Annotated in this window: 82 protein-coding genes, 1 tRNA gene and 2 pseudogenes (1 of these 85 running past the window's edge); 34 read left to right on the plus strand and 51 right to left on the minus strand. The window is 69.4% G+C overall.

The genetic code is table 11. From position 1 onward, the window contains the following. From nhaA to J7E96_RS37090, 4 genes are all read left to right on the plus strand, one after another. On the plus strand, positions 1-116 hold the final stretch of the coding sequence (nhaA, locus tag J7E96_RS04720) for a Na+/H+ antiporter NhaA (protein ID WP_215127735.1). Its footprint begins 1,363 nt before the window's first position; only the last 116 of its 1,479 coding nucleotides appear in the window; its start codon lies beyond the left edge, outside the window; its stop codon occupies positions 114-116. Positions 117-175: 59 nt separating this feature from the next. Continuing rightward, positions 176-640 (plus strand): phage holin family protein, encoded by a 465-nt coding sequence (locus J7E96_RS04725; protein ID WP_215127737.1) that lies wholly within the window; start codon positions 176-178, stop codon positions 638-640. Beyond that, positions 637-1,635, plus strand: coding sequence for an alpha/beta fold hydrolase (locus J7E96_RS04730; RefSeq protein ID WP_215127739.1), 999 nt, complete (start codon positions 637-639; stop codon positions 1,633-1,635). The genes J7E96_RS04725 and J7E96_RS04730 overlap by 4 nt, the downstream gene beginning before the upstream one ends. Before the next feature lie 116 nt (positions 1,636-1,751). Further along, the gene (locus tag J7E96_RS37090) at positions 1,752-1,940 is read left to right on the plus strand and encodes a hypothetical protein (protein WP_251069398.1); all 189 of its coding nucleotides are present in this window, start codon (positions 1,752-1,754) and stop codon (positions 1,938-1,940) included. Here the strand turns inward: J7E96_RS37090 and J7E96_RS04735 are convergent. The 4 genes from J7E96_RS04735 to nth all read right to left on the minus strand — a co-directional run bounded on the left by J7E96_RS04735 (position 1,925) and on the right by nth (position 6,274). Beyond that, positions 1,925-3,322 carry a 6-phospho-beta-glucosidase gene (locus J7E96_RS04735; RefSeq protein WP_215127741.1) on the minus strand — a complete coding sequence of 466 codons (1,398 nt, stop codon included), beginning with the start codon at positions 3,320-3,322 and terminating at the stop codon, positions 1,925-1,927. The genes J7E96_RS37090 and J7E96_RS04735 overlap by 16 nt on opposite strands. Before the next feature lie 44 nt (positions 3,323-3,366). After that, the gene (locus J7E96_RS04740) at positions 3,367-4,566 is read right to left on the minus strand and encodes a MarP family serine protease (protein ID WP_215127743.1); all 1,200 of its coding nucleotides are present in this window, start codon (positions 4,564-4,566) and stop codon (positions 3,367-3,369) included. A 12-nt stretch (positions 4,567-4,578) separates the two neighbouring features. Beyond that, a complete protein-coding gene (locus tag J7E96_RS04745; protein ID WP_215127745.1) occupies positions 4,579-5,328 on the minus strand; it encodes a CoA pyrophosphatase in 750 nt (249 codons plus the stop codon). Between the two features lie 67 nt (positions 5,329-5,395). Further along, on the minus strand, positions 5,396-6,274 hold the full coding sequence (gene nth, locus J7E96_RS04750) for an endonuclease III (protein ID WP_215127747.1): 879 nt from the start codon (positions 6,272-6,274) through the stop codon (positions 5,396-5,398). A 230-nt stretch (positions 6,275-6,504) separates the two neighbouring features. On the opposite strand from nth, the gene J7E96_RS04755 reads away from it, so the two are divergent. Both J7E96_RS04755 and J7E96_RS04760 read left to right on the plus strand, forming a co-directional pair. Continuing rightward, positions 6,505-7,179 (plus strand): Crp/Fnr family transcriptional regulator, encoded by a 675-nt coding sequence (locus tag J7E96_RS04755; RefSeq protein WP_123460131.1) that lies wholly within the window; start codon positions 6,505-6,507, stop codon positions 7,177-7,179. 137 nt (positions 7,180-7,316) lie between these two features. After that, a complete protein-coding gene (locus J7E96_RS04760; RefSeq protein ID WP_215127749.1) occupies positions 7,317-7,862 on the plus strand; it encodes a Uma2 family endonuclease in 546 nt (181 codons plus the stop codon). Here the strand turns inward: J7E96_RS04760 and J7E96_RS04765 are convergent, their stop codons facing one another. The 4 genes from J7E96_RS04765 to J7E96_RS04780 form a co-directional block, all read right to left on the minus strand. Continuing rightward, entirely contained in the window at positions 7,863-8,693 is an 831-nt protein-coding gene (locus tag J7E96_RS04765; protein ID WP_215127751.1) for an MBL fold metallo-hydrolase, read from the minus strand. It abuts the gene before it with no gap. Further along, positions 8,690-9,559, minus strand: coding sequence for an NUDIX domain-containing protein (locus J7E96_RS04770; RefSeq protein ID WP_215127754.1), 870 nt, complete (start codon positions 9,557-9,559; stop codon positions 8,690-8,692). Before J7E96_RS04770 ends, J7E96_RS04765 begins: the two co-directional genes overlap by 4 nt. A gap of 68 nt (positions 9,560-9,627) precedes the next feature. Then, on the minus strand, positions 9,628-10,098 hold the full coding sequence (locus tag J7E96_RS04775) for a RidA family protein (protein WP_215127756.1): 471 nt from the start codon (positions 10,096-10,098) through the stop codon (positions 9,628-9,630). Next, a complete protein-coding gene (locus J7E96_RS04780) occupies positions 10,095-10,256 on the minus strand; it encodes a DUF4177 domain-containing protein (RefSeq protein ID WP_019355547.1) in 162 nt (53 codons plus the stop codon). Before J7E96_RS04780 ends, J7E96_RS04775 begins: the two co-directional genes overlap by 4 nt. Before the next feature lie 70 nt (positions 10,257-10,326). Between J7E96_RS04780 and J7E96_RS04785 the strand changes: the two genes are divergently transcribed. Beyond that, positions 10,327-11,316: an ArsA-related P-loop ATPase gene (locus J7E96_RS04785; RefSeq protein WP_215127758.1), complete on the plus strand. Its 990-nt coding sequence runs from the start codon at positions 10,327-10,329 to the stop codon at positions 11,314-11,316. A gap of 29 nt (positions 11,317-11,345) precedes the next feature. Beyond that, positions 11,346-12,656: an ArsA family ATPase gene (locus J7E96_RS04790; protein ID WP_251069436.1), complete on the plus strand. Its 1,311-nt coding sequence runs from the start codon at positions 11,346-11,348 to the stop codon at positions 12,654-12,656. Positions 12,657-12,692: 36 nt separating this feature from the next. On the opposite strand, the gene J7E96_RS04795 is transcribed toward J7E96_RS04790, so the two are convergent. Then, positions 12,693-13,034 (minus strand): WhiB family transcriptional regulator, encoded by a 342-nt coding sequence (locus J7E96_RS04795; RefSeq protein ID WP_215127762.1) that lies wholly within the window; start codon positions 13,032-13,034, stop codon positions 12,693-12,695. Positions 13,035-13,477: 443 nt separating this feature from the next. After that, positions 13,478-13,795: a hypothetical protein gene (locus J7E96_RS04800; protein WP_215127764.1), complete on the minus strand. Its 318-nt coding sequence runs from the start codon at positions 13,793-13,795 to the stop codon at positions 13,478-13,480. Positions 13,796-13,936: 141 nt separating this feature from the next. Between J7E96_RS04800 and J7E96_RS04805 the strand changes: the two genes are divergently transcribed. Beyond that, positions 13,937-16,204 (plus strand): transglycosylase domain-containing protein, encoded by a 2,268-nt coding sequence (locus J7E96_RS04805; RefSeq protein ID WP_215127766.1) that lies wholly within the window; start codon positions 13,937-13,939, stop codon positions 16,202-16,204. A 93-nt stretch (positions 16,205-16,297) separates the two neighbouring features. On the opposite strand, the gene J7E96_RS04810 is transcribed toward J7E96_RS04805, so the two are convergent. Continuing rightward, positions 16,298-16,762 (minus strand): GatB/YqeY domain-containing protein, encoded by a 465-nt coding sequence (locus tag J7E96_RS04810; RefSeq protein WP_215127768.1) that lies wholly within the window; start codon positions 16,760-16,762, stop codon positions 16,298-16,300. Between the two features lie 76 nt (positions 16,763-16,838). Here J7E96_RS04810 and J7E96_RS04815 point away from each other — a divergent pair, with 76 nt between their 5' ends. The 3 genes from J7E96_RS04815 to J7E96_RS04825 all read left to right on the plus strand — a co-directional run bounded on the left by J7E96_RS04815 (position 16,839) and on the right by J7E96_RS04825 (position 22,571). Continuing rightward, on the plus strand, positions 16,839-17,789 hold the full coding sequence (locus J7E96_RS04815; protein WP_215127770.1) for a metallophosphoesterase: 951 nt from the start codon (positions 16,839-16,841) through the stop codon (positions 17,787-17,789). 86 nt (positions 17,790-17,875) lie between these two features. Then, a tRNA-Pro gene (locus J7E96_RS04820) sits at positions 17,876-17,949 on the plus strand. 614 nt (positions 17,950-18,563) lie between these two features. Beyond that, positions 18,564-22,571, plus strand: a complete 4,008-nt coding sequence (locus J7E96_RS04825) for a WD40 repeat domain-containing protein (protein ID WP_215127772.1) — start codon at positions 18,564-18,566, stop codon at positions 22,569-22,571. Positions 22,572-23,038: 467 nt separating this feature from the next. Here J7E96_RS04825 and J7E96_RS04830 read toward each other — a convergent pair. From J7E96_RS04830 to J7E96_RS04855, 6 genes and pseudogenes are all read right to left on the minus strand, one after another. After that, positions 23,039-23,911: pseudogene (locus tag J7E96_RS04830) on the minus strand (LacI family DNA-binding transcriptional regulator); the annotation flags it as partial. Between the two features lie 102 nt (positions 23,912-24,013). After that, positions 24,014-24,271, minus strand: coding sequence for a hypothetical protein (locus J7E96_RS04835; protein WP_215127776.1), 258 nt, complete (start codon positions 24,269-24,271; stop codon positions 24,014-24,016). Between the two features lie 142 nt (positions 24,272-24,413). Beyond that, entirely contained in the window at positions 24,414-26,612 is a 2,199-nt protein-coding gene (locus J7E96_RS04840) for a cell division protein FtsK (RefSeq protein ID WP_215127778.1), read from the minus strand. A gap of 101 nt (positions 26,613-26,713) precedes the next feature. Beyond that, positions 26,714-27,661 carry a DUF2637 domain-containing protein gene (locus tag J7E96_RS04845; protein ID WP_215127780.1) on the minus strand — a complete coding sequence of 316 codons (948 nt, stop codon included), beginning with the start codon at positions 27,659-27,661 and terminating at the stop codon, positions 26,714-26,716. After that, positions 27,658-27,972 (minus strand): hypothetical protein, encoded by a 315-nt coding sequence (locus J7E96_RS04850; RefSeq protein WP_215127782.1) that lies wholly within the window; start codon positions 27,970-27,972, stop codon positions 27,658-27,660. The genes J7E96_RS04845 and J7E96_RS04850 overlap by 4 nt, the downstream gene beginning before the upstream one ends. 100 nt (positions 27,973-28,072) lie before the next feature. Further along, positions 28,073-28,405 (minus strand): hypothetical protein, encoded by a 333-nt coding sequence (locus J7E96_RS04855; RefSeq protein WP_215127784.1) that lies wholly within the window; start codon positions 28,403-28,405, stop codon positions 28,073-28,075. A 362-nt stretch (positions 28,406-28,767) separates the two neighbouring features. On the opposite strand from J7E96_RS04855, the gene J7E96_RS04860 reads away from it, so the two are divergent. Both J7E96_RS04860 and J7E96_RS04865 read left to right on the plus strand, forming a co-directional pair. Next, on the plus strand, positions 28,768-29,556 hold the full coding sequence (locus J7E96_RS04860) for a GntR family transcriptional regulator (RefSeq protein ID WP_215127890.1): 789 nt from the start codon (positions 28,768-28,770) through the stop codon (positions 29,554-29,556). An 8-nt stretch (positions 29,557-29,564) separates the two neighbouring features. After that, positions 29,565-30,323, plus strand: coding sequence for a glycosyltransferase family 2 protein (locus J7E96_RS04865; RefSeq protein WP_215127786.1), 759 nt, complete (start codon positions 29,565-29,567; stop codon positions 30,321-30,323). Here the strand turns inward: J7E96_RS04865 and J7E96_RS04870 are convergent. After that, complete coding sequence (locus J7E96_RS04870) at positions 30,313-31,068, minus strand: GntR family transcriptional regulator (RefSeq protein ID WP_215127788.1); 756 nt, start codon at positions 31,066-31,068, stop codon at positions 30,313-30,315. The two genes, J7E96_RS04865 and J7E96_RS04870, sit on opposite strands and share 11 nt — an antisense overlap. A gap of 67 nt (positions 31,069-31,135) precedes the next feature. On the opposite strand from J7E96_RS04870, the gene J7E96_RS04875 reads away from it, so the two are divergent. The 5 genes from J7E96_RS04875 to J7E96_RS04895 all read left to right on the plus strand — a co-directional run bounded on the left by J7E96_RS04875 (position 31,136) and on the right by J7E96_RS04895 (position 33,205). Further along, entirely contained in the window at positions 31,136-31,387 is a 252-nt protein-coding gene (locus J7E96_RS04875) for a hypothetical protein (RefSeq protein ID WP_215127790.1), read from the plus strand. 13 nt (positions 31,388-31,400) lie between these two features. After that, the gene (locus J7E96_RS04880) at positions 31,401-31,688 is read left to right on the plus strand and encodes a hypothetical protein (RefSeq protein ID WP_215127792.1); all 288 of its coding nucleotides are present in this window, start codon (positions 31,401-31,403) and stop codon (positions 31,686-31,688) included. A gap of 199 nt (positions 31,689-31,887) precedes the next feature. Then, positions 31,888-32,112, plus strand: a complete 225-nt coding sequence (locus J7E96_RS04885; RefSeq protein WP_308295838.1) for a hypothetical protein — start codon at positions 31,888-31,890, stop codon at positions 32,110-32,112. An 8-nt stretch (positions 32,113-32,120) separates the two neighbouring features. Further along, positions 32,121-32,861 (plus strand): GntR family transcriptional regulator, encoded by a 741-nt coding sequence (locus J7E96_RS04890; protein ID WP_308295839.1) that lies wholly within the window; start codon positions 32,121-32,123, stop codon positions 32,859-32,861. Beyond that, complete coding sequence (locus J7E96_RS04895; RefSeq protein ID WP_215127794.1) at positions 32,858-33,205, plus strand: hypothetical protein; 348 nt, start codon at positions 32,858-32,860, stop codon at positions 33,203-33,205. Before J7E96_RS04890 ends, J7E96_RS04895 begins: the two co-directional genes overlap by 4 nt. 64 nt (positions 33,206-33,269) lie before the next feature. On the opposite strand, the gene J7E96_RS04900 is transcribed toward J7E96_RS04895, so the two are convergent. Further along, complete coding sequence (locus tag J7E96_RS04900) at positions 33,270-34,193, minus strand: FkbM family methyltransferase (protein ID WP_215127796.1); 924 nt, start codon at positions 34,191-34,193, stop codon at positions 33,270-33,272. A 225-nt stretch (positions 34,194-34,418) separates the two neighbouring features. Between J7E96_RS04900 and J7E96_RS04905 the strand changes: the two genes are divergently transcribed. After that, entirely contained in the window at positions 34,419-34,721 is a 303-nt protein-coding gene (locus tag J7E96_RS04905) for a hypothetical protein (RefSeq protein ID WP_215127798.1), read from the plus strand. Between the two features lie 384 nt (positions 34,722-35,105). After that, complete coding sequence (locus J7E96_RS04910; RefSeq protein ID WP_215127800.1) at positions 35,106-35,612, plus strand: hypothetical protein; 507 nt, start codon at positions 35,106-35,108, stop codon at positions 35,610-35,612. Positions 35,613-35,674: 62 nt separating this feature from the next. Here J7E96_RS04910 and J7E96_RS04915 read toward each other — a convergent pair whose 3' ends face one another. Continuing rightward, positions 35,675-36,892: an amidohydrolase family protein gene (locus J7E96_RS04915; RefSeq protein WP_215127896.1), complete on the minus strand. Its 1,218-nt coding sequence runs from the start codon at positions 36,890-36,892 to the stop codon at positions 35,675-35,677. A gap of 200 nt (positions 36,893-37,092) precedes the next feature. Here J7E96_RS04915 and J7E96_RS04920 point away from each other — a divergent pair, with 200 nt between their 5' ends. Beyond that, positions 37,093-37,542 carry a DoxX family membrane protein gene (locus tag J7E96_RS04920; RefSeq protein ID WP_215127802.1) on the plus strand — a complete coding sequence of 150 codons (450 nt, stop codon included), beginning with the start codon at positions 37,093-37,095 and terminating at the stop codon, positions 37,540-37,542. Between the two features lie 244 nt (positions 37,543-37,786). Continuing rightward, entirely contained in the window at positions 37,787-38,356 is a 570-nt protein-coding gene (locus J7E96_RS04925) for a hypothetical protein (protein WP_215127804.1), read from the plus strand. Between the two features lie 290 nt (positions 38,357-38,646). On the opposite strand, the pseudogene J7E96_RS04930 reads toward J7E96_RS04925, so the two are convergent. Beyond that, a pseudogene (locus J7E96_RS04930) lies at positions 38,647-38,979 on the minus strand (tyrosine-type recombinase/integrase); the annotation flags it as partial. A 681-nt stretch (positions 38,980-39,660) separates the two neighbouring features. On the opposite strand from J7E96_RS04930, the gene J7E96_RS04935 reads away from it, so the two are divergent. The 4 genes from J7E96_RS04935 (at position 39,661) to J7E96_RS04950 (ending at position 42,528) form a co-directional block, all read left to right on the plus strand. Beyond that, on the plus strand, positions 39,661-39,990 hold the full coding sequence (locus tag J7E96_RS04935; protein WP_215127806.1) for a type VII secretion target: 330 nt from the start codon (positions 39,661-39,663) through the stop codon (positions 39,988-39,990). 79 nt (positions 39,991-40,069) lie between these two features. Further along, positions 40,070-41,398 carry a hypothetical protein gene (locus J7E96_RS04940; protein ID WP_215127808.1) on the plus strand — a complete coding sequence of 443 codons (1,329 nt, stop codon included), beginning with the start codon at positions 40,070-40,072 and terminating at the stop codon, positions 41,396-41,398. Between the two features lie 58 nt (positions 41,399-41,456). Continuing rightward, the gene (locus tag J7E96_RS04945; protein WP_215127810.1) at positions 41,457-41,954 is read left to right on the plus strand and encodes a hypothetical protein; all 498 of its coding nucleotides are present in this window, start codon (positions 41,457-41,459) and stop codon (positions 41,952-41,954) included. A gap of 61 nt (positions 41,955-42,015) precedes the next feature. Then, positions 42,016-42,528: a hypothetical protein gene (locus J7E96_RS04950; RefSeq protein ID WP_215127812.1), complete on the plus strand. Its 513-nt coding sequence runs from the start codon at positions 42,016-42,018 to the stop codon at positions 42,526-42,528. A gap of 40 nt (positions 42,529-42,568) precedes the next feature. Here the strand turns inward: J7E96_RS04950 and J7E96_RS04955 are convergent, their stop codons facing one another. From J7E96_RS04955 to J7E96_RS04970, 4 genes are all read right to left on the minus strand, one after another. After that, the gene (locus J7E96_RS04955) at positions 42,569-43,747 is read right to left on the minus strand and encodes a cytochrome P450 (protein ID WP_215127814.1); all 1,179 of its coding nucleotides are present in this window, start codon (positions 43,745-43,747) and stop codon (positions 42,569-42,571) included. Further along, the gene (locus J7E96_RS04960; RefSeq protein WP_215127816.1) at positions 43,744-44,967 is read right to left on the minus strand and encodes an MAB_1171c family putative transporter; all 1,224 of its coding nucleotides are present in this window, start codon (positions 44,965-44,967) and stop codon (positions 43,744-43,746) included. Before J7E96_RS04960 ends, J7E96_RS04955 begins: the two co-directional genes overlap by 4 nt. Continuing rightward, positions 44,964-45,491, minus strand: coding sequence for a regulator component (locus J7E96_RS04965; protein ID WP_215127818.1), 528 nt, complete (start codon positions 45,489-45,491; stop codon positions 44,964-44,966). Before J7E96_RS04965 ends, J7E96_RS04960 begins: the two co-directional genes overlap by 4 nt. Before the next feature lie 169 nt (positions 45,492-45,660). Beyond that, positions 45,661-46,116, minus strand: a complete 456-nt coding sequence (locus J7E96_RS04970) for a helix-turn-helix domain-containing protein (protein ID WP_215127820.1) — start codon at positions 46,114-46,116, stop codon at positions 45,661-45,663. A gap of 375 nt (positions 46,117-46,491) precedes the next feature. Between J7E96_RS04970 and J7E96_RS04975 the strand changes: the two genes are divergently transcribed. Both J7E96_RS04975 and J7E96_RS04980 read left to right on the plus strand, forming a co-directional pair. Then, positions 46,492-48,279 carry a prolyl oligopeptidase family serine peptidase gene (locus tag J7E96_RS04975; protein ID WP_215127822.1) on the plus strand — a complete coding sequence of 596 codons (1,788 nt, stop codon included), beginning with the start codon at positions 46,492-46,494 and terminating at the stop codon, positions 48,277-48,279. 133 nt (positions 48,280-48,412) lie between these two features. After that, positions 48,413-49,243, plus strand: a complete 831-nt coding sequence (locus tag J7E96_RS04980; protein ID WP_215127824.1) for an SURF1 family protein — start codon at positions 48,413-48,415, stop codon at positions 49,241-49,243. A 72-nt stretch (positions 49,244-49,315) separates the two neighbouring features. Here J7E96_RS04980 and J7E96_RS04985 read toward each other — a convergent pair whose 3' ends face one another. The 7 genes from J7E96_RS04985 to J7E96_RS05015 all read right to left on the minus strand — a co-directional run bounded on the left by J7E96_RS04985 (position 49,316) and on the right by J7E96_RS05015 (position 55,773). Then, positions 49,316-50,617, minus strand: coding sequence for a hypothetical protein (locus tag J7E96_RS04985; RefSeq protein ID WP_251069403.1), 1,302 nt, complete (start codon positions 50,615-50,617; stop codon positions 49,316-49,318). Further along, positions 50,614-51,189, minus strand: coding sequence for a SigE family RNA polymerase sigma factor (locus J7E96_RS04990; protein ID WP_251069444.1), 576 nt, complete (start codon positions 51,187-51,189; stop codon positions 50,614-50,616). Before J7E96_RS04990 ends, J7E96_RS04985 begins: the two co-directional genes overlap by 4 nt. A gap of 356 nt (positions 51,190-51,545) precedes the next feature. Then, on the minus strand, positions 51,546-52,604 hold the full coding sequence (locus tag J7E96_RS04995; RefSeq protein ID WP_215127828.1) for an aspartate-semialdehyde dehydrogenase: 1,059 nt from the start codon (positions 52,602-52,604) through the stop codon (positions 51,546-51,548). Between the two features lie 7 nt (positions 52,605-52,611). Then, the gene (locus J7E96_RS05000; protein WP_215127830.1) at positions 52,612-53,883 is read right to left on the minus strand and encodes an aspartate kinase; all 1,272 of its coding nucleotides are present in this window, start codon (positions 53,881-53,883) and stop codon (positions 52,612-52,614) included. Between the two features lie 230 nt (positions 53,884-54,113). Next, on the minus strand, positions 54,114-54,782 hold the full coding sequence (locus J7E96_RS05005) for a DUF5063 domain-containing protein (protein WP_215127832.1): 669 nt from the start codon (positions 54,780-54,782) through the stop codon (positions 54,114-54,116). Beyond that, positions 54,775-55,374, minus strand: coding sequence for a recombination mediator RecR (gene recR / locus J7E96_RS05010; RefSeq protein WP_028810454.1), 600 nt, complete (start codon positions 55,372-55,374; stop codon positions 54,775-54,777). Before recR ends, J7E96_RS05005 begins: the two co-directional genes overlap by 8 nt. Positions 55,375-55,437: 63 nt before the next feature. Then, positions 55,438-55,773 carry a YbaB/EbfC family nucleoid-associated protein gene (locus tag J7E96_RS05015; protein WP_215127900.1) on the minus strand — a complete coding sequence of 112 codons (336 nt, stop codon included), beginning with the start codon at positions 55,771-55,773 and terminating at the stop codon, positions 55,438-55,440. Positions 55,774-56,054: 281 nt separating this feature from the next. Here J7E96_RS05015 and J7E96_RS05020 point away from each other — a divergent pair, with 281 nt between their 5' ends. Continuing rightward, positions 56,055-56,807 carry an SLATT domain-containing protein gene (locus tag J7E96_RS05020; protein ID WP_215127834.1) on the plus strand — a complete coding sequence of 251 codons (753 nt, stop codon included), beginning with the start codon at positions 56,055-56,057 and terminating at the stop codon, positions 56,805-56,807. Positions 56,808-56,977: 170 nt separating this feature from the next. On the opposite strand, the gene J7E96_RS05025 is transcribed toward J7E96_RS05020, so the two are convergent. The 3 genes from J7E96_RS05025 to J7E96_RS05035 all read right to left on the minus strand — a co-directional run bounded on the left by J7E96_RS05025 (position 56,978) and on the right by J7E96_RS05035 (position 59,886). Further along, the gene (locus J7E96_RS05025; protein ID WP_215127902.1) at positions 56,978-57,628 is read right to left on the minus strand and encodes a hypothetical protein; all 651 of its coding nucleotides are present in this window, start codon (positions 57,626-57,628) and stop codon (positions 56,978-56,980) included. 95 nt (positions 57,629-57,723) lie between these two features. Then, a complete protein-coding gene (locus J7E96_RS05030) occupies positions 57,724-58,407 on the minus strand; it encodes a GntR family transcriptional regulator (protein ID WP_215127836.1) in 684 nt (227 codons plus the stop codon). A gap of 117 nt (positions 58,408-58,524) precedes the next feature. Then, on the minus strand, positions 58,525-59,886 hold the full coding sequence (locus J7E96_RS05035) for an aspartate aminotransferase family protein (RefSeq protein ID WP_215127838.1): 1,362 nt from the start codon (positions 59,884-59,886) through the stop codon (positions 58,525-58,527). A gap of 151 nt (positions 59,887-60,037) precedes the next feature. Here J7E96_RS05035 and J7E96_RS05040 point away from each other — a divergent pair, with 151 nt between their 5' ends. From J7E96_RS05040 to J7E96_RS05050, 3 genes are all read left to right on the plus strand, one after another. After that, positions 60,038-60,661 (plus strand): DJ-1/PfpI family protein, encoded by a 624-nt coding sequence (locus J7E96_RS05040; RefSeq protein WP_215127840.1) that lies wholly within the window; start codon positions 60,038-60,040, stop codon positions 60,659-60,661. Next, positions 60,658-61,125 carry a MarR family winged helix-turn-helix transcriptional regulator gene (locus J7E96_RS05045; RefSeq protein ID WP_215127843.1) on the plus strand — a complete coding sequence of 156 codons (468 nt, stop codon included), beginning with the start codon at positions 60,658-60,660 and terminating at the stop codon, positions 61,123-61,125. Before J7E96_RS05040 ends, J7E96_RS05045 begins: the two co-directional genes overlap by 4 nt. Positions 61,126-61,207: 82 nt before the next feature. Further along, positions 61,208-62,953 carry a serine/threonine-protein kinase gene (locus tag J7E96_RS05050; RefSeq protein ID WP_215127845.1) on the plus strand — a complete coding sequence of 582 codons (1,746 nt, stop codon included), beginning with the start codon at positions 61,208-61,210 and terminating at the stop codon, positions 62,951-62,953. Positions 62,954-63,015: 62 nt separating this feature from the next. On the opposite strand, the gene J7E96_RS05055 is transcribed toward J7E96_RS05050, so the two are convergent. Next, on the minus strand, positions 63,016-64,299 hold the full coding sequence (locus tag J7E96_RS05055; RefSeq protein ID WP_215127847.1) for an adenylosuccinate synthase: 1,284 nt from the start codon (positions 64,297-64,299) through the stop codon (positions 63,016-63,018). A 165-nt stretch (positions 64,300-64,464) separates the two neighbouring features. Between J7E96_RS05055 and J7E96_RS05060 the strand changes: the two genes are divergently transcribed. Continuing rightward, positions 64,465-65,280 (plus strand): diacylglycerol kinase, encoded by an 816-nt coding sequence (locus J7E96_RS05060; protein ID WP_215127849.1) that lies wholly within the window; start codon positions 64,465-64,467, stop codon positions 65,278-65,280. Positions 65,281-65,625: 345 nt separating this feature from the next. Here J7E96_RS05060 and J7E96_RS05065 read toward each other — a convergent pair whose 3' ends face one another. The 15 genes from J7E96_RS05065 to J7E96_RS05135 all read right to left on the minus strand — a co-directional run bounded on the left by J7E96_RS05065 (position 65,626) and on the right by J7E96_RS05135 (position 80,653). Continuing rightward, positions 65,626-66,837, minus strand: coding sequence for a cytochrome P450 (locus J7E96_RS05065; protein ID WP_215127851.1), 1,212 nt, complete (start codon positions 66,835-66,837; stop codon positions 65,626-65,628). A gap of 9 nt (positions 66,838-66,846) precedes the next feature. Next, positions 66,847-67,440: a Uma2 family endonuclease gene (locus J7E96_RS05070; RefSeq protein WP_215127852.1), complete on the minus strand. Its 594-nt coding sequence runs from the start codon at positions 67,438-67,440 to the stop codon at positions 66,847-66,849. Positions 67,441-67,531: 91 nt separating this feature from the next. Further along, entirely contained in the window at positions 67,532-68,203 is a 672-nt protein-coding gene (locus tag J7E96_RS05075) for a response regulator transcription factor (protein WP_215127854.1), read from the minus strand. Further along, positions 68,200-69,510: a histidine kinase gene (locus tag J7E96_RS05080; RefSeq protein ID WP_308295840.1), complete on the minus strand. Its 1,311-nt coding sequence runs from the start codon at positions 69,508-69,510 to the stop codon at positions 68,200-68,202. Before J7E96_RS05080 ends, J7E96_RS05075 begins: the two co-directional genes overlap by 4 nt. Before the next feature lie 116 nt (positions 69,511-69,626). After that, a complete protein-coding gene (locus J7E96_RS05085; protein WP_215127856.1) occupies positions 69,627-70,481 on the minus strand; it encodes an alpha/beta hydrolase in 855 nt (284 codons plus the stop codon). A 103-nt stretch (positions 70,482-70,584) separates the two neighbouring features. Beyond that, positions 70,585-71,808, minus strand: coding sequence for a kynureninase (gene kynU, locus J7E96_RS05090; RefSeq protein WP_215127857.1), 1,224 nt, complete (start codon positions 71,806-71,808; stop codon positions 70,585-70,587). After that, on the minus strand, positions 71,801-72,643 hold the full coding sequence (locus J7E96_RS05095) for a tryptophan 2,3-dioxygenase family protein (protein WP_215127859.1): 843 nt from the start codon (positions 72,641-72,643) through the stop codon (positions 71,801-71,803). The genes kynU and J7E96_RS05095 overlap by 8 nt, the downstream gene beginning before the upstream one ends. 151 nt (positions 72,644-72,794) lie before the next feature. Then, complete coding sequence (locus tag J7E96_RS05100; RefSeq protein WP_215127861.1) at positions 72,795-73,208, minus strand: DUF3151 domain-containing protein; 414 nt, start codon at positions 73,206-73,208, stop codon at positions 72,795-72,797. A 46-nt stretch (positions 73,209-73,254) separates the two neighbouring features. Next, positions 73,255-74,748 carry an MFS transporter gene (locus tag J7E96_RS05105; RefSeq protein WP_215127863.1) on the minus strand — a complete coding sequence of 498 codons (1,494 nt, stop codon included), beginning with the start codon at positions 74,746-74,748 and terminating at the stop codon, positions 73,255-73,257. Positions 74,749-74,925: 177 nt separating this feature from the next. Further along, entirely contained in the window at positions 74,926-75,948 is a 1,023-nt protein-coding gene (fbaA, locus tag J7E96_RS05110) for a class II fructose-bisphosphate aldolase (RefSeq protein WP_215127865.1), read from the minus strand. Positions 75,949-76,135: 187 nt separating this feature from the next. Beyond that, positions 76,136-76,675: an orotate phosphoribosyltransferase gene (pyrE, locus tag J7E96_RS05115; RefSeq protein ID WP_214980261.1), complete on the minus strand. Its 540-nt coding sequence runs from the start codon at positions 76,673-76,675 to the stop codon at positions 76,136-76,138. Between the two features lie 23 nt (positions 76,676-76,698). Further along, the gene (locus J7E96_RS05120; protein ID WP_215127866.1) at positions 76,699-77,493 is read right to left on the minus strand and encodes an aldose 1-epimerase; all 795 of its coding nucleotides are present in this window, start codon (positions 77,491-77,493) and stop codon (positions 76,699-76,701) included. Between the two features lie 71 nt (positions 77,494-77,564). Next, the gene (locus J7E96_RS05125; RefSeq protein ID WP_215127868.1) at positions 77,565-78,383 is read right to left on the minus strand and encodes an SRPBCC family protein; all 819 of its coding nucleotides are present in this window, start codon (positions 78,381-78,383) and stop codon (positions 77,565-77,567) included. A 77-nt stretch (positions 78,384-78,460) separates the two neighbouring features. Then, on the minus strand, positions 78,461-80,080 hold the full coding sequence (locus tag J7E96_RS05130; RefSeq protein WP_308295841.1) for a polyamine aminopropyltransferase: 1,620 nt from the start codon (positions 80,078-80,080) through the stop codon (positions 78,461-78,463). 54 nt (positions 80,081-80,134) lie between these two features. Further along, positions 80,135-80,653 (minus strand): DUF2617 family protein, encoded by a 519-nt coding sequence (locus J7E96_RS05135; protein ID WP_215127871.1) that lies wholly within the window; start codon positions 80,651-80,653, stop codon positions 80,135-80,137. Positions 80,654-81,014: the final 361 nt, after the last annotated feature.

An 81,014-nucleotide genomic window follows, 5' to 3' on the forward strand; every position in this document is an offset into this window, starting at 1 on the left:
ACCAGCCCGAGTACCACCTGCGGATGGCCGCGATCTACGAGAAGAAGGCCGCGGAGCACCGCAAGCTGGCGGAACTCGCGGGGGCTTCCAGCGGCAAGGACGACAGTCCGGCATGATTCGACATCAGATGCAGACGCAGCACGCAGCAGACGTAGCACTGAAGAGGGAGAGAGCCATGAGCGACCCCGCCCGCACGGCGACAGCCGACAGCGTCGACCGCAGCCTCGGCCAGTTGGTCGCATCAGCGACCGCCGAGATGTCCGCACTCGTGCACGACGAGATCGCGCTGGCCAAGGCCGAGCTGCGGCAGGACGCCAAGCGCGTCGGCATGGGCGGTACGGCCATCGGTGTCGCCGGGGTGTTCGCGCTCTTCTCGCTGCCGGTGCTGAGCTTCGCCGCGGCGTACGGCATCCACAACCTGGGACTCGGCCTCGCCTGGTCCTTCCTGATCGTCGGCGGAGCGTTTCTGCTGCTGGCGGGCCTGCTGGCGCTGATCGCCGTCTCGAAGTTCAAGAAGGTCAAGCCGCCGGAGAAGAGCATCGCCTCGGCCAAGCAGACGGCAGCCGTACTCCAGGGCGTCAAGCCTCATCCGCGCCAGGTCGGTGACAAGGCGGTGGCTGTGGCACGCTCGTCCACATGACCGTCCCAGATTCCGGCTCCGGCGCGACCGCCCCTGCTCCCGCCTCTGCTCCAGCCCCTGCTCCCGCTCCGGCTCCGGCTCTCGCTTCCACTTCTGTCGTACGCCCCGACGGTCCGTGGACCCACCGCGATGTCGCGGCCAACGGCGCCCGCTTCCACATCGCGGAAGTCGGGGACGGGCCGCTCGTGCTGCTGCTGCACGGTTTCCCGCAGTTCTGGTGGACGTGGCGGCACCAGATGACCGCGCTCGCCGACGCCGGGTTCCGGGCCGTCGCGATGGACCTGCGGGGCGTGGGCGGCAGCGACCGTACGCCGCGGGGTTACGACCCGGCGAACCTCGCGCTCGACATCACCGGCGTGGTGCGCTCGCTCGGCGAGCCGGACGCGGCGCTCGTCGGGCACGACCTGGGCGGGTACCTGGCGTGGACGGCGGCCGTGATGCGGCCCAAGCTGGTGCGTCGGCTCGTGGTCTCGTCGATGCCGCATCCGCGGCGCTGGCGCTCGGCGATGCTCTCCGACCTGTCGCAGACGCGGGCCGGATCGTACGTCTGGGGCTTCCAGCGGCCGTGGCTGCCCGAGCGTCAGCTGATGGCGGACGACGCGGCGTTGGTGGGCCGCCTGGTCCGGGAATGGTCGGGGCCGCGGCTGCCGGACGACGAGGACGTCGACGTATACCGGCGGGCGATGTCGATTCCGTCGACGGCGCACTGCTCGATCGAGCCGTACCGGTGGATGGTGCGGTCGATGGCGCGGCCGGACGGCATCCAGTTCAACCGGCGGATGAAGCGGCCGGTACGGGTGCCGACACTGCATCTGCACGGATCGCTGGACCCGGTGATGCGTACGCGCAGCGCGGCGGGTTCCGGCGAGTACGTCGAAGCGCCGTACCGGTGGCGGCTGTTCGACGGTCTCGGACACTTCCCGCACGAGGAGGACCCGGTGGCGTTCTCGACCGAGCTGGTCAACTGGCTGAAGGATCCCGAGCCCGACCGCTGACCGAGCGCCGAGCATTCTGAACGCTTGTCCGACGAACGGCCAATTGCCTGACGCATAGGCCAATTGGCTGCCCCCGACGCGATTACGGACCTTGAGGCACGGGCAAACGTCGGGGTATGGGCTGGACGCACGACTACGGTGACGCAGCACGCAACCGCCGCTCGGCCACAGCGCTGAGCACCCACGAAGGGGGCGGTCCGCAGGATCAGGGCCACGGCCCGCCTTCCCGCGCGATCGGGATCCCACACATCCTCCGCCGCCGGGCCCGCTGGGTCTCGGCGCGGCTGCGTCACCCTCGCGACTGAAGCCGGCTGCCTTCTGACCTGAGGTAACCGAGTCCGGGGTGCACACTCCGGTAGCCGTCGAGCAGCTTCCGTGCCACCCCGACCGAGTCGACGAGCGGGTGCAGGGCGAAGGCCTTCACCGCTGCCCGCGCCGACCCGCTCTCCCCCGCTTCCAGTACGCACCGTTCCACCGCCTTGACCGCGGCCACCAGGCCCGCCTCGTGGCCGGTCAGCGGTGATACGGCGAGGGGGCAGGCGCCGGTCGCGTCGACCAGGCACGGAACCTCGATGACGGCTGCCTCGTCGAGCAGCGACAGGGTGCTCCGGTTGCGGACGTTGAGGATGAGCGTGGCGCGTTCGTCGCGGGCGATGGCCCGCATCAGGGCGAGCGCGACGTACTCGTAGCCGCCGGACTCCAGGTCGTCGGCGGCGCGCTCACCCGCGCCCGCCGCCTCCCGGTTCGCCGCCATGTACGTGGCTTCGCGCTCGGCGCGGGTACGGTCCCACGCCGCCAGGGCGCCGGAGGGCGGCGACCCGGGCGCACGGTCCGCCATGTCGTCGTAGAAGCGCGCCTGCTGGTCGCGGAGGAAGGCGCCGCGGGTCTGCTTCGCCTCGCGGTAGGCGGCGACCGTCTCGCGGTTGAAGTAGTAGTAGTGCAGGTATTCGTTGGGTACGGAGCCGAGCGAGCGCAGCCACTCGGCGCCGAAGAGCCTGCCCTCCTCGAAGGAGGTCAGCGCGCTCTCGTCGTCGAACAGGGCCGGGAGCAGGTCCCGGCCGGGGGCATCTTCGGCGTACACCCCACGGAGCCAGCCGAGATGGTTGAGGCCCACGTAGTCGAGCCGCGCCCGCCTCGGGTCGGCGACGCCCAGTACGCCGGCGACGCGGCGGCCGAGGCCCACGGGTGAGTCGCAGATGCCGATGACGCGGTCGCCGAGGTGGCGGGACATGGCCTCGGCGACCAGGCCGGCCGGGTTGGTGAAGTTGATGACCCAGGCGTCGGGGGCGAGCCGCGCCACGCGCCGCGCGATGTCGAGGGCCACCGGGACCGTACGCAGTCCGTACGCGATGCCGCCCGCGCCGACCGTCTCCTGGCCCAGGACGCCTTCGGCGAGGGCGACGCGCTCGTCGGCGGCCCTGCCTTCCAGGCCGCCGACCCGGATGGCGGAGAAGACGAAGTCGGCGCCGCGCAGGGCCTCGTCGAGGTCGGTGGTGGCGGACACCGATGGCGCGTCCGTTACGCCGTCGGCCTGGTCGGCCAGGACGCGGCCGATGGCGGTCAGGCGGGCCGGCTCCACGTCGTGGAGCGTGACGTGGGTGACACGGCCCTCGGCGCGGTCGCGCAGGAGCGCGGCGTACACGAGGGGGACGCGGAAACCCCCGCCGCCGAGGATCGTCAGACGCATGTGATGGTGAACCGGCCTCTCGGAATCGTCAGAGCCTCAGAGCGTCAGAGCGCGCATCCCTCGCTGTCGACCTGCTGGTTGGCCACGCGGCCGAGGCGGATGTCCTCGCGGACCTCGTCGGCCGTCAGGGCGTATCCCGTGTCGGCGTCGTCGAGGGACTTGGCGAAGACGACGCCGTAGACCTTGCCGTCGGGCGTCAGCAGCGGGCCGCCCGAGTTGCCCTGACGGACGGTCGCGAAGAGCGAGTAGACATCGCGCTGAACCGTGCCGCGGTGGTAGATGTCGGGGCCGTTGGCGTTGATGCGGCCGCGGACGCGGGCGGAGCGGACGTCGTACGCGCCGTTCTCCGGGAAGCCCGCGATGATCGCGTCGTCGCCGCTGCGGGCGTCGGTGTCCGTGAACCGGAGGGCCGGGGCGTCGAGGTTCGGGACGTCCAGTACGGCGATGTCGCGCTCCCAGTCGTAGAGCACCACTGTGGCGTCGTACCGCCGGCCCTCACCGCCTATCTGCACGGTCGGCTCGTCCACGCCGCCGACGACATGCGCGTTGGTCATGACGCGGCGCTTGTCGAAGACGAAGCCGGTGCCTTCGAGGACCTTGCCGCAGCTCTGCGCCGTACCGACGACCTTGACGATGGACTGCTTGGCGCGGGCGGCGACGGGGCTGCCGACGAGTGCCGGGTCCGGGGCCTGGACCTCGGTGATCGGCTCGTTGGAGAAGGGGCTGAAGACCTGCGGGAAACCGTTCTGCGCGAGGACGGAGCTGAAGTCCGCGAACCACATGCTCGCCTGCTCGGGCATCACGCGCGAGACGCCGTGGAGCACCTTTGAGTTACGGACCTCCTTGCCCAGCGTGGGCAGCGAGGTGCCGGCGAGCGCGGAGCCGATCAGCCAGGCGACCAGGAGCATCGCGACGACGTTGACCAGCGCGCCGCCCGAGGCGTCCAGGACGCGCGCGGGTGACCAGGTGATGTATCTGCGGAGCTTGTTGCCGAGGTGGGTGGTGAAGGCCTGACCCACGGAGGCACACACGATCACGACGATGACCGCGACGACGGCGGCCGTCGAACTGACTTCCGATCCGTCGGTCAGCTGGTCCCACAGGAACGGCAGCAGATAAACCGCGACGAGGCCACCGCCGAGGAAGCCGATCACCGACAGAATGCCGACGACGAATCCCTGTCGGTACCCGACGATCGCGAACCACACCGCCGCGACCAGCAACAAGATGTCCAGGACGTTCACGTGGCCACCCTGTCACGCGTGCCAGTCGAGCGGGACCTGCCGGGAGCGGTCCCAGGGCCGCTCCCATCCTGCGTAGTGAAGAATCTTGTCGATCACACCCGCCGTGAAACCCCAGACCAGAGCGGGTCCCACCAGGAATGCCGGGCCGCTGTGACCGCGCGGGTGCACGCTCGTCACGCGGTTGGCCGGATCCGTGAGATCCGCCACGGGGATCGTGAAGACGCTCGCCGTCTCGGCCGAATCGACGACGCCGACGGGGCTCGGCTCGCGCCACCAGCCGAGGACGGGCGTCACGACGAAGTTGCTGACGGGGATGTAGAGGCGGGGCAGTACGCCGAAGACCTGGACGCCGGAGGGATCGAGTCCGGTTTCTTCCTCGGCCTCGCGGAGCGCGGCGCGCAGCGGGCCCGTCGTCTCGGGATCCCCGTCGGCGGGGTCGAGGGCGCCGCCGGGGAAGCTCAGCTGCCCCGCGTGCGAGCGGAGGCTGCCCGCACGCTCCATGAGCAGCAGCTCAGGACCGTTCTCGCCCTCGCCGAACAGGATCAGTACGGCCGACTGGCGCCCGGCGCCGCTCTCCGGCGGCAGAAAGCGGCTGAGCTGCTCGGGGCGTACGGACCGGGCGACGTCGGCCACCGGATCGAGCCAGCCGGGCAGCCCGCGGCTCGTCACGGCGACTTCGGCCGGACCGGCCGCCTCCGCGGTCCCGGCCGTCCCGGCGACCCCGGCCGCCCGGCCGTCGTATGTCTCGCTCCCACGCGTCATTGGCACCCCCGTCGTCACAACGCCCGAACCGGGCCCGTTCGTTCCGCGCGACCGCACGCCGTCCCCGTCACTCGGCGGCTCCCAGCGGCGGCGCCGGCGCTCCGGGATAGCCGGGCGGGGGCTTCAGCCGCTGTCCCGGGTAGCCCCCCATCTCGTATTTGAGGAGCTTCTTCGCCTTCTCCGGGTCCGTCTCGCCCTCGCCGTAGGACGGGCACAGATGCGCGATCGGACAGGCGCCGCAGGCCGGCTTGCGGGAGTGGCAGACGCGGCGGCCGTGGAAGATGATCCGGTGCGAGAGCATCGTCCACTCGGTCTTCGGGAAGATCGCGGCGATGTCGGCCTCGATCTTCTCCGGGTCCTCGCTGTCGGTCCACTTCCAGCGACGTACGAGCCGCCCGAAGTGGGTGTCGACGGTGAGCCCGGCGACACCGAAGGCATTGCCCAGCACCACGTTGGCGGTCTTGCGGCCGACGCCCGGCAGCGTGACGAGGTCCTTCAGGCGGCCCGGAACCTCGCCGCCGAAGTTGTCCCTGAGAGCGGCGGACAGCCCGATCAGCGAGCGGGCCTTCGCACGGAAGAAGCCCGTCGGCCGGATCAGCTGCTCCAGCTCCTCGGGGTCGGCTGCCGCCATGTCCTCCGGCGTCGGGTACTTGGCGAAGAGGGCGGGCGTCGTCTGGTTGACCCGCAGGTCGGTGGTCTGGGCGGAGAGCACCGTGGCAACCAGCAGCTGGAAGGGATTCTCGAAGTCGAGCTCGGGATGGGCGTACGGATAGACCTCGGCCAGCTCGCGGTTGATCCGGCGGGCGCGGCGGACCATGGCGAGGCGCGACTCGGGCTTGGCACCCTTCGCGACACTCGCCCGCTTCGGCGTTTTTCCCTCTTTTGCGGCTTTCTTTGGCTGCGTCGGAACTTGTTCGCCCACAGCGGAATTACGGCCTTCAGTCACCTGTCCGGCCCCCTTGGGCTGCACTGTCACCGGCGTTTTGGACACCCGGCCAGCCTAAAGCCCGCCACTGACATCCGCCCCGGTCACAGCCGATTGCCACCCCAATCGGCCCCCTGCCGCACGGTCGGGCACGCCGGTACGTCAAACTTGTGATTGATCGCACTGTTTTACCGTCCGGCATCATGGTGACCACGGTTCCCGTGATGAGCAGGTCGACAAGGAGAGAACTCGTGGACGACGTTCTGCGGCGCGCCCCGCTCTTCGCGGCGCTCGATGACGAGCAGGCCGCGGAGCTCCGCGCCTCAATGAGTGAGGTGACGCTCGCTCGCGGCGACGCCCTCTTCCACGAGGGCGACCCGGGCGACCGCCTGTACGTGGTGACGGAGGGCAAGGTGAAGCTCCACCGCACCTCCCCCGACGGCCGCGAGAACATGCTGGCCGTACTCGGCCCCGGCGAGCTGATCGGTGAGCTGTCGCTCTTCGACCCGGGCCCGCGCACCGCGACCGCAACCGCCCTGACGGAGGTCAAGCTGCTCGGCCTCGGCCACGGCGACCTCCAGCCCTGGCTGAACGTCCGCCCGGAGGTGGCCACGGCCCTCCTCCGTGCCGTCGCCCGCCGGCTGCGCAAGACCAACGACCAGATGTCCGACCTGGTCTTCTCCGACGTGCCGGGGCGTGTCGCCCGCGCGCTCCTCGACCTGTCGCGCCGCTTCGGTGTGCAGTCCGAGGAGGGCATCCACGTCGTGCACGATCTGACGCAGGAAGAGCTGGCCCAGCTGGTCGGCGCGTCCCGCGAGACGGTCAACAAGGCCCTCGCGGACTTCGCGGGCCGCGGCTGGCTGCGCCTGGAGGCGCGGGCCGTGATCCTGCTGGACGTGGAGCGCCTGGCGAAGCGCTCGCGCTAGTACGAGCCTGTACGACGCCGGAAGGGCCGCCCCTGGTGGGGGCGGCCCTTCCGGCGTTCCGGGCCTCACTGTCAGTGCCGGCGGCTACGCTGCGAACACGTCCAGTGACCGGTGTTGCTGACAGCGAGGAGGCAGCTATGACCGTCATGGCCGACGTACTGCGGGACAAAGCCGATCGGATCGCCAGGGAACACGAAGGCTGCAAGGTCGAGATCGTGGGTGCCCGCCTCGTGATGAGTCTGCGAAACAGCGTGCAGAGCTGGACAGTCTTCGACGTGCAGAACGCTGTCGCTGCCGCGGGAATCAGCGATGAGCGCATCCTGTCCGATGTGCTCATCGAGTTCCCTGACGGCCCGGACCGCGTGCCGGACGTGACGATCCTGGCGGAGGGGGCAAAGGATCCGTACACAGACGAGGACATACTGGCCGCCGTCGAAATCGTCCCCACCCAGGACGACGCCAACGACACCCGAATCAAGGTCCGCCAGTACGCCCGCCACGGCGTACCGGCCTGCTTGATCATCGACCCCTTTCGGGGCGAGTGCACCCTGCTCACCCGTCCCGCTGGGAACGACTACGCGGCGCGTGAGTCCTTCACGTACGGCGAGACCGTCACCCTGCGCCTGGCGGGCGGGGCGGCGGTCCCCATCCCCACCCACCGATTCAAGCGCAGGGAGGACTGATCAGATCAGGCCGTGCTCCCGCAGATAATCCAGCTGCGCCCGCACCGACAGCTCGGCCGCAGGCCACAGTGACCGGTCCACGTCCGCGTACACGTGGGCGACGATCTCCGACGCGCTGACGTACCCGTTCTCGACGGCCGTCTCAACCTGCGCCAGCCGGTTCGCCCGGTGGGTCAGGTAGTACTCGACCACGCCCTGCGCGTCCTCCAGCACGGGCCCGTGCCCCGGCAGCACGGTGCGCACCCCGTCGTCGACCGCCAGGGAACGCAGCCGCCGCAGCGAGTCCAGGTAGTCGCCGAGCCGCCCGTCCGGATGCGCCACGACCGTCGTGCCGCGCCCCAGCACGGTGTCCCCCGTCAATACGGACCGGTCGGCGGGCAGGTGGAAGCAGAGCGAGTCGGCGGTGTGCCCCGGCGTCGGCACCACGCGCATCTCCAGGCCCCCGGTGGTGATGACGTCCCCCGCCGCGAGCCCTTCGTCCCCGAGCCGCAGCGCGGGGTCCAGGGCCCGTACGGACGTACGCGTCAGTTCGGCGAACCTCGCCGCGCCCTCCGCGTGGTCGGGGTGGCCGTGCGTGAGGAGGGTCAGCGCGACGCGCTTGCCCGCCTTCTCCGCGGTGTCGATCACCGTCCGCAGGTGTACGTCGTCGAGCGGCCCCGGGTCGATGACGACCGCCAGCTCCGAGTCCGGCTCCGAGACGATCCAGGTGTTGGTGCCGTCCAGGGTCATCGCAGAGGCGTTCGGGGCGAGGACGTTGACGGCACGAGCGGTGGCGGGCCCGGAGAGCACCCCGCCGCGGGGCTGTCCGGGAAGCGCGGCGGCGTCAGTCATGCGGTGCCTCCTGTGCTCTGGATCCGCTTCGTGAATTCATCGTGGCCCGGCCAGCTCAGAACCACCTCGTCGCCGACCAGCCGCGCCTGCGCCAGCACCGGCGTCATGTCCTGCCGCGCCGCGCCCGCGAGGGCCTCGGCGGCGGTGGCGTACGGCTGGAGCGTACGCAGCGTCGAGATCGTCGGCGGCATCATCAGCAGCTCGCCCTTGTCGTAGCCCGCCGCCGCCTCCGCCGGGCTGATCCACACCGTGCGGTCCGCCTCCGTCGAGGCGTTACGGGTCCGCTGGCCGGCCGGCAGCGCGGCGACGAAGAACCACGTGTCGTACCGCTTCGGCTCGAACTCGGGGGTGATCCAGCGCGCCCACGCGCCCAGCAGGTCCGAGCGCAGCACCAGGGACCGGCGCTGCAGGAAGTCCGCGAAGGACAACTCGCGGGCCACCAGCGCCCGGCGGTCCGCCTCCCAGTCGTCACCCGTGGTGTCGCTGACCACGGTGTCGGCCGTCGGGCCCGCGAGGAGCACACCCGCCTCCTCGTACGTCTCGCGCACCGCGGCGCACACAATGGCCTGCGCCGACGCGCGGTCCACCCCGAGGCGAACAGCCCAGTCGTCCAACGACGGGCCCGCCCAATCCACCTGGTGGTCGTCGTCGCGGGGGTCCACTCCCCCGCCCGGGTACGCGTACGCGCCTCCGGCGAAGGCCATGGAGGCGCGTCTGCGCAGCATGTGGACGGCGGGCCCGCCGGCCGTGTCCCGCAGGAGCATGACGGTGGCGGCCCGCTTGGGGGGCGCGGCGGTGAGTTCACCATTGGCGAGGGCGCGGATCCGGTCCGGCCACTCGGGCGGGTACCACTGACCATTGGACATGGCCGGAGGCTATCCGCTCCCGGTTGGATGTTCGAGAGCACCGGGGTCAGGGGGCCGCGACCCGGTCGTCACGCCGAAGCGAGCTCGACCTGAATCTCGATCTCGACCGGCGCGTCGAGCGGCAGCACAGCCACTCCCACCGCGCTGCGCGCGTGCACACCCTTGTCGCCGAGCACCGCGCCCAGCAGCTCGCTCGCGCCGTTGATCACGGCCGGCTGGCCGGTGAAGTCGGCTGCCGAGGCGACAAATCCGACAACCTTCACGACACGCGCGATGCGGTCGAGGTCACCGGTGACCGACTTGACGGCCGCCAGGGCGTTCAGCGCGCACGTACGCGCCAGGTTCTTCGCCTCTTCCGGCGTGACCTCCGCGCCGACCTTGCCGGTGCACGGAAGCTTGCCCTCCACCATCGGGAGCTGGCCCGCGGTGTAGACGTACACGCCCGACTGCACGGCCGGCTGGTACGCGGCGATCGGCGGCACGACCTCAGGCAGCGTCAGGCCGAGCTCGGCGAGCTTCGCCTCGACAACACTGGTCATGCCTGCTTCTCCCGCTTCAGGTAGGCCACCAGCTGCTCGGGGTTGTTGGGCCCGGGCACGACCTGGACGAGCTCCCAGCCGTCCTCGCCCCAGGTGTCCAGAATCTGCTTGGTCGCGTGCACGAGAAGGGGCACGGTCGAGTATTCCCACTTGGTCATACGCCGACTGTAGTGCCTGCCACAGACACCTCCTGCGTAGCCCGGGCACCGACTGGTTAGGCTCAAAGACGTGAGCAGGCTCCAGGTCGTCAGCGGCAAAGGCGGTACCGGAAAGACCACGGTGGCCGCGGCACTCGCGCTCGCCCTCGCGACGGAGGGCAAACGCGCCCTCCTCGTGGAGGTAGAGGGCAGGCAGGGGATCGCGCAGCTCTTCGAGACGGAAGCACTTCCGTACGAGGAGCGGAAGATCGCGGTCGCACCGGGCGGCGGGGAGGTGTACGCCCTCGCGATAGACGCCGAACGCGCGCTTCTCGACTACCTCCAGATGTTCTACAAGCTCGGAGGAGCCGGCCGGGCGCTCAAGAAGCTCGGCGCGATCGACTTCGCGACCACCATCGCGCCGGGTCTCAGAGACGTGCTGCTGACCGGCAAGGCGTGCGAGGCGGTGCGCCGCCGGGACAAGCAGAACCGTTACGCGTACGACTACGTCGTGATGGACGCGCCGCCCACGGGCCGGATCACGCGCTTCCTGAACGTGAACGACGAGGTGGCGGGCCTGGCCAAGTTCGGCCCGATACACAATCAGGCGCAGGCGGTGATGCGCGTACTCAAGTCACCGGAGACGGCCGTCCACTTGGTGACGCTGCTGGAAGAAATGCCCGTACAGGAGACCGCCGACGGCATCGCCGAGCTGCGTGCCGCCGAGCTGCCCGTCGGCAACGTCATCGTGAACATGGTCCGCCCGCACCTTCTCGACGAGGACGCCCTGCGCACCGCCGCCGGCGAGCAGCGCACCGCCGTCGCCAAGGCGCTCTCCCAGGCCGGACTGGGCGGGGCGCGCCGCGGCGGCCTCGCGGAGCGCCTGGTGGACCCGCTGCTCGAACAGGCCGCGGAGCACGCGCAGCGCGTCGAGCTGGAGCGCGAGCAGCGCGCCGTACTGACGGGGCTCGACCTGGCGACGTACGAACTGCCGCTGCTCGGCGAGGGCATGGACCTCGCCGGGCTCTACCGGCTGGCGAAGGAACTGCGGACCCGTATCGCCCCTGGGGGAACTTCATGACCATGGAGACCACGGAGAGCACGGAGGCCATGGAGAACACCGACGCCATCGACGCCATGGACCCGGTGCCCGCGCTCGACATCGACCCGCTGCTCGACGACCCGGCCACCCGCATCATCGTGTGCTGCGGCGCGGGCGGTGTAGGCAAGACGACGACCGCGGCGGCGCTGGGTGTACGGGCGGCCGAGCGCGGCCGGAAGGTCGTCGTTCTGACCATCGACCCGGCCCGCAGGCTCGCCCAGTCCATGGGCATCGACGAGCTCGACAACACCCCGCGCCGGGTGAAGGGCATAGACGAGACGGCCGGCGGCGAGCTGTCCGCGATGATGCTCGACATGAAGCGGACCTTCGACGAGATCGTCGAGGCGCACGCGGACGGCGAGCGGGCCCGCGCGATCCTGGAGAACCCCTTCTACCAGTCCCTGTCGGCCGGTTTCGCGGGCACGCAGGAGTACATGGCGATGGAGAAGCTGGGCCAGCTGCGCGCCCACGACGAGTGGGACCTGATCGTCGTGGACACCCCGCCGAGCCGGTCCGCGCTGGACTTTCTCGACGCGCCGAAGCGACTCGGGTCGTTCCTGGACGGCAAGTTCATCCGGGTGCTGATGGCGCCGGCGAAGGTGGGCGGCCGGGCCGGGATGAAGTTCCTCAATGTCGGCATGTCGATGATGACGGGCACCCTGAGCAAGCTGATGGGGGGCCAGCTGCTGCGCGACGTGCAGACATTCGTGGCCGCCATGGACACCATGTTCGGCGGCTTCCGCTCGCGCGCGGATGCGACGTACCGGCTGCTCCAGGCGCCCGGTACGGCGTTCCTTGTGGTCGCCGCACCGGAGCGGGACGCCCTGCGCGAGGCCGCGTACTTCGTCGAGCGGCTGGCGGCGGAGGAGATGCCGTTCGCCGGACTCGTACTCAACCGGGTGCACGGCAGCGGCGCCCCTCAGCTCTCGGCCGAGCGGGCACTTGCCGCCGCAGAAAATCTTGACGAGGGTCGCATTGTGGATCAGGAGGCCGGGAAGGCTGGAGTTCGTGACTCCTCGGCACCCTCTCCCGAAACCGAATCCACACCGGGCCCCGCCTCCGAGAGCCAGAGCCACGGCCACAACCAGTCCCACACCGTCGAGCAGTTGACCGCGGGCCTGCTGCGCCTGCATGCCGAACGCATGCACGTACTCGCGCGTGAACAGCGAACGCGCGACCGCTTCACCGCACTCCACCCCGAGGTGGCGGTGGTCCAAGTAGCCGCCCTGCCGGGTGATGTGCACGACCTCACAGGGCTTCGGGCCATCGCTGACCGGCTCGCCGCGAGTGATGCCGCCGAGCCTGTCGAGTCCGCCTAGCCGGGTGACCTCGCCCGGCCGGACCAACCCACCGGACTAACTGACAGCGGCGAACTCGATGTACGCCCCGGTCTCGTCGTCCTCGGGCAAAATGCCCGTGCTGCGCTCGTACTCAGTACGAGCGGTCTCAAGGAGCCGGCGCCAGGAGGTGACGGTGGGGCGCCTGCGCAGAAGTGCGCGCCGCTCCCGCTCCGTCATGCCGCCCCACACGCCGAACTCGACGCGGTTGTCCAACGCGTCGGCCAGGCACTCGGTCCGCACCGGACATCCGGTGCACACCGCCTTGGCCCTGTTCTGCGCTGCTCCTTGTACGAACAGTTCGTCCGGATCGGTAGTGCGGCAGGCTGCCTGCGCACTCCAGTCGGTTACCCAGCCCATACCGGCGCCGTCCTCTCCCGAATCGAGGCTCCCCCACGGCGGCAGCGGCATATTCACCGCTGCCAGTTGAGGACGTTACGGAAGGTGGGCACAGCGCAACACCCCCTTCGGGCCCAATCTTGAATGGCCCGAACGGACTATGCGTAAGCGACAGATCACCCGACGGAGTGAGGCGAGGGCATACGTAACCAACCCGGCGAAGCAGGGCAGTTCGGGTGGATCACAACGGAAATCCGGTGACGCATGAGGCTGATTCGGACATGCCTCTGCCAGATTTCGGAACTGCCGGGAGGTGACGCAGGTGATGCCGGGGAGGTCAGTGAGGCCGGTGACGCCAGGGGGCTTGATGCGAAACCGCACTGCTGTGACAGTTGGGAGCAGCTTAGGCCAAGGCATATACGCGTGTCCGGCGAATAAGAACGTAGCCACGACACCTCACGGTGTCAGGCCGTCAAGTCTCCCGGGAGGAGGCCACCGTCCACAGCTCTCCTCCAGAGCCTGTCGAGCCATTCGCTGGAGTCGGGAGCCGGCTTGGTGGTGAGCACGGGGTCGGGTCCGGTCTCGATGATGTGAAGCAGCGACCAAGCGACGCCGTAACAGTCGTCCGGACCGAAGCATGCGACCAACGCCCGGGCCTCCTCCGCCGTGACCGGCCGGGAGATCGCCTCGAGCTGCTGGACTCGTCTGCCGATCTCCTCTTCACTCCCGTCCTCATCGGGGAGTGGGCCCTCTGCGACGAACGCCTGCACTTCGGGTCTCATCCTCGAATGATCACCTACTTTCCGTCCTCGCTCGGGCGCCTCATCGGTCCGGCTGCCTGTAGATGTCACGGCTTGGTACCCGAACATCCCGAGAAGCACCCGCTCATCAGAACGCCGTCAACAACGGATTAGGCTGCCCCCATGCCAAAGAAGCGCTCGGGCGGGGGTCTCACCGGGACCCAGCAGGCCGCCAAATTCCTCGGTGTCGCCGCGCTCTCCGGATGCGTCCTGGCGGGCATCGCACTGCCGGCAGCCGGAGCGCTGGGCCTCGCGGCCAAGGGAACTGTCGAGGGATTCGACGAAATCCCCGCGAACCTCAAGACGCCGCCGCTGAGCCAGCGCACCACCATCCTCGACGCGCAGGGCGGTTCGATCGCCACGGTCTACTCGCGTGACCGCACCGTCGTGGACCTGAAGGACATCTCCCCGTACATGCAGAAGGCGATCGTCGCGATCGAGGACGCGCGCTTCTACGATCACGGGGCGATCGACCTCAAGGGTGTGCTGCGCGCCGTCAACCGCAACGCCCAGACGGGCGGCGTCTCGCAGGGTGCGTCGACCCTCACACAGCAGTACGTCAAGAACGTCTTCGTCGAGGAGGCCGGTGACGACCCCACCAAGGTCGCCCAGGCCACCCAGCAGACGCTCGGCCGCAAGGTGCGCGAACTCAAGTACGCCATCCAGGTCGAGGAAGAGCTGGGCAAGAAGAAGATCCTTGAGAACTACCTCAACATCACCTTCTTCGGGCAGCAGGCGTACGGCATCGAGTCCGCGTCCAAGCGCTACTTCAGCAAGTCGGCCAAGGACCTCAAGCTGGAGGAGGCCGCGCTGCTGGCCGGCATCGTGCAGTCGCCGAGCCGCTACGACCCGGTCAATGACTCCGAAGAGGCGACCAAGCGGCGCAACACCGTGCTCCAGCGCATGGCCGACATCCGCGACGTCTCCCAGGCCGAGGCGGACCGGGCAAAGGCGACGCCGATCAAGCTGAATGTCAGCAGGCCGAAGAACGGCTGCATCACCGCCGTCAGCGGCGCGGGCTTCTTCTGCGACTACGTGCGCGAGGTCTTCCTGTCCGACCCGGTCTTCGGGAAGACGAAGGAGGCCCGCGCCAAGGTCTGGAACCAGGGCGGCCTGAAGATCCGTACGACGCTGGACCCGCAGGCACAGCAGTCGGTGCAGGCGTCGATCAAGGACCACGTCTACCAGTCCGACAAGATCGCGACGGCGGTCACGCTCGTCGAGCCCGGCAGCGGCAAGGTCATCGGGATGGGCCAGTCCAGGCCGTACGGCTTCAAGAGCAACGAGACGACGATCAACTTCTCCGCCAACAAGAACATGGGCGGATCGGCGTACGGCTTCCCGACCGGCTCGACCTTCAAACCGTTCGTGGCGGCCGCGGCCATAGAACAGGGCATTCCGGCGACGAAGACCTACTCGGCGCCGTACGACATGCCGTACCCGAGCCCCGTGCAGACCTGCGACAAGCCGTGGGTCAACACCGGGGACACGGTCGAGAACGAGAACGAGCAGGAGGTCGGCCCGTACGCCATGAAGGAGGCCATGGCGAAGTCGGTCAACACCTACTTCGTGCAGATGATCTCCGAGATCGGCATCTGCCCGGTGACGCAGATGGCGAGCAAGCTCGGCGTCATCCAGGCCGACGGGCAGAAGCTGAAGGAAGTGCCCGCGATCTCGCTGGGTACGGAGGGCATGTCGCCGCTGACGATGGCGAACGCGTACGCGACCTTCGCCAACCGCGGCACGTACTGCACGCCGGTCTTCATCGAGTCGGTCGTGACCGCGCAGGGCAAGGACCTCCCGGTGCCCAGGTCGACCTGCTCGCGGGCGATGTCCGAGAAGACGGCCGACACGATCAACACCCTGCTCAAGGGTGTGGTCGACTCCGGTACGGGTCAGCAGGCGGGGCTCACCAGTCGCGACAACGCCGGTAAGACGGGTACGACGGACGGGCGCCACAACGCCTGGTTCGTCGGGTACACGCCGAACCTGGCCGGTGCGGTCTGGGTCGGCGCGGCCGGCGCCAAGCAGGTCCCGATGGAGAACATCACCATCGGCGGCGTCTACCACGACAAGGTCTTCGGCGGTCAGGTCCCGGGGCCGATCTGGAAGGACGCGATGAGCGGCGCGCTGGACGGCAAGCCGGCGCCTGGCTTCAACACCGTCCACATCCCGAATCCCGACAAGGACAAGGGCGACCGGGACAGGGGCCGGGACCGGGACCGGGGCGACGAGGACGAGGGTGACCCCGACGACGGCAAGCCCGGCGACGGCGGCAACGGCGGTGGCGGCGACCCCTGGCCCGACATCTCGATCCCGCCGGACCTGATCGGCGGCGGTCACGGCAACGGCAACGGCAACGGCGGTGGGCGCGGCGGGAACGGGCCGTAGGGCGCGTTACGGGTCAGACACGACAACTGGGGGGCGCCCGGTGGATTTCCACCGGACGCCCCCCAGCCGTACTCATCTACTTACATCTCCTGCTCAGCCGGCCAGGAGCTTCTTCACCGAGGCGGCCACGCGGCCGCCCTCGGCCCGTCCCGCCACCTTCGGGTTCACGATCTTCATGACGGCGCCCATCGCGCGCGGCCCCTCGGCGCCCGCGGCCTTCGCCTCTTCCACGGCCTGCCCGACGATGGCGTTCAGCTCGTCGTCGCTCAGCTGCTGTGGCAGGTACGCGTCGAGGATCTTGCCCTCCGCCAGCTCGCGCTCGGCCGACTCGGTCCGGCCGCCCTGGGTGAAGGCCTCGGCGGCCTCGCGGCGCTTCTTCGCCTCCTTGGCGATCACCTTCTGCACCTCGTCGTCGGAGAGCTCGCGCGCCGTCTTGCCGCCGACCTCCTCCTTGGTGATCGCGGTGAGGGTGAGCCGGAGCGTGGACGAGGTCAGCTCGTCGCGCGCCCTGATGGCGGCGGTGAGGTCTTCCTTGAGCTTGGACTTGAGCGTGGTCATGGGGCAAGTGTGGCAGGTACGCACCCGCTTGCGCCCGCCGATTTCGCGGGCAGGGGCCGTCTGCGACCATGGGCGTATGCGCGCACGTTACGGGGTACCCCTGAAAGTCACCGCAGGAATCACGGCTGTTGGCGCGGTCGGCGTTGCCTACGCCGCCGGCTTCGAGGCCCGTTCGTTCCGCCTCCGGCGCGTCACCGTGCCCGTACTCCCACCGGGTGCCCGGCCCCTGCGCGTACTCCAGGTCTCGGACATCCACATGGTGTGCGGGCAGCGCAAGAAACAGCGCTGGCTCCAGTCGCTGGCCGGCCTGCGCCCCGACTTCGTCGTCAATACGGGCGACAACCTCTCCGACACGGACGGTGTACCGGAGGTGCTGGACGCGCTCGGCCCGCTGATGGAGTTCCCGGGCGTCTACGTCTTCGGCTCGAACGACTACTACGGCCCCAAGCTCCGCAACCCCGCCCGCTACCTGCTCGAAAAGACCCAGGGCAAGTACGGCCTCAACGGAAACCCGCCGGCCGTCGGCGCCGTACACAACCCGTGGGAGCAGCTGCGCGACGGCTTCGACGCGGCGGGCTGGGTGAACCTCACCAATACGCGGGGCCGGCTCAAGCTGGGCGGCCTGGACGACCTCGAAATCGCCTTCACCGGCGTCGACGACCCGCACATCAAGCGGGACCGGTACGCCGAGGTCGCGGGCGGCCCGGACCCGTCGGCCGACTTCTCCATCGGCGTCGTCCACGCCCCGTACCTGCGCACGCTCGACGCCTTCACCTCCGACGGCTACCCGCTGGTACTGGCCGGCCACACGCACGGCGGCCAGCTCCGCGTCCCCTTCTACGGGGCGCTCGTCACGAACTGCGACATCGACACGGACCGGGCCAGGGGCCTGTCGACCCACTCCGCCGACGGCCGCCGCTCGTACCTCCACGTCTCAGCAGGCTGCGGCACCAACCGCTACACCCCGGTCCGCTTCGCCTGCCCTCCTGAGGCGACCCTGCTGACGCTGACCCCCCGCACCCGCTGACCACGCACGGGTCCGCGAAAACCGGATTTCGCCTCCGGCCCCGAGTCCGCTAAAGTAATCGATGTCGCCGCGACGCGCGCGACAATCGGGGTGTAGCGCAGCTTGGCAGCGCGCTTCGTTCGGGACGAAGAGGTCGTGGGTTCAAATCCCGCCACCCCGACAGCTGAAACACCAGGTCAGGCCCGGTTTCCGGAAACGGAAACCGGGCCTGCTGCGTTCTCCGAGGCGTCCTCGGGAGTGAGCGGGGAGTGGATCATGGAGATCTCAATCCCGGGGAGTGGCGAAGAAGTCCGGCTGCGGAGTGCACGGGGCGCCGCCAGAGCCACGGCGGCCCCATCCCATGTCAGAAGCGCGCAGAACTGCAGCCGTGAGCAATCTGGGTTCGCTGCCCGTGCCGGACAGCCACGTACCGGCCTGGACGCCCTTCACCGCCCGCGTCTTTCGGTACCGGTCCCTCCCCTCGTGGGGACCGGTACCAAAAGACGCGGGCGGTGTCGATCCGCGCCGCATCGGCGTATCGGCGCGTGTCGTGGACCGTCTCGTCACTCGGGCGGAAACCAGCCGAGAACAATGGGCGTCATGAGTCGCCTCTCCCCGAGCACCGAGCTGGTGGCCTGCTCTAACGCTGCGCGGTTAGTTCGCTACTGCGTCGCGATCCTGCCAGCTTCACCTTTTGCCGAGGAGGGCCCAGCCTCATCCGGATCACTTAGCCGCAGGTCAGCCATATAAAGTGCGTTTTCCGGTCCGGATATCCAGGTGCGGCGGAAGTAAGGGGTGGAGACCTTGAGTGCCGACTCAGGGCCACGCACAGCCTTCGCGGAACGTCTCGCGCTGCTGTACAGAGAGGCCGGTAATCCTCCCCTCAAGCGCGTGGCCGAGGCGGTCGCCCGACTTCAGCGGGTCGACGAACGAGGGCGGCCCGTGCGGGTGTCCGCACAGCGGATCAGCGACTGGCGACGGGCAAAGAACGCGCCCGCGCAGTTCGCCGCCCTCGCAGCGGTGCTGCGCGTCCTGATCCCCGACGCGCGGCGCCTACGGCCCGTGCCGGTATCCACGGGCCTGTATGACCTGGCCCAGTGGCAGCTCCTATGGGAGCGCGCCGTAGCCGACTCGGTCAGCGACCGCGCCGCGACATCTGAGGAAGACGAGGAAGGACATCCGGACGAAGTCTCGATCGTCCCTGGGGTGTGCCCTTATCGGGGACTGGCTTCGTATCGTCAGCAAGACGCCCATTGGTTCTTCGGCCGAGAGCGGAGCACAGATGCCCTCGTTGCCCAGCTCCGCGCAGCGGAGATGACGGGTGGCTTGGTCATGCTCGTGGGCGCCTCGGGGGCGGGTAAGTCCTCCCTGCTGAACGCCGGTTTGGTGCCCGCATTGCAGAACGGCGCACTGGACGACGAGAACAGCCAGGCAGGCAAGGTACTGCAGCTCGTACCTGGAGGTGATCCTCTCGCGGAGCTGACCCGCCGGATTCCTGAGCTCGCCCGTGTGATCTCTGCTGCGGCGCAACCGGCGGCGGAGGAGCCCGGCACACCGCAGTTCGCTCACGCGGTGCGGGAGTCCGTCACGGCGTGGGCGCAGCGCGAGACATCCTCCGCCGCCCGTCCGGTCGTCATCGTGGATCAGTTCGAGGAGGCGTTCACCCTCTGCTCCGACGAGGCGAACACGCGCACTTTCATCCAGCTCCTCCACGCTGCGTGCTCGCCCACCGACGCCGATGGCCCAGCCCCCGTGCTCGTAGTCCTCGGCATACGCGCCGACTTCTACGAGCAGTGCCTCAGGTATCCCGAACTGGCCGACGCGCTGCAGCACCGACACATGGTGCTCGGGCCGCTGACCACCACGGAGTTGCGCGACGCGGTGACCGGCCCGGCCAAGGCCGCCGGCCTGGAGCTCGAACCAGGCCTTGCGGAGTTGATCGTCCAGGAAGTGAGCACTGGCGGACCCCGCGGTGCGCACGACGCGGGAGTGTTGCCGCTCCTCTCCCACGCCCTGCTCGCCACCTGGCAGCGGCGGAAGACGGGAAAGCTGACGCTGTCCGGCTACCGCGCGGCGGGCGGAATCCAGGGGGCAGTGGCAGCGACCGCCGAGCGTGCATGGTCCGGCCTTGACCCAACAGCCCGCACGGCCGCGAGACTTCTCCTCCTCAGGCTGGTCCGGCTGGGCGAAGACACCCCGGCCACCCGTAGGCGGGGGACGCGACGCCAGCTGGCGGAGGAGTCGACTGACCCCGACAAGACGGAGGAATCGCTCGAAGCCCTGGTCCGCGCCCGGTTGGTGACACTCGGCGCGGAGACCGTGGAGATCACGCATGAAGCGCTGCTTTACGCCTGGCCACGGCTGCGCGCCTGGATCGACGAGGACAGGAACGACAACCTGCTGCGCCAGCGGTTGGAGGAGGACGGCAGGGCCTGGGAGGACTCCGACCGCGATACGTCACTGCTGTACCGGGGCTCCCGTCTGGAGCAGGCCCGTACCTGGGCAAAATCGGCTGGTGACACCTTTCTGACCCGGGGCGCCGTGGAATTCCTGGCTGCTTCGGCCAGGCTGCGTAAGCGCACAGTCTGGATCAGCCGCAGTGCGGTGGCGGCCCTGGTCGTCCTAGCGATGCTGGCTGTCGGTGCTGCGGTGGTCGCGTGGCAGCAGCGGGACGATGCGTTGTTCGAGCAAGTGGTCGCCGAAGCCGATCGCGCCCACTACACGGATCCATCGATGTCCGCTCAACTCAGCCTGGTGGCACACCGCTTGCGACCGGACGACGAGGACACGAAGAATCGGTTGGTCTCGATAGTGAACGCGCCCCTGGCCACGCCGCTTCTTGGTCACACCGGCGCCGTCTACCTCACCTCATTCAGCCCGAACGGACGGATCCTGGCCACCGCCAGCTACGACCGGACCGTTCGGCTGTGGGACGTGAAAGACCCGACTCGCCCCAAACGCCTGGGCAAACCCCTCACTGGTCACACGAGTTGGGTGAGCAGCGCGGTCTTCAGCCCCGACGGCAGCACCCTCGCCACCGCTTCGGACGACGGCACGATCCGGCTGTGGAACGTTCGGGATCCCAGCCACCCACGTCCGTTGGGCTCGCCCGTGACCGGCCATGGAGGCGCCATCTATCTCGTCGCCTTCAGTCCGGACGGACGCACTCTGGCCTCCGCCAGTGAGGACCACACCGTTCGCCTGTGGAACGTGGACGACCCGAGCCGGCCGAAGGCGCTCGGTGCGTTGACCGGCCACACCGCCGCCGTGCGCTCCGTGGCCTTCAGCCCCGACGGCCGCACGCTGGCGGCCGGTGGTGACAACGGCACAATCAGGCTGTGGGACACGACCGACCCACGACATCCGAAGCCGATCGACAAGGTGCTGACCGGCCACACGAGCACGGTGCACTCCGTGGCCTTCAACCCCGACGGCCGCACTCTCGCCAGTGGCGGCTCGGACGAGACCATCCGGCTCTGGAACGTGACCGCCCCGCGCCACACGAAACCGCTCGGCGCACCGCTAACCGGCCACACCGGCCCCGTGTGGTCCGTGGCCTTCAACCCCGACGGAACCATGCTCGCGGCCGCCAGCGCAGACAGCACGGCGAGGCTGTGGAATGTCAGTGATCCGGCCCATCCATCTCAGGTCGGCGAGCCTCTCGCAGGCAGTAGCGGTGAGATGTACGCCCTCGGCTTCAGCCCCGATGGGCGAACGCTCGCCACCGGAAGCGGCGACAACAAAGTCCGACTGTGGTCGATACCCACGTCGGACATGATCGGCCGAATCGGAGCGTTCCGCCCTGATGGGAAGGTGCTCGCCACGGCCGCGCGCGACGACAAGGTTCGGCTGTGGAGCGTGGAGCGCCCCACCCGGCCCGTATCACTGAGCAAGCCGTTCATGCCTGGGAAGGGGGACGTGCGTTCGCTGGTGTTCTCTCCCGACGGCCACACGCTCGCGGTACTGACGGCAAACCGCGCAGTGCAGCTGTGGGACGTCACCGACCCGACTCGCCCCGCCCCCTACGGGCCGTCCGTCGAACTGCGGACACGATTCGCGGCCGCGCTCGCCTTCAGCCCGGACGGGCGCACGCTGGCCACCGCCTACACCGAGCGCACCATTCAACTGTGGGACGTCAGCGCCCCGTCCCGCCCCCTTCCGCTCGGCGCACCGCTCGCCGGCCACAAGGGCTACGTCAACTCCCTCGTCTTCAGCACGGATGGACGAGCTCTCGCCAGTGGCAGCGCGGACAACACCATCCGGCTCTGGAACGTGACCAACCCACGTCATGCCACCCGACTCGGCACGCCTCTAACGGGGCACCTCGGTCCCATCAACACACTCGCCTACAGCCCGGATGGCCGGACATTGGCCAGCGGCAGCGACGACGGCACGGTCCGGATCTGGAACGTATCCGACCCCCTCAAGGCTGCCCGGTTGGGCTCTCCCCTCACGGGCCACACCGACGCGATCGTGTCGCTGACGTTCAGCTGGGACGGCCGCACCCTGGCAAGTGGCGGCAACGACAACACAGTCCGGATCTGGGACGTCGCCCAACCCTCCAGGACCGCTCCCATCGGGCAATCGATGAGCCCCAACGCCAAGACAGGCAATTTCTTGTCGTTCAGTCCGCAAAGCCACATGCTCGGAGTGTCAAGCGGCACCGATACCGTCCGGCTGTGGAACCTGGACACCGACGAGGCAATTCGTCACATTTGCTTGACCACTCGGGGTGTTTTGACGCCGGAAAGATGGCGCGAATATCTACCCCGTCTCTCGTACGCACCTCCGTGCGACGAGTAACGGGGACGAGGCTCAGCCAATGGCGTGTTCCCGAGAGTCTGGCGGGATTCCTCCGGTTGGCTCTGCAGCATCCCTTGACCCGGCACTTCGCTCCCTGCGGACCGCGTCACGTGATCTCGATCACAACCGCCCATTTCGGCCGGGAAGTCGACTCCCGCCGCACAAGTAGCGTTGTTACTGTTGGCTGCAGCCCGATCGCTGGTGCATCCCCCGTCGCCAGCGGTCGGGCGCTTCCGTGATCCCGCCGTCCGGTGGTTGCCGTGGGCTCACCCAAAACAGGGCATCAAATTGCAAGGTTCTTTCGATACGGCGGAGCAGGTAGCCCGGATTAAGGCAATAGACCTCTTCTCCTCACCTGACATCGCAATAACGCAGAAAAGGCCCGGTCCGCTTGTTAGTGGACCGGGCCTGATTACTGCTCGGGTAACTGATCTGGAGCTTCAAGACATTCTGACTGCGGGAGGATGCTACCGATCAGCTCTGAGCAGCCTCTCAAGCGCAGCAACCGGCGAGCACGGAGACATCGCAGCGCGTGCGGCCAGCGCTGCCTCCCACTGCTCGGTCAGGCCCTCCATGAGGCGCCGCCGCATGCCCGGTGTGATGTGCGTGTACCGAGCTTGGACGGAGCCGTCCTCGTGGCCCAGGCGCTCGTCCATGAGCTTTGGTGGGGTGCCGAGGTCTTCCATCACCGTCTTGTGCGTGTGACGGAGGCCATGGGGGGTGAGGCCCTTGGCGATCGGGAGCCAGCACGTATCCGCTCGGCCGGAGGCGTTCCGGCCTCGGGCAGGCACGCCGGGCCACTGGTCAGCCACCGGATGGGCCTCGTACGGAGCCTTCTTCGGGTACCAGCCGGTGGCCGCCGGCTGGAAGAGCCACGTGGCGAAACCCGTACGCCGCCAGTGCGCTGCGGTCTCGCCCTGGACACCGCCACGGATGTAGCCGAGCTCCGCGATGGCCATCTCGACCTTGATCCGCGTCCCCTCGGCCACCGCCGCCGGGCGGTTGAGGACGTTGGACACGGTGCCGGTGGAGACACCGGCCCGGCGAGCGACGTCGACCAGCTTGGTGCCGGTCCGCCGGGCGGAGTCGTTCACCTCACCGTGTCCGCGGAACACGTACGTGCGTCCGTGGCAGACGCACGGCTTCGGCTTGGTCCGGGCGATGTGTCCCAGGTAGAGGCCAGACAGCCACTCGGGCGAGTCGATGTCCCGATACGAGTCGTCCTTGGGCGGGCAGTGATGGAGCTCCCCCGAGTCGAGCTCGTAGAGCTGCCACTCGACCCGGACCTTTTCGGGTCGAGCGAACTCCTTCTCCAGGCCGACGACCTCGGCCCACCGGACGGGACGGCGTCGGTTCGGCGGCGGGGCACGAGGTGACCGCGAAGCCGAGCACAAGACCGAGCAGGGCGAGGTGCAGGAGCCGGCGCACGGCTACCTCCTGGGTCAGCGGGTGGTGGCCTCGCGGTGGAGCCGGGAGGCGAGGTTGTAGAGACGGCGGCCGACGCGGACGCGCTGTCCGTAGCCCTCACAACGGCGGCAGTCTCGACCGCGCTTGAGTCGACCGCTGAAGCGGGAGACGCGGACCTTGGCGCCCCAGCCCTTGCACTTGCGGCAGGCGCCGAGGGGGCTCGCCGCGCACAGAGCGGCGTAGCTGAGAGTGATGAGCAGGAGAACGGTCACGAGATCGAACCACGTGGGCATGGAAACCCCTCTCAGGGCAGGATTCAGGGGTTGCACGACGGGCGGCGCTAGGCACTAGTTCGCAGGTCAACGGCCCGATCGGCCGCTAGCAGGGGTGCTAGACCTAGCGGGGTGGCCCGCTAGGTCCAGCGGCGTTTCGCGGTTATGCCGCGGCGGCTCCGCCCTCACGTTCGGCGACCGCCTTGAGGAGATCGGCGCGCTTGATGCCGCGCCGGTTCGCGCTCTTGCCGTCCTCGGTCGTGCCCCACACCTGACCGGTGCGGACGCCGCACGGCTTGAGCGCGAGGGTGAGTTGTTCGGGTGTCCACTCGCCGTACACGCCGGGCCGCAGCTCGGCGAGGGCGGCGACGGCGACCTCGTTCCAGACCTTCTGGGTGCCGTCCGGGACTGCGGCGAGGAGGTCGGCGAGGAGGTCGTACGAGACGGCCGGATCGGTTTCCGGCTGCTCGCCTGCGGCGTGCCCCGCAAGCCTTCCGGCGCGCTCGCGGAGCGCCCGGGCTCGAAGGGCGATGGTGTCGGCCAACACAGCGTCGACCAGCGCGGCACGTACGATCCGGGCGTCCGCGCCTTCGCCGAGGAAGTAGCAGACGCCCTTCTCGGCCCAGGCGAACAGGGTGGCCCGCACCCCGCGCTTGTAGGCGCCGGTGCCGAGGACCATGTCGTTCTCGACCTGGCCCATGACCTTCAGGCACCAGCGGGCGGAGGCGTTCGCGCTGATGGCCTTCGGGATGCTGTCCTTGTCCGGTCGCTGGGTGGCAAGCAACAGCACGATGCCCGTGGCAGGCCCGCGCTTGACCAGGTCGACGCAGATCTCCTCGAACTCCGCGCCGTGCTTGTCGTGCTCGAACCACACCTGACATTCGTCCACGCCGATCACGATCGGATGGAGCCCGAGCGACCTCTTGGACGCCAGCTCGGTCGTGACCTTGGACTCGGGGCAGATGTCCCGGGGGAGCGACCTGATCACCTTGGCGCGCCGCCGCATCTCCTCCCGAAGTTCCCGGAGGTCCGCGATGGCGTACTCAATGTCCGCGTCTTCTTCGCCGGCGCGGTGCCGGTACGCGACGCGGTCGCCGACCGCGTCCAGGTCGCCGGTGCCCTTCAGGTCGTACGTGTGCAGCTCCGCCCGCACATCGAGCGCGGCGATGAGGAGGAGCAGGCGGAGCAGGAAGGTCTTGCCCATCCGGGGGATGGCACCGATGACGCCGGCGATGAACATCAGCGTGATGTCGATCCATCGCCCGCGCTGGTCGGTTCCCCATCCGACAGGCTGGAAGAGGTCCACGGTTCCCGACTCGGCGAGCGGCCAGGGGGCGGGTCGAGTCTTCGACAGATCCTCGTCGCCGACCCAGAGGCGAAGATGCCCCGTGTGTTCGTCCGCCACCGCCTCCGGCCAGACGCAGCCGAGGGGGCGCCGCAGACCCGAGGCCAGCCGCTCGCGGCGGTCGGCGACGTCGGTCACCGTGACGCCGTACGGGAGGTCCCCCTCGGCGAGCCAGCCCGGCCCGTCGCGGGTGATGGGGGCGGTGAAGGTGAAGCCCGGGCCAGCCTTGGACTGGTCCTGGTTGATCGCGTGGATGCCCAGGGATCCCAGCGCCCGGAGGACGATGTCGCTCGTGAGCTTGGTCGCCTTCGGGATCTCCACGGCTCGGTTGATGACCGGAGCGTCGGCCGACTGTCCCAGTCGCCCCAACGTCATGATGACGACCGAGGTAGCCAGGGTCAGCAGCCAGGCAGGAGCCAGGACGTAGAGCGCCAGGGCGACCGTCGGACCGACAATGCCGGCCACGATCGAGACCAGCGTGCGCCAGCGGACCCGGCGGTCCCGCTGTCGGGAGAGCTTGAGGTAGTCGCCGACGTCCTCACGGCTCGCGGCATCCTGTCGCAGCGGCTCCCCCTCCGCGTCCGACACCCAGCGCATCGACTCGCCGAGGAATCGAGCGGCCCCGCGCGGTGCCTGCACCGTAAGACGGAGCGCGTACCAGGGAGTTCGTACGGCGTGATAGGAGGCGACGTGCCAGGCGTAGGCCGCTACGCCCCTCCCCGCGGTCTTGAACTCGCCCCACGACCGCGCCCACGCGGGAATGACCGGACGCCGCTTCGAGCCGCGAACCCTGTCCATGAGGCCGGGGCCCGACGGCCCTCCGGGTCGGTCCACCATGATCGCGTCGGTCGGGTCGGCCGACTCGTCCGGTCTGGCGGGTGCCGACCCAGTCGGGCGGCTATTGCCCGACTCTTCCTCTGCCGGGGTGGGTGCCGACTCCAAGGGGTCGGCGTCGATCTCCTTCTCCAGTCGCGCAAACAGTTCGCGCTCGTGAGCGTCGCCGCTCTCGTGGTTCACTGACGGTCCTTCCGGTTGGTCGGGAGGGTGAAGCCGGGCCCGGCCCTACCCGCCAAAGCAGCGGCCGGGCCCAGCAAGAGAGGTGGTTCAGTCCGCCGACTTCAGACACCGGCGGGATCAGGCAGCATCTGTGCCTCGCGATCGGCTTTGAGGACGTCCCGCAGTTGGCGGGAGCGGTCCTGGCTACAGCCCACGGCCTTGCGGATGCGCTCGGCGTCCAGATGCTCGTACGCCCAATCGGCCGTCACGTCACGGGCCTTGGTAAGCGCTTCGTCCCAGCTCAATCGGGGAGCGCTCTTGTCCCGCGCAGTCCGGCGCCGAGTCCGCGGCTTCGGACTCTCGGGGCCAGCCTCTTCGTTGTCCCTGTCCTCGTCGGTCGGCGGGTCGACCTCGGGGTCGAGTTCGCCCATCCTGAGCAGGACGAGGTCACGGCGGGGCGCCTTCCAGCGCCACCAGCGCCCGAACCGCTCACGCAGCTCAGCGCGTGCCAGCAGACGCCGCTTCTCCTCCCGCAGAGCCTCCCGGTAGTCAGTCAGCTCCCAGAGCACCATGCGGCGCCAGAGGGCGAGCGTCGCTCGGGGCGCGAAGAGCCAGCGGGAACGGCGGATGCGTTCCATCCGTCGGCCGGTGACCGCGCCGATCCTCACCGCGTATCCACGGGCCACGATCTCGCTGAGAACGACCCACAACAGCGGCATGGTCCCGTGGGCGATCCGGGCCGAAGTGGAGGCGCCGGCCGCGATGTTCAGCCAGCAGGTGACCAGCGTCAGCGCCCACGGCACGACCCGCACCCAGGCCATCGGCATGCCGAGCCTGATCAGCAGGAGGTTGGCCGCGGTGAAGACGGGGATGGCGAAGTCGATGCCGATCGGCAGCATCCAGGGCTCCGCGAATCCCCATCGTTCTGCCGCCGCCGAGACGGAGCTGAACGAGGAGGCCAGTCCGAGGCCGCCGACTGCGACGCCGGCCGGAGCGACCGTGCCGAGAAGGACCCTCTCGCTCCTGGTGAGCGGGGGCGGTGTCGCGGTGAGCGGGTTCAACGCGTTCACGCGGCCTTCCTCGACCACGGCGCCCGCGCCGTCACGGCTCGGTTCTTCAGCGGCACCGCACGCATCAGCTGCTCGGCGTAGAGCGCGTTGAGCATCGCGACCTCGTCGGCCTCGCTCAGCTCCCGCAGCTCCTCCAGTACGTCACCGGCGGCCGCGAGCCGTACCGCGCGCTGCTCGTCGGTCTCACCCGGTACGCCGAGGAAGAGCTGGCGGAAATCCTCGGGCATCGGGACGTCGAACTCGAACCCGTAGGCCAGTTCGGTGAATTCAGTGGCGTTCGCGGCCTCCTGGCCGCCAACGTACGTACGCATCGGTCTCTCCTGGGTCCTGGATGGGATGGGAGAGCCGAACGACGGTGGGCATCGTTGGCCCGTCGACCACCGCCGCCGGCTGGGATGTGCGAGGAGGCCGTCAGACGCGGAAGCGCCGCGGACCGGTCAGGCGCAGCCACGACTGGAAGGTGAGCTTGACCGCCGTGTAGGAGCCGAGGCCCGTCAGGAAGGCCAGCGGCCATTCGACGCCCGATTCATGAGCGGACTGCCAGCCGGTAGCGGCGGCGGCAACGGCCACGAGAAGGGCGATCACGAGCCTGACCGTCCGCGCGGTGGTCGGCGGCCGGCTGTAGCGGGCCACGAGGTCCAGGTCGTAGGGCGCGGTGAGCCGCACCCCTCCGCCCGAGAGCTGGAGAGCGACGAGGTTGCCCTCCGCGTTGGTGGCGAGTCCGGCCACGGTGGCAAGAGCCATGTCGCCTCGGTCCCGGACGACATCGCCTATGGCGAGCTGGCATGGGTCCCCCTTCGGGAACAGAGAGAACCCGGAGGCGGAAACCCCGCCCCCGGGGTAGAGCGGGCGCCGTCGGAGCGACGGCGCCGAAGATCAAATGCGCTGTTCTTTCAGGCACGCTGTGGAGTTCTCAAGGGACGAATGCGGCCTTCGTACTCACCCCCGCGGGCTTTCCTCCGGGCATCTCAACTCCTAAAGAGGTCAAGTCCTCAAGACCTCTTTAGGAGTTGATGAGGACTATGACGTAGACCTCCTCCACTCGTCAAGACCTCTTTAGGAGTCGTATGCTGGCGTCGTCCCTCGACTGGAACGGTGAGCACCACATGGCCAAGGCGTACGAACAGATCGCCGACAAGCTGCGAGAGGCCATCCGTGCAGGTCAGCTCGCACCGGGCGCCCGACTTCCCGCCGAGACGGACCTCGTCACGCACCACCGGCGGAGCCTGCCGACGGTCCGGGAAGCCCTCCGCCTCCTTCAGGACGAGGGCTTGATCGAAAAGCAGCACGGCCGCGGCAACTTCGTCCGCCGGCCCCGCACCCCCGTACTCCGCACGAACATGCGGCACCAGTGGGAGAAGAACCGCGCGCGGGATCCCGAGCAGAAGCGCTCGCAGACGGGCGCTACGGAGCACGACACCGGCCTACAGGTGAACGACCTCGTCTTCCACGCCCACTACGGCGAGGCCAAGGCGGACAAGTCCCTGGCCGAAGACTTCGGTATCCCCGAGGGCGCGGCCCTGATTGAGCGGATCTACCGGACGTGGTACGCGGCGGAAACCGCTCCCTTCGCCCTCGTGAGTTCCTATCTGATCCGCGACATGGTCGCCGAGAACCCTGACCTCCTGGACGAGACCAAGGAGCCGTGGCCCGGCGGCACGCAAAACCAGCTCCTGACGCTCGGCATCGAGCTGGACCGCATCGAGGAGCGCATCAACGCTCGCCCGCCAACTCCGGAAGAGGCCGAGGAGCTGGAGCTACCGCCGGGGACGTCGGTCATCCTCCTTCGCAAGATCTCGTACGACACCCAAAACCGCGCCGTGGAGATCTCCGACGTCACGCTGCCAGGCGACCGCACGGAAATGCTCTTCACCACTCCCCTGGAAAGGTGGTGAGTGCTGCCGTGAGCCGGCGCATCATCATCGTCACCGCTGTTCACGCCCCGTCCGCCCACTTCTTGCCGGACGCGTACAAGTCGATCTGCGAGCAGGAACTCCCCGACGGCTGGGAGTGGCACTGGCTGATCCAGGAGGACGGCAAGACCGACCAGGTCGCGCCGTACGTTCCCGGGGACGAGCGCGTGAGCTTCCGTCAGGGTCGGCCGGGCGGACCGAGCGTCGCCCGCATGATGGCCATGGCCCACGCGGACGGCGAGTACGTCAAGGTCCTGGACGCCGATGACCAGTTGGCGCCCGGCGCCTTGGCGCGAGACCTGGCCGTACTCGAAGGCGACCCCACGATCGGTTGGGCGACGTCCCGCGTGCTCGACTTCTTGCCGGACGGCTCGACCGCCGGGTTCCCGGGCGACCCGGAGGCCGGCCCGATCGAGCGGGGCGAAGTCCTGGAGTACTGGAAGGCGAACGGTTTCCGCGCGCAGGTCCACCCAGCGACGCTCTTCATGCGCCGGGACCTGCTCCTCGCTCTAGGCGGCTGGATGGCCCTGCCGGCCTCCGAGGACACCGGGCTGCTGATGGCGCTGAACGCCACAAGCCGCGGCTGGTTCTCGCCGGAGGTCGGCCTCCTCTACCGCAAGTGGCCTGGACAGGCGACCAATCAGCCGTCCCACACAGAAGCGACCGAGCGGGACGCCCGCATGGCAGTCGTCCAGGCGCGGGCGGAGAAGCTGGCGGAGTTCGGTTGGCGCTACCCGCCTAACGACTGACCGGAACCTCGTAGACGATTTCGCAGAGGGCGGCCGGCACGACGATGTCCGCCGTTTCGACCGGGCGCCCTTCGCTGCTGTAGTAGGTCCGCTCGATACGTGTGACGAGCGCGCCCCGCTGAACGCCGAGGAGGGCTGCCTCCTCGGCGTCCGCGTGTCCGGGCTCCGGCCGTTCCTCTGCACGACTAATGGTGATGCCGATTTCGGCCATGCGGCGCACCACGCCCATCCCGGCGTACGGCCCGCCCTCAGGCAGGACTGCAAGCGTGCCGGACGTGATGCTGTACGGCTCCCAGCTTGTCGATACCAGCACTGGCTTGCCGTCGGCCAAGTACTCGTACGAGGTGCGCACGCAGTAGTCGGCCTCGGGGATATCGAGACGCGCGGCAATTTGCGGCGGAGCCGGCACCATCGCCTCGCTTCGGCTCTCCCAGGTACCCCTCTTGCCGAGCGCCGCCATCTCGGCGCGAAACAGTGAGCCATCGGTGTGCTCACCGTGTGGTGTGCGGACCATGCGCAGCCTCGTCCGTGGCTCCGAGACGTAGGTTCCCGACCCTGCTCGTCCCTCCAGGACGCCCTGTGAGATGAGCAATTCCTGAGCGCGACGGATAACCGCCTCACCAACCCCACACTCGTGCGCCAGCTGCGCGCGGGAGGGCAGCCGGTCTCCCGGTGTCCATTCCTGATCCGAGATGCGCTGTCGTAGCAGGTCGGCGATGTGGAGGTAAGGCGGCTGCTCACGCATATGGAAAATCTAGACCCCGCAGCCGAGGGACGGCCATGTGTTCTCCCCCGAAGGTCGTGTCGACCGCATGGCCGCACGCCTCTCCGCCTCGGGGCTCACACCGATCGTGACGCACCACGACGACTGCATCCGCATCGAGGCGTACGCACCTCAATCCATCTCCCCCGAGCTATGGCGAGAGCTCTTGGCGGCACTGGCGACAGCCGACTGTTTCGGGCTCGTCGACAGCAGCGCGGACGGCCGCACCTTATGGGCCGGAGTCAACAAGAAAACCCCCGCAGCGGTGCACGCCGCCCGGGGGCACGGCCATCAGCCATAAGGAGCTGACCAGCATGTTCAACCGTAGCCGTCGTGCCGTCTCGCGCACCAGTGAGCGGTACCTCCCGAAGGGCCGGCACCGCCGCCCCTTAACGCCCGTCCGACCGACGGTCGTTCACCTCGGACGCGCCGACTGGCCGACGACACTCAGGGGACAGCGCACGGACGTCCTTGTGGGCGAGGAGACTGCGCTCGTCCGCCCTTACGTGCTGGCCTGCGAGGAGCGTGCGCGGCGGCGCTCGGCGGCCGTGTCTCACGAACTCCTCACCCACACCTGGTTCGTACCGGTGGAGGCCTTCTGATGCCTCGCCGTCAACAGCCCCGCGTCATCCACGAGCGGGCCGTCCCCTTCAGGTCGAGCTCGTGTCGAATCGGCACGCATCGCGAGTGCGTGCAGTCGACCCCGACCGATTCACCGGTCGGTGTCCCGGTGGTCTACGAGGCGTGTGACTGCCCGTGCCACACGATGCCTGACCACGTCTCGCCGAGGGAGGTGTCCCTGTGAGTGTCTGGCAGCCGAGTGGAGCGATGGCCTCCACCGTCGAAATCCGTTCGATCAGCGTGATGCGTGACGACGTCATCCAGATAGGCGGCCAGCCGTGCCGTGTGGCCGATCTCATCCAACTGCCCGGCGGGGCAAAGCGTCTTCGCTTCGAATCGGGCGAACTGCTGACCATCCATCCCGGAACCCGGCTCATCGTCGTACGAATGCTGAGGAAGTGGTGATTCACTCCGTGGCTTCTCGCCATCAGACCATTGCGGACGACCTCCGGAGCCAGATCTCGGAGGGCCTGATCAAGGCCGGCGAACGCCTCCCCTCCGAGGCTCAGCTCGCCGATCGCTACACCGTCAGCAAGCCGACGCTGCGGAGTGCCCTGGCGATACTGCAGGGCGAGGGACTGGTGGAGAAGGTCCACGGCCGGGGGAACTTCATCCTTCCCGCTCTGCACCGGGTGACCTACGTCGGAGGCGGGCTGTCGATCGACGCGCGGGCCGCCACCAACGCCGCCCTGAGTGTCAGCATCCGCACAGCGAACGTGAAGGCGGAGGGGCACTTGAGTGCCCTTCTGCGGGTTTCTGCGGGTGCTTTGTTGGCCGAGTACGTCTGCCTCACCCAGGAGGGGAGTACGCCGCACAGCCTGGCCCGCGTTTACGTGCCTCAGGACCTGGTCCCGGCGGACGCTCAGGAGCCCAGTGCAACACCGTGGGGTGACGACCTGGCCGCGTGGCTGGCGGGGCCCCGCCCTCCGCTCGCCGAGGTCAGGGAGAAGGTCACCGCCCGCCTCCCTACGCCGGAGGAGGCACGGACCCTCCGCATCAGCACCGCCTTGGCCGTCCTCGCCATCGAGCGAGTGACCACCGACAGTTCTGGCCGCGTGGTCGAGGCAGCGCTCCTGGTTCTGCCGGGGGACCGCGCGGATGCCCTGTTCACCACTATCTGCACCACGACCGACGAGAGGGGGACAAACGGATGACGCACCACGACGAACTGCGGCTCCTGCCCTGGGAAGGTCCCGAGGGCAAGCCGTGCTTCTTGAGCGCCGACGACAGCAGCGGCTACCTGTCCAGGCTGGCCGACAACACCGAAGCGGTCCAGCTTGGGTTGGGAGCCGACCTCCTGAAGAGTGCGTCGGAAGTGCTGTCCGACTCGACGTCGACATCCGTCGACCTCAGGGCCCTGGCGGGTGCTCTGACCTCAGCACTTCGGGATGTGCTTCGTGTGGCCGAGAGCCGCGGCCACCGCTTGTCGCCCGCGGCCGGTGCCGTCCAGGGCGACGACGAGGATGGCCCCCGCCTGCCGGCGGCAGCATTCGGCTGAGGCCTGCGGCGAGCCGACGCGAGGCCCGGGTTCCCGAGAGATCGGGAACCCGGGCCTCCTCGCGTCAGGGCAGAATCTCGGCGTCGACCTTGGAAAAGATCAGATCGGTCTCGCCGGTGATCGGCCCGACCTGGCGAGCTGGGATGCGCGGAGCGCCGCGCTGTGCCGCCACGTAGCTGTCCGGGGTGTACTCGTTGACGAGGCGGTACGGGTGGAAGCCGTGCGCCCGCATCGTTTCCATCAGCTCGTCGACCGAGTCCCCGAGCATCGCCATCCGCTGCGGGGTCACTTCCACCGTGATCTCGGCGTCGGGCCGAAGCTCGTCGAGCATGGGCGCCATCCCTCGCACCACGCTCCCCTCCGCCCCTTCCACGTCGATCTTGATGACGCGGGCACGGGCGATCTCCTCCGGATCGAGGAGGTCGGGCAGGGGAACGGCCTCGACCTCGAAGGTCGACTCAGCCGGCCCTTCGTACGGGACGATGCTGTTGGCCCCCAGGTTGTCGGAACTGGCGAGCACGAAGGTGAGGCGCTTCCTGACGTCCGAGACGGCTCCGTTGATCGCGCGGACGTTGTCGGCTCCGTTAAGGGCGACATGCTGCAGGATCCGCCGATGGAACACCGGCGACGCCTCGACCGCGACGACCTGGCCCTCGTCACCGACGAGCCTCGAAGCCAGCAGGCTGTAGTAACCGATGTTCGCGCCGACATCGACATACGTATCCCCGCGCCGCAGCCGTCGCTTCAGCCAGCTGGTCATGTGCGGCTCCCAGACGCCGAACATGTAGAGGTAGCGCTGGATGAGGTCCTGCGTGTCGACCGCGAACCGGGCGCCGAACTCGACCTCGGTGACACGTTGACGTGGGTGTTCATGCAGGTAAGGGTTCAGGTATCGGCTGGCCAGCAGACGCTTGCCGATGACCCCAGGCGCATCACGGACGTACCGCCGGCCAAGGGTGACCAGGACCTCTGACGCTTGGGTACTCATCCGCTCGCCTCTCCGCAGGGTTCACCGGAACGGTAACGCTCAGCGCGGCTTCGTTCACTTCAAGCAGCAGCGGATGTCTGCCGGTTTGGGCAGCAGTTGGCGATCTTGAAGGCCGTGGTTGTTCACGAGAAATGACGTCAGTTCCTGGTCGCGGTGGCTGACAGACCGCGGCTTGCCCCCCCCCGCCGGGGGAGGGGCGCTGATCGGCTGCCATATTCTTCTGCCATGGCGAACTGGCGGCGGTCTCTGGGCGATGCCTTCTGGACCCTGGACCGGTCCCTGGGTGGGCAACGGCGTCCGACTCGAATCCAGAAATGGGTGGCCCGACACCCGATCGGCACCGGTCTCTGCGTGGCCGTTCCCTTCACGCTCTTCTTCTTGATGCTGTTGCGTGAGGAGGAACCCGACGACCCCCTGTTCGCTGTGGCCTTCGGGCTGGCTCTGGGCCTTGTCTTCGCCCTCACTGCTGTCTCAGAGCACCTCCGGCAGCGCCGACTCAAGCGTCTGGGGATATGGGACGGATCCTGAGCAGGGCCAGGAGTGGCGCGGGCGGAGACTTGGGAGAGCAGGAAGAGGGTGGGGATGTCACGAAATCCGAGGGCCGAGTTCTTCGATGGTCCGGTTTGGATGTGCTTGAGCATCGTTCTATGGGTGGACAGCAGCCAGTAGCGGCACTGCCCCCTGGCTGGGGGTTGCCGCGGCGCTCCTTCTGGGGTTCTGGCTCACTTTCCGGCGGAAAGTGAGCCAGAACCCAAACCCGTGAACAACTGACGGCACTACTCGTGAATAAAGCCACTCAGCGCCATGCCCGTGCCGCGGCCCTTCGCGAAGGGGGGCCTCCATCGCTCTGGTCTCTTCACGGAGGACATGTCACTCTGCCGCCGACGTGTACCGGTAGACGAGGAGACGGCCATGACCACGCCCAATGGCACCGCCCAGTCCGAGGTCACCAAGGTTCAGGAAGGCGCGGGAACCGCGGAGGAAGCGCTCCGTGCCCGCCATGCCGCCCGAGCACGGAGCGCCGTGGACCGCGCACTGGCAGCCTGCCGCCATGCTGGCGTCCATGACAGCCAGGCCAAGCTCGTGCCCAATAGCCCGGAGTCGAAGGCTGCCCACGCCGTACGTCTGTCGAGTGAGGCAGTAGAAGCGCTCGCCAAGAGCGCCCCGGACCCGGCGGCTGACGCGCGATGTGCACGGAACGCCGCTGCTACGGCCACCGTCGCCGCTCAGGTGGCCCAGGCCCATGACGGAAGCAGCGAGCGCGCCGAGGCGGCCTACCGCGCCGCACTCCAAGCGTCCATGGACGCTGCCGCAGCCGCGGGGGGCCAGGGCTTGGGTCGGGACGAGGAGCTGAACGCGAAGGCGGAAGCCGCCGAGGCAGCGGCCGTCACCGCAGCCAGGGCAGCGGGCTGGTTGTAGAGGCACACGGTCACCCTCCGGCGGTCGGCGAATGGCTTGACCGCCGCAGGGTGCCGCACTGCTCAGCGGGTGCCAGGAACGGCTGACAGGTCCTGGTCGAAGGGCAGATCAAGCATCCGGATCGCGTTGCCCCGTAGGAGCTTGTACGTGACGTCGTCGGGAAGGCCGGCGACATGCTCCGCCGCCACCTGTTTCGTGTTCGGCCACGTCGAGTCGACGTGCGGGTAGTCGGTCTCGAAGGTGGCGTTGTTGACTCCGACGGTCTCGATCGCCTCGATGCCGTGCTTGTCGCGGAAGAAACAGCAGAAGATCTGGCGGTAGTAGTACGTGGACGGCGGCTCCGGGATCAGGTCCTTCACTCCGCCCCAAGCCCGGTGCTCCTCCCACACGTCGTCGGCGCGCTCCAGGGCGTACGGGATCCAGCCCATCTGGCCCTCGCTGTACGCCAGCTTCAGCCGCGGGAACTTCACGAGCACGCCGCTGAAGAGGAAGTCCATCATCGACGCCATCGCGTTGTTGAAGCTGAGCGCGGCCTGGACGGCAGGGGGTGCGTCCGGGGACGCGGCGGGCATCTGCGACGACGAGCCGATGTGCATGTTGACGACGGTCCCCGTCTCCTCACAGGCGGCGAAGAACGGGTCCCAGTAGCCGGAGTGGATGGAAGGCAGCCCCAGGTACGTCGGAATCTCAGAGAAGGTCACCGCCCGGACGCCACGGGCTGCGTTTCGCCTGATCTCCGCCACCGCCAAGTCGATGTCCCAGAGAGGAATCAGGCACAGCGGGATCAGCCGGCCACCGCTGTCACCGCACCACTCCTCCACCATCCAGTCGTTGTATGCGCGGACGCACGCGAGCCCGACCTCCTTGTCCTTGGCCTCCGCGAAGGTCTGCCCGCAGAACCGGGGGAAGGTGGGGAAGCAGAGCGACGCCTCCACATGGTTGAGGTCCATGTCGGCCAGGCGCGCCTTCGGGTCCCAGCAGCCTCGTCGCATCTGCTCCCGGGTGATGCCGTCGAGTGTCATCTCGTCCCGCGAGAAGCCGACTGCGGCGATGATCCGCTTGTACGGGAAGACCTCTCCCTCGTACCGCCACCAGTCGGTGAGCTGGCCGTCCGGATCGGTCGTGAACCGGTACTTCCCGCCGATGTACTGCAGGTCGCCAATGCCTGCGGTGAAAGGCTTCGGGCCCTTGTCCCGGTACTTGCTCGGGAGCCAGGTCTCGAAGAGGTGTGCGGGCTCGATCACGTGATCGTCCACGCTGATCACCTTCGGGAGATCCATGGTGCCGCTGTCGTCGGTAGCCACGTCGCTTACCCCCTGCTGACTGTCGGTCCCCCGACACGAATCTGACGATCCATCAGATTGAGGTTATGGGGTCGCTCGTCGGGCGGCAAGGTCGACGGGCGACGGACCCCTTGCGGCATAACCCCACTTCCGCTGAACTGACGCCCCGTCAGTTCAGCGGAGTGGAGGGACCCAGGATGCAGACCATCTGGCTCGGTGGCGCCGAGTGGATCGCGGTTCTCCGGATCGGCCTCGGCCTGTGGTGGCTGGAGAGCTGGCGCCACAAGGACAAGAGGGACTGGTTCACTGGCGGCGGCATCAACTGGGCGGCCGGGGTGGCAGCCAAGCACCGGTGGGGCTTTGTCCGCCAGGGATTCGACCGAACAGTGAAGCCGTACCCGCGCCTGATGGCCTACCTCGTCGCGTACGCCGAGCTGGCACTCGGCCTGGGGCTCATCGTCGGGTTCCTGACCCCGATCGCACTGATAGCCGGCCTCATCCTCAACCTGATCTACCTAGTGCTGATGATCCACGACTGGGCGGAGCAGGGCCAAAACCTCATGATGGCTCTCATCTCGGCCGTCGCGCTCGTCACCCTCTCTTGGCAGACCTGGTCGATCGACAGCGCAATCGGGCTGTGGTTGTAGCACCGCTCACAGCTCGGAAGTCTCGACGACCACCGTGACCGGTCTCACCAGCGGAGTACCAGGCTGAAACATGGGGGTGTCACAGCGGTCACGGCGTCACAGAACCCTATGACCTGCGTGAACGTCACCACGTCGACTGTGACACTCCCATGTTTCAGCCATGTCTGAACCTCACGGCAAGGCGTGCCGTCCCCACTCCTAAGATCCTCTAGACGTCTACATGACTGCCGCGTCTGGGGGATGCATGGGAAGCGCAGAGCAGTGGGTCACAATCGCCGCCGTCTTGCTGGGCGCGATGACGACGCACCTCACGACGTACGCGATGGAGCGGCAGCGTAAGAAGCACGAGCTGGTGACCCGCTGGGACAGCAAGAAGCTCGAAGCGTACGAGGGGTACGTCGACAGCGTCCGGACGTGCATCTTCCTCGCCGTGCACCTCTACGAGTGCCGCGAAGGCCTCCGCGATCGCGACAAGCCCGACCAGGAGATCCTGGCGGAGATGTCCGAGGCCGGCCGCATCCGGGGCCGGGCCTTCGAGCGGATCATGCTCCTCGCTGGGGATGACGTGGTGGAAGCGGCGCACGAGCTGAACGCCGTCGCCCTCCAGGTCGACTGGCAGGCCAACGGCAAGGTCGAGGGGACACTAGAGGAATGGCGCCAGCGGAACCGCGCCGTCTTCCGGGCGATCAACAGCTTCCACGAATCGGCGCGCGTGGATCTCGGCGTGGACGGCAGCGTCTCTGGCGAGAACCACCCCGAGCGGGACCTCCTGCTTCCCAGCGCCCGACGCGAGGGCGACAACCGCAACGCATGACGCCCTCTGGGGGTGCCGGCGCCGCTCGCGTATCCCCGGGAGTGCCGGGGAGTGAGCGGGGAGTGGATCATGAAAGTCGTCCTCGTCGACACCACGCCAAACCAACGGAGACCAACGCTCTGGCCCGGGGCTTAGCCAAGTAGGGCAGGCCAGCGGGCTGTCCGTACTTTCTTCGGGACGAAGAGGTCGTGGGTTCAAATCCCGCCACCCCGACAGCTAAGCAGCAGGTCAGAGGGCCGGTACTGATTCCAGTACCGGCCCTCTGGCTTTGTGCGTGTCTATCTGCGTGACTACCGCTTCGGGGGTGGCGGCGTGCCGAAGATGCCGTCCATGGCGATGGCCCCGGTCTGGATCACCGGACGGATCTCCTTCCGGTAGACCTCCTCGGTCACGGCCGTGCTGGAGTGCCCGACAAGCCGGGAGATCTCTTCGAGCGGGATACCCCGGTCCGACAAGATCGAGACGAAGGACGTCCGGGTCTCCCGAGGCGTCCACTCGTGAGGCTCGATCTCGATGCCGGGCATCTGCGCGGCCTGGGCGAGGACCTTGCGGAACTCACGCCGGACGTTCGCGGCATCCAGCTTGGTGCCCACGGCCGAGGTGAAGACGAGTCCGGTCTCCTGCCCGGCAGGCCGTCGAGGTCGGGATCGCGGCCCGGATACGCAAGGTCCAGCAGCAACTACCCTGGCCCAAGCCGCATAGACGTGTTCAAAATCCGGGGCCAAGGCCCGTTCCATGGTCACCCCCGTCGGGATCCTGCGTTACAGCAGCCAGGTACCGCAACCCCAGCAATCGCTCGCGTCCGGTAGCGGCCCTCCGGGGCCCGGTAGCGGCCGGAGTGGCCGTCACTGACCGATCAGGCTAGAGCTACGGATCAGATGATGCCCACGAGTGGGGATGGTGCGCGGTCGGCTCTGGCAGGTCATCTGCTGGCCATCGACGAAGCCCGACCGTCGGTTAGGTCCCGGACGATTCTCCGGGCCGCCCCCAGACAGGCCGGGGATGCAACCATTCCTTTCAGAGCTGGAACCCCCGGAAGCCGACCGCGCGCTTGAGACCCTAAAGGCTGGCACTGACAACGGCCTTGTACGTGATTGGCCGTTGAGCGGTGGGTGTCACCTGTTGTGCGGCCCCGCTTTGGGAGAACCGACTGTGCGCCACACGGCAGTAAACCGCCGGGTCGCGGTCTTACGCCGCCAACCGGTGAGCCGCCAGGGGCTACACTCGCCTCACTGTCGACGTGTACGCGTCAATATCGATACCTTCCGCTCCTGCGGAACGTAACAAGACATCGGGGATACGGCGTGTCAGCCGGTACGGAAATCGACGATCCGGCAGCGCTCAATCGGGCGGGCACCGGCGCGCACGGAATCGCGGGGCAGACGCGAACCGCCGGCGCTCATCCAGTGGACGAGACGCGCTCGGCATCCCAGGACTTCGGAACGGGCAACTGGGACGGCAGGCTGGGCGGGGCGCTCACCGGCCTGGCGGAGACCTGGTCGGCTCAGGTCTCCGCACTCGTCGCCGACTGCGACAGCCTCGCCGACCAGTGCGGCGCTTCGGGAATGCTGTATCAGCGCACCGAAGCCGCGAACGCGCAGACCATGCACTCTCTGTCGAGTGACTTCGGCTGAACCAGGCCCTCCGCCCGCCGCCGCCACCCCAGTGCCGGTCTGACAAGATTCACGACTCCACGGGGGACTGGCCGAGCTCATGCCGACGTACGAGCAGCTTTACCACCTCAAACTCAGCAAGCTCTCAGCGGCCGGTGACCGCTGGGAGGAGACCGCCAGCAAGTTCAAGCGGTTGCATACCGCGTACGGCGACCAGGTCGTCCGCCCCTTCAGGGAGGCCGCCTGGACCCAGCCGGTCCTGACGGCGGCCAAGGCCGGCAGCGACGTACACGCCGCCCAGCAGCAGTTCGAGAGCGCCCACACAGAGGCGAAAGGCATCGCCGGCGTTCTCACGTCACTGCACGCCGAGCTGAAGAAGGCCAAGGACGACCTCCATCGCCTCGCTGATTCCGAGGCCAAGGAGCAGGGCATCCACGTCAGCGCCACCGGCACCGTCACCCCGCGCTACGACCTCTCCCAGGACACCGGCGCCCGCCACGACCCCGATGGCCAGGCCGCCATCCGCGAACAGCAGGAAGCCTGCGAGGCATTCGCCCGCCGCCTCGAGCGCGTCCTGCAGCGCGCCGCCGACGCCGACGAGACCGCCTGCTGGGCCCTGCGCCGTGATCTCGGCGGAAGCCGAAGCGACTTCAACTCCAAGGTCGTCACCTCCCTCGACGACGCCCACGCCACTCGCGCGGCCGAGCTGAAGAAGAAAGACTCCCCCACAAAGCCCGACGGGTGGGTCGCCGAAGGCGAGACCGAAGCCTCCGGCCCCGGTGTCGGGACCTCGGTATCCGGGCCCGACACCGGGGCCGGCAAGCTGGCCGAAGCGGAGGCGCACGCCGACCTCGGACGCGCGAGCGCGGAGGGCTCGCTCACCAACGGCCCGATGCAACTCGCCGGGGCGGCTGAAGCCTATGTGGGCGCCAAGGCCTCCGCGGCCGGCGGCATCACCAACGAGGGCATCAGGGGCGAGGCCGGCGCCTTCGCAGGGGCCGAGGCCTCGGCCAAGGGCCGCGCCGACGCCGGCCCCGTCGGGGTGTACGGACGGGCGGAGGCCAAGGCGGGCGCCGAGGCCGGCGTCAGCGCCGGGGCCGGCCGCGACGGGTTGCAGGCGGGCGCGGAGGCGTTCGCCGGCGCGAAGGCCGGCGTCGCGGGGGGCGCGGACATCGGCGGCATCGGGGCGGGCGCGACGGCCGAGGGCTGGGCCGGCATCGGGGCCGAGGCCGAGGCGACTCTCGGCAAGGGCACAGACGGCAAGTGGCACATCGGCGCGACGGCGGGCGTCGCCGTCGGGCTCGGCGGCGAGCTGGGCTTCGAGGTCACCGTTGATCCGGACAAGATCGCCGACACCGCGAGCGATGCGGCGGACGCCGTGGGAGATGCGGCCGGGGCGGTCGGCGATGCGGTCGGCAGCCTGTTCTGATGCACGCTTCCACAGACCCACTGACGTAGGCACACTGCCGTAGTAAGGAGGGCCCGAGATGCCCACGACCCTGCCCGTACCGATCGAGTTCGAACTGCCGGAAGGCTGGCGCGCCGCACCGCCGGACGAAGTCGGCGCACCGGGCGCGGCGTTCGTCGCGCTGCATCCGCAACCGGATGACGGATTCACCGCGAACATCACGATCGATGGTGAGTACCGCCCGGATGAGGCGACGCTGTCCGAGATCGCCCATGAGTCTGTGGAGCGGTTGCGCCAGTCCGCCACATCGGTCGTGGTCACCGGCCGCCGCGAGATCGGTTCTGAGGATGCGCCCGGTTTCACGCAGACGCTGGCCGTCTCGGCCGTCATCGGCGGCGTACGCCGCGACCTCGTCCAGTCCCAGGTGTACCTTTCCATGCTGGACGTTGCCGATCCGCGCCGGCGGGCGGTGATCCGCCTGGTCCTGACGGCCAGCGCTTCCCAACACTCCGCCGTCCTGGACGACTTTCAGGACTTCGTGCGCACGGTACGCCCGGACACCGGCGCAGCTTCGTAGCGCGCCCCGCGGAAGCGGCAGATTTTGCACCCTCCAATCCGACTCCTCATAGGTTGATTTCATGGGACTCTTCGACAAGCTGACCGGAACCAAGCGCCCCGCCGACGGTGTCGCCCCGCGATCCGCCGCTGAGGTCCACGCGGCTCTGCTCAGCCTCAACCGCCCTGACGTCCCGTACGTCATCCGGGACGGCCGCGCGGAGGGCGCCGACCTGGTGGCCGAGTGGCGCATGCTGGACCCGGCCTGGCAGACCTTCTTCGTCCGCACCCAGGTGAGTCGAGTGTTCCAGGTCCGGATGCGCCTGGTCCCGGACAAGCACGAAGTCCGCTCCCTCGACCAGCAATATGAGGTCACGTGGGACGGCGACACCCCCAGGCTGGCCATCGCTGCCGAGGCCCAACGTGGCCAGGTACATACAGTCTCGAAGCGCTGGACGCTCGGCGGCGGCGAAGACGGCGGCCTCGAAGCGACCGAGACGTTCTCCTTCGACAGCTCCGACCTGAAGAACCCCCTGCAGGACACCGTCCTGGGCGCGGGCTGGACCTGGCGTGGAGTCATCACCGGCAAGTTGTGAAATTGGCACCAGCGTGATCCGGCTGCCGTGGGCCTCGTCGTCACACCATGAGCGGCAGGGAGGTGAGGCCGCGCATCAGCCGCGTGTGCCGCCACTCCAGTTCCTCAGCGGGAACTGCCAGCCGAACGTCGGGGAAGCGGGAAATGACCGCCCGGAGTGCGAGTTCGCCTTCGGCTCGGGCGAGGGGAGCTCCCAGGCATCTGTGGATGCCGTGGCCGAAGGCGAGGTGCCCGGTGGCACCACGGTTGAGATCGAGCTGGTCCGGCTCGGGGAATCGGTCGGGGTCGCGGTTGGCGGCGCCGGGAGCGATGAGTACCGGAACGCCCTCGGGGATCACGGTCCCGCCGAGCGTCAGCGCTTCGGTGCTGTAGCGGAACGTGGCGATCCCGACAGGCGAGTCGAAGCGCAGCAGCTCGTCCAGTGCGTTTCCGAGGAGTTGCGGCTCCGCCCTCAGCTGCGTTAGTGACTCCGGGTGTTGGAGTAGGGCCAGGGCCGCGTTGCCGATGAAGTTGGTGGTGGTCTCGTGGCCGGCCACGAGCAGCAGCACGGCGAGCGATACGAGTTCGTCCTCGGTCAGCCGGTCCTGGCCGTCGCGTACGGCGATCAGGTCGTCGAGCAGGCTTTCGCCGGGCTTGCTGCGTTTGGTGGCGACAAGGTCGGTCATGTAGTCGCCAACCGCATGCGAGGCGGCGTCGATCCGCCGGGAATCCCCTGCGGCGAACAGATCGCTCGACCACGTGCGCACGAGCCGGCGGTCTGATTCGGGTACCCCCAGCATCTCGCAGATGACGGTGACCGGCAGCGGTACCGCGAGGCTCGCGACGAGGTCCACCGGTCCGTGATCCGGCCAGGCGTCGAGCAGCTCGTCGACCAGGCCGGCGATGTAGGGGCGCAGCCGCGCGACGGCCCCGGTGGTGAACGCCTTCGTCACCAGGGCCCGCAGCCGTGCGTGCTGCGGGGGGTCGGTGGCAAGCATGTTCTGGGAGACGGCCGGATGGAGATCGCGCTGCGACGGCCGCCCGGCGAAGAACCGCGTGGTGTTCTTCGAGAGCCGGGGATCGTTGAATGCCTCCCGGGCCTCGGCGTAACCCGTGACCAGGTAGCTGTAGCGCCCTCCTGAACCGGTGGGCACCTTCTGTACCGGCGCCGCGTTTCGCAGCCGGGCGTAGGTCGGGTAGGGATCGGCGAAGAACCGCGGGTCCTGCAACGGGTCGCTCACGCTTGCGGGTCCGTTCCCGAAGAGGCCAGTTCGTCAGTGACGGTACGTGCGATCTCGTCCTGCGCGTAGGCGCGGGCGACCAGGAGCAGCCACTCGGTCTCGGCGCGCAGGTTGCCCGCCCGGGAGGCGGTCCTGGGGGCCGGCGGTGCGGCTTCTGTCTGCGGTTCGCTCCCGGTCTTCTTCGCGTGTACGGCAGCTCGCAGGATCGCGGCCTCCACGATCGCGTCTCCTTCCGGGGTGCCTGCCAGGCCGCGCGTGGTGACGGCCCGCTCAGCGTCCTCCTGGACGCGCGGGGAACGGTGCGGGCGAAGGGCGAGCCCGCCGTCGTTGATCTCGATCACACGACGGTGGAGGAAGAAATCGGAGTCGTCCGCGCGCTCGTCCTCGTGGAATCCGGCCGGGGCCAGGACGACTTCGGGCGTCGCGCCGGCGATGTCCTCCCACAGGGGGGCGAGCGCGGCGAAGGACCGCGACTCCCATCGGCGGCGCAGGAACTGGCTGAACGGCCAGACGACCGCCGGGAGCGTGAGCCCCAGGGTGATGAGGAGTACGGCCAGCGCGGGCGCTGTCACGCTGAACACGCAGCGGACAGGACTGATGGGCGTGGAGCACCGGACGCCGTGCGGGAGCAGGCCCAGTTCGAGCCCTATGGATACCAGGCCGAACACTTTGTACGCGGCGTACAGCAGCGCGAAGACGCAGCCGGCGGCCGTGATGCGCAGTCCGATGCGCTGGCTCTTCCGCCGTGAGTGCTTGGACTGTTTCCAGGTCTGCTTGCAGAAGTCCTTCGCGGTGACACCCAGATACGTGATGTAGATCAGCACGTAGAGCGCGTGCAGCTGGGGCGACTGGTCGTTCATCTGCCCGGCGGCGAACAGGGCCGCCATGCCGACGACGGAGACCCCGAGGAAAAGCACCCGCAGACGAATGCTTCGCCTGGCCTCGTCGGGCTCCAGATTGAGCTGGAGCATGAACGCCAGGACGGAGGTCGCGGCGGCCAGCGTGAACGAGTTGCTGAGGAGGCGGCCGACGTGGGGGACGACGCTTTCGGCGGCGCTCTGCACGAACGACACGTACGAGGCGAAGGCGAGGGCGAAGGACACCAGCAGCGCGGCCATGGCCCACGTGCCGGTCGGTCTGTGACCGCCTCGCCCGCGAACCCAGTAACCGGCGGCGAGGAGAAGCACGATGGCCACCCCCGAGAACAACAGGTCGATCATCGGTGCCGACGGCCCTTCTTGGTCGGTTTGGCGAACAGGGCCTCCCAGCGCTCGGCGCCCTTCTCGGGCTCGCTGGAGGGGAGTTCACGTCCGCGGTAGATGTGCTGCCGGATGACGGTGGCCATCATCTCGGCCTCGCGCTCGTCGTCCGTGGAGTAGCTCGTACGTCCGTTCATACGCCGGACGAGGGTGGGGTTGAAGCCGATGGCGCGGAAAGCGTCGGCGTCCAGCTCCAGACTGCCGGGGTGGTCGCAGATGATGTGACTGACCTCGTGCGCGAGTATGTGGTTCTGGTGCAGAGCAGACGTTCCCTCCTCGTAGAAAAGGAGGTCTGCGTCAGGCGTCTCCAGGCGGATTCCGCACGGCGCGTCGATCGCGCCGAGCGTGTTCAGTGGCCTGAGGATGATCGGACGGCCGCGCTTCTTGGCCACGGCATCACAAAGGTCCCGGGTGTTGAAGCGGTGGGGGAGCCGAAGCGCGTCCACGCGCTTTTCGCACTCGCGGCGAAGCCACTCAAGGTCCATGTCCGGTCCTGACGTTGCTCGGGTCTGTGGCCCCTGAAGGCGTGACCCCGTACGGCCGGAGTGCGATCCGGAATCCCCGGCACCGAATCGCTCGAAAGCTTAGGCGAATGCCCGGGCTGGTCCAAGAGGATCTCCATCCTCTGGCTGAATGACCGGGTACTGAGAGCTGCTAGTCGTCCAGGTTGAGGGTGTTAGCAGTGGTTTCGCCGGGGAGGCCCTCCAGGATCCGCGCCTGCTCGATCACCGCCGTCACCATCTGAAGGGTCTCTGTGCTCAGGCCGTTGGCGCGCAGGGCGACGGTACGGACGTTCCGGTCCCGCATGGCGGCGAGGACGGCGATCTCCGCTCGGGTGCGATGGGCGGCCTCCTCGTCGACGAAGTAGCCGGCGGGTACGCCGAAGAAGTCGGCGAGAGCCTTGATGGTGTGCATCGTGGGATTCTTCTTGGCACCCGTGCGCAGTTGCTGGATCGCGCTCGCGGTGAGCCCCTTGCCCTGGCCCCCCGAAGCCTCCCGGATGCCCTCGGCTACCTCGGCGTACGTGTAAGGTCCGCGACTTTCCGGGTGGACCTGTTGGAACAGGTAGTCCAGCAACTGCGCGAAGGTGCGCGGCTCGTCGTCCGTCACGTCCAGTACATCCTTGTCTTGATCGTCGCCGTGTCCACTCTGGTGCGTGATGAGCGTGGAAAGCGGTGGCTTTCGACCAACTTTAGTTGACGACCGCCCGCAACCAGGGTGTACGTTCTTGACGGAGTTGCTCGCACCAGAGTGTTCCTCTCTGTGATCAGGTGTCCTCCACGCCCTGGGCACATGATCCTCTTCCAGGCAGGTGGCCGGGTTCCACGGGGGTGGGCCCGGCCACCTCGAAGAGAGACAGTGAACTGGCAGATCGCAGCCGCGGGCGTCACAGTCTGCGCGACGGCCCACGAGTCCGCGCCCCGGCACTGACCCGTCTGCGGGAGCGGGAGAGTGGCTGTCAGTGAGGCGGAGCAGAATGAGGGGATGACTGAGAAGACCACGTCCATGCCTGACTGGGAGAAGCGGTTTCGGGCGGCGCGTGTCTCCTTGCCCGATTGGGCCGAGGACGCGCCGGACCGTTCCTTGTTCGTTTCCAATGCGACCGGGACGTACGAGCTGTACGCGTGGGACCGGGCTACCGGGGCTCAGCGGCAGGCCACCGACCGGCCGAACGGGACCACGGACGGGGTGCTGACGCCCGACGGGGAGTCGGTCTGGTGGTTCAGCGATACGGACGGGGACGAGTTCGGGGTCTGGATGCGGCAGCCGTTCGGGGGTGGGGAGGATGAGCCCGCGGCGCCGGGGCTTGAGGCTTCGTATCCTGCCGGGCTCGCGCTCGGGCGGGACGGGACCGCGGTCGTGGGGCGCTCGACCAACGAGGACGGGTCCACGGTGCATGTCGTACGGCCGGGCTCCGAGCCCGTCGAGATCTACCGGCACCGGGAGTCGGCGGGTGTGGGGGGCCTGTCGCACGACGGGACGCTGATCGCGATCGAGCACACCGAGCACGGGGACGCCATGCACTCCGCGCTGCGGGTGATGCGACTGGACGGTTCGGGTGTTGCCGAGCTGGACGACACCGAAGGTGGTCAGGTCGAGCTGGGGTTGAACGTGCTCGGGTTCGCTCCTGTCGACGGTGACACCCGGCTGCTCATCGGGCATCAGCGGCGCGGGCGCTGGGAGCCGATGGTGTGGGACGTGGCGTCGGGCGAGCAGACCGAGCTCGGGATCGAGCTGCCGGGCGATGTGTCCGCCGAGTGGTATCCGGACGGCTCCGCGCTGCTCGTCTCGCACAGTTTCGAGGCGCGCAGCGAGCTGTGGCGGTACGACTTCGCCACCCGGCAGCTGGTGGAGGTGCCGACGCCGTCCGGGACGGTGTCGGGGGCGACGGCCCGGCCGGACGGGTCGGTGGAGTACCTGTGGTCCTCGGCTGCTGAGGCGCCGGTGGTGCGGTCCACCTCGGGGCGCGTCGTGCTCGACCCGCCCGGCATGAAGGCGCCGGGGTCAGTGCCGGTCGAGGACGCTTGGGTGGAGGGGCCCGGTGGGCGGGTTCACGCGCTCGTGCAGAGGCCTACGACGGGTGAAGGGCCCTTCCCGACCGTCTTCGAGATTCACGGCGGGCCGACCTGGCACGACAGCGACGCCTTCGCGGCCGGGCCGGCGGCCTGGGTGGACCACGGCTATGCGGTCGTGCGCGTCAACTACCGCGGTTCGACCGGGTACGGGCGCGAGTGGACGGACGCGCTCAGGCACCGGGTCGGGCTGATCGAGCTGGAGGACATCGCGGCGGTGCGCGAGTGGGCCGTCTCTTCCGGGCTCGCGGATCCCGCGAAGCTGGTGCTGGCGGGCGGTTCGTGGGGTGGGTATCTGACGCTGCTCGGGCTCGGTACGCAGCCCGATGCGTGGGCGGTGGGGCTGGCAGCGGTGCCGGTCGCCGACTACGTGACGGCGTACCACGACGAGATGGAGGCGCTGAAGTCGATGGACCGTACGCTGCTCGGCGGTACGCCGGAGGAGGTGCCGGAGCGCTTCGAGGCTTCCTCGCCTCTGACGTACGTCGACGCGGTGCGGGCGCCCGTCTACATCTCGGCGGGCGTAAACGATCCGCGCTGTCCGATCCGGCAGGTCGAGAACTACGTGGACCGGCTGGCGGCTCGGGGCGCGACGCACGAGGTGTACCGGTACGACGCGGGGCACGGGTCGCTGGTGGTGGAGGAGCGGATCAAGCAGGTGCGGCTGGAGATCGACTTCGCGGCTCGGCATTTGGGGTAGTGGGGGCGCGGCGGGATGGGGCTGCTGAGTGCGGGCTGCGGGGCCGCTGCGCGGGGCCTCGCGGGGCCGGGGCAGCGGGGTGTGGTGGGGCCCGGGATGGGAGTGGAGTGGGGTGGGCCCGTACCTTAGTGGGGTGTACCGGTTCCTGCTGACGCCCCGCTGGTGGGGGATCCACCTCTTCGTTGTGCTGGCCATTCCCTTCTGCGTCTTCATGGGGTCCTGGCAGCTCGGACGGTTCGAAGACCGTGTCGAGACCCACCAGGCCGCCGAGGAGAAGCCCGATCCGGGCAAGCAGGCCGCCGTACCCCTCGACGAGCTGCTGCCCGTCGACAAAGAGACCTCCGGGCGGCCCGCCACCGCGACCGGACGATACGCCGAGCAGTTCGTCGTTCCCGAGCGGGAGATCGACGGCAAGCGCGGCTCGTACGTGCTGACCCTGCTGCGTACGGACGGCGGCAAGGCACTGCCCGTCGTCCGCGGCTGGCTGCCCGCCGGGGCCAAGGTCCCCGCCCCGCCCTCGGGCGAAGTCACCGTCACCGGGGCACTCCAGGCGTCCGAGAACGCGGGCACCGACGGCGTGCACGCGAGCGGCGGGCTGCCGAAGGGGCAGCTGGGGATGATCAGCGCCGCTTCGCTCGTCAATCTCGTTCCGTACGACGTGTACGACGCCTGGGTCACCCTCAGCGAGAGTGGTCCGGGCATGGTGCCTGTTCCCGCCGTCGCGCCGCAGGGCAGCGGTCTCGACCTCAAGGCCTTCCAGAACCTCGGCTACACCGGCGAGTGGTTCGTCTTCGCCGGCTTCGTTCTCTTCATGTGGTTCCGGCTCCTGCGCCGCGAGGCGGAGGCCGCCCGGGATCTCGCTCTCGGGATTCTCCCCGAGGAAGAAGAGGAAGAAGAGGACGAAGGGGGAGAAGGCGACGGAGTTGTGGGGGTTGGCTCCAGGGTGGGTGGCGCTCCCCGCTGACGGGTGTGGAAGCGGGGCGGGCGCCGTCTCCGGCTGCGCCCGCCCCGCTTCCTTCCCGCTCCGTCGTTACGGCTACGCCAGTACGCCTGTGCGGTAGATCGTCCCCGCGCACGCGTTCGGAACCGTCGCCGTCGCGGACAGCGCGCCCGCCTCCGGCGTGAGGCTCACCGAGACGCTGCCGTCCGCCGTGCCGCCGTCCTCGGTGCCGAGTTGCGGCTCCATGCCGGGTTCCATCTCGCCCTCGTTGCCGCCGGCTCCACCGCCTGCGCCGCCGCCGTCACCGGTTCCCGTGCTGCCGCCCGTCGTACCCGTGCCGGGGGGCTCCGTCGGCTGGGTGGGGTCGGGGGAGGGCTCGCTGGTCGTCGGGCAGGTTTCCGTGGGCACCCAGGCGAACTTCACCTGGTACGACATGTCCGGCTCCAGCAGCAGACCGGTCGTCTCCATGGACGGGTCCGGCAGGCCGGCCGCCGCGTCACCCGAGGTGTGATCGACGACGTTGATGCGGGTGGGGTCGGCCGCGCCCATCGCCTGGAAAGTCACCGCGCCGCTGCCGGCGACGACACACGCCATCTCCGAGATGTTGGAGACCCGGAACGTTCCGTACACCTTGCCCTCGGCGTCGGCCGCTGTCGTACCCGCCGAGAGGGCCGAGAGCTGGCTCGCGCCGCACGTCGGGGCGGACACGGGCACGTTGTCCGAGGTGCCGGTGCCGCCACCGCTCGTGCCACGGTCCCTACTGGTGCCCGGCGAGCCCTTGCCGGGGCCCTTCTTCTCGTCCTTCTGCTTTTCCTTGTCCCTCTTGGACGTCGACTTCCCGGACGGCTTCTCCGCGTCCTTCTTGCCGTCCTTGACGCCCTTCTCCCAGCCGGTGCCACCGTGCGCCTCCTGCCCGTGGCCCGCTATTGAAGGGCGGGCGTCGGCCGCGTCGCCGGAGTTCGCCACGTGGACGAAGGCGGGGACGGCCGTACTCACGAAGAGTGCGGCGGCCGCCATACCGACGATGGTGTGGCGCCGCCTCGCGCGCCGGGCCGGGACCGCCTTGCGCAGGTGGTCCAGGGCGTCCTGCGAGGGCTCAAGTTCTTCTACGGCGCCGCGCAGCATCCGGCGCAGGGCCAGCTCGTCGGAGCCGAACCCGTCGTCGATGCCCAGGTCGATGGTCGGGTGGGTGGTCGGGGCGATGGCCGGCTCGGTGGCCGACTCCGTGGCCGGCTCGGCTTCCGGCTCGATGCCCGCCTCGGCTTCCGGCTCCGTGGCCGGGGCGTCGTCCTTGCCCAGCTCGTCGCGCTCGTCGTTCGGCCCGTCGTTCACAGTCGCTTTTCCAGTCAGGTCGTTCAACGGCCCGTCCGGCCCGTGCCGCTCTTGCTTGCTGCTCATGCCGATGCCTCCATGGCGACGCGAAGCGCCGCGATACCCCGCGAGCCGTACGCCTTCACCGAGCCCAGGGATATGCCCAGCGTCTCGGCGCACTGCGCCTCCGTCATGTCCGCGAAGTACCGCAGGACCAGCACCTCACGCTGACGCCGCTGGAGCCCGCGCATCGCCTTGATCAGCGCGTCACGCTCCAGTTGGTCGTACGCCCCCTCCTCCGCACTCGCCATGTCCGGCATGGGCTTCGAAAGCAGCTTCAGCCCGAGAATGCGGCGCCGGAGCGCCGAGCGGGAGAGGTTGACGACGGTCTGGCGCAGGTAGGCCAGTGTCTTCTGCGGGTCGCGCACGCGGTTGCGGGCGGAGTGCACGCGTATGAACGCCTCCTGGACGACGTCCTCGCAGGAGGCCGTGTCGTCGAGGAGCAGGGCCGCGAGCCCCAGCAGTGAGCGGTAATGGGCCCGATAGGTCTCGGTCAGGTGGTCGACTGTGGCGCCCGCGGTCATGGCCTCTTCAGCGCCCTCGCGCGGGGACGGTATGCGGGCAGTACGAGCCGTCGGCATGGGGGCGATCACCGGCATGCCGCCGGGCGTGCGGGGCCGGCGGAGCGGGCGCACTGCCGCGCCACGAGCCGGGACCGCTGTGATGTCGAGAACCTCTGTTGCCACGCCTGTTGGACACGCTTCCCCCCGACAGGGTTGTACGCGCGAGGCACCGCTTTTGACGGTGTTACAAACGCCCACATGCGCACCCGCCCTCCTGAATGCCCCATTTGTCGTGGCGCTTTGCCGGGGGCGACCGCAAAGACGCTCCCCTCCCAACTGCCGGTTGCAGTAAGGCGGGGAGCGAATATTCGAACAGCCTAACGCCCCAGTTCAAGTAGTCCAGACTTCCACTTGCTCACAAGGCGTTCACAGATTCCAAGTGGGGTTCCGCTTTACGCCGTCCCGATTTCGGCGGCCACCAGCTCGGCGATCTGCGCGGTGTTCAGCGCGGCGCCCTTGCGGAGGTTGTCGCCGCAGACGAAGAGTTCGAGCGCCGTCGGGTCGTCCAGTGACCGCCGCACCCGCCCCACCCACGTCGGGTCCGTACCCACCACATCGGCCGGCGTCGGGAACTCCCCCGCCGCCGGGTTGTCGAACAGCACCACACCCGGCGCGGTGGCCAGGATCTCGTGCGCCCGGTCGACCGACACCTCGTTCTCGAAGCGCGCGTGCACGGCCAGCGAGTGCGTCGTCAGCACCGGCACCCGTACGCACGTGACCGAGACGGGCAGACCGGGACGGTCGAGGATCTTGCGCGACTCGGCGCGGACCTTCATCTCCTCCGACGACCAGCCGTCGTCAGCGAGCGACCCCGCCCACGGCACCACGTTCAGCGCGATCGGCGCGGCGAAGGGCCCGGTGTCGTCGCCCACCGCCCGTCGTACGTCGCCCGGGTGCGTACCCAGCTCCGTACCGGCGACGAGCGAGAGCTGGGTGCGCAGCGTGTCGACGCCGCCCCGGCCGGCACCGCTCACCGCCTGGTACGAGGAGACGACGAGCCCGGCGAGACCGAACTCGGCGTGCAGCGCGCCCACCGCCACGATCATCGAGAGCGTCGTGCAGTTGGGGCTCGCCACGATGCCGCGCGGGCGGACCCGTACGGCATGGGGATTGACCTCGGGGACGACCAGCGGAACATCCGGGTCCATCCGGAAGGCCGCGGAGTTGTCGACGACCACCGCGCCCTTGGCGGCGGCGACCGGCGCCCACTGCGCGGCCACGTCGTCGGGTACGTCGAACATGGCGACGTCGACGCCCTCCAGGGCCTCCTCCGACAGCGCCAGAACCTCGGTCTCCTCACCGCGCACGACCAGCTTGCGGCCGGCCGAGCGCGGGGAGGCGACGAGTCGGATCTCGCCCCAGACGTCTGCGTGCTGCGACAGGATCTGGAGCATGACGGCGCCGACGGCCCCGGTCGCTCCGACGACCGCGAGCGTCGGCTTGTCCGTCACTGGCGGGTCACCTTCCGGTGCCGCCGTAAACGACTGCCTCGTCGGAGTCGCTGTCCAGGCCGAAGGCCGAGTGGACGGCGCGCACGGCCTCGTTGACGTCGTCGGCGCGGGTCACGACCGAGATGCGGATCTCGGATGTCGAGATCAGCTCGATGTTCACGCCCGCGTCGGCCAGCGCCTCGAAGAAGCCGGCCGTAACACCCGGGTTCGTCTTCATACCGGCGCCGACCAGGGAGATCTTGCCGATCTGGTCGTCGTAACGAAGCGAGTCGAACCCGATCGTGCTCTTCGCCTTCTCCAGGGCGTCGATGGCCTTGCGGCCCTCGGTCTTGGGAAGGGTGAAGGAGATGTCGGTCAGACCGGTCGTCGCGGCCGAGACGTTCTGCACGACCATGTCGATGTTGATCTCGGCGTCCGCGATGGACCGGAAGATCGCCGCGGCCTCGCCCGGCTTGTCCGGCACACCGACGACGGTGACCTTGGCTTCGGAGACGTCATGGGCGACTCCGGAGATGATGGCGTGCTCCACCTGCTGGTCCCCTTGCGGCTCGTTGCTGACCCAGGTGCCGCGCAGTCCGGAGAAGGACGAGCGGACGTGGATCGGGATGTTGTATCGGCGTGCGTACTCCACGCAGCGGTGCAGCAGCACCTTGGAGCCGGAGGCGGCGAGCTCCAGCATGTCCTCGAAGGAGATCCAGTCGATCTTCCGGGCCTTCTTCACGACCCGGGGGTCGGCGGTGAAGACACCGTCCACATCGGTGTAGATCTCACAGACCTCGGCGTCCAGCGCCGCCGCGAGGGCGACCGCGGTCGTGTCCGACCCGCCCCGGCCGAGGGTGGTGATGTCCTTCTTGTCCTGGGACACACCCTGGAACCCGGCGACGATGGCGATGTTGCCCTCGTCGAGGGCGGTGCGGATCCGGCCCGGCGTGACATCGATGATGCGCGCTTTGTTGTGGACCGAGTCGGTGATGACACCTGCCTGGCTGCCCGTGAACGACTGGGCCTCGTGGCCCAGGTTTTTGATCGCCATGGCCAGCAGGGCCATGGAAATGCGCTCACCCGCTGTCAGCAGCATGTCGAATTCACGTCCGGCAGGGATCGGGGATACCTGCTCGGCGAGATCGATCAACTCGTCCGTCGTGTCGCCCATCGCCGAAACCACGACAACGACCTGGTGGCCGTTCTTCTTGGCGTCGACGATTCGCTTGGCGACCCGCTTGATGCCTTCGGCATCGGCAACGGAGGAGCCTCCGTACTTCTGCACGACAAGGCCCACGTGCGCTCCTCGTTAGTCATTACTGCGGTCGGCTCAGTTTACCGAGCGGACCGGGACCGCCCACGCTATATCGCATGGTGAGATGTCCCGCTCACCATACGATCATGGGACGGCCCTGCCCGCTCGGTGAGGATGCCTGCCCCGGACGACTCCCGGTACGCGGAACGTGGCCCTCCTCACACGTCACAAGCGCAGGCGCAAGCCCGAGCGCGAGCCGGAGCCCGAGCGCCTCAGGTCGCCGTACGCAGGCCCAGCGGGCCCGCGAGCTCCTCGGCCATGACCTTGCCCGCTTCCTTCTCCAGGTCCTCCTCGCCCAGGTCCTCGTCCGTGTCCAGGCCGTCCAGCTCCTGCAACGGCTGGTCGAGGCGGACGTGCGCCACCAGCGACTGGAGGGCGCGCAGGCAGGCGGAGGCGGTGGAGCCCCAATTGGAGAAGTACGAGAACTGCCACCACCACAGCGCTTCGGTGGTGCGGCCCGCCCGGTAGTGGGCCAGACCGTGGCGCAGGTCGGTGATGACGTCGGCCAGGTCGTCCGAGATGCGGCAGGCGACGGGCGCCTTGCGCGGCTCGTACGGGTCGAAGACCTCGGAGTACACGTCGATCGGGTCGAGCATGATGGCGAAACGTTGCCGCAGGTCGTCCGGGTCGGGCTCCGGGCCGAGGTCCGGCTCGTACCGCTCGTCGGGAACGATGTCCTCGTGCGCGCCCAGTCTGCCTCCCGCGAGGAGGAGCTGGGACACCTCGAGCAGCAGGAACGGGACAGCACTGTCCGGCTCGTCGCCCTTCGCCACTTCCGTGACCGCGACGATGAAGCTCTCGATCTGGTCGGCGATCTGGACGGCGAAATCGTCCGGATCCTGCGCGACCGCGTGCAGCAGCTTTGCGTTGGCGTCAGACATCGAGCAATCGTCTCCCCTCGAAGGCACGGCCCAGCGTGACCTCGTCGGCGTACTCAAGATCTCCCCCGACGGGGAGTCCACTGGCCAGGCGTGTCACCCGCAGACCCATGGGCTTGATCATCCGGGCGAGGTAGGTGGCGGTGGCCTCCCCCTCCAGGTTGGGATCGGTGGCCAGGATCAGCTCGGTGACGGCACCGTCCGCGAGCCGCGCCAGCAGCTCGCGGATCCGCAGGTCGTCGGGGCCGACGCCCTCGATGGGGCTGATGGCCCCGCCGAGGACGTGGTAGCGGCCGCGGAATTCGCGCGTCCGCTCGACCGCGACGACATCCTTGGGCTCTTCGACGACACAGATGACCGCCGGGTCGCGGCGCGGATCACGGCAGATCCCGCACTGCTCCTCCTGCGCGACGTTGCCGCACACCGCGCAGAAACGGACCTTGTCCTTGACCTCCAGGAGGGCATGGGCGAGGCGGCGTACATCGGTCGGCTCGGCCTGGAGGATGTGGAAGGCGATCCGCTGCGCGCTCTTGGGACCGACGCCGGGCAGCCTGCCCAATTCGTCGATGAGGTCCTGGACCACGCCTTCGTACAACGGATTGCCTTCCTTGCCCTGCCGGTCCTGCCTGGTACGTACGGTAGTTGCTGCGGGGCCGCCTTAGAAGGGGAGCCCCGGCATACCGCCCAGCCCCTGGGCCAGCGGGCCGAGCTTCTCCTGCTGGAGCTGCTGCGCGTTCTCGTTGGCTGCCTGGACGGCGGCGACGACCAGGTCCGCGAGGGTCTCGGTGTCCTCGGGGTCGACCGCCTTCGGGTCGATCACCAGGCCACGGAGCTCTCCCGAGCCGTTGACGGTCGCCTTGACGAGGCCGCCGCCGGCCTGGCCGTCAACCTCCGTACGCGCGAGCTCCTCCTGCGCCTTGGCGAGGTCCTGCTGCATCTTCTGGGCCTGCTGGAGCAGCTGCTGCATATTGGGCTGGCCACCACCGGGAATCACGGTCACTCCTGGCACTTCGACGACGATTGTTTCCGTAAGCCGAGCCTACGTGTTCGCCGGGCGCCGTGCCCCATGCCGTACGAAGCGACTCTTTCGAGTGAGACTTTCGGGCTCCTACACCTGACCACGCCGTGGTTCCAGCCGGAAATACCGGTATATCTGCTGCACGGCCCACCATTCGGCGGTAGGAAGGGCATGCGTATGCGCGCGTCGCGACTTGCGCAACGTCACACCACTTCACGCGATGTCACGGACAGAGCGCAAGCGCAGAGGAGTGCCCGGTGAGCCAGCCGGAGATGCAGCCCGAGGGGCCCGCCCGGAAGGAGGGCGGGGGTGCCACCGAGCAGTCGCACGACGAGGACGATCTGACCGGCAGGCCGTTTCCGCTCGGCGACTGGGGCGAGCCGGCGGAGCGTCTCGACGAGCTCTACCGGTGGGTGGAGGCGGGCGCCCTGCACACGGCCGACTGGTACCTCGCCGACCGGGCCCGCAAGCGCCGCGCGGCGCGCGCGCTGCGCACCGGGACGGCCGCCGGGGTGATCGCCGGGGCCGCACTGCCGCTCGTCGACCTGGCGGGGGCGGTGGACGGCGCCGCGGGCTGGGGCTACCTGCCGCTGCTGCTGGCAGCGGCGTGCGTGGCCTGCGACCGGTACTTCGGGCTGACGTCGGGGTGGATGAGGGACGTGGCCACGGCGCAGGCGGTGCAGCGGCGGTTGCAGGCGCTGCAGTTCGACTGGGCGTCGGAGAGCGTACGGGAGATGCTGGGGCCCACCGAGGGGACGGCCAGTGAGGCGGCCGAGCGCTGCCTCAGCGTGCTGCGGCGGTTCTCGGAGGACATCTCGGAGCTGGTGCGTTCGGAGACGGCGGACTGGATGGTGGAGTTCCGGGCGGGGCCCGCGCCGATGGTTATGCAGTCGGGGGGCGGGCCGGGCGCTGTTCGGCCGGATTTCGGTGCCTCTGGCGGGCGGTACACGCTGCCGCCGGGGACGCGGCCGAACATGCCGCGCCAGCGGCCCCCGGAGTCGCCGCGCTGAGGGGTCCCCCGGGGCTCACAGGCGCCTGCGGCGGGCTTTCCCCTACCCGCCCCTTCCCGCTGTGACATTTTGCGGCTCCGCCGCGTGAGGGGCTCCGCCCCAGACCCCGCTCCTCAAACGCCGGAGGGGCTGGAGGGGGCCGGGGAGGGGATGGAAGTAACGGCGCGCGGTCAGCTGAAGATGATCATGGAGTTTTGGCCCAGGCTCCTCGTCGCCGCCGCGTGCAGGCCCAGCCAGACGTGGCGTTCGCGGGCGAAGGGGCTCTCGTCGTACGGAAGAGCGTCGGCCGGCTCCTCCAGGGTGGTCGGGCGCTCGGGCGGCCGGGGCGCCGACGGCGGGTTCGCCGGGTCGATGCCGATCGAAGGGGCGACGAACTCCAGCTCCCGCAGAAGGCCCTGCGTGGAGCCCAGCGGCCCGCCGCCCGCCAGGAGTTCCTCGTTGGACAGGGGCGCCGCGTAGTCGACCGGGACGTACGCGCCCGCGTGGTCGTAGTGCCAGACCAGGTGCGACTGCTGAGCCGTCGACTCGAACATCTCCAGAAGCTGCTCGTAGTCGCCGCCCAGGGCGTCCACCGGCGTAACCTCCAGCCCGCGCAGCTGGAGCAGGTACGCGCGCCGCAGGAAGTGCAGGGCGTCGTAGTCGAAGCCGGCCACCGGGGCGACGTCGCCCGAGAGGCCCGGCATGTAGGCGAATACGGGAACGGTCGGCAGGCCCGCGTCGGTCAGGGCCTTGTCGTACGACGTGATCTCTTCGGCGAAGGGGTTGTCGGGGCTGTGGCACAGCACATCGACGAGGGGGACCAGCCACAGGTCACAGGCCACGTACGGCTCGCTCTCCACTGGTTGCGACAGTCCAGGCAGCGTAGTGCTACCAGGACGCCGCGCACAGTCCTCGTCGCACGCCGGCAGGCTCGCCGCTAACCGCGGTCGCCGCCCTCAAGACGCTCCGCCCACGCCAGCAGCAGCGCGTGATACGCCCCGATGACCTCCCGCAGCGCCTCGGCGTCCCCCCGCGTCACCGCGTCCACGACCTCCGCGTGGTCCTTCCACACCCGCTCCCTGGCGTCCGGATCACCGCGCAGGTACGGGACCGAGAAGACCCAGCAGCGCAGTCTCAGCTGATGCAGGAAGCCCGAGATGTGCGGGTTCTCGATGAGGGCGCCGAGCTCGCGCCAGAAGCGCAGGTCGTACGCGATGAAGATGTCCAGGTCCCCCGCGCGGGCCGCCCGCGCCGCCTCGTCCGCCCTGCGCCTGATCGCCATGAGTACGTCGCCACGCGTGCCGCTCCCGCCGCCTTCGGCGACCTTGCGGAGGATGCCGCCGGCGATCAGGGCACGCGCTTCGACCATGCCGCGGAAGTCCGCCACGGAGATCTCGCGGACGCGGAAGCCGCGGTGCTGGTCGGAGTCGAGCAGGCTCTGCGCCGCCAGGTCGACGAGCGCCTCCCTGACGGGCGTCGCTGAGACCCCGTACTGGTCGGCTATCTGCTTGACGGTGAATTCCTGGCCCGGCCGCAAACGCCCCGCGAGCACCTCGTCACGCAGCGCGTCCGCTATCTGCTGCCGCAGGGTATTGCGGGTGACAGGTCCGCTCGCGGGCATGGAGTCTTTCCCCTTCGTATGGTTCCGGACACCTTAGGCGGTGCGGCCGGGAACCTGCCGAAGGGCCGTGCGCAGACAGGGAATGGGAGCGCCCCGCCCGCGCACGGCCGACGCCCGTCAGGCAGCCGTCGTGTGTGCGTCCGCCGCCGACAGTGCGATGTCGAGGACCGCCAGGCCCTCCTTCGCCTCCGCCTCGGTGACGTTGCACGGCGGGACCACATGCGTGCGGTTCATGTTGATGAAGGGCCACAGGCCGTTCTTCTTGCAGGCCGCCCCGAACGCCGCCATCGGGGCATTGGCCGCCCCCGACGCGTTGTACGGCACAAGCGGCTCCCGCGTCTCGCGGTCCTTGACCAGATCCAGGGCCCAGAACATGCCCGTACCGCGGATCTCACCGATGCTCGGGTGCCGCTCCGCCAGCTCGCGCAGCCCCGGGGCGATGACCGTCTCGCCGATGTGCGCCGCGTTCTCGACGACGCGCTCCTCCTCCATCACCTGGATGGTGGCAACGGCGGCCGCACACGCCAGCGGGTGGCCGGAGTACGTCAGACCCCCCGGGTACGGCCGCTTCTCAAAGGTCTCCGCTATCGCGCCGGAGATCGCCACGCCGCCCAGCGGCACGTAACCGGAGTTCACGCCCTTCGCGAAGGTCATCAGGTCCGGTACGACGTCGAAGTGCTCGGAGGCGAACCACTTGCCCGTACGGCCGAAGCCCGCCATGACCTCGTCGAGGACGAAGACGATGCCGTACCGGTCGCAGATCTCGCGTACACCCGCGAGATAGCCGGGCGGCGGCGTCATGATGCCGGCCGTACCGGGGATCGTCTCCAGAACGATCGCGGCGATGGCACCCGGCCCCTCGAAGGTGATCGTGTCCTCAAGGTGCTGGAGCGCGCGGGCGCACTCCTGCGCCTCGTTCTCGGCGTAGAAGGCCGACCGGTAAAGGAACGGCGCCCAGAAGTGGACGGTCCCCGACGTGCCGTTGTCGGAGGCCCAGCGGCGCGGGTCGCCGGTCAGGTTGATCGCGGTCGTCGTACCGCCGTGGTACGAGCGGTAGGCGGCCAGCACCTTGTTGCGGCCCGTGTGCAGACGGGCCATGCGGACGGCGTTCTCGATGGCCTCGGCGCCGCCGTTGGTGAAGAAGATCTTGTCGAGGTCGCCGGGGGTGCGCTCGGCGATGAGGCGTGCGGCCTCGGAGCGCGGCTCGACGGCGAAGGCGGGCGCGAAGGTGGAGAGCTTCGCGGCCTGCTCCTGGATCGCCGCGACGACCTTCGGGTGCTGATAGCCGATGTTGGTGAAGACGAGGCCGCTGGTGAAGTCGAGGTAGCGGTTGCCTTCGTAGTCCCAGAAGTACGAACCCTCGGCGCCGGCGACGGCGAGCGGATCGATCAGTCCCTGGGCGGACCAGGAGTGGAACACGTGCGCGCGGTCGGCGGCCTTCACGGCGGCGCCGGCCCGGGGGTCGACATGAGGGGTCATGGCCCCAGGGTAGAGACGCGCAGGCAGGAGCTGACATGGCCACCTTGTATGGACTGCGCCACTTTGGTGGGCAGGGTGTCGACCACTCATTGACAGCAAGGTGTCAATATGACAGCATGCTGCCATAGCGCATCGAGCCCAGGAGATCGCCATGGCAGACAAGACCGTGCACCTCGCCGTTTACGACACCTTCGCCGACTGGGAGACGGGCCACACCACCGCCCATCTCACCCAGAACGGCTACACCGTCAAGACCGTCGCCGCGACCGACGCCCCCGTCACCACCATGGGCGGCGTACGCATCCAGCCCGACCTCACGCTCGACGACGTAAACCCCGAAGACAGCGCCCTGCTGATCCTCACCGGCGCCGGCCTCTGGACTGTGACACCAGCCGCTGCCGCGGCGGGCTCCGACGACCTCGCCCCCTTCGCCCGCAAAGCACGCGCGTTCCTCGACGCGGGCGTGCCGGTGGCCGCCATCTGCGGCGCGACCGCCGGCCTGGCACGCGAAGGCCTGCTCGACGACCGCGCGCACACGAGCGCCGCCTCCTTCTACCTGGCGGCCACCGGCTACAAGGGCGGCGAGCACTACCAGGAAGCGGACGCCGTCACCGACGACGAAGGCCTCCTGATCACCGCCGGCCCCACCGAACCGGTCGCGTTCGCGCGCGAGGTCTTCTCCGTCCTCGGCGTGTACGAGGGCGAGAAGCTGGACGCCTGGTACCGCCTCTTCCACGACTCGGACGCGTCCGCCTTCGAGGTGCTGGAGTCGTGAGCGCCACCCCGGAGCAGGAGCTGTTGAGCCGTACCGCCCTCAGCGCCTTCCGCCTCAACGGCCAGTTCCTCGCGATCTCCGAGGAACTGGCCCGCCCGGCCGGCCTGACCGCCGCCTGGTGGCAGGTCATCGGCGCCGTCCTCCACGAGCCGCTGCCCGTCGCCGGGATCGCCCGCGCCATGGGGATCACCCGCCAGAGCGTGCAGCGCATCGCCGACCTGCTCGTCACCAAGGGCCTCGCGGAGTACGCCCCCAATCCCGCCCACCGCAGGGCCAAGCTGCTGCGCCCCACGGACGCGGGCCGAGAGGCCATCCGCAAGATCGAGCCGGGCCACTCGGCACTGGCGGCCCGCCTGGGAGCCGAGCTGGGCAACGAGGCCTTCGCCGAGACGGTACGCGTACTGGAACGGCTCTCCAGGGCCCTGGAGGCAGTGCCGGAACCTGCCGGAATCCCGGAACCGTAGGGCGCTCGGGATCCGTCGTTGTCGTACCGGCGCATTATCCTCGGGCCACTGGGGGACGTCCCGGGGGAGGGGTGGCGCTGCCATGCAGAAACTGGGGCCGGACGACCCGCAACAGATCGGCGCCTACCGGCTGTTGGCACGGCTCGGCGCGGGCGGGATGGGGCAGGTCTATCTGGCCCGCTCGGGCCGTGGCCGTACGGTCGCGGTCAAGCTGGTACGTCAAGAGCTCGCCGAGCAGGAGGAGTTCCGCGCCCGCTTCCGCCAGGAGGTGGCGGCAGCACGCCGGGTCGGGGGCCGCTGGACCGCCCCCGTGCTCGACGCCGACACCGAAGCGGTGGTCCCGTGGGTCGCCACCGGTTACGTAGCGGGCCCGGACCTCCACTCAGTCATTTCCGGCGCCCACGGCCCACTGCCGGAACGCTCGATCCACATCCTGGCAACAGGCCTCGCCCACGCACTGAGCGACATCCACACCGCAGGCCTGATCCATCGCGACCTGAAACCGTCCAACATCCTGATCACCATCGACGGCCCCCGCGTCATCGACTTCGGCATCGCCCGCGCGCTGGAAACCGTCACGGACGCAGGCCTCACCAGAACCGGCGCCCTGGTCGGCTCCCCCGGCTTCATGGCCCCCGAACAGGTCCGCGGCGAGCGCATCACCCCCTCCTGCGACGTCTTCTGCCTCGGATCGGTCCTCGCGTACGCGGCGACAGGCCGCCTCCCCTTCGGCACGGCCGACAGCGGCGTCCACGCACTGATGTACCGCATCGCCACAGAACCACCCACCCTTGACCAGATCCCCGAGGGCCTACAGGACCTGATCCGCTCCTGCCTGCACAAGGACCCCGCGGCGCGCCCCACCCTCGCCCAGGTACTGGAGCGCACAAGGGGCGGCGACAACGGGGACCCCTGGCTCCCGGCGGCCCTGGTGGCCCAGCTGGGCCGCCACGCGATTGAGCTCCTGGACACCGAGGACCCGGCCGACGCCACCACACCCCCCGCCCCGCAAGCCACGGTGCCAGGAGGGGACGTGCCGGGGCGCTCCCCGCAGGGCGTTGAACGCAACCACCCCGAAGAAATCCCCGTACCCGAACGTTCGACGACCGAGGAGACGCCACGGCGCGGCACCGACCCCGCAGCCCCCGCACCACACGCGACGCCGACCGTGGTCACACCACGGGCCGCGTACGCCCCGCCTCCGCCTCCGCCCCCACCGCACACCCTCCCCGGCGGCTACGGCTACCCCACCCCTCAGTACGCCTACCAGCCACTCGCCCCCGAACCACCGCCCCGCACCAACCGCTCGACCGCCGCGCTGATGGCCGTGGCGCTGGTCGTAGCACTGGGTGCCGGCGGCTCCGTGTACGCGTTCATGAACGCGGGAGACCACACAAACAACGCACCACCCACGACCAAGCAAAAAAAGTCCCCAGCACCACCCCCGCCAACCAGCACCACACCCTCGCCCACCCCCACCGGCGACATCCCAGCCGCATACCTGGGCACCTGGAACGGCGGCCTCGACAGCGCAGCGGGCCACAGCACACGACGCCTGGTCATCCAGCAGGGAAAGGCAGGCGACACCGTCCTGTCCCTCACCGCGGAAGGACCGACCACGGGCGGCGGCACGTACCACTGCGTCTTCCAGGCCGAGCTCACCGCCGCCGCGAACGGCAGCCTCCGGATCGGCCCCTCGCGGGTGACCACCGGCGAGCCGATGAGCTCCTGCTCACCCGGCGCCGCGACCGAGGTGACGCTGCTCCCCGACGGCCGCCTGCGCCGAGTGAACCCCGCCACCGGCGAGTCCCTGACGTACGAGAGATGACGCGAAGCGGGGCCCCGGCGCAAAAAACCCGCCGGGGCCCCGCTTCGTACGGCCGCTGCAACCTAGATGAACGAGTTGATCTCGATCGTCTCGGTACGGCCGGGACCGACACCGATCGCGGAGATCGGCGCGCCCGACATCTCCTCCAGAGCCTTGACGTACGCCTTCGCGTTCTTCGGCAGTTCGTCGAAGGTCTTCGCCTTGGAGATGTCCTCGGACCAGCCGGGGAAGTTCTCGTACACCGGCTTCGCGTGGTGGAAGTCGGTCTGGCTGTACGGAAGCTCCTCGACGCGCTTGCCGTCGATCTCGTACGCCACGCACACCGGGATCTGCTCCCAGCCGGTCAGCACGTCCAGCTTCGTGAGGAAGAAGTCCGTCAGACCGTTGACCCGCGTCGCGTACCGCGCGATCGGCGCGTCGAACCAGCCACAGCGACGGTCGCGGCCGGTGGTGACACCGCGCTCGCCACCGATGCGGCGCAGCGCCTCGCCGTCCTCGTCGAACAGCTCCGTCGGGAACGGACCGGCGCCGACGCGAGTCGTGTACGCCTTGAGGATGCCGATGACCCGGCTGATCTTCGTCGGCCCCACGCCGGTACCCGTGCAGGCACCACCGGCGGTCGGGTTCGACGACGTGACAAACGGGTACGTGCCGTGGTCGACGTCGAGCAGCGTCCCCTGGCCACCCTCAAAAAGAACGACCTTGTCCTCGTCGAGCGCGTTGTTGAGGATCAGCGTCGTGTCGGCGACGTACTGCTTGATGTTCTCGCCGTGCGTCAGCAGCTCTTCGACGATCTGGCCGGCCTCGATCGCGCGACGGTTGTACAGCTTCGTGAGCAGCTGGTTCTTGATCTCCAGAGCCGCCTCGACCTTTTGGGTCAGGATCGACTCGTCGTACAGATCCTGCACACGGATGCCGGTGCGGTTGATCTTGTCGGCGTACGTCGGACCGATACCGCGGCCCGTGGTGCCGATCTTGCGCTTGCCGAGGAAGCGTTCCGTCACCTTGTCGACCGTGACGTTGTACGTCGTGATGACGTGAGCGTTGCCGCTGATCAGGAGCTTGGACGTGTCGACGCCTCGCTCGTTCAGACCGCTCAGCTCGGAGAGCAGTACCGACGGGTCGATGACGACGCCGTTACCGATGACCGGCGTGCACTCTGGCGTGAGGATTCCGGAAGGGAGAAGATGCAGCGCGTACTTCTGGTCGCCGACGACAACCGTGTGGCCGGCGTTGTTGCCGCCCTGATAGCGCACTACATAGTCAACGGATCCACCGAGCAGGTCGGTGGCCTTTCCCTTGCCTTCGTCACCCCACTGAGCACCGAGCAGCACAAGTGCGGGCACAGGCGTACACCCCTTCCGGGCGGGGCATGTCCAAGGTCAGGGGGAGTACGTACGGCGTACACCCGATACTGAGCCGTCGGACCGGTTGCCCCGGAATAGACGAAGCCCCTGGCGCAATAGCGCAAGGGGCTCTTGCACAAAGATGCTACCCGAGGAAGGACCGAGGTGTCGGCTCCAGAGCCCGCCGCGAACACCGCGCATCCGCTGCTGGTGGTCATCGACCCGGTCGCCCGGCGTACGGACGGCGAGTCCGTACGTATCGCCAAGGACGTCCTGTGCGCCGGCGCCAACGTCAAAATCTGCCTCCCCGAGGGGCCGGAGGAGTTCGCGCGGGCCCTTGCCCGCCGGGGCGGTCGCCGCCCCGTGGTCGTCGGCGACGACCGGGCGCTGCTGCGCGCGGTGGCCCTGCTGCACCGGGAAAGAGAGCTGGGCGCGGGGGCGCTCGCGCTCGTCCCGATCGGAGCCTCCGTGGACATCGCGCAGGCGCTGGGCGTGCCGATAGGGGCGGTCGCGGCGGCCCGGGCCGTCCTGGAGGGGGTCGCGCGCCGGCTGGATCTGCTGGTGGACGACAGCGACGGGGTGGTGCTGGGCGACCTGCGGATCCCGGCCGCGCCGTCGCCGGTGGCGGCCGCCGCGTCCGTCTGGGGTACGTGCCGTTCGCTGGTACGCACGCTGGTGCGGCCCGCGCCGCAGTCCGCGCCGCCGGTCGCCCGTACGTACCGGCTGCGCGTCGAGGCGGACGGGGTCCTGCTGAACGACCTGGACCGGCCGGTCGAGGACGTGTCGCTGTGCTCGCGGGGCGGGCGCGCCGAGGTGGTGATCCGCCCGCACGGCGGTGAGCAGGTGCGGGTGGAGGCGGACGCGGTGACGGTGTCGGGCGCGGACTTCCGCTACCGGGCGGACGCGCTGGTGGCGGGCCCGGTCCGGACGCGGACGTGGACGGTGCGGCCGGGGGCGTGGTCACTGACGCTGCCGGTGTGAGTCACACCGGGCGGCCGAGCGCGGCGCGGTGCTCCTTCCAGCGTTCCAGCAGTGGAGTGGACACCGGGGGTGGTGGGGGCGGGGCTTGCGGGGCTCCGGCGTCGCGACGTCCTGACGTGACGGGCCCGCCCCGCCCCGGCCCGGACCGAGCGCCTGCGGCGGGCTTTCCCCGACCCGCCCCTTCCCGAACTGGGGCTCCGCCCCAGACCTCGCTCCTCAAACGCCGGAGAGGCTGGATAGTGCCGACTGGGGGCTGGTTATGCGGCCCTGGGCGCAAAACTCAGCCCGTCCGGCGTTTGAGGACACGCCCGGAGGGCGTCGGCGTCACCCGCGCCGCGACCGGGGTCAGATCTCGACGCGCAACTCCCGCAGCCCCCGGATCACGAACCCCGGCTTCCACTCCGGCGGCCCCGCCGCAAGCCGCAGCCCCGGAGCCCGCCGCAGCAACTCCCCGAACGAGGCCGCCAGTTCCAGCCGGGCCAGAGGGGCGCCCAGGCAGTAGTGGATGCCCGCCCCCAGCGACACATGCGGGTTGTCGGACCGGGAGAGGTCCAGTTCGTCGGGGCGGGCGAAAGCCGCCGGATCCCGGTTCGCCGAACCGAACAGCAGCGCCACCTCCGAGCCGCGCCGGATCACCGTCCCGCCGACCTCGATGTCGTCCAGCACCCACCGCTCGAAGAGCTGCAGCGGCGTGTCGTAACGCAGCAGCTCCTCCACCGCGCCCGGCAGCAGGCCGGGCTCCGCACGGAGGGTCTCCAGCTGTTCGGGATGACGCAGCAGCGTCCACCACCCATTGGCCGTCGTGTTCACCGTCGCCTCGTGCCCCGCGTTCAGCAGCAGCACGCACGTGGAGATCATCTCCTGCTCGCTGAGCCGGTCCCCGCCCTCCTCGTGCGCGGCGATCAGCGCCGAGATCAGGTCCTGGCCCGGATCCTTGCGGCGTACGGCGATCAAGTCCCTCAGGTACGCCGAGAACTCGACCGACGCCCGGACCGCCCGCCGCGCCGTCTCCTCCGGCGGGTTCAGCTCGTACATCCCGCAGATGTCCGCCGACCAGGGCCGCAGCAGCCCCCGGTCCGATTCCGGGATGCCGAGCATCTCGGCGATGACGGCCACCGGCAGAGGTTCCGCGACCGCGGACAGCAGATCACCGCCGCCCCGCTCGACGAACTCCCCGACCAGCTCCCCCGCCAGCCGCCGCACGGCCGGCGCCAGTCGCTCGACCGTACGCGGCGTGAAGGCCTTGGAGACGAGGCGCCGGATCCGGGTGTGGTCGGGGGCTTCGAGGTCCAGCATGCCGCTGTCGTTGAGGACGTGGAACGGCTCGTGACCGGGTGGTGGCGGCGTACGCCCGAACTCCTCGTGCGTGAAGCGATGGAGGTACGTACGACCGAGGCGGCGGTCACGCAGGAGCGCCGAGACGTCGGCGTGGTGCGGGATCAGCCACTGCCGCGTCGGCTCGTACCAGTGCGCGCGGCCGGCGGCACGCAGCTCGGCGTAGGCGGGGTAGGGGTCGGCGACGAAGGAGGGCGACCAGGGATCGAACGTCTCTGCCATGCACAGACGCTAGCGGATGAAGTCCTTCAGTTCCTCGGTGTCGAGCTCGATACCGACGGGGTCGGGGAGCGTGACCTTCGCGCCGAGCTTCACCGTACAGACAGCGCGGTAGCCGCCGGGCGCCGGATCACTGTGCACGGTGACGGTGCAGTCGTCACGGTCGATGAGCAGATAGACCGGGATGCCGGTGTCCGCGTAGGCGGCAGGCTTCTCCTTGCGGTCCCGGCGATTGGTGTCGGAGTCGTACGAGGTGACCTCGACGGTCATCAGCACACGGTCAGGGTTTGCCCAATCGCCCTGTCCGGCGAAGTACTTCGGCGGAGCGAGAACGGCATCCGGCTTCGCCCGGCCCTGGCGGTAGGTCTCGATCTTCAGGCCGAGTTCACCGCCGCCGTACAGCCACATGTCGGCACGAACCTGCATACAACGCGCCTGCAGCCACCTGACGATCTCGCTGTGGTCCCCGTCAGTCATACCCTTGACACCGATCCGTCCGTCGAAGAACTCGAACCTGACGGCATCGGACTCCCTCTCAAGGACTTCGGCGATCTTCTCGAACTCCTCGACCGACATCTGAACCGTGCGCTCTGCCATAACCGTCATGGTGCACCCCCTTCTGTGCGGATACCAGTGTGGCCAGGCCCAAGCCAGTTCGGGTCGGCTTCCGTACTCGATCACCCGTGTGAGTGATCAGCTACCCCGGCGTCACCAGCCGCGCCTCGTACGCGAACACCGCCGCCTGCGTACGGTCCCGCAGGCCCAGCTTCACCAGGACCCGGCTCACATGCGTCTTGATCGTGGACTCGGCCACCACCAGATGCGACGCGATCTCCGCATTCGACAGGCCCTGGGCGATCAGCACCAGTACCTCCGTCTCCCGCTCGGTCAGATCGCCGATCTGGGCCAGCGCGGGCGGGCGCGGGCCCTCCGGCCGCTTCGAGAACTCCGAGATCAGGCGCTTGGTGACCGTCGGGGCCAGCAGCGCCTCCCCGGACGCGACCACCCGTACGCCGTCGGCCAGCTGCCGCGCCGAGGCGTCCTTGAGCAGGAAGCCGGACGCGCCGGCGCGCAGTGCCTGGTAGACGTACTCGTCCAGGTCGAACGTCGTCAGCACCAGCACCTTCGCCTCCGCGTCGGCGGCGACGATCTCGCGGGTCGCGTCGATGCCGTTCAGCTCCGGCATGCGGATGTCCATCAGGACGACGTCCGGCCGCAGCTCGGCGACCTTCGTGATCGCCTCCCGGCCGTTCACCGCCTCGCCGACGACCTCGATCCCCGGCATGGCGTTCAGGAGGACCGTGAAGCCCTCGCGGACCATGACCTGGTCGTCGACGATCAGTACGCGGATGTCATGGGCGGCGGTCATGCGGCCGGCTCCGGGGCCACTGCGGGCGCCACCGGCACGAACACGGCCACCTCGTAGCCGCCGTCCTGCGCCGCCTCCGCCGTCATCTCCCCGTTCAGCATCGCCACCCGCTCCCGCATCCCCGTGATCCCGTGCCCGGCCCCCGGCGACGGCTTGACCAGGCCCTGCGGCGCGGTGTTGACGATCCGCAGGCCCAGGCCCCCCAGCACGTACGACACCTCCACCTTCGCCGTCGAACCCGGCGCGTGGCGCAGCGCGTTGCTCAGTGCCTCCTGGATGATCCGGTACGCCGACAGCTCGACGCCCTGCGGAAGTTCGCGTACGGAACCGGTCACCGTCTTGTCCACCGCCAGACCCGCGTCCCGGACATTGGCGATCAGCCGGTCCAGCTCGGCCAGCGTCGGCTGCGGGGCGTCGGGTGCCTCGTAATCCTCCGCCCGTACGACGCCCAGTACGCGCCGCAGCTCCGTCAGCGCCGCCACCGCGTTCTCGCGGATCGTCACGAAGGCCTGCTCCAACTCGGGCGGCGGGTTCTCGACCCGGTACGGGGCCGCCTCCGCCTGGATGGCGACCACCGACATGTGGTGCGCGACGACGTCGTGCAGCTCGCGGGCGATCGTCGTCCGCTCCTCCAGCAGCGTGCGCCGGTCGCGCTCGACGGCGGTGACGGTCCGCTGGACGGTGACCTCGCGCTGCGCCTCACGGCGTACGTGCACCACGGTCGTCGTGAGCAGCGCGAGTGCGGAGAAGAACAGCATCTGCGGGCTGTCCGTGCCGGAGCCGGAGCCTATGAACGCCTCGGCGAACAGGGCGTACACCGCCGTGCAGGCCCACATCCAGGCGGCGGTGCGCGGCCGGGTCCTCGCCGCGACCACGGTCATCACGCCGATGTGCGCGACGAAGGAGGACGGCGTCCACGGCCAGCCGTCCCAGGAGTGGCCGAGGACGCCGACGACGGGTGTGGACAGCAGCGAGACCCACCAGGCACCGGCCGGCCTGACCAGCGTCATCACCAGTGCGGCCGCCGGTATGAGGCCGGACACGGCCGCGCCGAGGCTGCCCCCTTCGCTGTCGGCGACAACGGCGGAGAGCAGCATCACGATCACCGCCAGCCCCACCACCACAGCGTGCGGAGTCCAGGCGGCGTACCTCCGCAGCCGTCCCGGCAGTCGCCGGGTGAGCGGTCCTTCCGTACTCATCGGCGGCAGCGGCCGGTACGCGAAGGCGTCGTGGAACAGGTCCTGGCGGAGTCCGCTCACTGCGCCCATGGCCAGGCGGAACTCGGGACTGCGGGTCTTCTCGGTCACGTACAGAACGGTAGGCGCAGGGACGGCCGCGGGCGTCCGCCCCCATGGGGATCCTCCCGCGTCCGTCCCAGGTACTACGCGCCGCCGCCCGGATCCCCACCAAGCCGCGGCGGCGCTCAGTACGCGAGCTGCTCGATCTCCTCCGCGACCACAGCGCACGCGTCCGCCGCCGGGTCGATCAGCGGGAAGTGCCCGATGTCTTCCAGCAGCGTCAGGCCCACCGTCTCGCCCGCCTTCGCCGCCGCTTCGGTGTAGGCCTCCGCGACCGCCTGCGGTACGACGATGTCGGTACGGCCCTGCACGACGACCGTCGCGATACCCGTCGGCAGCAGCGCGGCCGGATCGGCGTACGGCCGGCGCTCGTCGAAGTGCTCCTTGCCGCCGAGCAGCTGGGCGGTCGCGCCCGCGCACACCCCCAGCTCGTCCGCGACCACGAAGTCCGCGATCGGCGCGAGCGCGACGACGCCGCGCAGCGGGGGCGCCGCCGGCAGGTGCCACGGCGAATCCGGGGTCAGTACGTGCCGGGCGGAGGCCCACAGTGCGAGGTGGCCGCCGGCCGAGTGGCCCGTGACGACGATGCGCCGCGTGTCGGCGCCGGGCAGGGCCTCCCGTACGAGACCGGGGAGCAGGTCCATCGCCGCGGCCACGTCGTCGAACGTCTCCGGCCAGCGCCCCGCGCCGCCACTGAGGTCGCCGCCCCGCCGGTACTCGACGCTGGCGACGGCGAAGCCCCGGCGGGCCAGGAAGTCCGCGAACGGGGAAACGTGCTGCCGGTCGTACGCGGCCCGCCAGGCGCCGCCGTGCAGGACGACGACCAGCGGGGCCCGGTCCCGGCCGTCGCGCGGCGCGTAGAAGTCGACCACCTGGTCGGGGTGTTCGCCGTACGCGGCAGTGGCATCGGGCGCGACGGCCGGGTGGGAGAAGGCCGACTCCGCCTCGACAGCGTCCCGTTCGGCTGAGGGGTCCGGCATGCGGGGACCAACCCTTCGGTACGTACAGCCAATTGATCTAGCTGTCGGGACGCTACCAGCCCTCAGGCCTGCGCTTCCGCCAGGTCCCGCCCCGTAACTCGGCTCAGGACTTCACCAGGACTTCACCCAGTACCCGCGCCGCCCGCTCCGCGTCCGCGAAGCCGACATACAGCGGCGTGAAGCCGAAACGCAGCACGTCGGGGCGGCGGAAGTCGCCCACCACACCGCGGGCGATCAATTCCCGCATGACGTCGGCCGCTTCCACGCCGTCGGGCCCCGCCTCGCAGCGCAGCGAGACCTGGCTGCCGCGCTCCTCGTGCGCGGCGGGAGTCACCGAGGTGATCCGTCCGCGGGGCACGTACGCGTCCACACATTCCAGGAAGAAGTCCGTCAGAGCGAGTGACTTTTCGCGTACGTCTTCGATGGAGACCCCCTCCCACACGTCGAGCGCCGCTTCCAGAGCCAGCATCGACAGGATGTCGGGGGTGCCGACCCTGCCCCGCGCCGCGCCGTCCGCCGGGGCGTAGGCGGGCGTCATGCCGAAGGGGTCGCTGTGCGAGTTCCAGCCCGGGAGCGGGGAGTCGAAGGCGGCCTGGTGGCGCTCGGCGACGTACAGGTAGGCGGGCGAGCCGGGGCCGCCGTTGAGGTACTTGTACGTACAGCCGACGGCGAAGTCGACGCCGTGCGCGTCGAGCCCGACCGGCAGCGCGCCCGCGCTGTGGCACAGGTCCCAGACGGCCAGGGCCCCGGCCTCGTGGGCGGCGGCGGTGAGGCCGGGCAGGTCGTGGCGGCGGCCGGTGCGGTAGTCGACGTGGTTGACGAGGACCGCGGCGGTACGCGCCCCGAGGGCGGCCGGCAGATCGGCCGGGGCGACGGGAACGACCCGCCGGCCCGTCATCCGCGCGGCGGACTCGGCGATGTAACCGTCCGTGGGGAAGGTGGAGGCGTCGACGAGGATTTCGTCCCGCGACTCCGGTGCGAGCCGGGCAGCACCCACAACCGCCTTGAACACATTGACACTTGTCGAGTCGCCGACCACGACCTGACCGGCGGCCGCACCGACGAGCGGCGCGATCCGGTCACCGATCCGCTCGGGCGCGGTCCACCAGCCGCTCTCGTCCCAGGAGCGGATGCGCAGCTCGCCCCACTGGCGGGTGATGACGTCGGCTATTCGCTCCGGTACGTGGCGGGGCAGGGCGCCGAGCGAGTTGCCGTCGAGGTAGACGGTGGCGTCGTCGAGCGCGAACAGCTCGCGGTGCTTGGCGAGCGGGTCGGCGGAGTCGAGGGCGACGGCCCGCCGCTGAAGGTCGTTCAGTGCGTCAGACATGGCTGCGCGCCGTCCACAGCTCGGGGAAGACGTTCTTGGTGGCTCGCTTCTCCAGCCAGGCCACGCCGGCGGAGCCGCCGGTGCCGACCTTGGATCCCATGGCGCGGCGGGTCGCGACGAGGTGGTCGTTGCGCCAGCGCCAGACCAGCTCGCCGACGTCGGTCAACAGCTCACCGAGGCGGACGAGTTCGGAGTTCTGGTCGCCCTGGTAGAGCTCGGTCCAGACCGCCTCGACCTCGGCCGAAGGCTCGTACTTCTGCGACAGGTCGCGGTCCAGTACGGCGGCGGGAATCGGCAGGCCACGCCGTGCGAGCAGCCGCAGCGTCTCGTCGTACAGGCTCGGCTCGTGCAGCGCCTTCTCCAGCTCGGCGTACACGCGCGGGGCGCCGCGGTGCGGGACGAGCATCGACGCGGACTTGTCGCCGAGCAGGAACTCCATCCGCCGGTACATCGCGGACTGGAATCCGGAGCCCTCACCGAGTGCGCTGCGGTACGAGTTGAACTGCGCGGGGGTGAGGTGGGCGAGCGGCCGCCACGAGGCGTTGAGGGCCTCCAGCTCACGCAGGGAACGCTTGAGCGCGTCCGTCGCGACGGGCAGGTCGTCGGCGCCGAGCGCCTTCGCCGCGGTCTCCCACTCGTGGACGATGACGGTGAACCACAGCTCCATGACCTGGGTCGTCACCAGGAAGACCATCTCTCCGGGGTCGTCGGAGAGGGTGTGCTGGAGGTGGGTGAGGACGTCCGCCTGGACGTAGTCCTCGTAGGGGGTAGTGCCCGCGAAATCGAGGTTCGGGGTGTCCGAACCTGCCGCCTGGGCATCGGGGTATTGCGACATCGCTGTCTCCTCGATACGAACTTCCAGGTAGCGGTCCGCCCCTTCCTTGTGGCCATGGAGCCCCGGTCCCTTCCCGGCATCATAAGACGAAGCCGGGAAACATGGGAGGCCCGTACCGGCCGGCACGGGCCTCCACGGCTGTCACCCCTGCTCAGCCGAGGGTTTCGGCCGCCGCCGGGGAGGAGTCCCGCAGGAAGGTGGAGCAGCGCTCGTACTCCTCCTGCTCACCGATCGACTGCGCGGCGCGGGCGAGCGCGTGCAGCGCGCGCAGGAAGCCGCGGTTCGGCTCGTGGTCCCACGGCACGGGGCCGTGGCCCTTCCAGCCGGCGCGGCGCAGGGCGTCGAGGCCGCGGTGGTAGCCGGTGCGGGCGTAGGCGTACGACTCGATCACCCGGCCGTTCTCGAACGCCTCGTCGGCGAGCTGGGCCCAGGCGAGCGAGGACGCGGGGTACTTCGCGGCGACGTCGGTCGGCGCGGTCCCGTTCGCGAGCAGCTCACGCGGCTCCGGGTCGTCGGGCAGGCGGGTCGGGGGCGGTCCCCCGAGCAGATCTTTGTGAATGGCCATGAGTTCAGTCTGCCTGGCCTGCGGCGCGGGCGCGTACGTCGGGGTCCTAACCACCCGCCCCCTCCAGCGGCGGCGACGTAACCCCGCAATGCACCCGGCACTCCGTCCCTCCGCACTCCTGCCCCGGCACCCGCACCGTCACCCAAGCGATCAACGCCCCCAGCCCCAGCAGCCCCGCACACATCGGCATCGCCCGCCGGAACGTCTCCCCGAACTCCGCCGCCGACCGGTACGCCTCCGGCCCCATCCCCGCCAGCAGCGGCAGCGCCGCCACCGCGATCAGGCCCGCCGCCCGCGCGGCCGCGTTGTTGATGCCGCTGGCCAGGCCCGCCCTCCCACTGCTCACCGAGGCGAGCACCGTCGCGGTGAGGGGCGCGACCAGGGTCACCATGCCCGAGCCCATCACGAGCATCGCGGGGAGCACATCGGCGACGTACGACGATCCCTCCCCCACGCGCAGCATCAGCAGCATCCCGCCCGCGCACAGCAGGGGGCCCACGGTGAGCGGAATGCGCGGCCCGATCACCTGGGCCACGGCGCCGGACTTCGCGGAGAGGAAAAGCATCAGCACCGTCGTGGGGAGCAGCGCCGTACCCGCCTGCAGGGCGGAGTAACCCACCACGACCTGCAGCTGGAGGGCGACGAGGAAGAAGAAACCGCTGAACGCCGCGTACACGCACAGCGTCACGACGTTGATCGCCGTGAACTGCCGCGAGGCGAAAATCGCGAGCGGCATCATCGGTTCGGGCCGCCGCTTCTCGACGTACAGAAAGGCCGCGCCGAGCACCACCCCGGCCACCACGGAGCCGATCACCACAACCGACGGCCCCTGCTCCGGCGCCGCGATCAGCGCGTACGTCACCAGCCCGAGAGCGAGGGCCGCGAGGCCGGCGCCCAGCGCGTCGAAGCGGCCGTGCGCCTGCGGATCCCTCGACTCCGGTACGTGCTTGAGCGCGACCGGGACACAGAGCGCGGCCAGCGGCACATTCAGCAGGAACACCCAGCGCCAGCCTGGCCCGTCCACCAGCCAGCCGCCCAGGAAGGGCCCGACGGCCGCCCCCACCCCGCCGAGCCCGGACCACACGCCCACTGCCCTCGCCCGGTCGTCGGGGTGGAAGGAGGCTTGGATGAGCGCGAGGGAGCCGGGGGTGAGGAGGGCTCCGCCGATGCCCTGGAGGGCGCGGGCGGCGATCAGGAACCCGGCGTTCGGCGCCAGTCCGCACAGCAGCGACGCCACCGCGAACCACACGATGCCGATCACGAAAACCTTGCGCCGCCCGAACCGGTCACCGAGCGCGCCGCCGAGCAGGATCAGCCCGGCCAGGGTGAGCATGTAGGCGTTGACGGTCCACTGGAGGGCCGCCAGATCGGCGTCCAGGTCCCTGCCGATGCGGGGCAGGGCGACGTTGACGACGGTGGAGTCCAGCATCGCCATGCCGGACCCGAGCACGGTGGTGAGCAGTGTCCAGCGTCCGACGGCCGTGGACATCCGCACCGTCCCGACGCCGCGGCCCGCCGCTGACTGCGGGGTCTCGTCCATACCCGGATCATCGCCGCCCGGACCGGCGCCGGCCATCCCGCGACACTCCCGGTCCAACCGGCACCGGGTGGCCGCACACTGCGCGCGCCCGGGGAACATGGCCGTCGCCCCGGACCGGCCGACCACGCGTGGTGGTCGGCCGAAGGGACCCTCCCGGCCTCAGCCAGGAGAGCATCGTCAGTTGAGCTTCGTGCCCGTCGAGCGCAGGTTCGCGCACGCCTCGGTGACGCGCTTGGCCATCGACGCCTCGGCCAGCTTGCCCCAGGTGCGCGGGTCGTACGTCTTCTTCGAGCCGACCTCGCCGTCGACCTTCAGGACGCCGTCGTAGTTGCGGAACATGTGGTCCGCGACCGGGCGGGTGAAGGCGTACTGGGTGTCGGTGTCGAGGTTCATCTTCACGACGCCGTTCTCCAGCGCGGTGGCGATCTCCTCGGCGGTGGAGCCCGAGCCGCCGTGGAAGACGAAGTCGAACGGAGACTCCTTGCCGTACTTCTCGGCGACGCCCGCCTGGAGGTCCTTCAGCAGCTCGGGGCGCAGAACGACGTTGCCCGGCTTGTAGACGCCGTGCACGTTGCCGAAGGAGGCGGCCAGCAGGTAGCGGCCCTTCTCGCCCAGGCCCAGCGCCTCGGCGGTGCGCAGCGCGTCGTCGACAGTCGTGTAGAGCTCGTCGTTGATCTCGTGGCTGACACCGTCCTCCTCGCCACCGGTCGGGGTGATCTCGACCTCAAGGATGATCTTCGCGGCGGCGGCCTTCGCGAGCAGCTCCTGGCCGATGGCCAGGTTGTCGGCGAGGGTCTCGGCGGAGCCGTCCCACATGTGGGACTGGAAGAGCGGGTTGAGGCCCTTGGCGACGCGCTCGGCGGATACGTCGATCAGCGGACGTACGTACGTGTCCAGCTTGTCCTTGGGGCAGTGGTCCGTGTGCAGCGCGACCGTCACCGGGTACTTCGCCGCCACGATGTGTGCGAACTCGGCCAGCGCGACCGCGCCGGTCACCATGTCCTTGGAGTACTGGCCGCCCAGGAACTCGGCGCCGCCGGTGGAAATCTGGATGATGCCGTCGCTCTCGGCGTCCGCGAAACCGCGCAGCGCCGCGTGCAAGGTCTGGGTCGAGGTCACGTTGATGGCCGGGTAGGCGAACTTGCCTGCCTTCGCCCGGTCGAGCATCTCGTTGTAGACCTCGGGGGTTGCGATGGGCATCTGTCCGCTCCTTATGACGTGCGGGTGTGTGGTGCTGGGCCCTGACCTGGGGGCGACGTCATCGTCGCCCCTATCTTTCCAGACTCTCGTCGCGGCTCCACCCTGCACACCGCATGGACATACGACAAGGGCGGACTGTTTCACGTGAAACAGTCCGCCCTCACTAAAAACCGCAGGTCAGGCCGGATTACGCGAGTCCGAGCTCATCCAGCGAATAGGCATTGATGTACGGAAGGCCGGCCTCCGCGATCTTCGGAGCCGCGCCCCGCTCCACGATCACCGCGACACCGACGACCTCGCCGCCGGCCTCACGGACCGCCTCGACGGCGGTCAGCGGCGAGCCACCGGTGGTGGACACGTCCTCGACGACCAGGCAGCGGCGGCCCTTGACGTCCGTGCCCTCGATCCGGCGCTGCATGCCGTGCGCCTTGCCCGCCTTGCGTACGACGAACGCGTCGAGCCGCTGCCCGCGCGCGGCGGAGGCGTGCAGCATCGAGGTGGCCACCGGGTCGGCGCCCAGGGTCAGCCCGCCCACGCAGTCGTAGTCCAGCTCGCTGGTGGCGTCGAGCATCACCTGGCCGACCATCGGCGCGGCCTCGCCGTCCAGCGTGATCCGGCGCAGGTCGATGTACCAGTCGGCCTCGATCCCTGAAGACAGGGTCACCTTGCCGTGCACCACGGCCTTGTCCTTGATCTGCTGGAGCAGCTCACCACGTACGTCAGTCATGCCATGAGCTTAAAGCCGCCGCTTCACAGCCGCCGCCAGGTCCAGATGGTCTCGATCTCCAGCGGCTCGATGGGCGTCACGAACCGGGGCATCGTGTTGAGCCCGTTCGGCGGCCCGGACTGCGGCTCCACGCACACCCCCTCCGCCTGCTCGTCGTACACGACGACCCACTCGGCGCGGCTCTTCACCTTCAGCTCCAGCTGCCCCGGCCAGGTGAGCGTGACGTCCACGCCGTCCGGCATCCCGAAGCAGTCGTCCCACGGGCCGGGCCGAGGCGGGATCCGCTTCCCGGTAGGGAGATGGTCATCGCCCCGCTCCTCCTGCCAGGCCGGAGCGAAGTCGATCTGCACGTCCTGCCCGCCGCCGCCGAGGTTGCGCAGGAACCAGGGGTGCCAGCCCGCCTGCGCCGGGAAGGAATCGCCGTACGTCTCGATCCCCATCGTCAGCGTGAGGGAGTCCTCGGCCAGCCCGAACGCCTGGGTGACCCTGCCCTGGTACGGCCACGGGTCGGCCAGGTCGTACGTGAACGCGGCCTCGCTCTTCTCGGCCCGCGCGGTGTGCCAGACGGCGTCGCGGCCGGTGCCGTGGATGGCGTGCGGCGGGGAGTTGAGCGGCAGCTGGTGCATGGTCGCGCCGTTGAGGAACTTGCCGCGGTCCAGCCGTCCGCACCACGGCACCATCGGGAAGCAGCCGTACCGCTCCCCCTGGCGCAGCAGCTCCATGCCGCCGATGCGAAGGCCGGTGATGCGGCAGCCGTTGTCTGGGGCGATGGTCAGCTCGGCGTCGCCCGCCGCCAGTCGCGTCTCTTGGGTGCTCACCCTTCGAGCCTATGGGCTGCGGGCCGGTAACCGGGGCTCCGCCCCGGACACTTCAGCCCGTCCGGCGTTGCTCAGCGCCTGCGCCGCAGTACCCGGCTCACCACCACCGCCGACGCCAGCGCCAGCGCGGCCGCCGGGGCGATCCAGCGCAGAGTGTCGGTGGTCGAGGCCGACTGCGGGGCCGGGACCGGGGCGTAGCGACCGCGCGGCGGTGCATGGTCGACCTCCTCCGCGCTGCGGCCGATCATCGTGCGCCGCGCATGAGCCGCCTCGGCCGGCGGCTCCGCCGGCGAGGGCACTCCCGGTACGTCCGCGAGGTCGGGCGCGTCAGGCAGGTCAGGTACGTCAGACACGTCGGTTACGTCGGTTACGTCGTCGGCCCGCGGGTCCAGCGACGGCGGCGGCACCTCCGTCTCGAAAACCGACGGCCGGGATTCCCCGCCGGACTCCCCTGCCCCGCCGGCCGGCGCATCCGCCAGCCGGGTGGTGAAGCGGTCCAGCAGACGCTGCGACGCGGACAGCGTCGCCGGCGCGTCGAGCTCCGCGATGCGGCCCTCGCCGCTCGCGGTCCCCGTGTACGTCACCGTCGTACCGCCGTCCGCCTCCGTCAGGCGTGCCGTCAGCGCCAGCTTGACCGAGCCCGTGCCGCGCGCCTCCGTGCCCTCGCCCTCGACGGCGAAGGTGCCGTCCGGCTGCCCGGTGACGCGCAGCGTTCCCCGGTACGTGATCGTGTGGCCGTCGATGCGGACCTTCAGCCGTCCCGCGATCGGGCCGGACGCCTCGTCGGCGTCCTGCTGGAGCCCCGGGACGCAACGCGCCACCCGGGCGGGGTCCCCCAGCGCCTGTCGGAGGGTCTCTGCCGGAACCGGAACGAACACCTCATGCTCCATGGGAACCGAGCCTACTCACGCCCGCCCGCGATGTACCCGCCTCTGCGAGGAATCCCCACACGCGATCCGCGGCGTAATCACCCCGTATAGCGCGGATGGACCAGCGTCGAAGGCCGCACCCCCCGCACCCGCGCCCCCTCCGCCGACCGCTCCCCCGACCGCAGCACCGCAGGCGACAGCGAGCGCAGCCGGGGCACGTCGGCGGCGAGGCCGAGGCCGGGGCGCTTGTCCCGCCCGGCGAGTACGAAGCCCCAGTCGTGCGGGGCCACCGCCGCGCCCGAGCCCCGGTCCGGGCCCCCGGTGAACCCGGAGAGGCGGCCGGTCGTACGGTACGGACGCGTCCGAAGCCCCGCCGCCCGCAGCGTCGCGTCGACCGTCCAGTAGGCCCGCGGCCGGGTCGCCAGCGGCCCCGCGTGGACGACGATGCGCCCGCCGCCCGCGAGGACGCGCGACGCCAGACCGTAGAACTCCTGGGAGTACAGCTTCGTGCTCGGGGTGATGCCGGGATCGGGCAGATCCGAGATCACCACGTCGTACGGCCGTTCCTGCCGCCCCGCCTCCCGCAGCCAGGTGAACGCGTCGGCGGCGTCGACCCGCAGCCGCGGATCCCGCAGGGCACGGTTGTTCAGCGCCGACAGGTCGGCGTCCGTACGGGCCAGCTCGACGACGGCCGGGTCCAGTTCGACCACCGTGAGCGACTCCACGTCCGGGTAGCGCAGCACCTCCCGCGCCGCGAGCCCGTCACCGCCGCCCAGGATCACCACCCGCGCGCGGCGCCCGCGCATCGCGGGGTGGACGAGCGCCTCGTGGTACCGGTGCTCGTCGCGGCCGCTGACCCGCAGCCGCCCGTCGAGGAAGAGGTCCAGCGGCCCGCCCGGGCCACCGGTGACGACGATCTCCTGTACGTCGGTCTGTACGGCGACCCGGACCCGGTCCCCGTACACCGCGCGCCGCGCCGCCCGCTCGAAGTCGTCGACGAGGGCGGTCGCGGTGGCGAGCAGCGCCAGCACCACCGCGTTCGCCACGACCAGCAGCCAGCGCTCACGCCGCGTCAGCTCGTGCCGGAAGAGCCACAGCACCAGCGCCCCGCCCGCCACCGCGTTGACCGCGCCGGTCAGCAACGCACCCGTCAACTGCCCGAGCAGCGGCAGCAGAAGAAAGGGGAAGGCCAAGCCGCCGACCAGCGCCCCGACGTAATCCGCGGCGAAGAGGTCCGCCACGTCGCCGCTCGTGTCACGGCGCTCCCCGCGCCGCGCCACGCGCTGGATCAACGTCATCAGCAGGGGAATCTCGGCGCCGATGAGCACGCCGATCGCCAGCGAGAAGCCGACCAGCGCGTACCGCGACCCGCCGAGCCAGGCGAACGTCGCGTACAGCACCATCGCCGAACAGCCGCCGCACAGCGCCAGCGCGGCCTCCAGCAGGCCGAAGCCCACCGCGGCACGGCACCGCAGCCGCTTGGCGAGCAGCGATCCGACGCCCATCGCGAAGACCATCACCGAGAGCACGACGGACGCCTGGGTGACCGAGTCGCCGATCAAGTACGAAGCGAGAGCGACCAGTTCGAGCTCGTACACAAGTCCGCACGCGGCACAGACGAACACCGCACCGAGCACCAGGAACCGGCCGGTCCGCGGCCGCACAGGCAGCGCGGCCGGGGCTTCCGGCACCGACAGCGACACAGGAGAATCGATCACCATGCGAACGCTACGTCACCAACTACTCACCCCTCGCCACCCACAAGGGTGTAACTAGAGGCTCGCAGGCATACGTACGCCTACCCGTGAACGCGTCACCACCAGCTGCCCCTCCTGTGGATACGCGTGCCACGTTCGCCACAGCACCTGCCCCTCGTACCGCTGCGCCAGCATCGCCGTGAACGCGTGCGGGCTGCCGGGAAACGTTCCCGCGAGCCCATTGGGATGGTCGGCGACGAGCGCGAGGAGTTCCTGCGCGCGCCCCGCGAACTGGCCCTGGGTGAGGGTCTCGACGCGCGCGGCGAATTCGTACTCCCACTGCCCGAGTCGTTTGGCGACGCCCAGCGGCAGCGGCGTGCTGCTGCCGGACATGCAGGCGACCGTCTCGGAGCAGGAACCTTCGCCCTCCTCAAGGAGCACTTGATGCGAGGCGCCGAGGAGCCTCAACTGAAGAACAGCAGCGTCGAGTTGCAGGTCGAGCACGGCCAGGGCCGGCAGCGGCTCGCGCCCCAGCGCCCAGGCGAGGTCGGCGGCACGCGTGTCGGTGTAGGCAGTCTTGAGAGTCGTGAGCATGAGTGGGCTCCGCAGACAGGCGTTCGGGAAGGGTGGACCGGAGTCACCGGGAGATGAGGTTCCGGGGGGGCGGGGACCGCCTGCTCGGGTCCACATGAGGTCCGAGGGCTGATGTTCTCGACAGCGAGGGAATCATGAAGTGCGCTGCGCTCACAGCCTTTTTACCCAACTTGGAGTGGTTTCCATCCCCTCGGGGGCCAGACGGTTCATCTGTTCAACGAGAGAGCGCCCGGGGGCGTTAACCCACCGGGCGCAAGGGCCTGACGATCGCAACGGTGCTGATGTGATGCCGGCGGAGGCAACTGCCCCGTGTCAGTCGCCTCCGCCGCCTCCACCACCGCAACCCCCGCCGCCCCCGCCG

Source organism: Streptomyces sp. ISL-96, assembly GCF_018614035.1.
GTDB lineage: Bacteria > Actinomycetota > Actinomycetes > Streptomycetales > Streptomycetaceae > Streptomyces.

Excerpts from the sequence above, each read along its gene's own strand:
- J7E96_RS04850 (WP_215127782.1), bottom strand. The coding sequence starts at position 27,972 with ATGCGTACGTACGTTGGCGGCCAGGAGGCCGCGAACGCCACTGAATTC.
- J7E96_RS05030 (WP_215127836.1), bottom strand. The coding sequence starts at position 58,407 with ATGCCCGCGAGCGGACCTGTCACCCGCAATACCCTGCGGCAGCAGATA.
- J7E96_RS04815 (WP_215127770.1), top strand. The coding sequence starts at position 16,839 with ATGCGCGCACGTTACGGGGTACCCCTGAAAGTCACCGCAGGAATCACG.
- J7E96_RS04795 (WP_215127762.1), bottom strand. The coding sequence starts at position 13,034 with ATGGGCTGGGTAACCGACTGGAGTGCGCAGGCAGCCTGCCGCACTACC.
- J7E96_RS04945 (WP_215127810.1), top strand. The coding sequence starts at position 41,457 with ATGCCCACGACCCTGCCCGTACCGATCGAGTTCGAACTGCCGGAAGGC.
- J7E96_RS04745 (WP_215127745.1), bottom strand. The coding sequence starts at position 5,328 with ATGACGCGTGGGAGCGAGACATACGACGGCCGGGCGGCCGGGGTCGCC.
- J7E96_RS05075 (WP_215127854.1), bottom strand. The coding sequence starts at position 68,203 with ATGACCGCCGCCCATGACATCCGCGTACTGATCGTCGACGACCAGGTC.
- J7E96_RS37090 (WP_251069398.1), top strand. The coding sequence starts at position 1,752 with ATGGGCTGGACGCACGACTACGGTGACGCAGCACGCAACCGCCGCTCG.
- J7E96_RS05035 (WP_215127838.1), bottom strand. The coding sequence starts at position 59,886 with ATGACCCCTCATGTCGACCCCCGGGCCGGCGCCGCCGTGAAGGCCGCC.
- J7E96_RS04920 (WP_215127802.1), top strand. The coding sequence starts at position 37,093 with ATGCAGACCATCTGGCTCGGTGGCGCCGAGTGGATCGCGGTTCTCCGG.
- fbaA (WP_215127865.1), bottom strand. The coding sequence starts at position 75,948 with ATGCCCATCGCAACCCCCGAGGTCTACAACGAGATGCTCGACCGGGCG.
- J7E96_RS04910 (WP_215127800.1), top strand. The coding sequence starts at position 35,106 with ATGACCACGCCCAATGGCACCGCCCAGTCCGAGGTCACCAAGGTTCAG.
- J7E96_RS04990 (WP_251069444.1), bottom strand. The coding sequence starts at position 51,189 with ATGCCGGTGATCGCCCCCATGCCGACGGCTCGTACTGCCCGCATACCG.
- J7E96_RS04730 (WP_215127739.1), top strand. The coding sequence starts at position 637 with ATGACCGTCCCAGATTCCGGCTCCGGCGCGACCGCCCCTGCTCCCGCC.
- J7E96_RS05065 (WP_215127851.1), bottom strand. The coding sequence starts at position 66,837 with ATGGCAGAGACGTTCGATCCCTGGTCGCCCTCCTTCGTCGCCGACCCC.
- J7E96_RS05135 (WP_215127871.1), bottom strand. The coding sequence starts at position 80,653 with ATGCTCACGACTCTCAAGACTGCCTACACCGACACGCGTGCCGCCGAC.
- J7E96_RS04950 (WP_215127812.1), top strand. The coding sequence starts at position 42,016 with ATGGGACTCTTCGACAAGCTGACCGGAACCAAGCGCCCCGCCGACGGT.
- J7E96_RS05070 (WP_215127852.1), bottom strand. The coding sequence starts at position 67,440 with ATGACGGTTATGGCAGAGCGCACGGTTCAGATGTCGGTCGAGGAGTTC.
- J7E96_RS04965 (WP_215127818.1), bottom strand. The coding sequence starts at position 45,491 with ATGGACCTTGAGTGGCTTCGCCGCGAGTGCGAAAAGCGCGTGGACGCG.
- J7E96_RS04855 (WP_215127784.1), bottom strand. The coding sequence starts at position 28,405 with ATGGCTCTTGCCACCGTGGCCGGACTCGCCACCAACGCGGAGGGCAAC.
- J7E96_RS05100 (WP_215127861.1), bottom strand. The coding sequence starts at position 73,208 with ATGGCCATTCACAAAGATCTGCTCGGGGGACCGCCCCCGACCCGCCTG.
- J7E96_RS04725 (WP_215127737.1), top strand. The coding sequence starts at position 176 with ATGAGCGACCCCGCCCGCACGGCGACAGCCGACAGCGTCGACCGCAGC.
- J7E96_RS04925 (WP_215127804.1), top strand. The coding sequence starts at position 37,787 with ATGGGAAGCGCAGAGCAGTGGGTCACAATCGCCGCCGTCTTGCTGGGC.
- J7E96_RS05005 (WP_215127832.1), bottom strand. The coding sequence starts at position 54,782 with ATGTCTGACGCCAACGCAAAGCTGCTGCACGCGGTCGCGCAGGATCCG.
- J7E96_RS04810 (WP_215127768.1), bottom strand. The coding sequence starts at position 16,762 with ATGACCACGCTCAAGTCCAAGCTCAAGGAAGACCTCACCGCCGCCATC.
- J7E96_RS05040 (WP_215127840.1), top strand. The coding sequence starts at position 60,038 with ATGGCAGACAAGACCGTGCACCTCGCCGTTTACGACACCTTCGCCGAC.
- J7E96_RS04875 (WP_215127790.1), top strand. The coding sequence starts at position 31,136 with ATGGCCGCACGCCTCTCCGCCTCGGGGCTCACACCGATCGTGACGCAC.
- J7E96_RS04765 (WP_215127751.1), bottom strand. The coding sequence starts at position 8,693 with ATGACTGACGCCGCCGCGCTTCCCGGACAGCCCCGCGGCGGGGTGCTC.
- J7E96_RS04870 (WP_215127788.1), bottom strand. The coding sequence starts at position 31,068 with ATGCGTGAGCAGCCGCCTTACCTCCACATCGCCGACCTGCTACGACAG.
- J7E96_RS04780 (WP_019355547.1), bottom strand. The coding sequence starts at position 10,256 with ATGACCAAGTGGGAATACTCGACCGTGCCCCTTCTCGTGCACGCGACC.
- J7E96_RS04960 (WP_215127816.1), bottom strand. The coding sequence starts at position 44,967 with ATGATCGACCTGTTGTTCTCGGGGGTGGCCATCGTGCTTCTCCTCGCC.
- J7E96_RS04800 (WP_215127764.1), bottom strand. The coding sequence starts at position 13,795 with ATGAGACCCGAAGTGCAGGCGTTCGTCGCAGAGGGCCCACTCCCCGAT.
- J7E96_RS04985 (WP_251069403.1), bottom strand. The coding sequence starts at position 50,617 with ATGAGCAGCAAGCAAGAGCGGCACGGGCCGGACGGGCCGTTGAACGAC.
- J7E96_RS05050 (WP_215127845.1), top strand. The coding sequence starts at position 61,208 with ATGCAGAAACTGGGGCCGGACGACCCGCAACAGATCGGCGCCTACCGG.
- kynU (WP_215127857.1), bottom strand. The coding sequence starts at position 71,808 with ATGTCTGACGCACTGAACGACCTTCAGCGGCGGGCCGTCGCCCTCGAC.
- pyrE (WP_214980261.1), bottom strand. The coding sequence starts at position 76,675 with ATGACTGACGTACGTGGTGAGCTGCTCCAGCAGATCAAGGACAAGGCC.
- J7E96_RS04760 (WP_215127749.1), top strand. The coding sequence starts at position 7,317 with ATGACCGTCATGGCCGACGTACTGCGGGACAAAGCCGATCGGATCGCC.
- J7E96_RS04975 (WP_215127822.1), top strand. The coding sequence starts at position 46,492 with ATGACTGAGAAGACCACGTCCATGCCTGACTGGGAGAAGCGGTTTCGG.
- J7E96_RS04835 (WP_215127776.1), bottom strand. The coding sequence starts at position 24,271 with ATGCCCACGTGGTTCGATCTCGTGACCGTTCTCCTGCTCATCACTCTC.
- J7E96_RS04940 (WP_215127808.1), top strand. The coding sequence starts at position 40,070 with ATGCCGACGTACGAGCAGCTTTACCACCTCAAACTCAGCAAGCTCTCA.
- J7E96_RS05085 (WP_215127856.1), bottom strand. The coding sequence starts at position 70,481 with ATGCCGGACCCCTCAGCCGAACGGGACGCTGTCGAGGCGGAGTCGGCC.
- J7E96_RS05105 (WP_215127863.1), bottom strand. The coding sequence starts at position 74,748 with ATGGACGAGACCCCGCAGTCAGCGGCGGGCCGCGGCGTCGGGACGGTG.
- J7E96_RS04900 (WP_215127796.1), bottom strand. The coding sequence starts at position 34,193 with ATGAGTACCCAAGCGTCAGAGGTCCTGGTCACCCTTGGCCGGCGGTAC.
- J7E96_RS05095 (WP_215127859.1), bottom strand. The coding sequence starts at position 72,643 with ATGTCGCAATACCCCGATGCCCAGGCGGCAGGTTCGGACACCCCGAAC.
- J7E96_RS05125 (WP_215127868.1), bottom strand. The coding sequence starts at position 78,383 with ATGGAGCATGAGGTGTTCGTTCCGGTTCCGGCAGAGACCCTCCGACAG.
- J7E96_RS04775 (WP_215127756.1), bottom strand. The coding sequence starts at position 10,098 with ATGACCAGTGTTGTCGAGGCGAAGCTCGCCGAGCTCGGCCTGACGCTG.
- J7E96_RS04735 (WP_215127741.1), bottom strand. The coding sequence starts at position 3,322 with ATGCGTCTGACGATCCTCGGCGGCGGGGGTTTCCGCGTCCCCCTCGTG.
- J7E96_RS04770 (WP_215127754.1), bottom strand. The coding sequence starts at position 9,559 with ATGTCCAATGGTCAGTGGTACCCGCCCGAGTGGCCGGACCGGATCCGC.
- J7E96_RS04860 (WP_215127890.1), top strand. The coding sequence starts at position 28,768 with ATGGCCAAGGCGTACGAACAGATCGCCGACAAGCTGCGAGAGGCCATC.
- J7E96_RS04905 (WP_215127798.1), top strand. The coding sequence starts at position 34,419 with ATGGCGAACTGGCGGCGGTCTCTGGGCGATGCCTTCTGGACCCTGGAC.
- J7E96_RS04805 (WP_215127766.1), top strand. The coding sequence starts at position 13,937 with ATGCCAAAGAAGCGCTCGGGCGGGGGTCTCACCGGGACCCAGCAGGCC.
- J7E96_RS04895 (WP_215127794.1), top strand. The coding sequence starts at position 32,858 with ATGACGCACCACGACGAACTGCGGCTCCTGCCCTGGGAAGGTCCCGAG.
- J7E96_RS04915 (WP_215127896.1), bottom strand. The coding sequence starts at position 36,892 with ATGGATCTCCCGAAGGTGATCAGCGTGGACGATCACGTGATCGAGCCC.
- J7E96_RS04880 (WP_215127792.1), top strand. The coding sequence starts at position 31,401 with ATGTTCAACCGTAGCCGTCGTGCCGTCTCGCGCACCAGTGAGCGGTAC.
- J7E96_RS04790 (WP_251069436.1), top strand. The coding sequence starts at position 11,346 with ATGGAGAACACCGACGCCATCGACGCCATGGACCCGGTGCCCGCGCTC.